Origin of the sequence: Cellulomonas olei, assembly GCF_039548315.1 — a bacterium.
GTDB lineage: Bacteria > Actinomycetota > Actinomycetes > Actinomycetales > Cellulomonadaceae > Cellulomonas.
The window spans coordinates 1-103,624 of the sequence record NZ_JBCLVN010000015.1 but is presented as its reverse complement, the minus strand read 5'-3'; the positions used below and the strand labels follow the sequence as shown (position 1 = coordinate 103,624).

The following is a 103,624-nucleotide window of genomic DNA, read 5'->3' as shown; positions in this document are numbered from 1 at the left end:
CGTTCCGGGTGCCGGTCGCGCGGCTCGAGGCCGGCAGGGCCGCGATCCAGGGTCCCGACACCGACGTCCGCTGAGGGGACGACCGCGCCGCCGCCGCCCCGGTTGGGACACCGGGACGGCGGCCCCGCGGCGTCCGTGCCCCCGCGCCCGCGCCCGCGCGCTGTCCCGCACCTGCGCGCGCTCACCCACACACGCGCGCTCTCACCCGCGCGCTCTCTCCCGCACCCGCGCGCTCTCTCTCCCGCATGCGCTTGCCCAGCCGCCGAGAGTCCAGGACACGCCCGGGTTGCGTTGCGGACCGTGGGCGTGTCCTGGACTCTCGGTAGCGGTGGCCCCGGCGGAGCGGGCGAGTCGGGCCGGGGTCAGTCGGCCGGGCCCTCGACGAGGGTGACCGTGGCGGACTGCGTCGTGCCGGTCGCCGTGGTCCAGGTCAGCGTGACCTGGTCGCCGGGGGCGTGCGCCGCGAGCGCCTCGCTGAGCGCGTCGCCGTCCGCGACCGTCACGCCGTCGACGGCCGTGATGGTGTCCCCGGCGGTCAGCCCAGCGTGCGCGGCGGGGGTCCCGTCGATGACGCCGGCGACCGTCGCACCCGCGACCCCACCGGCGGTCGACCCGGTCGTCGAGCCGGGCAGGCCGTCCAGGGCCGCCGGGTCGCCGCCCGTCGCCGCGATCTGCACCCCGAGGAACGCCGGGTAGCCGAGCGTGATCGTGTCGGTGTCCTGGCCCGCGACGACCTGCGTCACCACGTCGAGCACGTCCTGGATCGGGATGGCGTAGCCGGTGATGTCCGCGGAGCCGGACGACGCGGCGGTCGTGATGCCCACGACCTCGCCCTCGTCGTCCAGCAGCGGGCCGCCGGAGTCGCCCGACACCACGTCGGCGTCGACCTCGATCAGCCCGGTCAGCGACTCCCCCGACGACGCGCCCTCGGCCTGGGTGGTGATGGACTCGTCGAGCCCGGTCACCGTGCCGTCCGCCGCGAGCAGGACGCCGCCGCCCTCGGCGTTGCCGACCGCCGTGACGGCGTCCCCGACGGCGACGCCCGCCTCGTCGTCGTCGAGCGTCGCCGTCGCGAGCCCCGACGCGCCCTGGAGCTGGAGCACCGCGACGTCCGCCGTGGCGTCGGTCCCGACGACCTCGGCCGTGTAGGTGTCCCCCGTCGACGCGACGGTGACCGTGATCTGCGTCGCGCCCTCGACCACGTGGTTGTTCGTGACCACGAGCCCGTCGGACGTCAGCACGACACCCGTGCCGGCGGCCTCCGCCGACTGGTACCCGAGCACCGTCGAGATCAGCACGACGCCGCTCTGCTGCGCGTCCGTGGCGGTCGTGGCGTCGAGCGTGCCGGTCGCGGACCCGGCGCCGGAGGCCGCGCCGCCGGAGCCCCCGCCGGGCAGCGTCGTCGACGGCCCGCCCCAGCCGCCGGCGCCGGCCTGCGGGCGGACGGTGCCGGAGCCGTCCCCGGTCGAGGGCGCCGCGGCCAGGCCCGGCTCCGCCGCCGCGTCCGGCAGGCCGAGCGCGTACGCGGTCCCGCCCAGCACCAGCCCGGCCGCGACCGCCCCGGAGGCGAGCAGCGCGACGGCCGTCCTCCGGCGCCGCGAGCGGCCGGGCACCGGCGGCCGGTCGCCGTCGACGCCCGGGCCGGCTGCGGTCGTCGGGTCGTGGGGCTGATCCGGCGTCGGCCGGGGCGCGGTCTCGTGGTCCACGGGGCACCTCCTGCGGGGCGGGCGCCGGGGCGGCGCCGATACCCCTGAGTGCACCCCGCGGACCAGGACGCGGGCTGGACCTTCCCTGAGCGTCGGCCGTGGATCGCGGGGGTCTGCCTCAGCCGGCGAAGCGCTCCGACCGCTCGACGACCCGTCCCCGCGACGCCTCGGCGTCCCACGTGTAGACCGTCCGGCCCTCGATGAGGACGTGCTCCGCACGCGCGTGCACGTCGAGCGGGTCGCCCGACCACACGACGACGTCGCCGTCGCGCCCCGGCTCCAGCGCCCCGACCCGGCCGTCCAGCCCGAGGAACGCGGCCGGGTTCACCGTCAGCGCCTCGAGCGCGGTCTGCCGCGGCAGCCCCTCCTTCACGGCGAGCGTCGCCTGGTGCACGAGGAAGTTGATCGGCACGACGGGGTGGTCGGTGGTGATCGCGACGCGCACGCCCGCCCGGGCGAGCGCGGCGAGGTTCGCGATGGCGCGGTCCCGCAGCTCGACCTTCGACCGGGACGTGAACATCGGGCCGAAGATCACCGGCACGTCCCGCTCCGCCAGCACGTCCGCGAGCTTGTGCCCCTCCGTGCCGTGGTTGACCACCAGGCGGTAGCCGAACTCGTCGGCCAGCCGGATCGCCGTGGCGATGTCGTCGTGGCGGTGGGTGTGCTGGTCCCAGACCAGCTCGCCGTCGAGCACCCGGGCCAGCGTCTCCAGCCCCAGGTCCGTCTTGAACGGCTCGCCCTTGGCCTCGGCGGCGGCCCGCGCCGCCCGGTAGTGCTGCGCGGCCGTGAACGCCTCGCGGATCACCAGCGCGGTGCCCAGGCGCGTCGACGGGGTCTGGTTCTTGTTGCCGTAGACCCGCTTCGGGTTCTCGCCGAGCGCCGACTTCACGCTCACCGCGGCGGAGATCACCTGCTCGTCGATGGTGCGCCCGCCCCACGACTTCAGCGCCACGCTCTGACCGCCGATCGGGTTGCCCGAGCCGGGCTTCACCACCACGGACGTCACGCCCCCGGCCAGCGCGTCGCGGAAGCCCTCGTCGTCGATGTTCACCGCGTCGATCGCCCGGACCGCGGCCATGTTCGGTCCGGTCATCTCGTTGGTGTCGTCGCCCGCGACGCCCTCGCCCTCCTCGTGGATGCCGACGTGGCCGTGCGCCTCGACGAAGCCCGGCAGCACCCAGCGCCCGGTCGCGTCGACGACGGTCGCGCCCTCGGGGACCGCCACGTCCGCGCCGACGGCCTCGATGCGGCCGTCGCGGATCAGGACGGTGCCGCCCTCGACGGGCTCGGAGCTGACGGGGACGACGTAGCCGCCGGTGACGGCGACGAGAGAGGAGGAGGTCATGACCTCCACCGTATGCCCGGCCCCCACCGACCTGCGCCGACGGGTGTGGCAGGGTGACCGGGTGCGATACGTGATCATCGGCGCCGGCGCGGTCGGCGGGACCATCGGGGGGCTGCTGGCCGAGGCCGGCCGGGACGTCGTGCTCGTCGCGCGGGGTGCGCACCTCGACGCGCTGCGGTCCGGCGGACTGCACCTGACGACTCCCGCGGGCGCCCGGACCGTGCGCACCGCCGTCGCGTCCCGGCCGGAGGACGTCGAGCTGCGGCGCGGTGACGTGCTGGTGCTCGCCGTGAAGTCGCAGGACACCGACGCCACGCTGGCCGGATGGGCCGGTCGGCCCGTCGACGGCGGCGGCACCGCGGGCGAGGACCTGCTGCTGGTGTGTGCCCAGAACGGCGTGGACAACGAGCGCACCGCGCTGCGGCGGTTCGCCCGCGTGGCCGGCATGTGCGTCTGGCTGCCCGCGACGTTCTTGGAGCCGGGCCGGGTGTCGGCCTCCGGCTCCCCTGTCACCGGGGTGCTGACGCTGGGGTCCGTGCCCGCGGGCGTCCCCGACGCCGACCTGGCGGAGGTCTCCCGGGACCTCGAGGCCGCCGGGTTCCGCGCGCCCGTCGTCGAGGACGTCGCGGCCTGGAAGTACGCGAAGCTGCTGAGCAACCTCGGCAACGCCGTCGAGGCGCTCTGCGGCCCGGTGCGGGGGCCGGCGCGCGAGCTCGCCGACGCCGCGGTCGCCGAGGCGCGCGAGGTGCTGGCCGCCGCGGGCCTCGCCCCGGTGGACGCCGCCGAGGAGGCGCGCGCCCGCGAGGGGTTCACGCTGGTCGACCTGCCCGGCGTCGACCGGCGCGGCGGGTCCACGTGGCAGAGCCTCGTGCGCGGCGCGGGCTCGGTGGAGGCGGCGTACCTGAACGGCGAGATCGCGCTGCTCGGACGGCTGCACGGGGTCCCGGTGCCGGTCAACGCCACGCTGCTGCGGCTCGTCGAGGACGCGGCGGCCCGGGGCGAGCAGCCCGGCGGGCACGACGCCGCGGAGGTCCTCGCCTCCGCGCGCGCGGAGGGCTGAGTCCGGTGCCGGCCTCGGGCGCGGGTCCGGTCGGCGGGCACCACCGGCGCGCACCATCGGAGGCTCCCACGGGGGCTGGCTCCGTGCGCGCGGCGCCGTCGGAGGCTCCTACGGGAGCTACGCCGGGTGGGTCCGAGGCCGGCGGGGGCGCCCGGCCCACGCTGCCCGCGGGGCCGCCGTCGACGCGGGTCGACCGCTGGGTGTGGGCCGTCCGGCTGACCAAGACCCGCGCGCTCGCCGCGGCCGCGTGCCGGGCCGGGCACGTCCGCGTCAACGGGGACCGCGCGAAGCCGGCCACGACGGTGCGCGTCGGGGACGAGGTGCGGGTGCGCGGCGACGGCCCCGAGCGGATCGTCGAGGTCGCCCACGTGATCGAGCGCCGCGTCGGGCCCGTCCCGGCCGCCGCGTGCTACGTCGACCGCACCCCGCCGCCTCCCCCTCCGGAGCACGTGGCCGCGGCCGGCGTCCGCGAGCGCGGCGCCGGCCGTCCGACCAAGCGCGAGCGCCGCGAGCTCGACCGCCTGCGCGGCCGCGACCGCTGACCCAGCGGGCCGTCCCGCCCGACAGCACCGCCCGCCGGACCGTCCCGCCCGACAGCACCGCCCGCCGGCCCTTCCCGCCCGACAGCACCGCCCGTCCGCGCCCCGCCCGGCTGCATCCGCGCCTGCCCCCTGCCGCGCGAGCCGCCCCGGCGAGAGGCCAGTCGCCGGGGGTGCCGCGGGCACGCGCACCCCGGGTGGTGGCCTCTCGCGCGGTGGGAGCGCGCACTCGGGGCGCGTCGGGTCGGTCAGGGGCGGTCAGGGCGGGGCGGGGCGGGCCGTCGCGGTGTCAGCTCGGGTCCGGCGGGTCGACGCCGAGGCGGCGGGCCAGCGCCATCGCGTCGACGGGCGCGCGGACCTTCGTGTCGTTGTCGAAGTAGACGAACACGTCGCGGCCGCCGGGCGCCGCGGGGGCCGGTGGCCCGAGCCGGTGGGCGTCCGGCGGCTCTCCCCCGGCGCTCCAGGCACGTACCCGGTCGGCCCACCGGTCGAGCGCCGGGTCGTCGTAGCCGGACACGTACAGCTCGGAGTCGCCGTGGAGCCGGACGTAGACGAGGTCCGCCGTGACGTCCTCCAGGTACGGCCAGCGTCCCGCGGTGTCCGCGACGACCAGGCCGATGCCGTGCTCGCGCAGCAGGGCGGGGAAGGCGGGGTCCTCGAACGACGCGTGCCGCACCTCGAGGACGTGGCGCAGCGGGCGGTCCTCGTCGGTGGTCGTCCAGGCGCGGTCGTCGAGGCGCTCGTCGTGCCGCGCGGCCAGCTCGGCGGCCGCCGTTGTCGTGCGCGGCAGCAGGTCGAAGAACCGCGCGAGCCGGCCGGCGTCGAACCCGAGCGTGGGCGGCAGCTGCCACAGCACCGGTCCGAGCGCCGGACCGAGCGCGAGCACCCCGGAGGCGAAGAAGTTCGCGAGCGGCACCTCGACGTCGGCGAGCTTCTTCATGTGGGTCACGAAGCGGCCGCCCTTGACCGAGAACACGAAGCCCTCGGGCACCTCCGCGCGCCACGCGAGGTACGACTCGGGGCGCTGCAACGCGTAGAACGAGCCGTTGACCTCGATGCTGCGCAGGTGCCGGGAGGCGAACTCCAGCTCACGGCGCTGCGGCAGACCCGGGGGGTAGAACACCCCGCGCCAGGGCGCGTACCGCCAGCCGGAGATGCCGATCCGGGTGTCCGAGGCCATGGCGGACGGTAGGCACCGGCCGCGGGGACGGGCAACCGCGCCACCGCCCCGCACCCGCCGCCCAGCCCCGCAGCCCCCAGCCCCGCCACAGCGTCCCGTCGCGCCGCGTTCAGCCCCTCGACACGCGCCCGACGCCGGACCGCGGTATCCCTGGTGCGTGCACGCCGACGCCGTCCCGCCACCGCCTCCCGTCGCCGCGCCGCCGGACCCGGTGGGCGCGGCGCGACCCGCCCGCCGCCGCACGGTCGCCGCGTGGGCCCTGTGGGACTGGGGGTCGGCCGCGTTCAACGCGGTCATCACGACGTTCGTCTTCACGCGGTGGCTCACGTCGGACGCGTTCGTCGACCCGGAGGTGGCGGCAGCCGGGGGCGCGCCCCTCGACGCCGCGCTGGCGGAGCACTCGACGTGGCTCGGCTGGGGGCTGACCGCGGCCGGTGCGGCGATCGCCCTGCTGGCGCCCGTCGCGGGGACGCGGGCCGACGGCTCGGGCCGGCGGCGGCGCGGGCTGGCCGTGCAGACGTCCGTGACGGTGGTGCTGTGCGCGGCGATGGCGCTCGTCCGCCCGGACCCGGACGCCCTGACGGCGAACCTGGTGCTCGGCATCGCGCTGCTCGCCACGGCGAACCTCACGTTCGAGCTGGCGTCGGTGCACTACAACGCGCTGCTCCCCCGCGTGGCGACTCCCGCGACGCTGGGCCGGGTGAGCGGCATCGGCTGGGGCGCGGGGTACCTCGGCGGGATCGTGCTGCTGCTGGTGCTCTTCGTGGGGTTCATCGACCCGGAGGTCGGCTGGTTCGGCGTGACGCCGGCGGACGGCGCGAACATCCGGGTGGCGGTGCTGCTGTCCGCGGTGTGGTTCGCCGCGTTCGCGGTGCCGGTGCTGGTCGCGGTCCCGGACGACCCCGTGCCCGCGGCCGCGCGGCGGCCGGACGGACCGTCCGGGCCGCGGGGCCGGTGGCGCGCGGTGGCCGGGGCGTACCGGCGGGTGGCCGCGGACGTGCGGGACCTGTGGCGCACGTCGCGCAGCACCGTGCTGTTCCTGCTGGCCAGCGCCGTCTACCGCGACGGCCTCGCGGGCGTCTTCACGTTCGGGGCGGTCATCGCGTCGGGCACGTTCGGGTTCTCGGCGAGCGAGGTCGTCGTGTTCGCGATCGCGGCGAACGTCGTGGCGGGCGTGTCGACCGTGCTCGCGGGCCTGCTGGACGACCGGGTCGGCCCCCGGGCGCTGGTGGTGGCCGCGCTCGCCGGCCTGGTGGTGGCGGGCGTCGCGACGTTCCTGCTGGCCGACGCGGGGCCGGCGGCGTTCTGGGCCTGCGGCCTGCTGCTGTGCGTGTTCGTCGGGCCGGCGCAGTCCGCGAGCCGCTCCCTGCTGACGCGCCTCGCCCCGCCCGGCCGGGAGTCGCAGCTGTTCGGGCTCTACGCGACGACGGGCCGCGCGGCGAGCTTCCTGGCGCCGCTGGCGTTCGCGACCTTCGTCGCGGTCTCGGGGTCGCAGCGCTGGGGCATCCTGGGTCTCGTGCTCGTCCTCGCGCTCGGGCTCGCGGCCCTGCTCCCCCTGCGGCTGCCCGCTGCCCGCGTCGCCGGCACGCGGGCCCCGGCCGTCGCGCCGCCGGCGGGCGGGGGCACGGCGTGACCGCCTGGGAGCCGGACCTGCTCGGTCCGGGCTGGGAGCGGACGACGCTCGCCCTGTCGGCGTCGGACCCGGACCTGGTGGCGACCGTCGTCCGGCGCACCCCCGCGCCGGGCGCCGAGCCCGGCGGCCCGGCCGTCCTGCACGTGCACGGGTTCAACGACTACTTCTTCCAGACGCACCTCGCACAGGAGTGGGAGCGCCGGGGTCACACGTTCTACGCCGTCGACCTGCGCCGGTGCGGCCGGTCGTGGCGACCCGGCCAGGTGCCGCACTACGTGACCGACCTCGCGGAGTACCGCGACGACCTCGGCCTCGCCGCCCGCCTGGTCCGCGAGGTGCTGGGGCACGACCGGCTGACGGTGCACGCGCACTCCACCGGCGGCCTGACGGCGGCGCTGTGGGCGAACGGCCCGGCCGGGCGGGCGGCGGTGGACGCCCTGGTGCTCGACAGCCCGTGGTTCGACCTGCACGCCCGCTGGTTCCACCGCGTGGTCTCGACGTGGGTGCTCGACAGCCTGGGCCCGGTCGACCCGATGCGCGTGCTGGCCGACGGGCCGTCGGCGTACTCCTGGCACCTGCACGTCGACAACGGCGGCCGGTGGGAGTACGACCGCCGGCTGAAGCCCGCGGAGGGCTTCCCCGTGCGGGCGGGCTGGCTGCGGGCCGTGCGCCGGGGGCAGGCGCGGCTGGCGCGGGGCCTGCGGATCGAGGCGCCGGTGCTGGTGTGCACCGCGGCGGAGTCGGGGCCCAACTCGCGCACCAACCCGCTGCTCGACGCGCAGGACACGGTGCTGGACGTCGAGCAGATCTGGGCGCGGGCGCCGCGGCTCGGCGAGGACGTCACGCTGGTGACGGTTCCGGGCGGCGTGCACGACCTGTCCCTGTCCGCACCGGAGCCGTTCGCCGCGTACGTCGCCGCGGTGTTCGACTGGCTGGACGCCGTGAGCGGCAGCCGCGCGGCCTGACCGGTCGCGCCGCACACGGGCCCGACCCTGACGCGGCCCGACCCGACGCAGGCCCGACCCCGGCGCGGGTCCGGCCCTCGCGCGGGCTCAGCCCTCGCGCAGCCCCGCGGCGTCGATGAGCGTCTGCGCCGCCGCCCGCGCCTGCACGGCCGCGTCGGGCGAGCCGGAGATGGCGGCCGTGGTCTGCGCGCCCTCCGCGAGGATCGCGAGCTGCGCGGCGAGCTGCGGCGGACCGCCGGCGACGTCGACCAGCTCGGCCACGTAGGCCTGGAACCCCGCCTTGTGCTCGCGCGCGAGGGCGGCGACCTCTGGGGAGCACCCGCCGAGCTCGCCGAACGAGTTGATGAAGATGCAGCCGTGGAAGTCCCCGTCGGCGAACCAGCCGGCGAGGTAGTCGTAGATCGCGAGCAGGCGGTCGCGGGGCCCGGACGCGGCGAGCACCGCACCGGTCAGCCCCTCCTCCCACATCGCGTGCCGGCGGCGCAGCACCTCCGCCACGATCGCGTCCTTGGAGCCGAACAGGCGGTAGAGCCGCTTGAGCGGCACGCCGGCCTCGGTCCGCAGCTCGTCCATGCCGACGGCCTGGATGCCCCGCCGGTAGTACAGGCGGTCGGCGGCGTCGAGCACCTGCTCGCGCAGGGCGGCCTCGGCGTCGTCGAGGTGCTCGGTGGGCGCCGTCACGAGCTGTCCGGCCATGCGTCATCTCCCGGGGGTTGCGCGGAAAACGTTCGTTCTCTACTGTAGCCCACATCGCGGAGAACGACCGTTCTCCAACGACCGGGAGAGGCGCACACCATGCCGTACATCACCGTCGGAGCCGAGAACACGACGCCGATCGAGCTCTACTACGAGGACCACGGGTCCGGCCGCCCGGTCGTGCTGATCCACGGGTACCCGCTCGACGGCCACTCGTGGGAGAAGCAGTCCGCGGCGCTCCTCGACGCCGGCTACCGCGTCATCACCTACGACCGCCGCGGCTTCGGGCAGTCCAGCCAGCCCACGACCGGCTACGACTACGACACGTTCGCCGCGGACCTCGCGGCCGTGCTGGAGGCGCTGGACCTGCACGACGTCGTCCTCGTCGGCTTCTCGATGGGCACCGGCGAGGTCGGGCGGTACCTCGGCACGTACGGCTCCGAGCGGGTCGCGAAGGTGGCGTTCCTGGCGTCGCTCGAGCCCTTCCTGCTGCAGACGGACGACAACCCGACGGGTGTGCCGCAGGAGGTCTTCGACGGCATCCTCGCCGCCGTCACCGCCGACCGGTACGCCTACTTCACGTCGTTCTACGCCGACTTCTACAACACCGACGAGAACCTCGGGTCGCGGCTGTCGCAGGAGGCGCTGCGGCACTCCTGGGACGTCGCGTCGGGGGCGTCGTGGTTCGCCTCGAGCGCCGCGGTGCCGACCTGGACCACCGACTTCCGCGGCGACCTGGCCGCGGTCGACGTGCCGGCGCTGATCGTGCACGGCACCGCCGACCGCATCCTGCCGATCGACGCGACGGGCCGCCCGTTCCACGCGGCGGTGCCCCAGGCGGAGTACGTCGAGATCGAGGGCGCCCCGCACGGCCTGCTGTGGACGCACGCCGACGAGGTCAACCGGGTCCTGCTGGACTTCCTCGCCCGCTGACCCGGCCGCGCGCCGCCGCCACCCCGCACGCCGGGGTGTCGGCGGCGTCCGTCATGCTGGACGGCATGCACCCGCCCGGCGACGCCCCCGCCCCGGCGTCCGCCGACCCGGCCTCGCCCGACCCGGCGCCCGCCAACGGGCCCGACGCGGGTCCGTCCACCGCCCCGGACGCCACGCTCACGGTCCACCCGGACGGCCCGCTCGACCTGCGGCTCACCCTCATGATGGTGCGCCACGGCCCCGCCGACCCGAGCCTGCGGATCCGGCAGGACGGCACCGTGTGGCACGCGCTGCGCACGCCGGCGGGGCCCGCCACGCTGCTGCTGCGGGCGGGTCCCGGACGCGTCGACGCGTCCGCGTGGGGCCCGGGGGCGCAGCACGCCCTCGCCGGGCTCCCGGACCTGCTGGGCGCCCGCGACGACGTGCGGTCGTTCGACCCCGCCGGCCACGCCGCGATCGCGGCGGCTCACCGCAGGCTGCGGGGGCTGCGCATCCCGCGCACCGGCGACGTGCTGGGCGCCCTCGTGCCCGCCGTGCTGGAGCAGCGGGTCGTCACCGTGGACGCGCACGACGCCTGGCGCCGGCTGCTGCTGCAGCACGGCACGACCCCGCCCGGGCCGGCCCCCGCCGGCATGCGCGTCCCGCCGGACGCCCGGGGGTGGCGGCGGGTGCCCTCGTGGGACTGGCGGCGGGCCGGCGTGGACGACCGGCGCGCGTCGGCGGTGCTGCGGGCGGCGGCGGTGGCGCCGCGGCTGCAGGAGGCGGTCGACCTGGAGCCCGCCGAGCTGCGCCGGAGGCTGCTGACCGTGCCCGGCATCGGCGGGTGGACGGTCGCGGAGACCACCCGGCGGGCGCTCGGCGACGCGGACGCGGTGTCCGTCGGCGACCTCCACCTGCCCCGCCTGGTCGGGGACGCCGTGGCGGGTCGCCGCGTCGAGCAGGACGAGGTGCTGGAGGTGCTCGCGCCGTGGGCACCGCACCGGGCCCGGGTCGTGCGGCTGCTCGAGCTCGTGGAGCGCAGCACGCGCGGCGGGCGCACCCGCCCGCTGCCGCGCCGGGCGGTGCGGCCGGCTTGACCGCGGAATACCGGCCGGCGCCCGTCCGCTGCACAATGGGCCGTGCGGCCCGGGCACGCCCCGGGCCGACCCCCGAGCGAACCCGAGGACCGCCGTGAACCAGCCCCGCATGAACGTCGAGTCGTTCAACCTCGACCACCGGACCGTCGTCGCGCCGTACATCCGGCTCGCCGACACCAAGGCGCTGCCGGCGGGCGACGTCATCAGCAAGTACGACATCCGCTTCGCGCAGCCGAACAAGGCGCACCTGGAGATGCCGGTGGTCCACTCCCTGGAGCACCTGTTCGCGGAGCACTCCCGCAACCACAGCGACCGGGTGATCGACTTCTCGCCGATGGGCTGCCAGACCGGGTTCTACCTGATCCTGCAGGGCGAGTGGGCGGACGAGGACGTGCAGGAGCTGGTCGCCGAGACGCTCGCCGACATCACGACGGCGCAGGAGGTCCCCGCGGCGAACGAGGTGCAGTGCGGCTGGGGCGCCAACCACACGCTCGAGGGTGCCCAGGGGGCCGCCCGCGAGTTCCTCGCGCACCGCGCCGAGTGGAGCACGGTGACCGCGTGACCGCCTCGCTCGCGACCGTCGGGACGGTCGTCGCCGTCGCCATGCCGGACGAGGCCGCCCCGTTCCTCGAGCGGGCGGATGCGGTCGGGGACCCCACCACCGTCGGGGGCGCGGAGCACCACCTGCTGACCGTCGCCGGGCAGGACGTGCTGCTCGTCCGCGGCGGCATCGGCCTGGCGAACGCCGCCTCGGCGGCGTCGGCGGCGCTCGTGCTCGTCGCCGCGGCACGCGGCGGTGCCGGACCCGCGCTCGTCTCGGCCGGGTCGGCCGGCGGCGTGCAGGCGGGCGTGCACGTCGGCGACGTGGTGGTCGGCACCGAGCACGTCTACACCGGCGCCGACGCCCGGGCCTTCGGCTACGCGCTGGGGCAGGTCCCGGGCATGCCGGCGGGCTACCGGGGCGACCCGGCGCTGCGCGGAGCCGCCCTGGGCGCCGACGCGGGCGACCTGACGGTGCGGACCGGGCAGATGCTCTCCGGGGACGCGTTCGTGGACGCGTCCCTGGTCGGCCCGGTGCGCGAGCAGTTCCCCGGCGGGCTGTCGACCGACATGGAGTCGACCGCGCTCGCGCAGGTCGCGCACGTCTACGGCGTGCCGTTCCTCGCGGTGCGCGGGATCTCGGACCTGTGCGGCCCGGCGGGCGCGGACGACTTCCTCACGCACGTGGACGACGCCGCCGAGCGGTCCGCCGCCGTGGTGCTGGGCATGCTGGCCCGGCTCGGCGCCACGGGCTGAGGCGCCCGGGGCTCAGCCGCGCGCCGCCCGGCGGCCGTCGAACCCGGTGTGCCCGTGCCCGTCCGGCCCGTCGCCGGCGAGCTTCGCCTGGTACATCGCCTGGTCCGCGTCGTGCAGGAGCAGCTCGGTGGTGTGCCACCGGTTCGCCACGGCGACGCCGACGCTGGCACCGACCCGCGCGGTCTCCCCCGCGACGTCGACGGTGACGTCCCCGAGGGCGGCGGTCACCCCCGCGGCCGCGGCGCCGGCGTCCGGGACGCCCGCGATCAGCAGCGCGAACTCGTCGCCCCCGAGCCGCGCGACCGTGCTCCCCGCGGGCGCGAGCGCCCGCAGCCGCTCCGCGACGGCCACGAGAACGCGGTCGCCCACCGCGTGGCCGAAGCCGTCGTTCACCGCCTTGAAGTCGTCGAGGTCGACGTACATGACCGCGATCCCGGGGCCGTCCCCGGGGGCCTCCGGCGTCCGGGACCGGCCGTGGGCGAGCGCCTGGTCGACCAGCCGGTGGAAGTGCGCGCGGTTCACCAGGCCGGTCAGCGCGTCGTGGTCGACCATGTGCGCGAGGCGCTCCTCGAGCGTCTTCTCCTGCGTGACGTCCAGCAGCACGCCGTGCAGCACCGGCCGGCCGTCGCGGTCGCGCCGCAGCACGGCGTCGTCGCGCACCCACACGTCGTACCCGTCGCGGTGCCGCAGCCGGTAGGTGCTCGACGGGAACATCTCCCCCTCGCGCACCTGCGGCACCAGGTCCTCGTGGGGGCGGACCGTCTCGCGGTCCTCGGGGTGCATCGCCGCCCACCACAGGCCCGGGTCGGCCAGCCACTCCTGGGGCGAGTAGCCGAGCATCCACTCCAGCCGCGGGCTGACGTACACGAACCGGCCGTGCGGGCCGGGCTCCGCGATGTACACCACGGCGGGCACGTGCTCCACGATCAGCCGGTAGTGCATCTCGGCGGCGCGCAGCTCGTCCGCGAGGCGCTTGCGCTCGGTGATGTCCTGCGTCATGCCGATCGCGTAGTCCGGCCGGCCCTGCGCGTCGCGCACGAGCGAGACCGTGAGCTCGACCCACAGCGTGCTGCCGTCCTTGCGGACGAAGCGCTTCTCCATCGCGAACTGGTCGCCGGCGCCGGCGAGCATCGCCTGGAACAGCCGGTCGTTCTCCTCGACGTCCTCGGGCGCCGTGTACGCCGAGAACGGCGTGCTCGCGAACTCGTCGTCGGAGTACCCGAGCAGCCGCCGGAGCGTCGCGTTGGTCAGCGGCGTGAGCCCGTCGAGCGTGACGAGCCCGACCCCGACGGGGGCCGCCTCGATGAGCGTCTCGAGCAGCGCGACCCGGCCGGCCGGCTGCGTCAGGCGCCAGGCGAGCGGGTCGGGCGGGTCCGGGGCGTCGGCCTGCGCCGGGACGTCGGGGAGCGCCACCACGTCGGCGGGCTCCCTGCCGTCCACTGCGACCCCCCTCGTGCCCGACCCGGCGGGCGGGCCGGGTGCTCGTCCGTGTCATCGGCGGGCGCGGGGCCGTTCTGAGGGGGCGGCCGGGTCGTCCTGGACGTCTCCTGGGTGCTGGCACCTAGGACTCGGTGTGCCCCAGGTCCGGTCCGGCGACGAACGCGACCCGTGCGGCCGCCGCGGCGTGCAGCTCGAGCACCACGACCTCGTTCCGCTCGGCCCGCAGCAGCGGCCCGGGGACGTAGAGCGTGCGGGTCGGCCCGGCGGACCAGTAGCGGCCCAGCAGGTGGCCGTTCACCCACACCAGGCCCTTGGAGCACCCGTCGAGGCGCAGGAAGTGGTCGGCCCCCGCGACGGTGTCGACCGTGCCGGCGAGGAACGCCGGGCCGGCCACCGGCAGCTCCGGGTCCACCTCCGGCGCCGCGGCGAGCAGCTCCGCAAGGCCGGCGTCGACGGCGTCCAGGCGCAGTCCGACGGTCTCCCAGGCGGTGAGCTCCCGGGCGGCCGTGCGCGCGCCCCCGATCAGCCCCTTCGGCTCCCCGATCCGCGGCCCGTAGCCGACGCGCCCCTGGTCCTCGAGCAGCACGGTGAGCTCGCCCGCACGTGCCGGGAGCGGCAGTGCGCGCGCCCCCTCGCTGCGGCTCAGCACGCCCACCGGCTCCCCGTCGAGCGCGACGACGGCCCGGTCCCGCACCTCGCCGACGACGAGAACCCGGTCCTGCGCCGTGACGGACGTGCGGTACAGCGTGAAGCCCGTCCACTGGCCGAGCTCGTCGGTCGTCGGGAGGTGGTCCCACGCCTTCGCCTCGCCGAGCACCGGCACCGCGGCCGCCAGCGGCAGGCGCCGCCGCAGCCCCACCACGGCCTCGGGCGCCGGGGCGCGCTCCGCGGGCACCTCGTCCGGGACGGGTGCGTGCCGCGCGATGACCTCGCGCATCGCGTGGTACTTCGGCGTCGGGCTGCCGTCCTCCGCGAGCGGCGCGTCGTAGTCGTAGGACGTGGTGATCGGCGCGTAGGTCCCCTTGTCGTTGGCGCCGTTCGTGAAGCCGGCGTTCGTGCCGCCGTGGAACATGTACAGGTTCACCGAGGCACCGGCGGCCAGCAGGTCGTCGAGGTCGCCCGCGTTGGTCTCCGCCGGTGCGACGTGGTGGTGGCCGCCCCAGGAGTCGAACCAGCCGTTCCAGAACTCCATGCACATCAGCGGGCCGGTCGGCTGGTGCCGCTGCAGCAGCTCCAGCCGCTCGACGGCGCGGGAGCCGAACGTGACGGTGCGGTGCAGCTCCGGCAGGCCGCCGCGGGCCTGCATCGCGTCGTCGGCCTGGTCGCACGTGAGCAGCGGCACCTCGATGCCGCGGTCCCGCACCATCGCCACGAGGGCCCGCAGGTACTCCGGGTCGTCGCCGTAGGCGCCGTACTCGTTCTCGACCTGCACGGCGAGCACCGGACCGCCGCGCGTGACCTGCCGCTCCGCCACGAGCGGGAGCAGCTGGTCGTAGTACTGCTCGACCGCCGCGAGGTAGTGGGGCTCGTGGCGCCGGACCCGGACCTCGGGATCGGCCAGCAGCCAGCCGGGCAGCCCGCCGCCGTCCCACTCGGCGCAGATGTACGGGCCGGGCCGCACGATCGCGTGCAGGCCCTCCGCGGCCACGAGGTCGAGGAACCGCCCCAGGTCCCGCGGCCCGTCGAGGTCGAAGCGCCCGCGCTGCGGGGCGTGCACGTTCCAGGCGACGTACGTCTCGACGGTGTTGAGCCCCATGAGCCGCGCCTTGCGGATCCGGTCCGCCCACTGCGCGGGGTGCACCCGGAAGTAGTGCAGCGCGCCGGAGATCACCTGGAGCGGCCGGCCGTCGAGGAGGAAGTCGCGGTCACCGATCTCGAACGTCGGCATGGTGGGTCAGGGCTCCTGGGGCGAGGGGGCGGGTCGGGGCGGGTGGCCGGCGGCGGGAGGAGGAGCTCCCGCCGCCGGCCGCGGGCGTCACTGGACGGTGAAGCCCTGGTCGTTGCCGTACGTGGTGGCCTGCTCCTGCCACGCCGCGAGGCCGTCGGCCAGCGTCGTGTCCGAGACGTAGGCCTGGCCGACCGTGTCGTTGAAGATGCTGTTCGCGTAGACCTGGAACGGCAGGTACTGCCAGCCCTCGACGACGTCGGCCGCGGACTGCGAGAGCACCTCGTTGATCTTCTGGCCGCCGAAGTACTCGGACTCCTTGCCGAGGAACGCGTCCGACTCCAGGTCGGCCGTCGTGGCGGGGAAGCCGCCGGCGTCGATGCGGATCTGCGTGCCCGGGCCGTTCGACAGGTAGGTGAGGAAGTCGTACGCCAGGTCCTTGCTCTGGCTGGCCTCCATCACCGACAGGGCGCTGCCGCCGTTCTCCGCGGACGCGCTCGCGCCGGCCTCCCACTGCGGCATCGGCGCCACGCGCCACTGCCCGGAGGCCTGCTCGACGCCCGCCTCGAGGTTGCCCGGCATCCAGGCCCCGATGGTCAGGGACGCGATGGTGCCGTTGCCCAGGCCCTGGTACCACTCGTCGCTCCAGGACGAGATGGGCGCCAGCAGGTCCTCGTCGATGAGCTGCTGCCACAGGTCGGCGAACTTCTGGCTGCCCGCGTCGGCGAGGTCGATCGTGACGTCCGTGCCGTCCACCTGGAACGGGTGTCCGCCGGCCTGCCAGATCATCGAGGTGGTGAAGCCGGCGTCGCCGGTGTCGTTGGCGATGTACACGCTCGGGTCGGCGGCGTGCAGGGCCCGCGCCGCGTCGAGGTACTCGTCCCACGTGGTGGGGACGTCGACGCCGTACTTCTCGAACACCGTCGTGTTGTAGAACAGCGCCATCGGGCCGGAGTCCATCGGCAGGCCGTAGATCGCGTCTCCCTGGTGGACGGCCGACCACGGGCCGGGGCTGTACGTGCCCTCCAGGTCGGAGGCGCCCAGGCCGGAGATGTCGGCGAGCGCCCCGCCGATCGCGAACTGCGGCACGGCGTAGTACTCGACCTGCGCGAGGTCGGGGATGCCGGACCCGGCGGCCACCGCGTTCTGCAGCGCCGTGTACTGGTCGTTGCCGGTGCCGGCGTTGACCACGTCGATCGTCACGTCGGGGTGCTCGTCCATGTAGGACTCGGCGATCGGCTCGACCGTGTTGTCCCAGGCCCACACGAGCAGCGAGCCGCTCTCGGCGGAGCCGGAGGAGTCGTCGGACGAGCCGCCGCCGGAGCCCCCGGAGGAGCAGGCCGTCAGGGCCAGGGTCAGGGCGCCGACGACTGCGGCGCCGCGCCAGAGGGTGCGGGGGGTGGACATAGGGGTCCTCTCACTTCGTTGTCGGAACCGCGGGGGGTGGGGTCGGGTGGATCGGGGGACGCCGGTGGTCACTCCTTGACGGAGCCGGACGCGAGGCCCGACTGCCAGTACCGCTGGAGGAACAGGAAGGCCACGACCAGGGGCAGGATGGTCAGGACGGACCCGGTGATGACGAGGTTGAAGATCGCCTCGCCGCCGGCCGTCGCGGCCTGGGCGTTCCAGGCGTTGAGCCCCACGGTGAGCGGGTACCAGTCGGGGTCCTTGAGCATGATCAGCGGCAGGAAGTAGTTGTTCCAGGTCGCGACCATCGTGAAGAGCAGCACCGTGACGATGCCGGGGGCGAGCAGGGGCAGGCAGATCTGCGCGAACGTCCGCGCCTCCCCCGCGCCGTCCACCCGGGCCGCCTCGAGCAGCTCGGTGGGGATCGCCTCGGCCGCGAACGTCCACATGAGGTAGAGCCCGAACGGGGAGATCAGCGAGGGGATGATGACCGCCCACGGGGTGTTGGTCAGGCCCATCCGGCTGAACATGAGGAACGTCGGGACCGCCAGCGCCGTGCCGGGCACCGCGACCGCGCCGATGACGACCGCGAACACCGCGCGCTTGCCGGGGAACGTGAACTTGGCCAGGCCGTACCCGCCGAGCACCGCGAGCAGCGTCGCGCCGCCGGCACCCGCCACGACGTACAGCAGGGTGTTGCCGAGCCAGCGCACGAAGATGCCGTCGTCGTAGGTCAGCGTGTCGGTGACGTTCTGGACGAGGTGGAGGCTCCCCGAGAACCACAGGCCGAACGACGTGAACAGGTCGCCCTGGGACTTGGTGGCGTTGATGAGCAGCCAGGCGAGCGGGACCAGGCTGTACAGGCACACCAGGGCGGTGAGCACCGTCAGCAGGCCGCTGCGGCGGGGCCGGTCGACGCTGTGCCGCCGCGGGGTGCGCAGGCGGGGGCCGCGGCCGGGCCGGGCGGGCCGGGCGGCGGGCGTGGTGGCCGGTGCGGTCGTGGTCATCGTCGTCACGCCCCCTTCCGCATGCCGCGGAGCTGGACGACGTAGGCGATGACCATCGTGATGACGCCCATGATGATCGCGACGGTCGCCGAGTAGTTGTACTGCTGGCCGGAGAACGACAGCGAGTAGGCGTACAGGTTCGGGGTGAAGTGCGTCGTGATCGCGTTGGGCGCGAGCTTCTGGAGGATGCTCGGCTCGTTGAAGAGCTGGAACGACCCGATGATCGAGAAGATCGTGGCGATGACGAGCGCGCCGCGGATCGCGGGGAGCTTGATCGCGGTGACGACCCGCCACTGGCCGGCGCCGTCGATCTCCGCCGCCTCGTACAGCGACCGCGGCACGACGCGCAGCGCCGAGTAGAAGATCAGCATGTTGTAGCCCACGAACTCCCAGGTCACGATGTTGCCGATCGACGCCAGCACGAGGTCGGGCGACAGGGGGTTCGGTAGCGAGATCCCGAGCGCGTCGTTGAGGTTGCCGACCAGGCCGAAGCGGGTGCCGTACATGAAGCCCCACATCAGCGTCGCGACGACCGCGGGCACGGCGTACGGCAGGAAGATCGAGATCCGGAAGAACGACGTGCCGTACAGCCGCCCGGAGTCGATGGCGAGCGCGACCAGCAGCGCGATGCCGAGCATGATCGGCACCTGCACCGCGAGGAACAGCGACACCCGGCCGAACGCCGACCAGAACTGCGGGTCGGCGAACGCGCGCTGGTAGTTCTCCAGCCCGACGAACGCGTTGCCGCCGACGAGCTGCTGCCGGAACAGGCTGAGGTAGAGCGAGTACGCGATCGGGGCGAGGAACACGAGGGCGAACACGGCCATGAACGGGCCGACGAAGCCCCACCCGGTCCACCGTCCCCGGCGGACGGGGCGGCGCCGGGCGGCGCGGGCGGGCGCCGCGGCGGCGGTCAGGTGGACGGTCTGCGTCACTGCGAGCCACTCCTTCGGGGTCGTCGCCCGGGCCGGTGTCATCGGATGTTGACGTCAACATCGGCGGGCGGACGTCACGTTGCCACGGCAGCGGGGAGGCTGTCAACGCGATGCGGGCACCCGGCGGGTCACAGAATGGTGACGTCACCATCCCGGTGTTCGTGCGGGACCGCTCCCAGGACGCCCGACGGCGCCCCGTGCCGCCGCGCAGCAGCGCGCACGGCACGGGTGGGCGTGGGATCGCCCGATGGTGACGTCATCACGCCTATGATCGGCGCCATGACGTCCGACTCCGCCGGAGCACCGGCCGCCACGCGCGGACGCCCCGGGCCGTCCATCGCCGACGTGGCCCAGCTCGCCGGGGTGTCGTCGCAGACCGTCTCCCGGGTGTCCACCGGTGCCGAGAACGTCCGCCCCGCGACGCGCGACCGGGTGCTCGCCGCGATGGACGAGCTCGGCTACTCCCCCAACCACGCCGCACGCGCCCTGCGCTACGGCTCGTTCGGCACGATCGGCGTGATCGCGCACCGCCTCGCCCGCACCGGCGAGTCCCGCACCGTCGAGGCCGTCGTCGAGGCAGCCCGCGCGGAGGGCTACACCGTGAGCCTGGTGGACGTGCGCACCCCCGGGTCCGACGACGTCACGGACGCCGTGGCGCGCCTGTCGCACCAGTCGATCGACGGGCTCGTCATCATCCGCGCCGAGACCGCCACGCCCGTCGCGCTCGCGCTGCCGCCGCGGCTGCCGGTCGTGGTGTCGGACTCCCGGTTCGTCGGGCACCACCCCGCGGTCGGCGCGGACCAGGTCACCGGCACGCACCTGGCCGTGCAGCACCTGCTGGACCTCGGCCACCGCACCGTGCACCACGTGGCCGGGCCCGACGACTCCGCGCCGGCGGGGGTCCGCGTCGCCGCCTGGCGCCAGCACCTCGTGGGCGCGGGCCGCCCCGTGCCCGACGTGCTGCGCGGCGACTGGTCGGCGCGCTCCGGCTACGAGGCCGGGCGGCGGCTCGCGGCCGACCCGGACGCCACCGCCGTGTTCTGCGCGAACGACGAGATGGCCGCGGGCGTGCTGCGCGCGCTCGCCGAGAGCGGCCGCCGGGTGCCGGACGACGTCTCCGTGGTCGGGTTCGACGACATCCCGCTCGCCGAGTACCTGTGGCCGCCGCTGACCACCGTGCAGCAGGACTTCCACCTCATCGGCGAGCGGCTCATGGAGCTGCTGCTGCGGCAGATCCGCGAGCGCACGCCGCTGGAGGACAGCCGCGTGGTGGTGCCCACCCGCCTCGTCGTGCGCGCGAGCACCGCCCCGCCGCGGGGCTGACGGCGCTCAGCCCCCGGCGCCGCCGCCGACGGCTCCCGCGTGCGCCACGGCCGCCTCCTCCACCGCCCGCACCCCGCGGGTCACGAGCACCGGGCAGTGCGCGCGGTGCACGACCGAGCGGCTCGTCGAGCCGAGCACGAGGCTGGTGAACCCGCCCCGGCCGCGCGTCCCCACGACCACCAGGCCCGCGTGCCGCGACCGGCGTACCAGCACGTCCGCCGCGCGACCCTCCGCCAGGTCGCACGTCACCGTGACGTCGTGCCGGGACGCCGCCCACGACCGCGCCCGGTCGAGCACCCGCTCCGCCTCCGCCAGGGCGACCTCGCCCGGGGACTGCCGCGGGTAGGCCAGCGCCCAGTACGACATCGCGGTGGTCTCCGACGTCGGCGTCCACGCGGTCAGCACCACCACCTCGGCGTCGTGGACGCGCGCCGCGTCGCACGCCGCCTCGAGCGCGCCGAACCCGCCGGGCGACGCGTCGAACCCGACGACCACCGGCTCGCCCCCGATCCCGGCGCGCACCTCGTCCGGCACCACGACCACCGCGCACAGCGCGTGGTGCAGCACGCCGGACGTGACCGAACCGATGAGGGCACCGGCCGACCGGCCCGCGCCGTGCCGGCCGAGCACCACGGCCCGGGCACCGGCCGCCCGCTCCACGAGCACCGCGGCCGGCGGTCCGTGCAGCACCGTCCCCCGCGCGTCCAGCCCCGGCGCGGCCTCCCGCGCGAGAGCCACGCCCTCGTCGGCGACCTCCTGGACCTGCGCCAGCACCTGCCGGCCGAGCCACGAGTCGCCCGCCCCGCCGCCCTCCTGGCCGGCGAAGCCCCACACGTGCACGACCTCGAGCGCCCACCCGCGGCGCGCCGCCTCGGACGCGGCCCACCGGACCGCCGCGGCGGACTCACCGGACGTGTCGTACCCGACGACGATCCTGTCCTCCACCTGGCACCTCCCGCTGCCGATGCGTGCCTCCAGCGTCCCCCCGCGCGGCGCTGCGCACCAGGGGCGAGGGTCCCGGGTGGGACGTCAGCGACCGGTGGTCGAGAAGTGCTGGTAGTCCACCGGCGACGTCCAGTCCCCGCCCCACTCCCAGCCGTGCGCCGCGAACGCCCGCACCACCGCGTCGCCGGCGTGCACGACACCCGGCGCGTCCGGCCGCGACGCGAACGGCTCGCCCTCCGGCGGCAGCACCAGCGCGCCGCGCACGTACGGGTTCTCCACCGGGTTCAGGTCGATCGCCCGGCCGTAGGCGTGCTCGGACCAGCCGGTGCCGCGGCTGATGGGCCGGCAGTTGAACGCCGACGTGTTGTCCGCCGCCATCGACGCGTCGTCGCTGCCTCCGAAGTCGTCCACCAGCCGCATCGTGCGCACCGGGTACCCCAGCGCGAACAGCTCGCCGAACACCGCGACGACGGACTCGGCGACGTCGGCGTGCACCACCAGCTCCCCCGTCGCGGCCCCGCCGTCGAACGTCCGGTGCGTGACCGTGACGTACCGCAGGTCCGCCAGCGGCACCGGGCAGCCGTCGTGCCAGGACGCGGACATCCGCTCGGCGAGGTCCGGGGTGATCGGGGCGACCGTGCCCGCGAAGCCCGCGGCCAGGGCGTCCGGCTCGACGGCGCCGACGTCGGCCCACGGGACGTCGGGGGCGCTCACGGGCGGCGGAGGCGGCGGCGCGTCCGGCGCGCCCGCGGACGCGGCACCCGGCGTGCCCGTCGGGGGCACCGCGGCCCCGGGCGTGGTCGGGTCCGGCGTGGTCGGGTCCGGCGTGGTCGGGTCCGGCGGGGACACCGCCACGGGCGGCCCCGGCGCGGCGGTCACCGCCTCGCGGGCGCCGTCCGCCGGGACGCAGGCCGTCACGGCGAGCACGGTCGCGAGCACGCCCCCGAGCCCGACGGCCGCGGTCCTCGCCCGCCGCCGACCCGGTCCGCCCTGCGCCGCGTCCCCCGACCGCACCCGGTCAGCGTACGCACGGTGCCGGCCGGGAGGGCGGGCGGACCCGCGGGCGGGAGCGGGAGGCGAGGGGGCGGCGGGAGCCGGGCGGCGGGAGCCGGGCGGCGGGCGGCGGGCGGTGGGCGGCCGATGGACCCCGCCGCTGCGCGACGGCGCGGATCCGCCCGGCCGCTGGCGTCAGTGCCCGGGCCGTGCCTACCGTGGCCCCTCCCGAACCCCGACCCGGAGGACGACCGCGTGCGACGTCCCGCCCTGCTGCTCGGCACCGGCGCCGTCGTCCTCGCTCTCGTCCTGGTCCTCGCGATCGTGCTGAACCGTGACGAGCCCGCCTCCGACTCCGCCCCCACTCAGGCGCCGTCCTCCGCCTCCGCCCCGCCGGCCGACGCGCTGACCACCGTCCTGAGCAGCGGGTTCGACGAGGGCGACGACGGCTGGGAGCCGCTCGGCGACGGCGTGCAGGTCTCGACCGCCGACGACCCGACCCGGTCGGGTGCGGGCAGCCTGCTCGTCACCGGCCGCCAGGAGCCGTGGCACGGCGCGGCCGTGGACGTCTCGAGGCTGCTCGCCCGCGGCCAGGTGCACACCGTGTCCGCGTGGGTGCGGCTCGGAGCCGACGGGGGCGGCGAGGGCAGCGCGGCCGGCGACGCCGAGGTGCAGCTCACCCTCGAGCGCGACGGCGCCGAGCCCGTCTACGTGCACGCCGCGCGCGGCGTCGTCGGCCCGGACGCGTGGGTGCACCTCACCGGCGCGGCGCAGGTCCCGGAGGGCGACGGCGACTGGCGCCTCTACGCCGAGACGACCGCGTCCCTGGCGGACCTGCGCCTGGACGACGTCGCCGTGCAGCGGCCCGCTCCCCCGGTCCAGGAGGACGTGCCGGCGCTGCGCGACGTCGCGGACGTGCCGATCGGGATGGCGGTCGGCCCGCAGGACCTCACCGGCCGGCCCGCCGAGCTGCTGCTGCGGCACGCCGACCAGATCACCCCGGAGAACGCCCTGAAGCCCGCGGTGGTGCAGCCGCGGGAGGGCGAGTTCGACTTCGGCCGCGCGGACGCCGTGCTGGACGTGGCCGTCGAGCACGGCCTGACCGTCCACGGGCACACCCTCGTGTGGCACCGCTCGACGCCGGACTGGTTCTTCGAGGACGCCGACGGCCGGCCGCTGACCTCCGCCCCGGAGGACCAGGCCCTGCTGCTCGACCGGCTGCGGACCCACACGCAGGCGATCGCCGCCCACCTGGCCGAGCGCTACGGCGCGGACAACCCGGTGACGTCGTGGGACGTCGTCAACGAGGCGATCGACCCGGAGCAGCCCGACGGCCTGCGCCGCAGCCGGTGGTACGAGGTCCTCGGGCCGGACTACGTCGCCGAGGCGTTCCGCATCGCCCGCGACGCGTTCGGCCCCGACGTCGCGCTGTACCTCAACGACTACGACACCGACGCCCCCGGCCGGCGCCGCGCGCTCGTCCGCCTGGTCGCCGACCTCCAGACGCAGGGCGTCCCCGTCGACGGCGTCGGCCACCAGATGCACGCGAGCCTCACCACCGACGTCGACCAGGTCGCGGCCACGTTCGACGCCGTCGGCGCTCTCGGCGTGCAGCAGGCGGTCACCGAGCTCGACGTCGCGATCTCCGGGCGCGACGAGCACCTCGACAGCACCCCGTCGGACCGCCTGGAGCGCCAGGGCGAGCAGGTCGAGGCCCTGGTCGCGACCGCCCGGTCCCGCGGCGTCGCGTCGATCACCGTGTGGGGCGTGTACGACACGCGGTCGTGGCTGCGCACCTGGCCGGAGGACCGGCCCTTCGAGGCGCCGCTGCTGTTCGACGACGACCTCCAGGCGAAGCCGGCGTTCTGGGGACTCGTCCGGGGGCTCGGCGGGGAGGGCTAGGAGGCACCGCCGTCCGCCGGGCCGGGCGTCGGGTCGTGCAGCCACCAGTCCGCCTCGTACCGGTACGGCATCGCGACCACCTGCACCTCGTCCTCGTACGTGACGTGCCCCGGGTGCGCGGTGCGCAGCTCGACCCAGCCGACGCCGTACCGGTCGAGCACGTCGAGGTACTCCCCGGTGGCGGCGAGCGGCGCGGCGCTCCCGACCTTGAACCACGCGCGCGCCCCGGGGTGGGCCTGCTGGTCGTAGCACCCGGGGACGACGGTCGACGGGTCGGGGTACGCGGCGGTCATCCGCGCGTTGGCGTCCCGCCACCAGGCGGTGTCCTCCGGGGTGAGGAGGCCCTGCCGCCCGAGGGTGTTGACGAGCGCGAACACGCCGGGGTGGCGTCCGCTGCGGCTGGGGACGGCGCTCTGGAACCGGATCAGCTCGGGCACCGACGCATCGTCGCACCCCGGCGCCGTCCCTACGCGGAGACCGCCCGGTAGACGACCAGCGCCACGTCGTCGTCGGAGCCGTGGGGCGCGAAGGACCGCAGCAGGTCGTCCGCGACGTCCTCGGGCGCCGCGTGCCCGGGCTGCGCGGCGACCAAGCCGGCGAGCCGGTCGATGGCGTGCGGCAGCGCCTCGCCCCGCCGCTCGATCAGGCCGTCGGTGTACGCGATCACGAGGTCCCCGGGCGCGAGCGTCTCCGTGGACTGCGTCCGGCGGCGGCCGCTGAGCGCGAGGGCGGCGCCACGGGCCCCGTCGAGCAGGCGCGTCTCGCCGTCGGCGCGGCGCAGCACGGGCGGCAGGTGACCGGCCGCGGAGTACGTGAGCGTCCCGGCCTGCTCGTCGACGACCGCGCAGAACACCGTCGTGCACTCGGCGCCCGGGAGCGTGCGGGCGAAGCGGTCGAGCCCCTCGAGCACCGTCGCCGGGGTCGCGTCCTGCAGCAGCAGCGACCGGGTGGCCGCGCGGAGCTGGCCCATGCGGGCGGCGGCGTCGAGGCCGTGCCCGACGCAGTCGCCGATGACCAGGGCGTGCCGGCCGGGGGTGATCTGCACGACGTCGTACCAGTCGCCGCCGACCGCGAGGTCGCCCGCCGCGGGCCGGTAGCGGGCGACGATGCCGGGCAGCGCGACGCCCTCGGGGACGATCGCCGCCTGGAAGGTGTCGCTGACGGCACGGAGCTGGTCGACCTCGCGGACGTGCCGCAGCGTGCCGGCCACAGCGACACCGACCGCTGACGCGACGAGCCGCAGGAACGACCGGTAGCCGTCGTCCCACGGCCGGCGCTCGGCCGCGGACAGCACGACCGCGCCGGTCGCGGGAGCCGGCAGGGGGACCACGAGCGTGCGGCCGCGCTCCTCCGCGACGCCCGTCTCAGCCACCCGCGCCACGACGTGCTCGGGCAGGGGTCCCGGGGTCCCCGGGGCGGAGCTGCCCAGCAGCGTCAGGTGACCGTCGGGGTCCACGAGGTGCAGCTCGGCGGCCGCGACGTCCTGCGAGTCCGCCAGCAGCGCGGTGGCCGCCCGGCTGATCGCCGGGAGGTCTCCGTGCGCCGCCGCGAGGCGCACCGACAGGTCTCCCAGCAGCCGCATGCGCCGGCCCTCGACCACCTGCGTCGTGGTCTCCGTCGCGATGTCGAGCAGCCCGCCCACCGTGCCCGCGGCGTCGCGGATCGGTGAGTAGGAGTAGGTGAAGTACGCGTCCTCGTCGTACCCGGACCGGTGCATGACGAGGTGCTGGTCGACCACCCAGGTCGGCTCGCCGTGCACCATGACGCGCTCGACGGACTCCTCGAGGTCCTCCCAGATCTCCTTCCACACCTCCGCCACGGGCGAGCCCATGGCGGACGGGTGCTTGTCCGAGCCGAGCATCTCGCGGTAGCCGTCGTTGTAGATCATCGTCAGCTGCGGGCCCCACGCCACCAGCACCGGGAAGCGGGTCGAGAAGCACATCTCCACGGCCACGCGCAGTGCCGTCGGCCAGGTCGCGGGCGACCCGATGGGCGTCGACTCCCAGTCCACGTCGCGCGCCAGCAGGCCGCAGGCGCTGCCTGCGGTGACGCGCCGGAACCAGGGTGACCTCACGCACCGACAGTACGCGTGGCCGCTGCACGCGGCACGGTGTGCGCATCGCCCCCGGCCCCGGCAGGCGGGCCGGCCACCGGGCGCCGCTGCGCGACGAGCACGGACCCCAGCACCAGCGCCGCGCCCGCGACCTGCCAGCCGTTGAGCGCCTGCCCGAGCACCACCCAGCCCAGCACGGCGGCGACGACCGGGCTGAGCAGACCGAGGAACGACACCCGCGCCGCCGGCAGCCGTCCGACACCCCGGAACCAGAGGGCGTACGCGAGCGCCGTCCCCGCGAGCCCGAGGTACACGAACCCGGCGACCGCGCCCGCGTCGACGCGCGGCAGCGGCCCCTCGACGGCCAGCGCGAGCGGCGCGAGCAGCAGGCCGCCGGCCGTGAGCTGCCAACCGGTGAACGCGAGCAGCGGGACGGGCCTGCCCCACCGTGCCGTCAGCACCACGCCGAGCGCCATCACCACCGCGCCGGCGAGCCCCGCGACGACGCCCGTGACGTCGAGCCGGGCGGTCGAGCGCAGCACGAGCAGCGCCACCCCGGCGACGCCCGCGAACCCCGCCACGACCGTCCCCGGCCGGACCCTCTGCCCGAGCAACGCGGCACCGAGACCTGCGACGACCAGCGGCTGCACCGCCCCCAACGTCGCCGCGACCCCGCCGGGCAGCCGGTACGCGGCCACGAACAGCAGCGCGAAGAACACCCCGATGTTCAGCGCGCCGAGCACTGCGGCGCGCCACCACCAGTCACCGGATGGCAGCCGCCGCGTCACCGCGAGCAGCAGCAGGCCCGCGGGCAGGGCGCGCAGCGCGGCCACGAGCAGCGGCCGGCCCTCCGGCAGCAGCTCCGTCGTCACGAGGTACGTGGTGCCCCACAGCACCGGGGCCACGGCCGTCGTCACGGTGAGCAGCACGTCCGACCGCACGCGCTGCTGCGCCCCACCCACCGCTTCGCCTCGGTCGACCACGTCCACGCCGTCCACCAGCCCTCCCCTCGTCGGCGGGCCGGGCGGCGGGTTGGATGCCGGCGCTCGCTCGCCATTGCTTAGACCCTAAGTTACTTGCTTCAAAGTGACTGTCAAGAGAGCAAGTGGCAGACTGCGTCCATGGCGACGACCGACCGACCGGCGGCCCCCACCGACGGCACCGACAGCCCCGCCCCGGACGGCGTGGACCGAATCCTTGAGCAGTGGGCGCGCGAACGCCCCGACCTCGACACCGAGGCCATGGGGATCTTCGGCCGGATCTTCCGCCTCGCCCGCGCCGGCGGGGAGGCGACCGCCGCCGCCTACGCCCGATCGCACCTGACACGCGGCGACTTCGACGTGCTCGCCACGCTGCGGCGCGCCGGGAACGGCGGCGACCTGTCCCCCTCCGCGCTGTCGGCCACCCTCATGCTGACCACCGGCGGGATGACGCAGCGGCTCGACCGCCTAGAACGCGCCGGGCTCGTCCGGCGCAGCCCGGACCCGGCCGATCGTCGCGGCCTGCGGATCAGCCTGACCGACCGCGGCGCCGACGTGGTCGACCAGGCGGTGGCCGACGGGCTCGCCGCCGAGCAGCGGCTGCTGGCTGGCATCCCGGCGCAGCGTCGGAGGGAGATCGACGCCATGCTGCGGGAGCTGCTCGCGGCGGTCGAGCCGTCCTGATGCGCGATCCTGGAACACGCGGCTCCACGCGACGCCGAGCGTCTGGACGCAGGATCGACCGGTGGTGACCGACGACGAGGTGGTCTCCAGGCTGCGAGCGGACGCGCGGGCGGCCGGCCTGGATGTCCCCCTGGACATCGTCACCGTGACGCGCGGCGACCCGGGAGGCGAGTGGGACGCGTGGGTCCCGCCCGGAGCCACCGAGCCGACCCTGGTGCTGGTGCTCGACGCGAACCGCACGGCGCTCGACGCCCGCGACCGGCGCGAGGTGCTGGCCGAGGCCGCCGGCGAGCTCCAGCAGCTCGTGGTGGATCTGAGCGGATCACCGTGGCCGGTGGACCCGGGCAGCGGCGTGGTCCTCGAGCCGGGCACGACCCCGGACGGCGACGCGGTGTGGACGGCCCCGGGCGTTCGCCCCGTCCCGATCGGGTCGCTGCCGGGCTGATCCACACCGCGCCCCGCGTCAGAGCTCCGCGACCCGCGGCACCGCCGGCGCGACGTGGTCCCGCACCCACGTCGCGAGGCTCAGGTCCGCCGGCGGCCGCAGGATGACGGTCTCGACGCCGAGGTCCGCGTACGGCCGGGCCGCCGCGACGAAGCCGTCGACGTCGCCGGTCAGCAGCTCGTCCCCGCCCATGAGCATGGTCACGCGGATGTCGGCGAAGTCCCGGCCGACGGCGTCGCAGTGGCCCCGCAGCACGTCGAGCTTGTGCGCGACCTCCTCCGGCGTGGACGAGAACAGGTTGCACGCGTCGCCGTACTGCGCGACGAGGCGCAGCGTCTTGCGCTCCCCCGACCCGCCGACCATGATCTCCGGCCCGGTGCCCGGCCGGCTCAGCGGCAGCGGCGAGCACAGCGTCTCGGCGAGCTGGTAGTGCTCGCCCTCGAACGGGCCGTCCGCGCCGGGCGTCCACATCTGGCGGCAGATGCGCAGCGCCTCCTCCAGGCGCTCGAACCGTTCGGCCAGCGGCGGGTACGGCACGCCGAGCGCGAGGTGCTCCCGCTCGTACCAGGCCGCGCCGATGCCGAGCGTGGCGCGGCCGCCCGCGAGCACGTCGAGCGTCGCGACGATCTTCGCCAGCAGCCCCGGGTGCCGGTACGTGACGCCGGTGACGAGCGCCCCGAGCTGCACCGTCTCGGTCCGCCCGGCGAGGAACCCGAGCGTCGTGTACGCCTCGAGCATCGGGTCGGACGCCGGGAACCCGGCCGGCTCCATCTGGAAGAAGTGGTCCATCACGGACAGCCAGGACAGGCCCGCGTCCTCCGCCGCCTCGCCGGTGTCGGCGAGCTCCTGGCGCAGGCGGGCCGGCTCGACCGCGTCGAACCGCATGAGGTGGGCACCGAGGCGCATGGTGGCTCCCTGGGAGTGAAGTGGGTGACACCGGGGACGATGCCCCTTGGAGTGCGCTCGAAGTCAACCCGGGAGGCGGCCCCGGACGGCGTCTGCTGAGGGCAGAACGACGCGCCCGCGCCGCAGCCGGTGCGCGGGCTACGGTGGCCGGGACCCGCAGGAGGTGCCCCGTGCCCCAGCTCCCCGCCGCCCCTCGCACGACCCGGCCGCGACCCGAGCCGCCACTGCGCGTCCTCGTGGGCGCGATCCTGCGACGGCACCGCGAGCGCCAGGGCCGGACGCTGCGCGACGTCGCCGACGCCGCCCGCGTGTCGGTGCCGTACCTGTCGGAGGTCGAACGCGGCCGCAAGGAGGCGTCGTCCGAAGTGATCGCCGCCGTGTGCCGGGCACTGGGCCTGCGCATCGTCGACCTCGTCGGCGAGGCGTACGCGCAGCTCGCGCGCGCCGAGGGGCACGCGGTGCTCGACCTGACGTCGTCGCCGGCCCGGCCGCTCGGACCGGTCGCTCCCGGGACGTCGGCGCCCGTGGTGCCGCTGCGCACCCCGGCCCGGACGCCCGTGCTGCTGGCCGCCTGAGACCGGCCCGCGGGCAGCCGCGCGGGCCGCCCACGGACCGGTCGTCGTCAGGCCGCCGTCGCCTGCGGTCGCTTGACGGTCGTCACCACCGCGTCCGCGATCCCGTACTCGACCGCCTGCGCGGCGGTCAGCACCAGGTCCCGGTCGGTGTCGACGCGGAGCTGCTCGACGGTGCGGCCGGTGTGCCGGGCGAGGATCTCGTCCACCTGCCCGCGCAGCCGCAGGATCTCCGCGGCCTGCAGCTCCAGGTCCGCAGCCGTGCCCTGCCCGCCGCCCGACGGCTGGTGCAGCAGCACCCGCGCGTGCTCCAGGACGTGCCGCTGCCCCGGCGTCCCCGCCGCGAGCAGCACCGCCGCCGCGGACGCCGCCTGCCCCAGGCAGAACGTCGCGACGTCGGGCCGCACGTACTGCAGCGTGTCGTAGATCGCGAGCAGCGCCGTCACGGACCCGCCCGGCGAGTTCAGGTACAGGTGGATCGGCCGGTCCGGGTCCTCCGACTGCAGGTGCAGCAGCTGCGCGATGACGACGTTCGCGACCCCGTCGTCGATCTCCGTGCCCAGGAAGATGATCCGGTCGGACAGCAGCCGCGAGAACACGTCGGCGTGCCGCTCCCCCGTCGGCCGCTGCTCGACGACCACCGGCACCGTGTACTGGCCGGCCATCACAGACCCGCCCGGTGCAGCGTCGCGTCCGGCCGCACGTCGTCCAGCCGGGTGACCACCCGGTCGACGAACCCGTAGGCCAGCGCCTCCTCGGCGGTGAACCAGCGGTCCCGGTCGGAGTCGCGCTCGACCGTCTCGACGCTCTGGCCGGTGTGCTCGGCGATGAGGGCCTGCATGGTCCGCTTGGTGTGCGCCATGTTCTGCGCCTGGATCGCGATGTCGACCGCGGTGCCGCCGATGCCGCCCGACGGCTGGTGCATGAGCACGCGGGCGTGCGCCATGACGTTCCGCTTGCCGGGCGTGCCGGCGCTCAGCAGGAACTGCCCGGCGCTGGCCGCGAGTCCCATCGCGAGCGTCGCGACGTCGTTCGGGATCAGCCGCATCGTGTCGTACATGGCGAGCGCCGCGCTGATCGACCCGCCCGGCGAGTTGATGTACAGCGCGATGTCACGCCGCGGGTCCTCCGCGGACAGCAGCAGAAGCTGCGCGCAGACGCGGTTCGCGACGGCGTCGTCGACCTCCTGCCCCAGCACGACGATGCGCTGGTGCAGCAGCCGCGCGGCGAGGTCGTCGTCGAACGCTCGGGCGGGTGGGGTGGTGGCGGTGCTGGGCACGGGGACCTCCTGGGGTGTCGGGTCCCGCCACGCTCGCACCGCCCGGCCGTCCCGGGCCCGCGGGTCTGCCCGCAGCAGATCCGCCCCGAGCAGATCCCTCGCCCACCCGCGACCCGCAGGGCCGTCGAGAGTGCAGCAGATGCGGGGTTCCGCGCGTCGAACCCCGCATCTGCTGCAACCTCGACGTGGGTCGCGCGGGGCGGGCGGCGAGGGCGGGTCAGCGGGTCAGGTCGAGCACTGCGCCCAGCGCCTCGTCCGCCGCCGAGCCCGCGACGTGCGCAGCAGCCCCGGGCTCCGGCGCGTCGCCGACGACCACGTCCGCCACGGCCACGCTGACGTTGTCCCACGCGTCCGCCTCCAGCGCCGCCGCGACCAGGGCCTCGGCGGCGGCCTCGGGGGACGCCGCGTCGCGGAGCAGCGCGAGCACCCGGTCCTCCGGGACGTAGTCGGTGAGGCCGTCGGTGGCCATGAGCCACCGGTCGCCCGGTTCGGCGTCGACCTCGAGCAGCGTCGTGTGGGTGGCGTCGGCGACGTCGCCGGCCAGGCAGTGCAGGATCACGTTGCGCCGGGGGTCCTGGGCGGCGTCGGCCGCGGAGAGGATCCCGCTGTCGACGAGCAGCTGCACGAGGGAGTCGTCGCGGGTGACGCGGCGGCCGACCCCGTCGCGCACGAGGTACGCGCGGGAGTCGCCGATGTGCAGCACCCGCATCGTGTCCTCGCCGCAGAAGATGCCGGTGAACGTCGTCGCCATGCCCGCGAGGCCGGGCTCGCGCCGGACCCGCACCGCGAGGTCGGCGTTCGCGACGGCGAGCGCCTCCCGCAGGTCCTCGTCGCTCCAGCGGCCGGTGTCCGCGGCGCGGAGCGCGGCCATGAGCCGGTGCGTCACCGTCCAGGACGCGACGTCGCCGCCCGCGTGGCCGCCGACGCCGTCGGCGACGAAGGCGTAGCCCGTCGCGGAGCCCGCGGCGTCCTGGTTCTGGGCGCGGTGCGCGCCCGTGACGGATCGCAGGGCCGTGACGAGCGACAGCGGCATGCGGCACCTCCGGGAGGGACGGAGTTGTCTCGTGGTCCCACGATGCCACGTCCGGCGGCCCCCGACCGACCGGGCTGGGTGCCAGGACCCGGGCCGGACCAGCCCGGACCCGGCCGGGCGGTCAGCCGATCAGCCCCCGCAGCGCCTCCGGCCGCACGTCCGTCTGGTGCGCGATGACCTCGCGCGCCCGGTCGGTCGCGTCCCACACGTTCCACAGCAGCACCCCGGCCACCCGCCCGCCGTCCAGGTAGTAGACGACGCCGGTGTCGTACGGCTCGACGTGCCAGTCCTCGACGGTCTCGAGCGAGGAGTCCAGCCGGCCGACGGCCTCGTAGCCCGCGTCGAACAGGTCGGAGTAGAAGAACGGCGTGTGGTCGTAGGGCTCGTCCGCGCCGGCGAGGTTCCGCCCGGCCTGCCGGCCCATCGTCGTGGCGTTGTCGACGTGCTCGACGCGCCGGCGCCCGAGGATGCGGTCCGGATACTGCGCGACGTCGCCCGCGGCGTACACCGACGGGTCGGACGTCCGCAGCCGGTCGTCGACGACGATGCCGTCGTCCACGTCGAGCCCGGCGGACCGCGCGAGGTCCGTCTCGATCTCCAGCCCGGCCCCGACGACGACCGCATCGGCGGCGAGCTCCCGGCCGTCCTCCAGCACGACGGTCACGCCGTCCGGCCCCGACGTCCCCGACGCGACCCGCGCGCCGCCGAGCACCTCGACGCCGCGCTCGACGTACATCCGCTCCAGGTGCGCGGCGAGCCCCGCGGGGAACGTCGCGCCGGTCAGGGTGGCGGCAGGGTGCACGAGCGTGACGCGGGTGTCGTTCTGCACCAGCGCGGCCGCGAGCTCAGTCCCGATGTAGCCGCCGCCGACCACGACGACGTGCCGGCCGCCGCCCGCGAGGTCGCGCAGCCGCTCGTAGTCCCGGACGGTGCGGAAGGAGATGACCCGGCCCGAGTCCTCCAGGCCGCCGATGCGACGCGGGTGCCCGCTGGTGGCGAGCAGCAGCCGGCCGTACCCGAGCGTGATGCCTGCGTCGGTGGTGACCGTGCGGCCGGCGCGGTCGACCGCGACGACCGACTCCCCCAGCAGCAGCTCGGCCCCGGTGTCCTCCGCGGTGTGCAGCCACACCTGGTCGAACGTGAACTCCGGGTCCGTCCAGAGCTTCTTGGTCAGGGCCGGCCGCGTCACGGGGGCGGTCGGCTCCCGGCCGACCACCGCGATCGTCCCGTCCGGGTCGACCTCGCGGATGCCGCGCGCGGCGGCGTCCCCCGCCATGCCCGCGCCGACGATGACGTAGTCGTAGCTGTCCCGCACCGTGCTCACCCCTGTCCTCGTGGTGTCCCGCCTGCTCAGCGTCGCGCGCCGAGGGGCGGTCCGCCACCCCGGGGAGGTCAGCCCGGCAGGGACCCCGCCACGACGCGCCCGCGGGACACGACCGCCACGATGTTCTCGACGCGCAGCGCCGACACGTCCTCCCACGGCCGCCCGCGCAGCACCACGAAGTCGGTCCCGAGCCCGGCCCGCAGCCGCCCCGTCGTCGACCCCAGGCGGATCGCGTCCGCGGCGTCGGACGTGGCCGAGCGGAGGGTGCGCTCCGCGGACCAGCCGAACATGCCCGCCATCTGGCGGACCTCCTCCATCTGGTCCCCGAACTGCACGAACTGCCCGGACGCGTCGGTGCCGAGCACGAACCGCACGCCGGCCTCGGCGGCGCGGGCGAACCCGGCGTCCCGCAGCGCGACGACGTCGCGGGCCTTGGCCTGCGCCTCGGCGGAGACCGGCCGGCGCGCCTCGGCGATGATGTCGTTGATGAGCAGCGTCGGGGCGACGGGCAGGTCCCGCTCGAGCAGCGCGGCGAGGTGGTGCTCGGCGATCGCGGTGCCGTGCTCGATGGAGTCCACGCCCTCCGCGAGCGCGATGTCGAGCCCCTCCACCGAGTGCGTGTGCGCGGCCACCAGCATGCCGAGCGCGTGCGCCTCGTCGACGGTGGTGCGGATCTCGTCGCGGGTCTGGTTGCGCCAGCCGACCTTGTCGCCCATGGAGAGCACGCCGCCGGAGGTGTAGATCTTCACGCCGGCCGCCCCGGACCGCGCCCACACCCGCACGAGCTTGCGGCACTCGTCCGGGCTGTCCGCGGTCGGCGGGCGGTGCGGGTAGTGCGGCGGGACGAACAGGTCCCCGTGGCCGGCGGTCATGCCGACCTGGCCGTGCGACAGCAGCCGCGGGCCGGCGAGCACGCCGGCGTCGAACGCCCGCCCGACCGCGAGCTGCACGGAGTCCGCCGCGAGGTCGCGCAGCGTCGTCACACCCGCCCGGGCGCAGCGCAGCGCGTTGGCGGCGACGTGCAGCGACCGCTCCTCCGGCGGGGTGAGGATCGGCCACGCCGACGGGTCGGACGCGGGCGCCCCGGCCGCGTACCCGAGGTGCACGTGCGTGTCGACGAGCCCGGGGATCACGCTGAGGTCGGTGTGCCGGGCGGGCGCCTCCTCGACGGCCAGGATGCGGTCGCCCGCCCAGGTCAGCCGGGCCGGGCCGACCTCGCGGTCGCCGTCCCACAGCGGGAGGCCGTCGAGGACGTGCTCGGGGGCGGCGTGGTGCGACATGCAGGGGCCTTTCGCAGGGAGCGGTCAGAGGGCGGGCGTGATCTCGCCGACCACGCGGCCGTCGAGGTCGACCAGCGGCAGGTGGCGCCAGCGGTCGAACGCGCCGCAGGGGTGGCTGATGCCGAGGCGCAGCACCGTGCCGGGCGCCAGGTCGGTGCCGGGCGGGACGCGCAGGAACGCGTGGTGGTCGTTGACGCCGGTGACCTCCCAGCCGGTCACGTCGCGGTCCTCGTCGCCGGGCACGCCGAGCACGCGCGGCAGCCGGTCGTCCGTCGGGGCCTCGCGGCGGCCGAAGCCGACGACCGCCAGGCCGGGCTCCGGCTGGGACAGCACGGAGGCGCGCAGCTCGAACGCCGGGACCAGCGTGCCGTCCCCGCGCCCGGAGCCGAGCGGGGACGTCCGCTCGTACACCCCGTGGTCGTGGGTCACGTAGCAGCCGGACCGCAGCACGGTCGTCACGGGGCTGTCCCAGCGGGCGGGGGCGAGCTCGCGCAGCACCAGGTCCGGGTACGACGACCCGCCGGCGGTGACGACCGGCACGCCCGCGACCAGGCCCTCCGCGGTGATCGCGCCGACCAGGGCCCGCACCCGGCCGAGCAGCTCGACCGCGCCGCGCGGGGCGCCCGGGTCGTCGCCCGCGGGCATGAGCCCCTCGAACGCGGACACCCCGGCGAGCCGGACGTGCGGGCTCGCCGCGACCCGCCGGGCCAGCGCGAGCGCGGCCGCGTCGTCCCGCATGCCCGTCCGGCCGCCGGGGAACCCGAGCTCCACGAGCAGCGGCAGCGCGCGGGCGGGCCGCAGCGACGCGAGCTCGGCGAGCAGCAGGTCCAGCCCCGCCTCGCTGTCGACGTAGCAGAGGTACTCCGTCGCGGCGTCGGCGGTCAGCAGCTCGGAGGCGACCCACCGGATCGCACCGGCGTCGACCAGCACGTTGGCGTGCAGCACGCGCCGCACGCCCCAGGCCGTCAGCGTCCGGACCTGCGCGGGGGTCGCCGCGGTGAACCCCCACGCACCCGCCTCGGTCTGGCGCCGCACGAGGTCGCGCGACATGTGCGTCTTGGCGTGCGGGGCCAGCGCGACGCCGGCGGCCCGGCACCAGTCGGCCATGACGCGGATGTTCCGGTCGATGGCCGCGTCGTGCAGCACCATCGCGGGCAGCTCGAGGTCCGCGACGGTGAGGTCCCCGCGGCCCCCGGGCCCGACCTCCACGCGGCGCCCCGTCACGCCGCCACGCCCTGGCGCGCCGGCCGCTCGGGCCGCCCCGCGCGCAGCACGCGCCCCGCGCGCACGCCGGTGAACTCCCCGTCCTCGACGACGACGCGGCCCGCGAGCACGGTGTACCGCACCCCCGTCGGCCGCTCCCACGGCCGCTGCGGGGTCCCGGCGTGCCCGACGGTGGCCGGGTCGACCACCGCGACGTCCGCGACGAACCCCGGCAGCAGGCGCCCCCGCCCGGGCAGCCCGAGCGCGTCGACGGCGAGCGAGGTCATGGAGCGGATCGCCTCCGGGAGGTCGAGGACGCCGAGGTCGCGGACGTACCGCCCGAGCACCGTCGGGAAGCACCCCCACCCGCGCTGGTGCGCGTTGCCCACCGGCACGGAGTTGTCCGAGCCGATCGCCACCAGCGGGTCCGCGAGGATCTCCCGGACGTCCGCCTCGGCCATCAGCTCGTAGACCATCATGGCCCCCGGGTCCGCCAGCACCAGGTCGCACAGGGCGTCCCACGGGTCGAGCCCGCGCCCGGCGGCGACGTCGGCGACGCTGCGGCCGAGCAGGGCGGTCTCCGCGTGCATGCTCAGCAGCACGCCGCCCGGCGTCGTCTGGGTCCACGACCCCGCGCCCGGTCCACCCGCGAGCGCCCGGTCCCGGAGCGCCGCACGGGTCGCCGGGTCGGACAGCCGGGCCACGAGCGCCCCGCGCCCGCCGACCTGCGCCTCGGCGGGCAGCAGGGCGGTGAGGAAGCTCTCCCCCGTCGTGTACGGGTAGGCGTCGCCGTGCACGTCGACGCCCTCGGCGCGCGCGGCCCGCAGGGCGGCCAGCAGCTCGCCCGCGCGCCCGTGGTTGCGGCGCCCGGCGGCCTTGCAGTGCGACACCTGCACCCGCACGCCGGTGCGCCGGGCCACGTCGAACGTCTCGGCCAGGGAGTCCGCGAGGCCGTCGCCCTCGTCCCGCATGTGGGTGGCGTACGGGCGGCCCCAGCGGGCGGCGACGGCGGCGAGCGCGGCGACCTCGTCGGTGTCGGCGTACACGCCGGGCGCGTAGATGAGACCGCTCGACAGCCCGAACGCCCCGTCCACGAACGCGTCCTCGGCGAGCGCGACCATCCGGTCCAGCGCGCCCGGTGCCAGCCGCTCGGCCATGCCGTTCGCGCTGATCCGCAGCGTGCTGTGCCCGACCAGCGACGCGACGTGGTTGGTGGGGCCGTACCGCTCCACGGCGTCCAGGTACTCCGCGAACGTGCGGGGCTGGTTCCAGTGCCCGTCGACGCCGGCGGCCACGGTGCTGGAGATCGGCCGGTGCAGCTCGACCGCCCGCTCGTCCACCAGCGGGGCGGCGGAGTTGCCGCAGTTGCCGACCACCTCGGTGGTGACGCCCTGCAGCACCTTGAACGGCTGCGGCTCGGCCATGAACGGCACGACGTCGGAGTGCGTGTGCGCGTCCACGAACCCCGGCGCGACCACGAGCCCGCGCACGTCGAGCACCCGCGCGCCGGCCGGTGCGCCCAGACCCGGCCCGACGGCCGCGACCCGGTCCCCGGCCAGCGCCACGTCCGCGACGACCGGCTCCGCGCCGGTGCCGTCCACGACGGTCCCCCCGCGCAGCACCAGCGTCACGTCGGTCACGTGAGCTGCCCCATCCGCTCGGTGACCACGGCGTCCACGACGCTCAGCACCGCGTACGCGAGCATCGTCACCGCGGCCACCGTGATCGCCGACGCCCACATCGCGTCGTACCCGAACGAGCCGGCCGCCTTCGAGATCGCGCCGCCGAGGCCCTCGCCGGTGGACAGCCACTCGGCGATCATCGCGCCGGTCACGGCCGACGGCACCGCGATCCGGGCGGAGGCCAGCGTCGACGGCACGGCCGCGGGCAGGGCGACCTTGCGCAGCACCGTCCAGGACGAGCCGCCGTACGCGAGCACCAGGTCCCGGTGCTCGCCGGAGACGCTGCGCAGGCCGTACAGGATGTTCGCGAGCGCCGGCAGGAACACCACGAGGATGACGATGGCCGTCACGCCCGCCTGCCCGATGCCGAAGATCAGCGTGATGAGCGGCGTCAGCACCACCAGCGGGATCGAGCGCAGCACCATGGCGGTCGGCATGACGATCCGCTCGAGCACCGGCGACACGCAGAACACGACGGCCAGCAGGAACGCCGCGGCGAGGCCGACCACGTAGCCGATGCCGGCGTCCCGCACCGTGACGGCGAGGTCCGCGGCGATGGTCGCGCGGTGGTCCGCGGCGCCCTCGGCCGTGACGACGTAGGCGAACACGTCCCACGGCCGCTTGCCGATGAGCGGGCTCACGTCGAACGCCGCGAGCACGGCCACCCACACGCCGAGCGCGACGACGACGGCCGCCGCGAGCGTGGCGGCCCGGCGGGCGACGAACCGCCCCGTGCCGCCGGTCACGACCGACGCTCCGACGCCCACGGGGTCAGGACCCGCCCGACCAGCCCGACCAGCGCGTACCCGCCGAGCGCGATCAGCCCGGCCAGGATGCTCAGCGCCCACACGCGGTCCGGCTGGATCTGGCGCTGCGCCGCGTTGAGCGCCACGCCGATGCCGGAGTCGATGCCGCCGAGGTACTCCCCGACGACGGCGCCGAGCAGCGCTGCCGGGACCGCCACCTGCAGGGCGGTGACGATCGCCGGCAGCGCCGACATGAGCTGGACCGTGCGGATCTGCGTCCACCGGCCGCCGCCGTACGCGGCGACGAGGTCCAGCGAGCTGCGGCTCGCCGAGCGCATCCCGAGGATCGCGCCGACGAGGGTCGTGAAGAACACCAGCAGCGCGCCCAGGAAGATCGCGGAGGCGCGGCCGCCGAAGATCACCATGACGATCGGACCGATCGCCGTCACGGGCAGGCACGCCGAGATGACGCCGAGCTGGGTGATGACGTCCTCCAGGCGCGGCACCACCAGCACGACGGCGGCCAGCGCCAGGCCCGCGAGGTTGCCCCACAGGTAGCCCTGCGCGGCGCGGGTCAGCGTCGGGACCACGTTCGCCTCGTAGAACGGCCAGCCGTCCGCGACCGCCGAGCGGGCCACGTCCACCGGCGACGGGAACGAGGTGCTGTTCTCCAGGTTCGCGGTCATCGCCCACCACAGGGCCAGCAGCAGGACGATGCCCACGGTGCCGCCGACCCACGGGCGGGCCAGCGCGCCGCGGAACCGCGCGGCGACGTCGCTCACTCCTCGCCCTTCGCGCCGGCGCCGCCGGGCGCGAACAGCAGGCCGGACAGGTGGTCGACCACCTCGTGGAACTCGGGCGTGCGCATCATCTCCGGCGTGCGGGGGCGCTCGAACGGGATCTCGACGACCTCGACGATGCGGCCCGGGCGGGCGGACATGACGGCCACGACGTCGGACAGCAGCGCCGCCTCCGCGATACCGTGCGTGACCATCAGCGTCGTCGCGGAGCGCTCGGTCCAGATGCGCTGCAGCTCGAAGTTCAGGCGCTGCCGGGTCATGTCGTCCAGCGCGCCGAACGGCTCGTCCAGCAGCAGGAAGTCCGGGCGGACCGCGAGCGCCCGGGCGATGGACGCGCGCTGCCGCATGCCGCCGGACAGGTGCGCGGGCCGGGCCTTCTCGAAGCCCCGCAGGCCCACCAGGTCGATCAGCTCGTCGACGATGCCGTCGTCGCGGCGCTTCTGGATCTCCAGCGGCAGCCGGATGTTCTTCTGCACCGACCGCCACGGCAGCAGCGCCGGGTCCTGGAACGCGATGCCCATGCCGTCCGCCCGCCTGCCGGGCGCGACGGGGGTGCCGTTGACCGCGACGGTGCCGGCGGTCGGCGTCTCCAGGCCCGCGAGGATCCGCAGGATCGTCGACTTGCCGCAGCCGGACGGGCCGAGCAGCGACAGGAACGACCCACGGGGCGTCGACAGGCTCACGTCCTCCAGGGCCGTCACCGTGCGCCGGCCGGAGCGGAACTCCTTGCCCAGACCGGTGATCTCGATGCCGGGCGCGGACGTGGGCGCACCCGCCCCCGGGGCCGAGGGGGCTGCGGGGACGGGTGCGGACAGGGGGGAGGACGTCACGAGAGCAGGTCCGGGTTCTCGGCGTACACCTCGTCGAGCAGCGACAGGTCGAACAGCTCGTCGGCGGCGATGTCGATGCCCGCGTAGGCGAGCGACGCGATGGTGCCCTCCTGCAGCTCGTCGGTGATCGTCAGCAGGCCGTTCGCCGCGGTGTCGTCCGACTCGATGAGGGTCGCCTGCCGCTCGAACGACAGGGTGATCGCGTCGGCGTCGTACTGCTGGTCCTTGCCGTACTCGTTGACCGTGAGGTCGACGGCGCGCTCCGGGTCGTCCAGCGCCGCGCGCCAGCCCTCGGCGGTGGCGAGCAGGAACGCCTTGACCTGCTCCGGCTGCTCGTCGATCGCCTGCTGCGAGGTCACCAGCACCTCGCCGACCATCGGCAGCCCCTCGTCGGCGAGCAGGAACTCGGTGGCCGGGAAGCCGGCGGCCTCCAGGGCGGCGGCACCGGTCGTGGTGTAGCCGATGAACCCGTCGACCTGGCCGGTGGTGAGCATCGAGGTGTCCGACAGCGGCACCGTCGTCACGTCGGCCGGGTCGATGTCGTTCGCCGCGAGGAACGCGTTCCACACCAGGGTGTTGGAGTCGGAGACGGCGACGGTCTTGCCCGCGAGGTCGTCCGGCCCGGCGATCGGCGCGTCCGCGCCCGAGACGAGCGCGAACGGGTTGCGCTGGTAGGTCGCGCCGACGATCTTGAGCTCCGCACCGCCCTGGATCGCGGGGGCGGTGATGAGCGGGGAGGACAGGCCGACGAACGCCTGGCCGGTCGCGACCGCGGCCTCCGCGCTGGTGGCCGACGAGCCGCCCGCCGTCAGGGTGACCTCCGGGAAGCCGGCGTCGGTGTACAGGCCGTCCTCGACCGCGAGGTACTCGCCCGCGAACTGCTGGTTCTTCAGCCACGAGAGCTGCACGCTGACCGCGTCGAACGACTCGCCCGCGTCGTCGCCGGAGCCGGCCGCGGCGTCGTCGCCGCCACCCGAGCAGGCGGACAGCAGCAGGCCGGCGACGGCCACGGCAGCGGCGAGGCCGGCGGTGCGGCGCCGGGGGCGCGGGGTCGTGATGGTGCGGGTCACGTCAACCTCGATCACGTCGTGCGGCCACCCGGACACATCGGGTGGCCGCGGTGCCAGGGGGAGGGGTGTCGCGGGGCGGACCCGGCGACGTCCTCCATCAGACAGGCCGGGCCCGCCCGGTCGCCATGTGGGATCCTCCGAACCTGGCGCCCCCGGACGGTGCGGTCCGTTGTGCGACACACCGAGCGCGTCACACGCGCGTCACACGGGAGGACCCGCGCGGGGTCGGTCCGGCGGATCGCCCAGCGCGCGCCCCGGCCGCCCCGCCGCGTCGTTGGTGGATCGCACGAAGCAGCAGCCCACGGCCCTGTGGTTGGCTTCCGGACGAGCGTGGGGCGGACCGCGCGCACCACGACCAGGAGCGGGAGGCGAACGTGTGGCCGACGGCTGAGCTCCACGTGCACATCGAGGGCACGCTCGACGCCAACCTCATCCGGGTGCTCGCCGCGCGTCACGGCCTGCCCGTCCCCGCCGGCGCCGGCCGGGGCGCCCCGTTCCACGACCTCCAGGAGTTCCTGGACGTCTACTACGCCAACCTCGACGTGCTCCGCACCCGCGAGGACTTCCGCGACCTCGGCGCGCGCTACCTGGACCGCGCCGCCGCCGCGGGGGTGCGGCACGCGGAGGTGTTCGTCGACCCGCAGTCCCACACCGAGCGCGGCGTGCCGGTCGCCGACGTGCTGCTCGGCCTCGCGGACGCCCTGGCCGGCGCGCGGGAGCGGCACGGCATGTCCGGCGGGCTGATCGTCTGCTTCCTGCGGCACCTCGGGCCGGACGCCGCGATGGCGACGCTCGAGGCCGTGCTCCCCCACCGGTCGCTGCTGCTCGGGGTCGGGCTGGACTCCAGCGAGGTCGGGTTCCCGCCGTCGCTGTTCCGTGACGTCTACGAGCGCGCCGCCGCCGAGGGCCTGCACCGCGTCGCGCACGCCGGCGAGGAGGGCGGGCCGGACTACGTCTGGGAGGCCCTGGACGTGCTGGGCGCCGAGCGGATCGACCACGGCAACCGCGCGCTGGAGGACGTCGAGCTGGTCGCGCACCTGCGCGAGACCCGCACCCCCCTGACCGTGTGCCCGCTGTCCAACGTCGCGCTGCGCACCGCCGGCCCGGACCTCGCCGACCACCCGATCGCCGTGATGCTCGACGAGGGCCTGCGCGCGTCGGTGCACTCGGACGACCCGGCGTACTTCGGCGGCTACCTGGACGACAACGTCCGGGCGCTGGTCGCGGCCGGCGCGGTCACCGAGGACCAGGTCGGCGTGCTCGCCGCGAACGCCGTGGTGTCGTCGTTCCTGCCCGAGGCCGGCAAGGCGGCGCTGCTCGCGGAGATCCGCGCCCACGCGCTCGCCGTGGGCGCCGCCGTGCCCGCGCTCGCCGCCGGCACCGACGACGCGGCCGGCTCCGACGACGCCGCGGCCTCCGACGACGCCGCGGCCGGCTGAGGCGGGCGCGTGCAGAGCAGCGAGGTCACCACCGGGCGCCGGGTCGCGGTCGTGCTGGAGCCGGGCGACGAGGTGCTGTCGTCCCTGGCCGAGGCGTGCCGCGCGCACGGCATCCGGCAGGGGTTCGTGCCCGTGTTCTCCGGGGCCTTCCGGTCGGTGCGGTTCATCGCCGCGGACACCCCCGTCGCCGACCAGGAGCCGCCGCTGCCCCAGGAGGTCACCGTGACCTACTCCGAGGGCATCGGCAGCGGGACGATCCTGTGGGACGCCGAGGCGCAGGCCGCCACGCCGCACGTGCACCTGGCGGTGGGCGTGAAGAACGCCGCCGCCGCGGGGTTCGCCGGGCACCTGCTCGGGGCCGAGGCGCACTACACGGTCGAGGTGCTGGTGGAGGAGGTCGTCTCCCCCGCGCTGCTGCGCGTCCCGGACCCGCGCGCCTGGGGCATCCCGACGATGCGGTTCGGCGCGGCCTGATCGTGGGCCGACGCCGGGCGGCCGGGACGATGCGGCACTCCGATCCCGTTCCGTGCGGGCCGGGCAACCGGTAGCGTCCTTCCATGGGGGACATCACGCTGCCCGTGATCTCGGGGCTCGTCGGCATCCTGCTCGGTGTGGCGACCTTCGTCGCCGCGCAGTCCCGGACCCGGCGCGAGACGTTGGACAAGCGGGTCCAGCGCGAGGTCGAGGCACAGCTCGGCCGGAAGTACCTCGACTTCCTCACCGCAGGTCAGGACGTGAACGCCGCACTCCGCGAGGCAAGTGAGGGCGTGCAGGCCGAGGCCGCGCGCATCATGACAGAGGCACGAGCCCACCTCGACCAGCTGCAGTCGGCCAACGAGATCCGTGACGCACTTGAGTCGAGCCTGGAACGTGCGCAGTCGATCCTGCCGAGCCTCGGCGCCATCAACTCCGCCACGCCATCCTCGCTCGTTGCGATGCTGCGGCACAACAGCTCCCCCGTGGAGGTCGTCGCCCTCGTCGAGAAGATCCGGGACATGAACGGCGCTCGATCCTCCCATCTCGAGCTGGCAGGGGATGCCGCTCGCACGGTCCTCGGGGACTACGCCCTCGCGCGGGACCTCTACACACTGGCCGTCCAACGCGACCCGCAGAACCACAGCGCGTCGTCGGAGCTGCACGGCCTCGACCTCGAGTCCAGCGACCCCGACGTGCGCGAGGCGGCGCAGTCGCGGCTGCTCGAGGTCGGCCGACACGCCCGCGCAGGGGCTAACGCCTTGAAGGTCCTCTTCAACTACTACATCGCCTCGGGGCAGTTCGAGCGCATGGCGCGTGACTGCGAGTCGCTAATCGCCACCGACCCGCGGCGCGCCACGCTGTACAGGAACCTCGCCATCGCCCGGTCCGAGTCCGGCGAGCCGGAGGAGGTCGTCATCGAGTCGTTCGAGAAGGCCCTTGAGCTGGCCGACGCGACCGACAACATCACCGACTACATCAACACGGCGAAGACGTACGCTCCCTGGCTGTGCCGCAAGGGCCGGTTCGACAGGGCCGGGCAGGTGCTCGAGCGGGCGGTGCTGCTCGCCCCCGACACCGCCGAGGTCTACTCCGCCCTGACGACGTTCGGGATCTTCTCAGAGAACCTCGACCTCGCCGCCCGCGCCGCCACCCTCGCGCGGGCCAACGCCGAGCCGTCCGCCCAGGAGCTGATGGACTCTCGGGCCCTCGCCGTCCGCAGCCTCACGTTCCTGAAGGGCCAGGGCGCCGACGAGCCTGAGCCACTGAACCGCTGAACGTCCCCGGACCCGCTACTCCGTCTCGTCCAGGCAGGCCATCGCGAGGAACAGGTCCACGCGGTCGGCCATCGTGCCCATGTCGCGGTTGGTCAGCTCCTCGATGCGGGCGATCCGGTAGCGCAGCGTGTTGGTGTGCAGGTGCAGCTGGCGCGCGGTCTCCTGCCAGGCCCCGCCGCCGTCGAGGAACGCCCGCAGCGTGCCGACGAGGTCCGCGTTGTGCCGCTCGTCGTACGACACCAGCGGTGCCAGCACCTCCCGGGCGTACCCGGCGCGCGTGCTCTCCCCGAGCATCCGCAGCAGGGCGCGGTGCGACTGGACGTGCAGCGAGGTCGACACGACGACGGGGCCGGTGCCGGACGCGTTCTGCACCCGCTCGACCGCCGTGGCGATGGCCGAGTTCAGGCGGCTCACGCCGCTGACCGGGTCGCTCAGCCCCACGCGGAGCTGCCGCCCGGCGAGCAGCAGGTGGTACTCCTCGGTCAGGTGCTCCGCGAGCGGCCGCTCGTCGTCGCCCGCGCCGTTCACCAGCAGGATCGCGAGGTCGTCCGTGCGGCAGCCCATGACGCGGTGCCCGCGGGCGGACAGGGTGCGCTGGAGCATCTCCAGCGTCGCCGCGCGCGGGAAGCGCGGGTCGTCCACCCGGGCGGCGACGATCGTCGTCTCGTCCTGCGGGGCCATGCCCTCCAGGCGCATCCGCGCGGAGATGGCGCCCGGGGACGCCTCCTGGTCGCGGATGGACGTGATGAGCGCGGCGACCTGCGCGTCGCGGGTCTCCCGCCAGCGGGCGGCGAGCTCCATCTCGACCCGCAGCGCGCCCACCAGGGCGTCGACGGCCAGCGTGACCTCGTCGGAGAACGCGCGGTGGTCCCCCCAGACGCCCAGGAACCCCGACCGGTCGCGCGCGCCGGTGCGCACCACCGTCGCCGGGCCGCCGGGACCCGGGACGATCACCCGCCGCTCGTGCTCCCGGGCGATCACCGCGTTCCACTGCTCCGCCACCTGCGCGCGGTCCGGCGCCGCCCCCGCCGAGGCGAGCAGCGCCCCGGTCTCGTCGATGACCCAGCACCCCACGGAGAACTCGGCGGTGAGCTGACCGAGCAGCTCCGCGACGCCGCCGCCGCGCGCCACGGCGTCGGCGATCCGCCGGCTGAACCGCATCGTCCGGCTCGCCAGCCCCGCCGGGGAGCCCGGCTGCTGCGCGGCGACGGCGTCGGCGATCCGCCGGAACGACACCCCGGGCGACACGGTGAGCAGCGTCAGGCCCCGCTCCCGGCACGTCGCGATCACCTCGTCCGGGATCACGCCGATCTCGATCAGCCCCAGCACCACCGCCGCCACGCCCTGCTGCGCGAGCGCACCGAGGAACGTCGCCGCGCCACCCGGCCGGTCCAGCCACAGGCCGGAGGTGAGCACGACATCACCGGTCGACAGGAACCGCGACGGGTCCGGCAGGTCCGTGATGTACGCGGACTGCACGGGCCGGTCGAGCGCGTCGGGCTCGGCGGCGACGACGCTCAGCCCCAGCTCCGGGTCGGCCAGGAGGTCACGGACGTCCACTGCTCACCACCCGGTCCCCGCTCGGCACCGGGACAGTCTACGGAGGCCCCCGTGCGCGGGACCGGCACCGTCCACGGCAGGATGGTCCCGTGACCACCCACGCCCCGCTCGACCGCCCGGACCTGCCGCGCCGCCTGCGCACCGCCATGTTCGTCGACTTCGACAACGTGTACATCGGCCTGCGCCGGCTCGACCCCGACGCCGCCGAGGCGTTCGCGACCGACCCGGGCCACTGGCTGGCCGAGCTGGAGCACGGGTCCGACGCGGACGGCGACTTCACCCGGCGGTTCCTCGTGCGCGCCTGCTACCTGAACCCGTCGGTGTTCTCCCGGTTCCGGCCGAACTTCACGCGGGCCGGGTTCCAGGTGGTCGACTGCCCGTCGCTCACCCAGCAGGGCAAGAGCAGCGCCGACATCAACCTGGTGCTCGACGCCGTCGACGCGCTCGACGGGGCGACCCGGTACGACGAGTTCGTCATCGTGTCCGCCGACGCCGACTTCACGCCGCTCGTGCAGCGCTGCCGGGCGGCCGACCGCCGGGTCACGATCATCACCGCGAGCCCCGCGGCCAGCGCCTACCGCGCCGTGGCGGACACCGTCATCACCGCGGACGACCTCGCGGAGCTCGTGACGGGCGGGGACGCCGTCGAGGCGGTCGAGCCGGAGCCCGTGCCGGTGCCCGAGGTGGTGGCCGGGACCGCTCCGGCCGCCGCGTCCGGTGCCCGCGACGGGGCCGCTCCCGCCACCCCCGTGGCGGCCGGCACCGGCTCGCTCGCCGCGCGCCGCGCGGTCCTGCAGCGCGTGCGCTCGGCCGACCGCCCGGTCCCCACGGGCGCCGTCGCGCAGGCCGCCCAGCAGGCGGACCCGACGCTGCCCGCGACGCGCTGGGCGGGCGCGGGCGGGTTCCTGCCGTGGCTCGCGCAGGTCGTGCCCGAGCTCGGCGTCGCCGCGCGGCCGTCCCCCGGCTACGTGTGGGACCCCAAGCGGTTCGGCGAGGCCGACCTGCCCGGCGCCGCCTCCACCGCCCCGGGCACCGACCCGACCGCCCTGCAGCGGCAGGTCATCGCCGTCACCGACACCCCCGGCCTCAGCAAGGAGAACTACCGCGTCCTGCTGACGACGCTCGCCGACGACGTCCGCGCGCACCCGTTCGAGCGTGCCACGACGGCCCGCCGGGTGCGCGACGCGTGCCAGGAGGCCGGCGCGGCGGTCGGCCGGTCGACCGTGAACTTCGTCATCTCGGGCGTCCTGTACGCCGGGCTCGAGCTGACCTCCGACGTCACCGCCGAGGACATCGCGGAGGCGTGGGCGGACAACGTCATCGGGCTGTGCCGCGGGGCGCGGATGGAGCTGACGGAGGCCGACGAGCAGGCCATCGACGACTGGGTCGGCGGCGGCCTCCTGGACGACCCGGAGGACTGACCCGCCGCCAGGCGCACGGCTCGGGGCCCCGCGCGCCCGTCCTCGTCGTCGAGAGGCCACGAACCGGGGGTCCGGGTCACCGAGGGTCCCCGGTTCGTGGCCTCTCGACGCGCGCGCGGGCCGGCGCGCGGGTGGCGCGGAGGGCGGCGTCGGTCGGCGTCAGGCGGCGTCGCCCGAGATGTTGACCAGCCACGTGACGCCGTACCGGTCGGTCGCCATGCCGAACGCGTCGCCCCAGGGCGCCACCGTCAGCGGCTCGATCACCCGTCCGCCCTCGGACAGCTTCTCCCAGTAGCCGCGCAGCTCCGCGTCGGCGTCCGCCCCGCCGCTGAGCGACACCGAGAAGTTGTCGCCCGGCGTGTACGCCATGGCGTTCGGGGTGTCCGACGCCATGAGCACGAGGCCGCCGGGGGTCTCCAGCTGGCTGTGCATGACCTTGTCCTGCTCGGCGGGGTCCTCGCTCGCGTGGAAGTCTGCGAACGTGCTGATGGTGAGCTCGCCGCCGAACACGGACCGGTAGAACTCCATCGCCTCGCGGGCGGTGTCGCGGAAGCCGAGATAGGGGTTGAGGCGGACGGGCATGGGGCTCTCCTCGGCGTCGACGACCGCTCGGATGTGACGGCGATCACACTGCCGCCGGTCGTCCCGTCCGTCAAGGACCGCCCGCCCCACACGGGCCGCACAGCCGGCGCACCGAGCGGGCACGGAGCGGCTCCGTAGACCTGGCGCATGACCGCAGACCTCGATCCCCGGACCCGCCCCCGCCGTCGTCCCCGCCGCCGGCTGCGCCGCGCCCTGGTCGCCGCCGCGCTGACGCTCGCGCTCACCCTCGGCGGCACGACCGCCTGGGCGCTGAACCGGTACGTGATCGCGCACGTCGAGATCGCCGACGTCGACGCGTACGAGGCGGCGCAGGCCGGCACGGCGGCCGGCGCCTCCGACGACGCCGACGACGCCACGCAGGACGCCGCCGACGACGCGACCGTCACCGCGACGACCTACGAGTCCGACGACGCGAGCATCAGCATCTCCACGGTGGTCACCGGCAGCGGCGACGACCAGGTCACGTCCTACGTCGCCGACGTCACGCTCTCCGACGCCACCGTGCTGCGCTCGGCGTTCGCCGACAACCAGTTCGGCACCAACATCACCGAGACCACCTCGGAGATCGCCGAGGACAACGACGCGGTGTTCGCCGTCAACGGCGACTACTACGGCTTCCGCGACACGGGCATCGTCATCCGCAACGGCGTCGTGTACCGCGACGAGGGCGCCCGCGAGGGACTCGCGTTCTACGCGGACGGCCACGTGGAGGTGTACGACGAGACGGCGACGACGGCGGACGAGCTGCTCGCGGCGGGCGTGTGGAACACCCTGTCCTTCGGCCCGGCGCTCGTCGAGGACGGCGAGGTCGTCGACGGCATCGAGGACGTCGAGGTCGACACCAACCTCGGCAACCACTCCATCCAGGGCGACCAGCCCCGCACGGCCGTCGGGGTGGTCGACGACAACCACCTCGTCTTCGTCGTCGTGGACGGCCGTTCCCCCGGGTACTCCGCGGGTGTCGACATGACCGAGCTCGCCGGGATCATGCAGTCCCTCGGCGCCGAGACCGCCTACAACCTGGACGGCGGCGGCTCGTCGACCATGTACTTCGACGGGTCCCTGGTGAACGACCCCCTCGGCCGCGGGACCGAGCGCGGCACCTCCGACATCCTGTACGTCGAGGGCTGAGCCGTGCTGGTGCTCATCCCGTCCTACCAGCCCGACGAGCGCCTGGTCCGGCTGGTCGCCGACCTGCGGGGCGCCGCCCCCGACGTGCACGTGCTGGTCGTCGACGACGGCAGCGGCCCCGCGGACCGGGCCCTGTTCGACGCCGTGGACGCCCTCGGTGCCACGGTGCTGACGCACCCGGAGAACCGCGGCAAGGGGTGCGCGCTGAAGACCGGCTTCGCCCACGCCGAGCGCCACCACCCCGGGCAGGACGTCGTGTGCGCCGACAGCGACGGTCAGCACTCGGTGGCCGACGTGCTCCGGGTAGCGGCAGCGCTCGCCGCGCAGCCTGCCGGGCGACGCGCCTGCGTGCTCGGCGCCCGGGCGTTCAGCGGTCCGGTCCCCGCGCGGTCGGCGCTCGGCAACCGCGTGACCGCGTGGCTGTTCCTCCTGACGACGGGTGTGCGGCTCCGCGACACGCAGACCGGGCTGCGCGGCTACCCCTCGGACCTGCTGCCGTGGCTGCGCACCGTGCGCGGCGAGCGGTTCGAGTACGAGCTGAACGTGCTGCTGCGGACCGCGGCGGACGGGCTGCCGGTCGAGGAGGTCGAGATCGCGACCATCTACCTCGAGCGGAACGCGTCGTCGCACTTCCGCCCGCTGGCCGACTCCGTGCGGGTGCTGGCGCCGCTGCTGCTGTTCTCGGCGTCGTCGCTCGCGGCGTTCGCGGTCGACACGCTCGCCCTGCTGGCGCTGCACGCGGCCACCGGCTCGCTCGCGGTGTCCGTGCTCGGTGCGCGGGTGCTCAGCGCGTGGACGAACTTCGAGGTGAACCGCAGGCTCGTCTTCCGGCGCGGGGGGCACCTCCCGCCCCGACGCGCCGCGGTGCGGTACGCGGTGCTCGCCGGGGCGCTGCTCGGGGCCGGCTACCTGATGCTGGCGCTGCTCACCGCGCTCGGCCTCGGGCTGCTCCCGGCGAAGGTGCTGACCGACGCCCTGCTGTACCTGCTGAGCTTCCAGCTCCAGCGCCGGGTGGTCTTCACCCCGACGCCGGGACGGGCCACGAGGCGCGAGCCCGCGCGGCGCGCCGGTGCCCGGTCGGGCTGAGCCGCCGCGGGTGCGCGCTCACGCCCCGAGCAGCCTCCGGGCGACCGCCCGCGCGGCCCGGCGGCCCGAGACCAGCGCGCCCTGCTGCGACGGGGTGTCCCGGTGGTCGCCGCACACGTACCGCCCGTCCCCCAGGTCGACGGGCCGGCGCACCCGCAGCGGCGGCGGCACCGCCGGGAGCGCCGCGGCGACCTCGTGCGTCGCGAGCTCGCGCCAGCCCCGCGGGTCGGCCCCGAGCATCTCGCCGGCCTGCCGGCGCACCGCGGCGGGGTCGGGCCGGGCGGCGGGGTCCCGGGGACCGGGCGCCAGCACGCACGTCGCCTGCACGAGCTGCGCGCCCGCCGGCGCGGAGCCCGGCGCGACGGCCGACACCAGCGCGGCGTTCACCACGGGCCCGCGCCGACGCCCGTCGACGACCACCGCGTCGACGCGCGGGACCCCCTCGGCCTCCCACCACGTGGTGACCAACCCCCGCACGGGTGGCGCCTCGACCCCGGTGAGGGCCGCGGCGCCGGCCGCGTCGGTGGCGACGACCACGGCGCGCGCCGCGATGCCGCCGCCGTCCGCCCGCACGGCGTGACCGCCGGGCACGGGCTCGACCGCGTCGACGCGCACCCCGGTCGTCACGTGCGGCAGCGGCGCCGCGAGCAGGGCGGGCAGGGCGCCGGCCCCGCCCGTGGGGATGCCGGGCGTGCCGCGGAGCATCGAGCGCACGACCAGCCGCACGAAGGCTGCGGACGTCGAGCCGGACTCGTCGGCCAGCACGCCCGCGAGGAACGGCTCGAGCACCTCGTGGCGCAGCCGCCCGTCGACGCCGGCCGCGCGGAACGACTCCGCCAGCGTGGCGTCCGGCCCCTGCTCGAGCGCGCGCACCGGACCGAGCGCGGGGGCGGCCCAGCGCGCGAGCGCCGCCAGCTCGCCGACGCGCAGGTACCCGCTGCCCAGCGTCGCCGGCAGCGCGCCGGGCGCCCGCCGGGGGTCGGCGAGCAGCGCCAGGCCGTCCGCGCGGCGGACCGCGACGCCCGCGAGGAACGGCTGCACCCGCAGCGCGGCGACGTCGACCTCCCGGCGCAGGGCCGGGTAGGCGGGGTTGACCACCTGGAACCCGCGGTCGAGCGTGAACCCGTCGACCCGGTCGCTGCGCATCCGGCCGCCGACCACCGGCGCCGCCTCCAGCACCCGGACGTCGAGCCCGCGGGCGTGCAGCACCCGCGCGCAGGTCAGGCCCGCCAGGCCGGCTCCCACCACCACGACGTCGCAGTCCATGCGGGGAGCCTAGGGGCGCGTCCACCGGCCCGCCCGGGGGCGCGGCGCCTCACACCAGGTCGAGCCCCGAGGCCACCGCGAGCAGCTCCTCGATGACCGCGACGACGGCCGGACCGGGCTCGCGGCGGGTGGCCCGGTGGCGGGCGACGAGCCGCCGCGAGCCGAGCCCGGGCACCGTCGCGACCGTCACCCCGTCCGGGAGCTCGCCCTGCAGCGCCAGCGCCGGCAGCAGCCCGACCCCCTGCCCGGCCGCGACGAGCGCGAGCGCGACGTCGAAGTCGTAGTACACGTGCCGGACCGTGGGCGCCCCCAGGGCGGACGTCACGCGCCCCATCGCCCGCGCGGCGGCGGTGTTCCGCTCGGCCGCGAGCCACGTCACGCCGGCGAGGTCGGAGAGCTGCGTGGGTGTCGCGACGGAGCCCGGGAGCACCAGGCGCCACGGCTCCTCGAGCAGCACCACGTCCCGCTGCCCACGCGGGACGTGGGTGTCGGCGTCCTCGTCGCGCTCCAGCAGCACCACGTCGGCGTCGCCCTCGCGCAGGCGCCGCATGGACTCGGCGGGGTCGCGCTCCTCGACGACGAGCTCGATGCCCGGGTGGCGCTCGGCCACGACCGCGAACGTCGGGGCGACCACCGCCCGGATCGCGGTCTGGAACCCGGCGACCGTGACCCGCCCGGACAGCTCGCCGCCGAGCGCCGCCAGCGACTTGCGGGCCTCGACCAGCTCCGACTCGATGCGCTCGGCGGCCTCCGCGAGGATGCGCCCGGCGGCCGTGAGCGTCGCCCCGCGCGGCCCGCGGTCCAGCACCGGCACGCCCTCCTCCGCCTCCAGGCGGGCGATCTGCTGGGACACCGCGGACGGCGTGACGTGCAGCAGGTCCGCGGCCGCGAGCACGCCGCCGGCGCGGTGCACGGCGAGCAGGACGGCGAGGCGGCGCGGGTCGGTCGGCACGCCACCAGACTAGTTCAGTTCCACTACATCCCGGTCGCATCATCGTTCGATTGTGCTGAACCCGATCCGGACGCACACTGGTGCCGTCGGGAGGCCGCGGGACGGCACGCCCGGCACCCCCACACCCACCCCTGGACCTTCCTGGAGCACGCCCGTGTCCGCTCTCGTCACCGCGCTCGGCTGGGTCGGCGCGGTCACGTGCCTCGTCGCCTACGTCCTCGTCACCCGCGGCACCTGGGCCCCCACCTCCGGGCGGTACCAGCTCGCGAACGTCGTCTCCGGGCTGTTCATGGGGCTGGTCGCGGCGAGCAGCGGCGTGTGGCCATCGGTCGTCACCAACGCGGTGTGGGCCGTCGTCGGCGTGCACGCCGTCGCCGTGGTGCTGCGCGCGCGACGGCAGCGGGCGCGCGAGGCGAGGCGGGCCGCGGGCGACACCCCGCCGGCGACCGTCGCCCCCGACCCGGCGCCCGCGGGCGGGCCGCTGGGCGCCGTCGACCTCGCCGCCTGAGCCCGGGGGCGACCCCGCCTCTCGGCGACTGCTAGCATTGCTAGCAATCATCGAGGGAGGCGCCGTGGCGACCGTGACCGTGCGGAACCTGGACGACGAGGTGCAGCGACGCCTCAAGGAGCGCGCAGCCCGCCACCACCGGTCCATGGAGGCCGAGGCGCGCGCGATCCTCAGCGCGGCGGTCCTCGACACCGGCCTGACCCGGTCCTGGCTCGACGCCGCGCGCGACCTGCGCGGAGACGACCTGACGCTCCCGACGCGGTCGGCCCCGCGCGAGGTCGATCTGGGGTGATCGTCCTCGACACGAACGTGCTGTCCGAGCCGCTGCGCGCGGAGCCCGACCCTGGTGTGCTCGGGTGGCTCGACGACGTGGACGGGTCCGCCGCGGTGACCGCGGTCAGCGTCGCCGAGCTCCTCACCGGGGCTCAGCACCTGCCCGCCGGGCGCCGGCGCGACGGCCTCGTCCGGGCGATCGAGGCCATGGCGGAGTCGTTCCGGGACTCCGTGCTGCCGTTCGACGTCGACGCCGCCCGCCGGTACGCCGGCTTCCAGGCGGCCAGGCGCGCCGCCGGCCGCCCCCTGAGCGTCGAGGACGGCATGATCGCCGCCATCTGCGCGAGCCGGGGCGCGACGCTCGCGACGCGGAACACCCGTGACTTCGCCGGGCTCGGCCTCCCGCTGGTGGACCCGTGGGAGGCCGGCCGCCCCTGAGCCACGCCGTCGGTTGCGGCGCGGGCGACGCGGCGACGACGATCGCGGCATGTGGACCGACCGCGCCGCCGTGCTGGACGACGTCTCCGCCGGCGACTGGGTCCGCCCGCGGCTCGGCCGCTGGACCACGGTCACCGGGCTGCTCCCGGGCGGGTTCGAGGCGTACGCGCGGGTGCTGCACCCGGTCGTCGGGGCGCTCCCCGACGCGCCGGACGACGCGCCGTGGGCGCCGCTGCGGTGGGCCGACGTCGCCGCGGTCACCGGGCGCACCCTGCACCCGCTGGTCCAGTGGCACCGCCTCGTGGGGGGCGACGACGCGGATCCGTCGGACCCCGACACCGCGCTCTGGCCGCACGGCCGACCGGCGGAGGGTCACCTCGCCCTCCCCCAGCTCACCGCGCTCTGCCGCGCGCTGGCCCCGCACACCGCGACCGCCGACCGGTGCCTGATGGCGGTGTGGGAGGGCTGGGGCGTCCTCAACGGCGGCTCCGTGCGGATGACCGTCGTCGACGGGCGCGTGGCCCGCACCGAGCCCGTGCCGCGCGCGTTCACCGACGCCGAGTGGGACGCGCCGCGGTTCCGCCTGCCCGGCCGCGACTACCTGCTGGTCGCCGGGCCGCTCGACGCCGTGGTGGACGTGGCCCGCGGGCCCGGCGACGGCGACGGCCAGTCGCCCGCGCTGACCTGGCCGCAGGACCGCGCCTGGTGCGTCGGGACGGAGGTCGACCACGACTCGACCCTCGTCGGCGGCACCCGGGAGGCGGTCGCGGCCGTGCTGGCCGAGCCGGCGCTGGAGGCGTTCCCCGTCGGGCCGGACGACCCGCTCGGGTTCGACGGGGACACCGTGAACGCGCCGTCCGACGCGCCGGGCGCCGGTCGGTCCTGACGCCGGGCGGGCACGGTCAGACGTCGAGCACCCGGAGCCGCACCCGCACCGGCCCGCCGGTGGTCAGGCCCTCCGCGTCGCGCACGGCCCGCTTCACCGGCAGCGAGTACGCCCGGTGCTTCCCGTCCGGGAAGATCGACGTCCGCCACGTGGTGCCGCCCACCGTCACCTCGACCCGCAGCGACCCGAACCCGCGCGCGAACGCGCCGGCCCGCTCGAGGATCTCGTCGGAGGCGTCCTCGGGCACGCTGACGAACGTCCACCGCTCGGTGCGGCGGGCGTCCCACTCCCACAGCGGCGCCTCGAAGTCGAAGGTCATGCCCCGATGGTGCCCGACGGCGCCGACACGCACCCTCAGCGGCGCCGCAGCGCCAGCCAGCCCGCCCCGGCCAGCACGAGCACGCCCACCACGACGCACGCGATCCCCGCGGCCGACGACCCCGCGCCCGGCCGGTAGACCTGCTCGCTGAGCTGCGCGTACGCGAACCAGCCGCTCGGCCGGCGGGTCAGCAGCCAGGCACCGACCCCCGCGAGGACGGCACCGACGACCGCGACGACGAGGGCGGATGCGCGGCGGCGGGGAGCGGGCACGGGACCGAGCATGCCGTGCCGCGGCCCGTCAGGTGGCGACGACGAGCCGGAGCGTCACCGTGTCGCCGACCTCGACGTCCTCGGCCCGGCGCACGGCGGCCTTGATCGGGACCAGGTAGCCGCCGTCGCGCGGGAACAGCGACGTCGTCCACTGCGTCCGCCCGAGCGTCACCGCGACCGGGATCACGCCCCAGCCGTAGGACACGAGCGCCGACGCGGCGTGCAGCGCGGCGGCCTCCTGCTCGCCCACGGGCACGAAGTGGAACGGCGCCGGCCCGCGCCAGTACACGACCTCACCGGTGAACCGCAGGTCCATCCGGCGAGCGTACCCAGGCGGCGGGGAGCCGGCCCGCCCGGGCCCTTGCCCCCGCCGCTCCCCCGGCGCGACCCTGGTTCCGCCGACGTCGCCCAGGAGCCCCCCATGTCCGTCAGCACCGCGCTCGCCGACCTCCGCGCCCGCCTCCGCGGCCGGGTGGTCACGCCCGAGGACCCCGACTACGACGCCCTGCGCGCCGTCGTGCCGGGCGGCGTGGACCCGCGCCCGGCGGTCGTCGTGCGACCGCTGGACGACGCCGACGTCGCCGCCGCCGTGACCGTGGCCCGGGAGTCCGGGCTGCCGCTCGCCGTGCGCAGCGGCGGCCACAGCAACGCCGCGCACGGGTCGGTGGACGGCGGGATCGTCGTCGACGTGCGCGACCTCACGGAGCTCGCCGTCGACGTCGAGCGGCGGACCGCCTGGGTCGGGGCGGGCCTGACCGCGGGTGCCGTGACGGCGGCCACGGCGGCGCACGGGCTCGCGGTCGGGTTCGGGGACACCGGGTCGGTCGGCGTCTCCGGCATCACGCTGGGCGGCGGCGTCGGCTACCTCTCGCGGGCGCACGGGCTGACGGTCGACAACCTGCTGGCCGCGGACGTCGTGCTCGCCGACGGGCGGGTGGTGCGCGCGGACGCCGAGCAGCACCCGGACCTGTTCTGGGCGCTGCGGGGCGGCGGCGGGAACGTCGGCGTCGTGACGCGGCTGCAGCTGCGGCTGCACCCGCTGGACGGCGTGGTCGGCGGGATGCTCGTGCTGCCGGCCACGCCCGCCGCGGTCGCCGGGTTCGTCACCGCGACCCAGGCCGCCCCGGACGAGCTGTCCGCGATCGTCAACGTCATGCCCTGCCCGCCGCTGCCGTTCGTGCCCGCCGAGCACCACGGGTCGCTCGTCCTCATGGCGCTGGTCTGCTGGTCGGGTCCGGCCGAGGCGGCCGACGCGGCGCTGGCGCCGCTGCGCGCGTTCGGCGAGCCGCTGGCGGACCTGGTGCGCCCGGTCCCCTACCCCGAGCTGTTCCCGCCCGCCGACCCGGAGTACCACCCGCGGGCCGTCGCCCTGACGCTGCTGACCGACCACGTCGACCTGCCGCTGGCCGAGCGCCTGGTGGAGCGGCTGTCCGCGGTCGACGGGATGCGGGTGGTGCAGCTCCGCGCGCTCGGCGGGGCGATCGCGCGGGTGGACCCGCAGGCCACGGCGTACGCGCACCGGTCGGCCCGGCTCATGGGCAACGTCGCCGCGTTCGTGGACGGACCGGACGACCGCGAGCGCCGCGCGGCGTGGGTCGCGCAGACCGCCGCCCTGCTGGACCAGGGGAACCCGGGCGCCTACGTGAACTTCCTCGCGGACGAGGGGCCGGAGCGGGTCCGCGCGGCCTACCCGGGTGCCACCTGGGACCGGCTGGCCGCGGTGAAGGCGGTGTACGACCCGGGCAACCTGTTCCGCCGGAACCAGAACGTCCCGCCCGCCGGGTGACGGCGGGCGGGACGTCCCGGTGGGTCAGGCTGCGGCGAGGACGCGCTGCTCCTGCCGCTCGACGGCGGCCTGCTCCTCGGCGACGACCTTCCGGTACGCGGGCAGCTCCGGGTAGAGCTCGGTGCCGGTCAGCGGGTTGCGGCGCGTGGTCACGATCCGGTGCAGCTGGTAGACGGCGAGCGCCACGTTCGACGCGAGCGAGATCGCGCTGACGGTGAACAGCGCGGCCGGGTCGTGCGAGGACTCCACCGCGAACACCGACGACGACACGAACGTCGGGAACGCCATCGTGAACATCATCCACAGCGCCAGGGTGTGCGCCCGGTGCTGCAGCCACGCCCCGCGCTTGAACACGAACGCCGGGATGGTGCAGGAGATCAGCAGGGCCGCACCCGCGTAGAACGCGTGGTCGCCGACGCAGTTGTAGACGTAGGCGAAGTTCCACAGGTCGTAGGGGATGATCCAGAACCACAGCATGTCCGGCCAGATCATGTCGCGGCTCGGCGAGCGGCTGATCATGATCCCGGCCCAGCCGCAGATCGTCACGAGGTTGAGGATGCCGGCGACGCCGTTCATGACGTTCCACGGGCCGGGGACCATGTAGACGCCGTCGACGACGCCCTCGGACATCCCGGCGACCTGGAAGTCGCGCAGCACGGCCTCGGCGATGTTGATGGCGAGGATCGCCGCCGGGAACGCGAGCGCCCAGCGCTTCGCGGCCAGCCTCGGGTGGTACCGCAGGGCCATGAATCCGAGGCACCCGGCGAGCGCCGAGTACACCTTGACCCAGTGGAACCACGTGCCGGTGGAGGAGCCCGCCCCGGCGGTGTGGGGCCAGACGAAGATCGTCAGCACCACCGGCAGCGCCACGAAGAACGCCAGGCCGGCGGCGCGCCAGCGGCGGGTGACCTCGTTGAGCCCGATGAGCGCGGCGAGCACGACGCACCACATCAGGGCCGAGTACCAGGGGATCTGGTCGAACAGGAACACGGTGCCTCCTTGCGAGCGGTGCCGTCGCGTCCAGCGGCGGCGCGGGGTGTGCGCCCGGTCAGGGCGCCGGTCGTCGTCCGACCAGGTCGAGCCGCAGGGTCTGCCGGACGAGCGAGGCCAGGACGGCGTCGGGGATGTCCGGCTCGGTGCGGACCAGGCCGACGAGCCCGTGCACCAGCACGACGAACGTCGCGCGGACGTGCTCGATGGCCAGCCCGTGCCGGGCGGAGTACGCCTCGACGGTGGTGACCTGGAGCGTGTCGACGACCGCCGCGACGGCCCGGTCGACGAAGCGCTGGTACAGCGCCGCGTTCTCCGGGCGGTGCAGGTCGGCCCGCACCGGGTCGTCCGAGGCGGTCTGGGCGCGGAACAGCGCCACGACGTCGCGCAGCGCGCCCTCGACGTCCCCGACGGTGCGGTGCGCGTCCCAGGCCCGCACGGACTCCGCGAACGCCTCGACCCGGCGCTCGAGGACGGCGTCCAGCAGGTCCTCGGTGGTCGGGAAGTAGTGGTACACGAGCCCGCGCGTCACGCCGGCGGCCCGGGCGACGTCGCTGACGGTGGTGCGGCTGAGCCCGCGCTCGGCGTACGCACGCTCCGCGGCGTCGAGCAGCGCGGCCCGCCGCTCCTCGGGGTCGAGGACGGTGCGCCGGGTGCTCTCGCCGCTGGTCATGGCACCACGGTAGGACTCATTGACACATCGTCAATGGGACGATCGTCCCGTCGTGCGCACCCCTCCCCTTCCCCGTTCCGGAGGGCGGTGCCACGATGCTGCGATGCGCGTGCAGCGGCTCATCCACGTGTTCGACGCCCCCGACCTCGCCGCCGAGAGCGGCTTCTGGGCGGCCCTGCTCGACGGCACCGTCGAGGCCGAGGACGACTGGCACAGCGTCGTCGTCGACGGCGAGTGGCGCATGGGCTTCCAGCTCGCCCCGGACCACGTGCCGCCGGTCTGGCCCGGCGGGCCGCAGCAGCAGCAGATCCACCTCGACGTCTGGGTCGACGACCTCGCCGAGGCGCACGAGCGCGCCATGGGGCTCGGGGCGCGGCTGCTCCAGGCGGCGCCCGACCCCACCACGACCGGCGAGGTGTTCCAGGTCTACGCCGACCCCGCCGGACACCCGTTCTGCCTGTGCCGGGGGCCGCTGCCCGCGTCGGAGGCGGCCGGCTCCTGACCGCGCGCGGCCCGCCTCAGGGCAGCGTCGCCGCCGGTGTCGCCGGCGGCACCAACCGGCCCCGCGCCAGCAGCGCCACGGTCCCCGCCGCGAGCGCCAGCAGCAGCGCCGTCCCGACGGCCGCCACCACCACGGCCACGACCCGCACGGCGGTGTCCACCTCGGCGTGCGCGATACGCAGGCCGGTGTTCGCCATCGCCGCGAGCCCGAACGAGAACGCCCACAGCCCCGCCGTGAACCCGCCCGCGAGCAGCCATCGCCACAGCCGCAGCAGGAGCAGGAGCTGCAGCACCCCGTACCCGAACAGCACCAGCGCCACCGGGTCGACGTCGCCGCCGTCCACCACCAGGTACGCGTAGCAGGCGACGAAGGCCGGGGCGAGCTGCACCCCGATCACGCCGCGCGCCCGCGGCGCCACCTCGGGCCCGGTCCGCAGCCGGTGCGTGATCAGCGGCTCCAGCGTCAGCCACGACACCACCCCCGCGCCCAGGAACAGGTACCCGAGCTGCGCCTGGCCGACGGTCGCGACGCCGATCGCGCTGATGAAGTTCGCCGCCACGAGCGGCAGGTAGAACCCCGGCGTCGTCGCCTCGAGCGGCTGCGTGCCGGACCACAGCGGCGCGCACCGCACCGCCGCGAACACCAGCTGCCCCGCCACGCCCAGCCACAGCAGCACCGCCGCGACCACCGGCACGTACGGGTGCAGCCCGACGGACACGAGGATCCCGCCCGCCGGCACCAGGCTCAGGAACGAGAACAGCCCCGGGTCGCGCCACTCCCGCACGACGCCGTCCCACGCCGTCACGCACCGGTACACCAGCACCGCCGCGAGCACGCACCACACCGCGCACCCGATCAGCACGACCGACTCCCCCACCCAGCGCGGCACCAGCCCGATCGTCGCGCCGTACCGCCACGCGCTGCCGAGGCCCACCAGGCCGAGGACCATGCCGAAGAAGCTCGCGGGGACGCGCTGGAGCGTGCGCACGGGCAGGACCCTCCGAGGTGCCGGGGACGGGACACCGCTGACGGTAGACCCGCCGCGACCCCGGACGTCCACTGCGCGGCGGACGTCCGGTCGATGAGGGACCGCATCGTGAGCGCGCCGCCCCGGCACGCACGCAGACCGCACTCAGCGGGCCGCGAAGCGCTCCCACCGCCACGCCAGCAGGTCGCGCGACGGCGCGTCCACCGGCCGTCGCGGCAGGGTGAGGCGCTGGCCATGCATCGCCTGGAGACCGTGCCGGAGCATCGGTCCGTCGACCTCGTCCAGCAGCTCGCGGTCGAGCTGGACGACGTAGTCGGGCGTGATCCCGAGCAGGTCCTGGTCGTACGCAGCGTGGTGGATCTTGCACAGCGCGAGCCCGTTCGGCGTCGTCGGGAGCCCGTTCTCCTCCCCGTCCGGCACGATGTGCGCGGCGTCCAGCAGCGATCCGTGCGCGAGCCTGCACATCGCGCACCGCGTCTCGTAGGCCAGGAGCACCCGGGTCCGGAACGCCGGCTGGTGCAGGCGCTGCCTCGCGAGCCGCACGGCGTACGCCCGCTGGGCGACAGTGAGCTCCCGCAGGTCGCCCATGAACCGGAACGCCTCGTCGAGCGCGACGAGGAACGTCCGCTCCTCGGGATAGTCGTCGACGACGTACACCGGGGCGATCGGCGTGTAGTAGTTCGCGACCTCCTTGCGGAACAGGATGAGCGGCATACCCGTGACCAGCGCGTTGCGCAGCTTGGCGTTGTCCCCGCCGAATGGGTCGCCCTTCCGGTACGCGTAGTGCAGCAGCCCGTCGCTGCTCTCGACGTCGTCGTACGGCCCGTTCGCCGTCGAGACGATCGACAGCGTCGAGCCGAAGTCCGCGGGGTTCCGGATACCGCGCGAGTAGTCGATGATCGGCAGCCGGCGTCCGCCCGTGCGGTAGCCGAGCAGCTGCTCGCGGTGGAGGAACCCGCCGTTCGCCTCGGCCCGCTCGCGCACCCAGGTGATGATCTGCTCGCGCAGGGCGCTCTCGGCGGCGGTGTCCACGCCCGCAGCTGACCAGATCGTCCGTGACCAGCGCAAGCACCGCGGTCCGTACGCGGCAGGGTCGCGTCAGCGCCCGGCCCGGCACGGCGACCGCGCCCGGCTCCCGACAGCCCTGGCACACTCCGTGCCGTGATCGACTCCGTCGTCCCCGACGCCTTCCGCGACGTCCTCGCCGACCGCCCGTGGCTGCTCGTCCTCGCGGCCGGCGGGGTCGTCCTGCTGCTCCGCCTGATCGGCCGGGCCGGCGCCCCGGTCGCCCGCCCGGGCGAGGTGTGGTTCGCGATGGTTCCCTACCGGGACGGCACGGGCGCGAAGGACCGGCCGGTCGTCGTCCTGGCGCGGCGCGGACGGTGGGTGACGGTCGCGCGGCTGACCTCCCAGGACCAGTCCGCGCGGCCCACGGACTACGCGCGCGTGCCGCACCCCCTGCCGGGGCTGACCCGGGGCAGCTGGGTGGACCTGCGGCCGATGCGCATCCGGCGCTCGGCGCTGCGTCGGCGCACGGGCGACGCAGGAGCGGCGTGGCTGGCGTGGTACGAGCGGGCGGGGCGGCGCTGAGCCCTGCTCGTCGAGGGGCACGGACTTCACCCGGAAGTCGGCCGCGACGCGCTCTCCGGGGTGGGACCGTGGATGCGGCCCCGCGACGGTGCGGCGGCCTCGCTCGGACACGCACCAGGGGGCACGTCATGGCTTCACGCTTCAACCCGCCGCCGAACTGGCCTCCCGCTCCTGCGGGATGGGCTCCCGGCCCCGGCTGGCGGCCTGACCCCGCATGGGGGCCGGCACCGGCGGGATGGCCGCTGTGGGTCGACGACAGCGACGCCGGCGCGGCAGAGCAGGCGCCCCGCGACGCGACGGCCCCGGAGCCGGCGGACCCGACGGTCGTCTTCCCTCGCCCCGACTCGTCGGGTCTCGCGCAGCCACCTGGTTCAGCCTCGGGCGACGAGCCCCGCAGGCCCTGGATCGCGCGCCACAAGGTGCTCGTCGGCGTCGGCGGCGTCGTCGTCCTCCTCATCGCCGTGGCGGGCATCGCCGGGGGCAGCGAACGCGAACCCACGGCTGCCGACGACACCACCTCGGGGCAGACCGTCGACGAGGCGGTGACCACCGAGGAGGTGGCCGACGAGGAGGAGTCCGAGGCCGACCGCCAGGCCGCCGAGGAGGCGGAGGCGGAGCAGAAGGCCCAGGAGGAGGCCGACGCCGCCGCGCAGGCGGAAGCGGACCGCGTCGCCGAGGAGAAGCGCGTGGCGGAGGAGGCGGCCGCGGCTGAGGCAGCCGCCGCGGAGGCCGCCCGCATCGGCAGCGTCGCGCAGCAGAACGCCTACCGCACCGCGACGGACTACCTGGACTACATGTCGTTCTCCCGCAGCGGCCTGATCGGGCAGCTGGAGTTCGAGGGGTACGTGACCGCCGACGCCGAGTTCGCCATCGCGCGACTGGAGGCGGAGGGCGGCGTCGACTGGAATGCGCAGGCAGCCGCCAAGGCTGCGGACTACCTCTCGTACACCGCGTTCTCGCGGCAGGGGCTCGTCGACCAGCTGCTCTTCGAGGGCTTCACCGCCGAACAGGCGGAGTACGGGGTGAGCACGACGGGGTTGTAGCCGGTCGCGTCGGGGCGCGAGGTCGTCAGACGGGCGCGAAGGGGCTCTCTCGCGCGGGCCGCAGGTCCGGGGCCCCCTCGACGAACGCCACGACCTCCGTACCGGCCGCGGAGACCCAGAGCTCGGCGAGCACCACGGTGGGCACCCTCCGCTTCCTCACCGCCTTCGCACGGAGGCGCCGCTGCTCGTCGGGCCCGATCAGGTGCCGGTACGCGCGCACCGACGCGAGGTGCTGCGCCGCTTCGGCGTCCGTCGAGCTCACGGACGGCCCGCAGCACCAGTGCACGACCCAGCGGCTGCCCTGGGAGATCCGACGGAGAGCCTCCGCGGGCTCGAGCACCTCGTGCTCACGGGTCCACGGAGCCTCATCGGCGGGCACGGTGTGGTCGGTCGCGGCCGAGTGCCTCTGCGTCACGCGGCCATCTTCTCGTGAGGCCGGCACCGCGCGAACCGCTCGGCGCAGGAACTGCGGCCCGGCGACGAGGCGCGACGAGGGCGCCGTCGAGACCTTCACCCCGGATCACCCGCCCGACGCCCCTGCGCCGCACCTAGCATGCGCGTCGTCGCCGCGCGGACGAGGTCCCGCAGCTCCTCCGGGCTCTCGATCCGCACCTCGCAGCCGAGCGAGGCGATCACCGCGGCGATCCAGTCGAGGCGTTCGGCGTGGATCTCCGCCCGACGGGAACCTGGTCAACGCCGTCGCTCCCGTCGAGGCCGCGGGCGGCACCCGTCCGCCGACCGGCCCGCGGGCGAAGCAGCCCCGCGCACGCCGGTCCGGTCCTCGCGCGCGACACCGCGCCGCGGTGGTGCGGTGCGGTGTCGCGCGCGGGGGCGCCCGTCTCCGTGGCTGCCGACCCGGGCGCCGGCTACGGCACGGGGACGGCCGCGGGGATCGGCGCGGTGTCCGTGCTGGCCCGCTCGAGCTGGGCGCCCTCGACGTCGACGTCCGGGAGGAGGCGGTCCAGCCAGCGCGGCAGCCACCACGCGTGCCTCCCCAGCACGTGCATCACCGCGGGGACGAGCAGCAGTCGCACGACGAAGGCGTCGACCAGCACCCCGAACGCGAGACCGAACCCGATGGTCTGGATCATCACCGAGTGGGAGAACACGAACCCGCCGAACACCGAAATCATGATGATCGCGGCGGCGGTGACCACGACCCGGCCGTGGTGCACGCCGTGCTGGACGGCGAGCCGGGCGGGCACACCGTGGGCGTGGGCCTCGCGCATCCCGGACACCAGGAACAGCTGGTAGTCCATGGCCAGCCCGAACAGGACGCCGACGAGCAGGATCGGCATGAAGCTCAGGACGGGTCCCGGGTTGTGGATGCCCAGCACGTCGCCGAACCACCCCCACTGGAAGATCGCCGTCACGCCGCCGAACGTCGCCAGGACCGACAGCAGGAACCCGATGGTCGCGGTGACCGGGACGAGGACCGAGCGGAACACGAGCACGAGGATCACCAGGGACAGACCGATCACGACCGCCAGGTAGAGCGGGAGGACGTCGGCCAGCTTCTGGCTGATGTCGATGTTGGCGCTGGCCGTGCCCGCGACACCGAAGGTCACGTCGGGCAGGGCGGGCGAGCCGTCCCGCAGGTCGTTCACGAGGGTCTCGGTCTCGACGGTGTTGGCACCGGACGCGGGGACGACCTGGAACGCCAGCATCTGCGAGTCCGTCGAGACCCCGGCCGGGGCGACGCCGCTGACGTCGTCGAAGCCGGCGATCGCCTCACCCACGCGGACCTGCGTGCCGACGAGGTCCTCGTCCGCCACCGGCGCGCCGAGGTCGGTCACCACCAGGAGCGGGCCGGCCGCCCCCGCACCGAACTCGTCCTGCACCAGCGTGTACGCCCGGTAGGCGGCCGAGTCGACCGGCTCCGAGCCGCCGTCCGGGAGCCCGAGGCGCATGTCCAGCGCCGGGACCGCCAGGAGCAGCATCGCGCCGAGCCCTGCGGCCAGGGTGGTGACGGCGCGGCGGGTGCTCATCGGCGCCGAGGGCAGCGACTTCCGCTTCGCCGCCCGCACGCCGCGTCGCTCCTTCGCGGGCGTGATCCTGCTGCCGAGCAGGCCGAGCAGGGCCGGCGTGAGGGTCACGGCGACGGCGATCGCGATGAGGACGCAGACCGCGGCGACGGTGCCCATGAGGCCGAGGAACGACACCCCGGTGACGTTGAGGGCGAGCAGGGCGATGACGACCGTGATGCCGGCGAACACCACGGCGTTCCCGGAGGTCCCGTTCGCCCGCCCGATCGACTCGTGCAGGTCGAGCCCGTCGCGCAGCTGGTTGCGGTGCCGGTTCAGGATGAACAGGGAGTAGTCGATGCCCACGGCGAGACCGAGCATCAGGCCCAGCACGGGGATGACCGTGTTCATCTCGATGGCGTCCGACAGCGCGAGCGACCCCGCGAGGCCGGTGCCGATGCCGACGAGGGCGTTGACGAGCGGCAGCCCGGCGCCGACGAACGTGCCGAGCATGATGAAGAGCGTCACCGCGGCGACCAGCAGGCCGATGGCCTCGCCCGGGCCGAACAGCGACATCTGCGGGGGCTCGGCGGCGCTGCCGGCGCGCTCGACCAGCAGCCCGTCGGTCTCGTGGTCCTCGATCACGGCGGCGAGCGCGTCGAGCGTCCCGGCGTCGACGGGGTCGTCGTCGAACTGGACCGCCGCGATCGCGGCCACACCGCTGTCCGACACCGGGGTGATGTCGTCCGCCAGCGCGAGCAGGGCGGTCCCCTGCGCGAGGGCGGTCGCCTGCGCGTCGAGCTCGGCGCGGCCCTCGTCGAGCGCGGCCTGCTGCGCGTCGAGCTCGGCCGCGACGGCCGCCACCTGGCCCGCCGCCTCGGCCTGCGCACGCGCGGCGTCGAGCTGCGCCTGGCCGGCGTCCAGCTGCTCGCGCGCGTCCGCCAGCTCGACCTCGCCGTCGGAGAGCCGTCGGCTCTGCTGCTCGGCGGTCGCGGCGGACTCGAACGGGTCGACGACGCCCGCGACGCCGTCGACCGCCTCGACGTCGTCCAGGAGGTCGGCGACCGCGGCCTCGTCCCGCTCGTCGAGGGCGGAGCCGTCGGTCGAGGCGAACACGAGCTGGCCCGAGGCGCCGCCGGCACCGGGGAACCGCTCCTGGAGCTCGGCGGTCACCTGGGTGGTCGGGGTGTCGGAGATCTCGAAGGACGACACCAGCGAGCCGCCGAAGGCCAGGTAGGCGCCGACGGCGAGCAGCAGCGCGGTGAGCCAGGCGCCGACGACGAGGCGGGCGCGTCTGGCCGCCGTCAGCCCGAGTCGGTACAGGAACGTTGCCATGCGAAGCACCTCTTGGGGTCGGGGGCGGGTCGGACGGCCCGGCGTCGGGCGCACGGGGCTGGGCGCTCGGGTGAGCGCGGCCCGGGCAGGTGGTCGGGCGGCGCGGCCCTCCACCGCGCCACCCGCAGGACGAGTCTGCGAGGGCACCGGGCCGGGCGCGTCGTCCCCTGGCACTCACCTGCTACCGCACCCGCAGTAGACCCGTCGCGGCACGCGACGGATCGCCCGCCGCGTACTGCGCCCGCGGTAGCGCGGTACCGCAGCGGGCGGACGACGCGGGCCGCCGACGCAGCGCACGCTGGGCCGGCCCCGCCCCCGCCCGGAAGGTCCCCGCGTGCCCGCTCCCCCTCGGCCTCGTCGACGGGTGGAGCTCGTCGGGTTCCTGATCGCCTGCGCGCTGTCGGCGGTGTGGACCCGGTCCGTCCTCTCCGGGACCGGACGCAACCCGGTGGACTCCTGGTCGAGCCCGCCGGCGATGACACCGCGGTCCGCGGCGGGTCAGGTGGCGGAGGCGTTCGCCCTGCTCACGCACCCGTACGTGGTCCTCGCGATCACGCTCGCGCTCGCCGTCCGCTCCGCGCAGCACCGTCAGCGTCGGCTGGCGCTGGCGCTCGGGACCGCGGCGCTGAGCATCCCGGCGTGGGACATCCAGCGCGCCCTCGTCGACCGTCCCCGTCCGGACTCGCTGTTCGCCGACTCCCTGTCCGCGACCGGTGCGGCCTACCCCTCCGGCCACGTGCTCGCCGCGACCGTCCTGACCTGGGTGGTCGTCACGCTCGCCAACGCCCACCGTCGCTCCCGCGCGTCACGGTGGCGGCGCAGCGTCCTCGGCGGCCTGCTCGTCGCGCTCGTCGCCGCGGACCAGTGGGCCATGGGGACGCAGCGGTGGTCGGACATCGTCGCGGGCCTGCTCCTCGGCGCCACCGTCGCAACCGCCGCGCTGTGGATCAGCGGCGTCGACGCGATCACGCGCTCCTGGCGGCTGCGCACCCTGCCCCCGGCGGTCGGCCGGCGCGCCGCGGTGATCTGCAACCCGACCAAGGTCCCCGACCTCGACGGGTTCCGGCGCCGCGTGGCGTACGCCATGGCCCGGGACGGCTGGCAGCCGCCCCTGTGGCTGGAGACCCGCCTCGACGACCCGGGGCTCGAGACGGCACGGGACGCCCTGACCACGGGCGTCGACTGCGTCCTGGCCGTCGGCGGGGACGGCACGGTCCGGGCGGTCTGCGCGCACCTGGCCGGCAGCGGCGTCCCGGTGGCGCTGGTCCCCGCCGGCACGGGCAACCTGCTGGCGCGGAACCTGCGGATCCCCCTGGACGAGGACGACGCCCTCGACGTCGCCCTGCGAGGCGAGGTGCGCGCGGTCGACGTGGTCCGGTGGACCGTCGACGGCGCCACCACCCCGTTCGTCGTCATGGCGGGCGTCGGCCTCGACGCCCGGATCATGCGCAGCGCGAACCCCGTCCTGAAGCGGGTCGCCAAGGCGGGCGCGTACGTCGTCGCGGGCGTCCAGCAGGTGCGGATGCCGTCCTTCCACGCCCGGGTGACCGTGGACGGGCGCCCCGTCCACGACGGTGACGCGGTGCTGACCCTGGTGGGGAACGTGGGCCGGCTCCAGGGCGGCGTGCCGCTGCTGCCCGCCGCCGACCCGGGCGACGGGCAGCTGCACGTGCTGATCGCCTCGGGAGGCGGCGTCCGCGGCCTCGCCCGCTTGCTCGCCGGCCTCACCCGGCGCGGCACCACCGCCCCGCTCCGGCGGCTGCAGGGCCGGCGCGTGGAGATCGTCACCGACCGGCCTGTCGCCTACCAGCTCGACGGCGACACCGCGGGCGAGGCCTCGGCGTTCACCGCCGAGGTCGAGGCCGGGGCGCTGCTCGTCGTCGTGCCGCGGTGACGGGTCGCTGGCTCATCACCACGCACAGGACGCTCGGGGGTCGTCCACCCCGGCCTGCCCGTTGCCCGCCTGCGCAACAGCAGCTCAACCGCTCGACTCCGGCGCAGCCGCGGGCGGCAACCCCGCGAACCAGCCCGGACTGACAGCCACGCTGTCCCCGGCCGCGCGGCCGCGCGACGCGATCCGCAGTGGCCACGAGGCAAGATGATCGACGTCAATCAGGTGGAGGGCCATCACGCACAGCGTGATCGACGTGACTCTGTGTCAGAACCCGACCGCCCAAAGAAGATGACGACCGCGGCCGCCCCCCACGTAGCCCGAATGCCACTCCAGCCGAGTTCAGCTGACACGATCGAGCGCTCACGAAGCGAGCCCGACGGACAACGCGCCAGTACGATGCGCAAGTGAGTGACGTCGAATCTGGCATCGCGTGGCTCTTGCTCATGGTCGGCGCTCTCGCACTCCTTCGCGAGATCATCGCCAAGGCGGTGGGTGCGGCGGCGGTGCGCCTGAGATTGAAGGGAAGCAGAGCACCAGATGCTCTACGAGCCAATTCAGGGCGGTTCATCAGCCTCCCGGCCCTGGCCCTTACGGTTCTCATTTCGGAGCACCCCGACTGGAAGGCGTGGGCGTATGTCGTCGCCGAGCCGGCGGGCCCCACGACACTACTGGCTGCATCTACAGCCCTGCTAGCCCTTCTTCTCTTCGCAGCAAATCAACTCAACTCGCTACACAGAGACGCCGACCGGACCGACGCATATCTAGGGGAGAACAGGCGCACATTTCAGGCAAGCAATTCGTGGGCAATAAGCCTCTTCGGCGGAACTGAGTTCTACCTTGCGGTCATTGCACTATTCTTCATCCCAGTACTCCTCCCGACGCTCCCTGTCGAGGTCGCCCTGCCACGACTCGGCGCCCTCTCGGACGTCTCACTAGCGCCGCAGACGCTGGCGCTCGGGCTCTGGTGCGCCTGCTTCTTGTCCGTCGGAACGGCCCTGATATTCAACGCACTCGAGACCCTTCGCGCCGCCGCATGGGGCATTCGAGCACCACATATGGTGGACACACAGATCGAGAGGGGTATCGAACGAGAGAGCCGCAGCTCATACGCGATCTTGCACGCTCCTTCGTCGCGTCGCCTTCACCTGGAAACGGAGTCATGGGTGGACCGGCACGTCCGCACCGCAGGCTCTCTTCCAGCCCAGGAGCAACCCCTCTACCTTCAGCTGACCGTTGGGGCGCGGGCGATCGTCTCACGACGATCAGAGCTCGACAGACTTTTTCGAGTGGCCGACCGAACGATGCCGAAACTCGACGCAGATGCCGTGGGGTTCATCGGTCACGTCCGCAGACTGACAAACCATGTCAGACACACAATGGCACTTGCCGCAGTCGAACGGTGCCGCGATGTCATCGAGGGAAGATCGCGCAGCCTTCTCCGACACCTCGATTCTCCTGAACTCGTGAACGAAGCGAAGATCTGGATCGTCGGCAAGTGTCTACGCGACGCGACCGCGGTGGACGGACTCGTCGGACATCGCGCCAACACCCTGGAGCCTGAGTTCGGTGCGTACGACGGGTCCAGCGGCACTCGCACTTCCGAATCGATCTTCCTGCTGCGCGCCGACCGCGTGCACTCACTGCGCGGAAGATCCAGGTTCCACCTTGCCCGCGCCGAGAGAGAGATCCAGCTGGAGGGCGTCCCGTCTCTGGTATTCGAGACCATAGCTGAACTGCTAGCCACATCAGATTCGGACAGACGCGTTCACCTCCCAGAGTCGGTCATGAATGACATTTTCCGCGCCGCGGAGGGCATCGTTCATCACGCAACGCGTGATCGCGCGATGCGTCAGATCGCTGATGCGGCAATTAAGTCGCTTGTCGTCGACAGGCACCCCGGAAATCTCGCGAGCGACACGCTACTGAGGAGAGTCTCAGACCTGGGGCGCGACGAGCTCAAAGCAGCAGGTCTCCTCGCGGAGGCACGACCCTCTTTCGCTCGGACTCTGGAGCAGAGCGCGTATTCCGCTCTTCTGGCTTGCGATGTACAGGACTCAGAAGTAGTCGATCGCCTTCTCTCACTTACGCAAGGCTGGCATCACCACGCTGCCGCCCTCTACCACCTGCACTACGCTTGCCGTTACCACCGATCAATCCCGGCAGGAAGACTTGCTCCTTTTTACCGAGCGATCGTTCGCCAGTCACCCAGGGCCACGATCAGTCAACCCCCGACGGTCGACCGATGCGTCGACTCCCTTCGATCCTCAAGCATCAGTCACTTTGTCACGAGGGATGGCCTCTCTTGGCTTCTCACGTCGCTTCAAGAGCCTTTCACACTGGATCTCTGCGCGAAGTTCGTCGAGCGGACACAGAGCAACCAGATACGCGACTTCGGCGTTCGCGAGTTCCTTCTATGGCGATTGGTCACCGACAGGACCAGCGGGCTCCGCGACGAGAGACATGTCGCGTCATTCTCGGGCGCCGGCATCGCGTATATCCGGCGCTCACTGCCGGAGCTCCTGCAAGTGGTTTCCGACTGGCGTGCACTCGACAACACTGCGTCTTGGAATGCTCGCCACATCCTTAGCTCTCTAGGCGAGGCGAATTAGCAAAGTGGGGACAACGTCCGTCGTCTGCCATATGCTAGACGGCACGAGACTTTGCCCGCATCCGCGCGACAGCAATGCCGGCGGCCAGCTCACGGGGAGTTCGCGCCCGCATCCTGGCCGGGCGTCACGACGGCCCCGTCACCGGGAGACGCGTCGTGTTTGACACTGTGACGAACGTCGTTCTCGGCACGTCGGTTGCACGCGCTCCCGCAGTCGGACCAGTGACGACAAGTCGAGCGAGCCACTCGACGAGCTCGTGGTTAAGCCCCGCCGAGTGTTCGGGGCCCCTCACGGAACATCGAGCATCTGTCAACCGATGTAGGACGACGAGCGACCTGATGCGCTCAGGAGCGTCTCGTTCGCGTAAGCGCGCACCAGACTCCGCGCACAGGCACTGTCGATGGCACGCAGCGCGACGCCCGCGCCGAAGCCGACCCCTCGCGCCAACCACTCGTCCGAGACATCGCCATCCCGAGCACACGAAGAGCCCGCCATTGCCGGCGGGCTCTTCGTGCGCTTGCTCTCCGACACGCCGCTTGCTCGTGTGTCGGGTTCGAGCAAGAGCGTCGTGGTGGAGGTGGCGGGAATCGAACCCGCGTCCGATGACGTGGAACCAGGGCTTCTCCGGGCGCAGTCTGCAGCTGCTTTTCTCGGCCCCCGCGCTCACGCAGACAAGACGCGGACGGGCCCAGTCGCCTGAAAGTCCCCGCAGCCCCGACGACGAGGACTGCGAGCAGTGGCTCCCTAGATGACGCCAGGAACTGAGTCGGAAGCTAGCTCAGGCTGACGGACTTCGAGGCTCGCTCAGGCGGCGAGGGCGAAGTCGGTGCGCTTGGAATCGGCACCTATGGGTTTACACGGAGCGTTAGCGAGATAACCGTGTGTCCTCGGCCCGCTTCTCCTGGCTCGACGATCACCGTCGAAACCGATCACCCCCAAGTGGGTGCTGCTGTGGAGTTGTCAACCGCCCCGCCCGTTCGCCGGGTGACCCCGGGGACCGTGCGCGACGCGTCCAGCATACGTGTCCAACACCGCCCCCCGCACGGTCATTCCCGCCGGTCGGCGCCCCGGGAGCGGGCGCCTCGACCTCGACCTGCGCGCGCGGTCCGGAGGCGGGACGATACGCGGTGCGTGGCGCCGGTCCCCTGCCGGCGCCGCCCAGGGAGGACACCGTGACCGAGCAGACGCACGGGCGGCCGGGCTCGCACCGCCGCCCCGACGACGCGGACGCGCGCGACGAGGCACCCCGCCGGGACGACCACGCGCACGACCACGCGGAGCACGACCGCGCAGCGCACGACCACGCAGGGCCGGACGGCCGGGACGAGACCCCGGACGAGCGCATGGACCGGAACTGGAACGAGCTGCTGCAGGAGCTGCGCGTGGCCCAGACGGGCGTGCAGATCCTCACGGGGTTCCTGCTGACGGTTCCGTTCCAGCAGCGGTTCGCCGACCTGGACGCCTACCAGAAGGGCGTGTACCTGGTGCTGGTGGTGCTGGCGGTGGCGGCGACGGGCTTCATCGTGGCACCCGTGTCGCTGCACCGGGTGCTGTTCCGCCGGCACCTGAAGCGGGAGCTGGTCGAGTCGGCGGACCGGCTGGCGCAGGCCGGGCTGGCGCTGCTGGCCCTGGTGCTGGCGGGCTCGGCGCTGCTGCTGTTCGACGTGGTGGTGGACCGGGCGGCGGGCGCGTGGGCGGGCGGTGCCGTGCTGGTGGGCCTGGCGGTCGTGTGGCTGCTGGTCCCGGTCCACCTGGCCCGGGGGACGCCGCGCGAGTAGCGGCCGCGGGGGTCAGCCGTCGGCGACCAGCCGGGCGATGATGCGCGCGCCGGCCTCCGGGGACATGTGCGGCGAGCCGGTGAGCTTGCCCTCCAGGGTGACGACGTTGAGCACGCTGATGATGGCGAGCGTGAGGTCGCGGTCCTGCTGGGTGGGCTCGTCGGGGCCGGGGTCCTCGCCGGCGGCGCGGCGGCGTGCCTGCCGGATGCGGACGGCCTGGGCGGTGGCGGTCTCGAACGACCGCACGTGGAGCTCGACGAGCTCGCCGGCCTCCCCGGGGTTGCGCAGGCCGTAGCTGAGGAACTCCAGGGACAGCAGCAGGTTCGGGTCGTCCTGGGTGGCGCGGATCCAGCCGGCGAGCGCCTCGGTGTCGACGCGGTCGTCGGTGAGCCCGGGCATGTCGAGCGCCGGGTCGTCCATGGCGATGCCGAGCCGCTCGCGGGCCAGGGCGAGGAACAGCCCGCTCTTGGACCCGAAGTGCGCGTAGAGGGCGCCCTTGGTGTAGCCGGCCTCGGCGGCGATGTCCCCGACGGAGGCACCCTCGTAGCCCTGGGCGGCGATGACGCGGGAGGCGGCGTCCAGCAGGTCGGCGCGCGTGCGGTCGACCTTCTCGCGGCGGTTCTCGCGGGCGCGGTGGTCCCCGCCGCGGCGGGCGACGTTCTCGGACGCGTCGGCGAGCCCGCGGGACGCCTCGCGCAGGCCCGCCGCGAGCGCCTCGCTGACCTCGGGCACGACCGACTGCGCCTGCTTGCCGAGCAGCCGGGTGAGGGTCGCGGTCGCGTCGGCGAGGGCGCGCGTGGCGGCGCTGATCGAGTCGTCGACGCCCGGCGTGCGGTGGCCGGTCTCGTCGTACGGGTCCTGTCGTGCCATGCCGCCCATCGTACGCCTTCACGTACCGATCGGTATGTGTGACGCGTCATCGCAGATCAGAGAGACATACCGTCTGGTATCTGCCGACAGGTATCTGCTACCGTCCGGGATGTACCGATCGGTTTCCGAATGAGGAGGACGGGGATGGCGACGCAGGAGGTGCTGCGCGTCCGCGGGCTGCGCAAGCGCTACCGGGGACGCAACGGGGTGCAGGCGAACGACGGGATCGACCTCGACGTCGACGCCGGGCAGGTCGTCGGGCTCCTCGGGCACAACGGGGCCGGCAAGACGACGCTCGTCAACCAGGTCGTCGGGCTGGTCCGGCCCGACGCGGGGACGATCCTGCTCGACGGCGTCGACGCGGTGGCCCAGCCCGACGAGGCCCGCCGGCGCACGAGCATCCAGGCGCAGGCGAACGTGCCGATCACCGGCCTGACCCCGCGACGCGCGATCGAGCTGGTCGGGCGGATCCGCGGCGGTGAGCGCGCGGCCGTGCGGGACCGCGTCGCCGGGCTGCTCGACGCCCTCGACCTCGGGCCCTGGGCGGACACCCCCGCCGAGAAGGTGTCGGGCGGCATCGCGCGCCTGACGGCCTTCGCCATGACCGTCGTGACGCCGGGGCGCCTGGTGGTGCTCGACGAGCCGACCAACGACGTCGACCCCGTGCGCCGCCGGCTGCTCTGGCGGCAGATCCGCGCGCTCGCCGACGAGGGCCGCGGCGTGCTGCTGGTGACCCACAACGTCCGCGAGGCGGAGCGCGTCGTCGACCGGCTCGCCGTGCTGGACCGCGGCGTCGTGCTCGCGGACGACACCCCGGCCGGGCTGACCGCCCACCTGCAGGGCACGCTGACCGTCGAGGCGGACGTCTCCCCCGGCGCCGGCCTGACCTGGCACCCCGCGGTCCGGGCGGTGTCGAGCACCCGCGGCCGGGAGACCGGCACGGTGCGCGCCGACGACGCGGCGGAGGTCGTGCGCTGGGCGCAGGCCGAGGTCGCCGCGGGCCGGCTCGAGCGGTACGCGCTCACGCCCGCCTCGCTCGAGGACGTCTACGTCGACCTCGTGGGCCACGAGCGCTCCGAGGCGCTGGCGACGGCGGGTGAGGCCGCGTGACCGCCATCGGCCAGACCCTCATGCTCGCGCAGTGGCAGTTCCGGCGTCAGTCCGCGTACCTGCCGCTGATGGTCGTCGTCCAGGTGTTCATGGCCGTCGCGACCGTGATCGGCTACGGCCTGCTCGTGGGCGACCCCGACCCGGTCACCGCGCTCTACCTGGCGACCGGCGCGCCGACCGTCACCCTCATCACGATCGGCCTGGTCATCACCCCGCAGATGCTGAGCCAGTCCCGCACCGAGGGCAGCCTCGACTGGATGCGGACGCTGCCCGTCCCGCGGTCGGCGTTCCTGCTGAGCGACCTGCTGGTGTGGACGCTGCTCGCGCTGCCCGGCATGGTGCTCGGCGTCGTGGCGGGCGTGCTGCGGTTCGACGTCGACCTGAGCCTCGCGCCGTGGCTGGTGCCCGGCTCGCTGCTGGTGTCGCTGACCGCCGCCGCCGTCGGGTACGCGATGGCGTCGCTGCTGCCGCCCGCCGTCGCGGCGCTCGTGACGCAGGCGCTGGTGTTCATCGTGCTGCTGTTCTCCCCCGTGTCGTACCCGGCGGAGCGGATGCCCGGCTGGCTGCAGGGCGTGCACGAGTGGCTGCCGATCCAGCCGATGGCCGAGCTGGTGCGGGCCGGGCTGGTGAGCGACACGTTCCAGCTGCCGGGGCGGTCGCTCGTGGTGCTGGTCGTGTGGTGCGTGGCGTCCCTCGCGGGGGCGGTCGTCGCGCTGCGCCGGCGCGCCTGACCAGGTGCGACGTCTCGGGGCGCCGGTCGGGATCCCACCCGGCCGGCGCCCCGCCGGTCACGCCGTCGGCAGCGTGACGAACGCGGTGGTGGGCTCGTCACGCCGCGCGGGCTCGCGCTGCTGCGGCAGTGCGGGCGTCGCAGCGCCCGACCCGGCCGGCATCCGGTACCGGAACTGCCCCACGACGCCGCGCAGCCGCCCGGACAGCGCCGCGAGCTCGCCCGCCGCGCGCTCGGACTCCGCCGACCCGTCGCGCGTGACGGCCGCGGCCTGCGCGACGCCGGCGATGTTCTCCGCGATCTGCCCCGAGCCGCCCGCGGCCTCGGTGACGTTGCGCCCGATCTCCGCCGTCGTGGCGGTCTGCTCCTCGACGGCCGCGGCCACCGTGGTCTGCAGCTCGTGCACGGCGCCGACGACCCGGGAGATCTCCGCGACGGCCTCCACGGCCCGGGCCGCGTCGGCCTGGATGGCCTCGACGCGGCGCGCGATGTCCTCCGTCGCGCTGCCCGTCTCCTGCGCGAGGTCCTTGACCTCGCCGGCGACCACGGCGAAGCCCTTGCCCTCGTGCCCGGCCCGCGCGGCCTCGATGGTCGCGTTGAGCGCGAGCAGGTTCGTCTGCCCGGCGATCGCCGCGATCGACTTCACCACGTCGCCGATCTGCCGGCTCGACTCCCCGAGCCGCTCGATGACGTCCGTCGTCTCCGCGGCCGACCGCGCCGCCTGGTCGCTGATGCGGGCGGCCTCGCTCGTGGACCGGCTGATCTCCTGGATCGACGCGTCCATCTGCTGGGTGCCGGCGGCGACGGTCTGCGTGGTGCGGGACACCTGCTCGGCGGCCGCGGACACCACACCGGCCTGCGCCTCGGTCTGCTCGGCCTGCGCGGCGATCTGCTGGGCGGACCCGGACAGCTGCTCGGCGGCGGCCGCGAGCGTGACCGACGTGGTGTCAATGTCCCCCACGACCTCGCGCAGCGTGCCGATCGCGCGGTCGAGCGACCGCGCGGCGCGCCCCGGCTCGTCCCGCGTGTCCAACCCGGCCTCCACGGTCAGGTCACCCTCGGCGAGGGCGTCGCACGCGACCCGGACGCGCTCGACGGCCCGCAGGATGCCGCGCGCGGTGAGGAGGCCGAGGGTGAGCGCCAGCGCCAGGCCTGCGGCGAGCAGCACCACCACCAGGGTGCGGTTCGAGGAGTAGGCGGCGTGCGCCTCGGCCACGGACCGCTGGGCGGAGGCCTTCTGGTCGTCGACCATCGCGGCGAGCGCGTCCATCATCGTGGAGATCAACGGGGCCGCCTGCATGTCGCGCGCCTGCTGCCAGGCCGCCAGGTCGCCCCGCTCGGCGGCGGGCAGCAGCGTCCGGTCGCGGAGCTGCTGGTAGGACGCCAGGGCGTCGGCGAACGTCGCCGCGCCCTCCGCGAGGGACTCGTGCCCCGCCGCGGAGGCGTCCGCCACGACGGCGTCCAGGTCCTCGGCGATCGTCGCGTCCAGCGCCGCGATGTCGCGCACGAACGTCTGCCGGGAGGCGTCGTCGGCCGCGAGCGCGTGGCTCGTGACGTCCAGGCGCATCTCGAGCGTCGAGCGGCGCATCGCGACGACCCGCTCGAACCCGAGCAGGTCGTCGTCGTACACGGAGGCGGTGGCGGCGTCCGTGCGCGCGAGGGCCGCGAGCGCGGAGCCCCCGACGGCCCCGGCGACGACGACACCGACGAGCACGGACGCGACGACGCGGGTGCGGACGCCGAGGTCCCCGAACCGGCGGCGGCGCGGCCGCGGGCTCGGGGTGGTGCGGTCCGGTCGTGGACGGCGTGCGGGCACGGACATGGGTCCCCCTGGCTGGTCGGCGCGCCCCCCTGCGGCGCGCGGTGCCGCCCCGATCGGCCCGCGCGGGGCCCCCGCCATGGGACCTCGGTCCCCCCGACCTGCACGTTCGTGCAGCGGGACGCGCCGACGCCACCGCTCGTCCACCGCTCGACGGTGGCCCGGCGCCGCGACGACCAGCACCTCCCGACCCCGACCTCTGGCCGGTCCCGCCGACGCCGAGCAGGATGGGCGCCATGGACCTGCCCGTCATGCCCCCGGTCGCGCCGATGCTGGCCAAGGCGGTGCCCGAGATCCCCGATCTCGGGCACACCGAGCCCAAGTGGGACGGGTTCCGCACCATCGTGTTCCGGGACGGCGACGAGGTGGTGCTCGGCAGCCGCAACGAGAAGCCGATGACGCGCTACTTCCCCGAGCTGGTCGAGCAGCTCCGGGCGCACACCCCGGAGCGGTGCGTCCTGGACGGGGAGATCGTCGTGGTCGCGGGCGACCGGCTCGACTTCGACGCGCTGCAGCAGCGCATCCACCCCGCCGAGAGCCGGGTGCGGCTGCTGTCGACGCAGACGCCGGCGTCGTTCGTGGCGTTCGACGTGCTGGCGCTCGGCGACGACGACCTCATGCGCACGCCGCTGCGCGACCGCCGCGCGCGGCTGGTCGACACCCTCGCCGGCGCGTCGGCGCCCGTGCACGTCACGCCCGCGACCGCCGACCTCGCCGAGGCGCAGGACTGGTTCCGGCGGTTCGAGGGCGCCGGCCTCGACGGGGTGGTCGCCAAGCCGCTCGACGGGACCTACCAGCCGGACAGGCGCGCGATGTTCAAGGTGAAGCACGCCCGGACGGCCGACTGCGTGGTCGCGGGTTTCCGGTGGCACAAGTCCGGGCCGGTGCTCGGCTCGCTGCTGCTGGGGCTGTGGACCGACGACGGCCGGCTGCAGCACGTCGGGGTCGCCGCCTCGTTCCCGATGGCACGCCGCAAGGCCCTCGTCGAGGAGCTCGCCCCGCTGCGCGCCGACGACCTGTCAGGGCACCCGTGGGGCGACTGGGCGGACCAGTCCGCGCACGAGGGCAAGCGGATGCCGGGGGCCGTCAGCCGGTGGAGCGCCGGCAAGGACCTGTCGTTCGTCCCCCTGCGCCCGGAGCTCGTCGTCGAGGTCGCCTACGACCACATGGAGGGCGACCGGTTCCGGCACACTGCCCAGTTCCGGCGCTGGCGCCCCGACCGTGACCCGGCGACCTGCACCTACGCCCAGCTCGAGGAGCCTGTCGGGTTCCGGCTGTCGGAGATCCTCGCGCCGCCGTCCTGAGCCCCGCGGGCCCCGCCGCGCGCGGCGCCGACCGCGCTCGTAGGGTCGACCGGGTCCCGCCTCCTCCCGCGGAAGGACCCCCCGATGAGCCACACCGCACCGGCCCCGGACCGGGCACCCACCCCCGCCCGGCCCCACCACGTGGTCGTGATCGGCTCCGGGTTCGGCGGGCTGTTCGCGACCAAGGCCCTGGCCGACGCCCCCGTGCGCGTCACCGTCATCGACGGCACCGCGACCCACCTGTTCCAGCCGCTGCTCTACCAGGTGGCCACGGGCGTGCTGTCCGTCGGCGAGATCGCGCCGGCCGTGCGGGACGTGCTGCGCCGGCAGCGCAACGCCCGCGTGCTGCTGGGCGTGGTGACCGACATCGACGTGGAGCAGCGCGTCGTGGTGTCGTCCTCGCCGCTCGGGGAGACGCGCACCTCGTACGACAGCCTGGTCGTCGCGGCCGGCGCCGGGCAGTCGTACTTCGGCAACGACCGGTTCGCGGACCACGCGCCGGGCCTCAAGAGCATCGACGACGCCCTCGAGCTGCGCGGGCGCATCTTCGGGGCGTTCGAGCTGGCGGAGCTCGCCACCGACCCGGCGGACCGCGCCCGCCTGACGACCTTCGTGGTGGTCGGCGCCGGCCCGACCGGCGTGGAGATGGCCGGCCAGCTCGCCGAGCTCGCCCACCGCTCGCTGCGCGGCAACTTCCGGCACCTCGACCCCGCGCAGGCGCGCATCCTGCTGGTCGACCCGGTGCCGAAGGTGCTGCCCGGCTACCCGGAGAAGCTGCAGGACGCCGCCGCCCGCACGCTCGAGGGCCTGGGCGTCGAGCTGCTCATGAACCACAAGGTGGTCGACGTCGACGCGGACGCGGTCGAGGTGGAGGACCCCGACGGCCGGCGCACCCGCATCGCCGCCCAGACGAAGGTCTGGGCGGCGGGCGTCGCGGCGTCCCCGCTCGGCCGGCTGCTCGGCGAGCGGACGGGTGCCGAGGTCGACCGGGCCGGCCGCGTCGTCGTGGAGCCGAACGGCTCGCTGCCCGGGCACCCCGAGGTGTTCGTGGTCGGCGACATGGCGGCGCGCACGTCCGTGCCCGGGGTCGCCCCCGCGGCGATGCAGACCGGCCGGTACGCCGCGCAGGAGATCGTGCGCCGGCTGCGGGGCGAGCCCTCGGGCGGCCCCTTCGTGTACCGGGACAAGGGCAGCCTGGCGACGGTCTCGCGGTTCGAGGCGGTCGCGAGCATCGGCGCCGTGAAGGTGTCGGGGTTCCTCGCCTGGCTGCTGTGGCTCGGGGTGCACCTCGTGTACCTCGTGGGGTTCAAGAACCGCGTGACGACGCTGCTGCACTGGGCCGTGTCGTTCGTCGGGCGGGGCCGCTCGGAGCGCACCGCCACCTGGCAGCAGGTGGTCGGCCGCACGGTGCTGCGCTCGCGCGGCGCGCAGCACCCCACCCGGCGCGCGGACGACGTCGCGGGGAGCTGACCCCGGCGCGCTCGCGGCGCGGCGCCGCCCGGGTGACAGTGGAGGGCATGGCCGACCGCCTCGCCCGCAGCACCAGCCCGTACCTGCGCCAGCACGCCGGCAACCCCGTCGACTGGTGGGAGTGGGGCCCGGACGCCCTGGCCGAGGCCCGCCGCCGGGACGTCCCGCTGCTGGTGTCGATCGGCTACGCCTCCTGCCACTGGTGCCACGTCATGGCCCACGAGTCCTTCGAGGACCCGGAGGTCGCCGCCGTGATGAACCGCGGGTTCGTCAACGTCAAGGTGGACCGCGAGGAGCGTCCCGACCTCGACGCGGCGTACATGGCCGCCACCCAGGCGATGACCGGGCAGGGCGGCTGGCCGATGACGGTGTTCGCCACGCCGGACGGCGACCCGTTCTTCTGCGGCACGTACTTCCCGCCGGTGCCGGTCGCGGGGCGGCCGTCGTTCCGGCAGGTGCTCGACGCCCTGTCCCGGACCTGGCGGGAGCGGCGCGACGAGGTCCGGGCGGGGGCCGCGGAGCTGCTCGCGGCGGTGGGCGGCGCCGCGGGGCCGGCCGACGGCTCCCCGCCCCGCGACCCGGGCGACGCGGGCCGCCCCGGCGACCCCGCCGCCGACGCCGGCTCCCCCGCGCTCGACCTGACCGCCGTCGCCCGGGTCGGCGACCTGGCCCTGACGGCGCTCGCCGACGCGTACGACGCGGAGCACGGCGGGTTCGGCGGCGCCCCGAAGTTCCCGCCGTCGCCGCTGCTGGAGTGGCTGCTGCGCCGCGCGGCCCGGACGGGCGACGAGCGCGCCCTGACGATGGCCGGGGCCACCCTGACCGCGATGGCCCGCGGCGGCATGGCGGACCAGGTGGGCGGGGGCTTCGCGCGCTACTCCGTGGACGCCACGTGGACGGTGCCGCACTTCGAGAAGATGCTCGAGGACAACGCGATGCTGCTGCGGGTGTACGCGCACTGGTGGCGGCTGACGGGGTCGGACCTGGCGCGGCGCGTCGTCGAGGGCACCGCGGAGCACCTGCTGCGGGACCTGCGCACCCCGGAGGGCGGCTTCGCGTCGTCGCTCGACGCGGACACGGCCGGCGTCGAGGGCGCCACCTACGTGTGGACCCCGGCGGAGCTGACCGCGGTGCTCGGGCCGGAGGACGGGGCGTGGGCGGCGGACGTGCTCGGGGTGACGCCCGAGGGCACCTTCGAGGCCGGGGCGTCGGTGCTGACGCTGCGCGCCGGGCCGGACCCGCGCGAGGAGGTCCGGTTCGAGCGCGTGCGCCGGGCCCTGCTGCGGGCGCGTGCGGCCCGCCCGCAGCCGCACCGGGACGACAAGGTGGTGGCGGCGTGGAACGGCCTGGCGGTCGCGGCGCTCGCCGAGGCCGGCGCGGTGCTGGGGCGCCGGGAGTGGGTGGCCGCCGCGCAGGACGCCGCCGAGCTGCTCCACCGCGTGCACACCCTCCGGGGCGGCGACGGGCTGACCCGGCTGGCCCGCACGTCGCGCGACGGCGCGGTGGGGACGGCGCCGGGCGTCCTGGCGGACTACGCGGCGGTCGCCGAGGGCTGGCTCGTGCTGGGCGGTGTCACCGGTGACGGCCGCTGGACCATCCGCGGGTCGGCGCTGCTCGACACGGTGCTCGCCCGGTTCCGGGCACCCGGGCACGGGTTCCGGGCGACCGCCGACGACCAGACCGACCCGGTGGTCGGCCGCCTCACCGGGGGCCCCGACGTCGCGGACGGCCCGAGCCCGAACGCCGGCGCGGCCGCGGCGGGCGCGCTGCTGACCCGGGCCGCGCTGACCGGCTCGGCCACGGACCGTCAGGTGGCCGAGCTCGCGCTCGCCGACCCGCTGTCGATCGCGCACCGCCACCCGCGGGCCGTCGGGTGGGCGCTCGCCGTCGCGGAAGCCGTCCTGGACGGCCCCCGCGAGGTGGCGGTGGTGGGCCGGGCCGACGACCCGGGGCGGGTCGCGCTCGTCCGCACCGCCGTGCGGGCGACCGCACCGGGGCTGGTGCTCGCGCAGGGCGACCCGGACGAGGTCGCCGGCTCGGCGGACGCGGTGGGGCTGCTGCGGGACCGGCCGCTGGTCGGCGGACGCGCCGCGGCGTACGTGTGCCGCGGCTTCGTGTGCGACCGCCCGACCACCGACCCCGCGGAGCTGCGGGGGTCGCTGGGCTGACCCGCCTCAGCCGACCTCGACCCGCCGCACCCGGGTGCCGCCGGGCCCCCCGACGACGTGCAGGACCGCGCCTCCCGCCGGCAGGTGCACGGTCCAGATCCACGCGTCGTCGCCGTCCGCGACCGCCGGACCGGGCGCCGTGGCCGGGGCGGCTGCGGACGCCTCCCCCGGACCGGGCTCCGCGTCGAGCCGCAGGTCCGGCGTCGCCCCATGCCCGCGCACCCGCACGGTCACGGTGACCGGCTCGGGCACCCGGACGCGGTAGGCGACCCGGTCCCCGTCGGCGAGGCGCAGCGACAGCCGCCGCTCGACGTCCCCGGGTCGCCCGCCGACGAGGTCGAAGTCGGGCTCCCCACCGCCGTCGAGCTCGATCGGCGCGCCCTCGTCCCGGCGCAGCACGGGCTCGGCGGCAGGCGTCGCGAACGCGTGGTCCCCGGGGCGGAAGCCGTACGCGACGGCCGGCAGCGACAGCGGCGGCCGGCGCTGCAGGGCACGGACGACCTCCGGCCGCGGCGTGCACCGGGAGGGCGCCAGCGCCTCGAGCAGCGCCTGGAGGGTGGCCCAGGCGTCGTCGGCGCCCGGCCGCGGCGCCCGCCCCGAGGCGTACGCGAGCACCTCGTCCCAGCCGGCGGGCGGGTCGACGGACAGCGGCGACGTCAGCGTCCCGACCTTCTTCCACGTCCAGAAGCACCACGACACACCCAGGTCGTCGTACATGCCGAACGCGGTCGCCAGCCAGTCGGGGTTGTTCTCACCCCCCTCGCCCATGTACACGGGCAGCCCGAGCCCGGCCCCGGTCCGCAGGTACCCCTCGATGCCGGGGCGGTCGGGCGGCGACCAGTACTTGTGGAACTGCAGCATCGACTGCGGGTCCCACACCTGCGTGAAGATGTCCCAGTTGGTCGCCCAGTGGGTGCCCTCGTAGATGAGCACGTGCCGGGTGTCGACCTCGCGGATCGCCGTCGTGAGCTCCCGGTACAGCGCGACGAGCCGGTCGGGGTACCGGTGCTGCCACTCGTGCGGCAGCGGCTCGTTCAGCAGGTCGTACCCGGCGACCACGGGCTCGTCCGCGTAGTGCCGGGCGATCGCGGTCCACAGGGCGACGGTCCGCCGCCGGTGCTCGTCGTCCTCGAACAGGGCGGGGCGGCCGTGCTCGGAGTCGTCGATGTTGGTGCCGGTCTGGCCGCCCGGTGCACCGTGCAGGTCGAGGACGACCCACAGGCCGGCCTCCCGGCACCAGTCGACCAGCCGGTCCGGCAGCGCGAACGCGTCGGGGCGCACCGCGCCGTCGTCGTCCAGCAGGTAGCGGGCGTTCAGCGGGAGCCGCACGTGGTCGAACCCCGCAGCGGCGATCCACCGCACGTCCTCCTGCGTGACGAACTCGTCCCGGAACCGCTCCCAGAACCGGGCGGCCCGCCCGGGTCCGACGAGGTCGACGACGAGCGCCTCGATCTCGCGCGGCGACGCCGGCCCGCCGTCGGAGAACAGCCACATGTAGCCCTCGGGCAGGTGCCAGTTGCCGAGCCCGACGCCGCGGAGCAGCAGCCGTCGGCCGTCGCCGTCGACGAGGTGCCCGGCGTCGACGCGGACCACGTCCGTGAAGGTCGCCTGGCCGCGCGCGGCGGCCGGGTCCGCGGGCGGCCACGCACCGGGCAGGGGCGGGACGGGCGGGAGGGGCGGCGCGGGCGTGGCTCCGCCCGGGAGGGTGCGGGTCATGGGTGCTCCGGGGGTCGGGGTGGGCGCGCCGGCGGTCACTTGAGACCGGACATCGTGAAGCCCTGGACGATGTGCCGCTGGAAGATCGCGAAGACCACGAGGATCGGCACGACCATCACGGCAGCACCCGCCATCTGCAGCGAGGGGTTGGTGGCGACCTGCTGGTTGAGCAGCGCCAGGCCGACGGACAGCGTGTAGTTCGACTGCTCGCCGGCGACGACGAGCGGCCACAGGAAGCTGTTCCAGCCGGCGATGAACGTCAGCACGGCCTGCACGGCGAGGATCGGCCGCGACATGGGCAGCACCACGGACCGGAAGACCCGCAGCTCGCTCGCGCCGTCCAGCCGCGCCGCCTCGAGCACCTCGTCGGGGAGCGTCGACATGAACTGCCGGAACAGGAAGATGCCGAAGGCGGAGACCAGCGTGGGCAGCGCGATGCCGACGAGGGTGTTCGTCAGCCCGATGCGCGCCAGGATCAGGTACGTCGGGATCATGGTGACCTGGACCGGGATCATCATCGTGCTCAGCACGAGCGCGAACATCGCACCCCGGCCGCGGAACCGGAACTTGGCGAACGCGTACCCGGCCATCGCCATGAGCACGAGCCCGCCGAACCCGATCGCGACGACCACGAGCGTGTTCACCAGGTACCGCCCGAAGTCCAGCGTCTCGAACAGGTACCGCACGAACTCGAGCGTCGGCGCCCGCGGCAGCAGCCGGGGCGGGGTCGCGGTCGCCTCGCTGCGCGGCTTGAGCGCGCTGAGCAGCATCCACACGAACGGCAGGGACGTCGCGACCGCGCCGACGACCAGCAGGGCGTCGCCGAGCACGTGCCGTCGCCGCGGGCGGCGCGGGTGCGCAACGGCGCGCGGGTCAGTGCTCGTCATCGCCCCTCCTCAGTCGGAGCTGGAACCAGGTCACGGCCCCGATGACCGCGAACAGCACGAGCGACCCCGCCGACGCGAAGCCGAACTGGTTGTGCCGGAACCCCTGCTCGTACAGGTACAGCGAGATGGAGCGGGTGGCGCCGTTGGGTCCGCCCTGCGTGAGCACGTACGGCTCGTCGAAGAACTGCAGCCACGCGATGACGGTCGTGATGGTGACGAAGAAGATCGCGAACCGCAGGAGCGGGACCGTGATGCTCCAGGTGCGGCGGGCCTCGCCGGCGCCGTCGAGCTGGGCGGCCTCGTCGTACTCCGCCGGGATGGCCTGGAGGGCCGCGAGGAAGATGATGATGTTGAGCCCGCTGGCCCGCCAGACCGCGACGAGCCCGACGGAGAACCGCGCCCACGCCGGGTCGGAGAGCCAGGGCACCGGGCCGAGCCCGACGAGGCCCAGCAGGTGGTTGAACAGGCCGAACTGGCTGTTGAACAGGTATCCCCACACGAGCGCGACCGCGACGATCGCGGTGATGGCGGGCAGGAAGTAGAACGACCGCAGCACCCGGGCGAGCCGCCCGCCGCTGCGGTGCAGCAGCAGCGCGACGCCGAGCGACAGCACGACGATGACCGGCACGCCGACCACCGTGAGCAGGCCCGTCGTGGACATGGCCCGCCAGAAGTCGGGGTCGCCGAGCAGGCGCGTGTAGTTCTCGAGCCCGACGAACCGGACGGCGCCGGGGTCGGCGAGCCCCGCGATGTCCATGTCGGTGGCGCTGACCACGGCGGCGACGCCGATCGGCAGCACCGCGAACGTGAGCAGGACGAGCATCGCCGGGGCGACGAAGGTGTAGGGGACCCACCGGCCGTGGCGGCTCAGGGGCCGCGGGCGGGTGGCGCGCCCGGGGTCCGCCGCAGCGGCGGCCCGGGTGGGCAGCGTGGTGCTGGACATGGTGCTCCGCATCGAGGAGGGGGCGGGGCCGGCGCCGAGGGGGACGGCGCCGGCCCCGCCGGTCAGGACCGGGACTGGATGTCGGCGGCCTTCGCGCGGAAGGCCTCCAGGGTGGACTCCCGGTCGGCGCCGGTGGCGATCGCGGTGAGCGAGGTCATGAGCTCGTTCGCGACCAGGTCCCACGACGGCACCATGGGGACCGTCCGGGCGTCGTCGAGCTGCGCGACGTAGGTGGCGACCTCCGCGTCGCCCTCCCCGGCGAGCTGCTCGAGCGCCGCCGTCGCGGTCGGGAGCTCGTTCATCGCCTCGTACCAGGCGAGCTGCGTGTCGGGCTGCGCGAGGTAGTCGAGCAGCTCCACCGCCTCCTCCTGGTGCTCGCTCGTGCGCCAGACGCCGAGGTTCGACCCGGCGAACAGCGACGTCCCGGCCTCGTCGGCGGGCAGCGTCGTGACGGTCCACGAGCCGTCGAGCTCGGGCGCGGCGTCCCGGATCGCCTTCTCGAGGTAGGGGCCCGACACGACCATCGGCGTGGCGCCCGAGACGAAACCCTGCGTCTGGTCCCAGTCGGAGGCCGTGGGCGCCGAGCCGTCCGCGAAGAACGACAGCCAGTGGTCGACCGCGCGGTCGAACTCCGGCGAGTCGAAGTCCAGCGTGCCGTCGGCGGCGAGGATCTCCCCGCCGGCCTGCCAGGTGTACTGCGCGGGCATGGTGTTGTCCCACAGCGGCAGGTAGTAGCCGTACTGCCCGTCGCCGCGCGCGGCCAGGGTCGCGGCGACCTCCGCCATCTCCTCCCAGGTGGTGGGCGGCGCGTCGACGCCGGCCTCAGCGAGCACGTCGGTGCGCGTGAACAGCACGCGGGTGTCGGACACCCACGGCACGGACAGGCGGCGCCCCTCGGGGTCGAGGTTCGCGGGCGCCACCGCGTCGGGGAAGCCCGCCGGGTCGAGCGCCGGGTGGTCGGCCGCGAGGTCCGTGAGGTCGGCGAGCGCGCCAGCCGCCGCGAACGTCGGCAGCAGGGACAGGCCGACCTGGACGACGTCGGGGCCGCCGCCGGAGGCCACCGCGGTGGTCAGCTTGTCGTTGACGTTCTCCCAGGGGATCGCGTCCACCTGCAGCGCGATGCCGGTGTCGGCCGTGAAGTCCTCGGTCAGCTCGGTGAACGCCGGCCCGGCGTCCCCCATCACCCAGACCTTGAGCGTGGTGCTGCCCTCGGCGGCGTCCCCGCCGCCGGACGAGCAGGCGCCCGCGGTCAGGACGATCGCCGTGGCGGCGACGCCGGCCGTGATCGTCGTGGGTAGTCTCCTCATCGAGTCATCTCCTCCGTGCTGGTGGTGGTGCTCATTCCGGGCCCCGGGGGCTGGTCCTGGCCGACCTCCCCCGGGTCCCGGGCCTCAGGCGGCGCCCGAGACCGTCATGGGTCGCTCGATGAACGCCTGGAGCGGCAGCAGCGCTGCCCCCAGGGCCACCGAGTCGCCCTCGAACCGGCAGAGGTCGAGGGTGAACTGCCCGCCGGGGCGCGCGAGGCTGCTCGCGCCGATGCGGGCGACGAGGTCGGCCCGCCGCGTGGCCATGAGCCGCAGGCCGACCCAGCCGCCGACGACCACCCGCTCGGGGTTCGTCAGGTCGACGAGGTTGCCCAGGGCGATGCCGAGCACGTCGAGCGTCTCGTCCAGCACCCGGGAGGCGACGGGGTCGCCGGCGTCGGCGGCGTCCACGAGCGCGGACACGGCCCGCCAGCCCTCGCCGGTCTCGGTCGCCCCCGCCGCGCGCCAGCGCTCGAGCACCGCGTGCGCCCCGACGTACGCCTCGAGGCACCCGCGCGCGCCGCACCGGCACAGCGGCCCGTCCCCGACGGACATCCGGGTGTGGCCCCACTCCCACGCCGATCCGCGGGCGCCGCGCAGCAGGCGGCCGTCGCTGACGACGCCGAGGCCGACCCCGCGTCCGAGGAGGACGACGAGCGCGTGCCGGGCGCCCCGGGCGGCGCCGAACCAGAGCTCGGCCTCCGCGAGCGTCTTCGCGCCGTTGTCGGCGAGGACGGGGACTCCGGGGTCGCCGACCAGCTCCCGGACGGCCACCGGCGGCCAGCCGAGGCTCTGGGCGTGCAGCACCTGCCCGCCGCGGGCGTCGTCGTGCTCGACGATGCCGGGCAGCCCCAGGCCGATGCCGATGAGGGTGGCGTCCGGGCCGGGGTTGCGGTCGCGGAGCGCGGCGGTGCCCTCGCGCAGCATCGCGGCGATCTCGGCGGGGCCGGCCTCGCGGGTCGGTCCCTCGCGGAACTCCCGGTCGACGCGCGTCATGGTGAGGTCGAACAGCTCGATCGCGACGCCGCGCTCACCCACGTCGACGCCCACGAGGTGCCCGCCGGAGGCGCGCATCGCGATGCGGGCGATGGGCCGCCCGCCGTCGGACGGGACGGAGCCGACCTCCTCCACGACGCCCTCCGCGATGAGGTCGCCGACCACGTTGGTGACGGTGGCGGTGGAGAGCTCGCAGTCGGCGGCGAGGGCGGCGCGGGTGGTCTCGCGCGCCAGCACGATGCTTCGCAGCACGCGCGCGCGGTTGCGGCGCCGCAGGCTCCTCGACGTCGAGTCGGCCATGAACCCTCCTTAGTTCACGACTTAGCCTAAGTCGTGAACCCAGGAGGCGGTCAAGGGCGGGGAGGTCACGGATCGGTCACGGTCCGGCGGGGACGCGGCGGGCAGGGACCGTCCGGTCAGCGGTCGCGCTTCTCCCGCATCGCCCGCTGCGCCTCGAGGTTGTCCTGCCGCTCGCGCAGGGCCTGCCGCTTGTCCCACTCCTTCTTGCCGCGGGCCAGCGCGATCTCGACCTTCGCGCGCCCGTCCAGGAAGTACAGGGACAGCGGCACGATCGTCTGCCCCTTCTCGCGGGTCTTCGCCTCGAGCCGGTCGATCTCGTCGCGGTGCAGCAGCAGCTTCCGCTTGCGCCGCGGCGCGTGGTTGGTCCACGTGCCCTGGGAGTACTCGGGGATGTGGACGCCCTCGAGCCACGCCTCGCCGCCGTCGATCGAGCACCAGCCGTCCACCAGCGACGCCCGCCCGGCGCGCAGCGCCTTGACCTCGGTCCCGGTCAGCACGACGCCGGCCTCGAACACGTCCTCGATGAGGTAGTCGTGGCGGGCCTTGCGGTTGGACGCGACGAGCGACCGGCCGGTCTGCTTGGCCATGGGGGCGTCCTCCTTCGTGCGGGTGCGGGCGTGCGGCGGGGTGCCGCGGCGACGCAGCAGCCTATCGGCCGGCGCGCCGCACCCCCAGCGGATTCCGCTACAGGCCGAGCAGCGGCCGCGGGTTCACGGTGGCGCCGTTGACGTACACCTCGAAGTGCAGGTGGCACGCCGCCGACGTCCCCGTGTTGCCGGAGTACCCGAGCAGCTGCCCGCGGGACACCGCCTGGCCGGCCCCGACCACGAAGCTCGTCATGTGGTTGTACGAGGTCATGAGCGAGTTCCCGTCGACCAGCCCGTGGTCGACCATCACCTGGTTGCCGAACCCGTTGCGCCACTGGGCCCACTGCACGGTGCCCTCCTTGGCGGCGTAGATCGGCGTGCCGCACCAGGTGCGCAGGTCGATGCCGGCGTGCAGGCGGTAGTACCCGAGGATCGGGTGCAGCCGCATCCCGTACTCGCTGGTGACGTAGATCGGGCTGATCGAGGTGGGGTTGCCGAACAGCGCGCCGCTCACCGTGCCGCTGGGTGCCGGCGGCGGGGCGGCCCCCGCGGCGGCGGCCGCGGCGGCGGCGCGCTCGCGCTGCTGCGCGGCGACCTGCTCCAGCTTCTTGCGGATGGCCGCGGCCTCGGCGTCGATCTGGTCGACCTCGGCCTGCGCGTCCGCCTTCTGCCGCTCGACCTGGCGCTTCTTGGCGGTCTGCTCGGCGACCAGGCGCTCGACGTCGGCCTTGCGGTCGGCGGCCTCCTGCCGCGCCTCCTCGGCCTGGGCGACCTTCGCGTCCGCCTCGTCCTTGAGCTCCGCGATCCGGTCCCCCACCGCGGTGAGGCGGGCCTGGCTGTTCCGGTTGTCGGCGCTGATCGCGGCGAGCTCGTCGAGCACCTCGGACTGCGCGCGCTGCGCGGCGGTCGCCAGGCTGTACTGCTCGGTGAACTCCTCGACGGACTGCGCCTCCATCACGACGCTGAGGCCGGACAGCTCCGGGCCGCCCTGGTAGGCCTGCCGCGCGAGCTGCCCGATCTGGGACCGGATCTCGTCGGCCCGCGCCGAGTCCTGCTCGATGGTGGCCGAGATCGACGCCTGCTGGTCCTGCGCGTCCTGGAGCCGCGCGGCGATCAGCGCCGCCTCGCGCTCGTAGCCCGCGAGGGCCTCCTCGGCGGCGGACAGCGCCGCGCGCGCCGGGCCGAGCTGCTGCTGGACGGCGAGCAGCTCCTGGGCCGTCTTCGCCAGCTCCTCGCTCAGCCCCTCGAGCGCGGCCTCCGCGTCGGCGCGCTGCTGGTCGTTGGCCTGCTGCCGCTGCTCGAGCTGCGACTGCTGGTCGTCCAGGTCGTCGCCCGCGGCCGACCCCGCGGCGGTGACGCCGACGAGGACGGCGAGGACCGCGGCGAGCAGCCCCGCGAGGGGGCGCAGGCCCCGGGGGCGGTGCGGGCGGCTGCGGCGCATGTCAGACCTTCGTGTAGCGGCTGAGGGTGACGAGGGACGAGATGGCGGCGAGCACGACGGCGGCGACGACGAGGAACGGGGCGATCTGCCACACCTCGTTCGTCGTGACGTACGGGATCCAGGCCACCTGCCCGCCCAGCCAGTCGCTCACCAGGTAGCGCACGCCGGCCCACAGCCCGGCGACGGACAGCGCCGCGCCGATGGTCGCCGCGATCGCGCCCTCGAGCATGAACGGGAGCTGGATGAACAGGTTCGAGGCGCCGACCATGCGCATGATCCCGGTCTCCCGCCGGCGGCTCATGGCCGACAGGCGGATGGTCGTCGTGATGAGCAGCACCGCGGCGAGCAGCATCACGCCGGCCAGGCCGAGGGACAGCAGCGTGGCGCTGTTGAGCACCCGGAACAGCGAGTTGTAGAGCTCGCGCTGGTCCTGGACGTTCTCGACGCCCTGGCGTCCCTGGAGCACGTCGGCGACGACCTCGAACTTCTCCGGGTCGGTGAGCTTGATGCGCAGCGACTCGTTCATGTCGTCGACCGTCGTGATCTGGGCCCAGAACTGCCCGTCGAACTGGCGCTCGAACGTCTCGTACGCCTGCTCCTTGGACTCCTCGGAGATCTTCTCGATGTACGGCGCGACGTCGGGGGCCGCCAGGGCGTCGAGGATCGCCTGCTTCTGGTCGTCGGTGACCTCGCCGCCCGCGCACGTCGGCTCCGGGGACTCGCCCGCGGGGCACAGGTACACCGCGACCTCGACCTTGCCGTACCAGTCGTCCTTCATCTTGGTGATCTGCATCTGCAGCAGCGCCGCGGCACCCACGAACGACAGCGACACGAACGTCACGAGGACGACCGACACCGCCATCGACAGGTTGCGGCGCAGGCCGATGCCGATCTCGGAGAGGATGAACTGCAGTCGCACGTCTCCCCCTCCCTCAGCGGTCCGAGCCGTAGACGCCGCGCGACTGGTCGCGCACCATCTCGCCGCCGGACAGCTCGATGACGCGCTTGCGCATCTGGTCGACGATCTCGTCGTCGTGGGTGGCCATGACGACCGTGGTGCCCGTGCGGTTGATCCGGTCGAGCAGGCGCATGATCCCCAGGGAGGTCGTCGGGTCGAGGTTGCCGGTCGGCTCGTCCGCCAGCAGGATCGACGGCCGGTTGACGAACGCCCGCGCGATCGCCACGCGCTGCTGCTCGCCGCCGGACAGCTCGTGCGGGCGGCGCTTCTCCTTGCCGGCCAGCCCGACCATCTCCAGCACGTCCGGCACGGTGGTGAGGATGTGGTGGCGCGGCTTGCCGATGACCTGGAGCGCGAACGCGACGTTCTCGAAGACCGTCTTGTTGTGCAGCAGGCGGAAGTCCTGGAACACCGCGCCGATCTGGCGCCGCAGCTGCGGGACCTTCCACGACGACAGCGTGGTGAGGTCCTTGCCCGCGACGAACACGCGCCCGGCGGACGGCCGCTCCTCGCGCAGCACGAGGCGCAGGAAGGTGGACTTCCCGGAGCCGGACGCCCCGACGAGGAACACGAACTCGCCGCGCTCGACGTCCAGGCTGACCTGGTCCAGCGCGGGGCGTGCGCCGCGCGCGTAGACCTTGGTGACGTTCTCGAATCTGATCACAGCGGTGCGGCCAGTGCTGGGGGACGGGAGGGTGGTGCGGTCCTGGCCGCGACGAGCGTAGGCAGCGCCTCGTCGTGACCGGACCGTGACACGCCGTCGGCTCCCTGTGAGAACGCGCGGCCGCCGCCGTCAGCCGGCGCGACCGCCCGAATCGCCCGGAACGTCCCGGTTGTCAGTCCTGCGCCGACCGCCGCCAGCGGATGCCCGCCTCGATGAACCCGTCGATGTCCCCGTCGAACACCGCGGAGGTGTTGCCGACCTCGTGCTCGGTGCGCAGGTCCTTGACCATCTGGTACGGGTGCAGCACGTAGGACCGCATCTGGTCGCCCCAGGACGCCTTGATGTCGCCCGCGAGCTCCTTCTTCTTCGCGTCCTCCTCGGCCCTGCGGACCAGGAGCAGGCGCGACTGCAGGACGCGCAGCGCGGCGGCACGGTTCTGGATCTGCGACTTCTCGTTCTGCATCGACACGACGATGCCGGTCGGGAGGTGCGTCATGCGGACCGCGGAGTCGGTGGTGTTGACCGACTGGCCGCCGGGGCCGGAGGACCGGAAGACGTCGACCTTGATCTCCGACTCGGGGATCTCGATGTTGTCGTCGCTCTGCTCGATCAGCGGGATGACCTCGACGGCCGCGAAGGACGTCTGCCGGCGGCCCTGGTTGTCGAACGGCGAGATGCGCACCAGGCGGTGCGTGCCGGCCTCGACCGAGAGGTGCCCGAACGCGTACGGCGCCTTCACCTCGAACGTCGCGGACTTCAGGCCCGCCTCCTCCGCGTACGAGGTGTCGAGCACGGTGGTCGGGTAGCCGTGCCGCTCCGCCCAGCGCAGGTACATCCGCATGAGCATCTCGGCGAAGTCCGCCGCGTCGACGCCGCCCGCGCCGGCGCGGATCGTCACCACGGCCTCGCGCTGGTCGTACTCGCCGTTCAGCAGGGTGCGGACCTCGAGCTCGCCCAGGTCCTTGCGGATGGTCACCAGCTCGGCCTCGGCCTCCGCGAGGGTCTCGGCGTCGCCGCCGTCCTCCGTCGCCATCTCGACCAGGGTCTCCAGGTCGTCGATGCGGCCCCCGAGCCTGTCGACGCGGTCCAGCTCGGACTGCGTCGCGCTCAGCGCGCTCGTGACCTTCTGCGCGGACTCGGGGTCGTCCCACAGGTCCGGCGCCGAGGCCTTCTCGGAGAGCTCGGCGATCTTCGCGCGCAGGGCCGTGGGGTCGGACACCGCCTGGATCGACTGGAGCGTGCTGCGCAGGTCGCGGATCTCGGCGGGGAAGTCGGTGGCTGCCACGACGGTCCAGGCTACCGGCTGCCGGCAGGCCCCACGAGCAGGGCCGCCGCGCCCGGCGCCGGTCCCGTCCCGGGCGCGCGGCGAGCCACTACGGTGTGAGCGTGAACAGCCCAGCCCCGTCCGGACGCCAGCACACCCTCGCGCACGGCGCGCACCGCGCCACGATCGCCGAGGTCGGCGCGAGCGTCCGCACCTACGCCGTCGGGGGGCGCGACGTCGTGCTCCCGTTCGCCGAGGACGCCCTCGCCCCCGCCTACTCCGGGGCGGTGCTCGCCCCGTGGCCGAACCGCCTGCGCGACGGGCAGTACACGTGGGAGGGCACGGAGCACCAGGTCCCGGTCACCGAGCCCGACCGCGGCACCGCGCTGCACGGCCTCGTCGCGCACGTCCGGTTCGAGCGGGTCGCGGGCGACGACGCCTCGGTCACCCTGCGCCACGACCTGGTCCCCACGCCCGGCTACCCGTGGTCGCTGCGCCTCGACGTCACGTACACGCTGTCCGACGCGGGGCTGCGCGTGCACGTCGTGACGACGAACCTGTCCGGCACCGCGGCGCCGTACGGCATCGGGTTCCACCCGTGGCTCTCCCCCGGCGACGCCGCCGTCGACGACTGCACGCTGCGCGTCGACGCCACGTCCCAGGTCACGAACGACGAGCGGCTGCTGCCCACGGGCACCCGGCCGCTCGCGGGCGCCGAGGACCGCCGCACGCCGCAGCCCCTCGCCGGCGTCGCGCTGGACGACGCGTTCGTCGACGTCACGCGGGACGCGGACGGCCTGTCGTGGATCGTGCTCGGCGCGCCCGACGGCCACGCCGCCGCGATGTGGATGGACGGGACGATGGACACCTGGCAGGTGTGCACCGGCGACGGCATCCCGCTGATCGACCGCCGCGGGGTCGCCGCCGAGCCGATGAGCTGCATCGCCGACGCGTTCCGGACCGGCGAGCGCCTCGTGCGCCTCGAGCCCGGCGCGAGCCACGAGGTGACCTGGGGCATGACGCTGGTCTGAGCCGCCGTCCCGCACGGACGACGAAGGCCCCGCCGGTCACCGGCGGGGCCTTCGTGCGTCCAGGGGGTCCGGCGTCAGCCGTAGTACTCGCCGTCGGCCATGACGCCCTTCGTGTACTCCCAGTGCCAGCGCTCGTAGGGCCCGCTGCCGCCAGGGCGAGCCCACGAGGGGTTCTCCCAGCCGAACACCGGGGCGTTGTCGTTCATCCACTCCCACTGGGCGCCCGTCGTCTGCGAGCTGCACAGGTCGACCGCGAGCCCCCAGCCGTGGTTGCTGCGGCCGGCGGGCGCGGCCAGGCCGCCCTTCGCCGCCTTCACCGCGCGCTGCTCGGCGAGGGTGCGGTAGCCGCTCGACAGGCACAGGTCCGTGCCGAACCGCGTGACCCACATCGCGTTGAGCTCGGCGAGCGCCTCGGCGGCGTCCGCACGGAGCTGGGTCGTGCCGTCCCAGAGGTAGCAGAGGTCGGACTGCGGCAGCTGGCCGTTCGCGCTGTCCGTGCCGGCCTCGCCGCTGCACCCCGGCAGGATCTCGCGCTCCTCCGAGCGGCTCACGTCGACCTGCGCCCGCACGGCGGTCGCGTCGGCGGACACGAGGGACGCGGGCGGCAGCACGGCCGACGGGGACGACGTCAGCGCCTCCACCGTGCTCGGCAGCGTCGCGTCGGCCTGCGCGTCGGTGTACCCGTCGTCGCTGCGCGCGGCCTGCTGCGAGAGCGGGACGGCGACGGTGACGGCCGCGAGGGTCACGAGGACGCCGGCGCGGGTGCCCCACCGGGCGAGCGGTCCCGTGCGGTGGTCGCGGGCTGCCGGCGCGGCGGTGACGGCCACCGCGGCGGCCGTCACGGCGCGGGGCGCGCCCGCGTGCCGGGAGGCCTCACGGAGCTGGCGACGGGTCGGGGAGCCGGTGGCGGCAGGCTGCACGCTGTGCGACGCCACGGGGCCTCCGATGCTCGCGGGTGGACGAGGGATCCCGTCCGGGAGGCGGGCACGGACGCACCGCGGTCACGGCTCCCGGGGGGACGATCACGAAACCATAACGGGCGCGCGGGCCCGCTCCAACCCCCTCGGGGCGAGATCGTTGACGGATCATCGGCGTGTCGCGCCGGATCACCCACCGGGACCACCCGGACGTGTGACGAAGGTCCCACGAACGGGTGCACGGGGACCCCGTCAGTGCCGCACGGCCCCGCGCTGCATCGCGTCCCGCACCTCGCCGACGAGCTCCTCGAGGATGTCCTCCAGGAACACGACACCGACCGCCCGGCCGTCCTCCTCCACCCGCGCCAGGTGGACGCCGGAGCGCTGCATCGCGGCGAGCGCCTCCTCCACCTCGTCGTCGGGCGAGACGACCGCGAGCGCCCGGACCCGCCACGCCGGCACCGGCAGGCGGCGGGACTCGTCGTCCGCGTACAGGACGTCCTTCACGTGCAGGTACCCGACCGGGCTGCCGTCGCGGCCCAGCACCGGGAACCGGCTGTAGCCCGTGCGGGCGACGAGTCGCTCCACCTCCTCGGGGGTCACGTCGGCGGGCACCGGCACGAGGTCCGCCACCGGCACCATGACCTCGGCCGCGGTGCGGTCGGAGAACTCCAGCGCACCCGACAGCAGGCCCTGCTCGTCGGCCAGCAGGCCCTCGGCCTGCGACTGCTCGACGATCGACTGCACCTCCTGGGCGGTGAACGCCGACGCCACCTCGTCCCGGGGGTCGACGCCGAACAGCCGCAGCACGTGGTTCGCCACCCAGTTCAGCCCCCCGATGACCGGCCGCACCACGCGCGCCAGCCACACCAGCGGCGGGCCGAACACCAGCACGGCGCGGTCCGGGCCGGACACGGCGAGGTTCTTGGGCACCATCTCGCCGAGCACGACGTGCAGGTACACCACGACGAGCAGGGCGACGACGAACGCGATCGGGTGCGCCAGGCTCGTGCTCACCCCGAGGGCGTGCAACGGGTCCTCGATGAGGTGCGCGATCGCCGGCTCGGCCACCAGGCCCAGGCTGGTGGAGCACACGGTCACGCCGAGCTGCGCGCACGCGAGCATCAGCGAGACGTGCTCCATCGCCCACAGCACGGTCACGGCGCGGCGGTCGCCCGCCTCGGCCTTCGGCTCGATGGCCGAGCGGCGGGCGGAGATGATCGCGAACTCGGCCGCGACGAAGAACGCGTTGCCGGCCAGCAGCGCGACGGCGAGGGCGAGGGCGAGGCCGTTGCTCATCGACCGGCCTCCTCGTCCGCGACCGGCGCCTCGGCGGGGCGCACGACGACGCGCTCGACCCGGCGGCGGCTCATCGACTCCACGCGCAGCACGACGGAGCCGGCCCGGACCTCGTCGCCCACCTCGGGGACGCGCCCGAGCGCGGCCATCACCAGGCCGCCGAGCGTCTCGTACCGGCCGTCCTCCGGGACCACCAGGCCGGTGGTCTCGGTGAGCTCGTCCGGCCGCAGCAGGCCCGAGACCTCCCACGCGCCGTCGGCGCGCCGCGACGCCGTCGTGCGGCGCCGGTCGTGCTCGTCGGCGACGTCACCCACCAGCTCCTCGACGACGTCCTCCAGGGTCACCACGCCGGACGTGCCGCCGTACTCGTCCACGACCACCGCCATCTGCAGGCCGTGCTCGCGCAGCTCCACCAGCAGCGGGCCGAGGTGCACGGTCTCCGGCACGCGCGGGGCGTCGACCATCAGCGCCGCCGCCGGCACCTCGCCGCGGCGCTCGTACGGCACCGCGATCGCGCGGCGCAGGTGCACCATCCCCACCACGTCGTCCGAGTCGTCACCGATCACCGGGAACCGGGAGTGCCCGGTCTCGCGGGCCAGGCGCACGACGTCCGCCGCGGTGTCCTCGCGGCGCAGCACGACGACGCGCTGCCGGTCGGTCATGACGTCGACCGCAGTGAGACCGGAGAAGTCGATGGAGTTGGTGATGAGCACCGCCGTCGACGCGTCGAGCGTCCCGACCTGGGCGGACCGGCGGACGAGCGCGGCGAGCTCCTGCGGCGACCGCCCGCCGGACAGCTCCTCGCGGGGCTCCACGCCGACGCGCCGCAGCAGCGCGTTCGCGCTCGAGTTGAACAGGGTGATGAGCGGTCGCAGCGCCGTGGTGAACCCGCGCTGCAGCGGGGCCACCCACCGGGCGGTGCCGAGCGGCCTGCTGATCGCGAAGTTCTTGGGCACGAGCTCGCCGAACAGCATCGAGAACCCGTTGACGAGCACGAGGGTCAGCACCACCGCGACCACGCCGCCGGCCGCCGCGCCGAGGGCGGACTCCCGCAGCGGGCCGCCCAGCAGCCGGCTCACGGCGGGCTGCGTGGTGTAGCCGAGCAGCACGGTGGTGACCGTGATGCCGACCTGGGCACCGGACAGCTCCGTGGACAGCCGGCGCAGCGCCTTCAGGACGCTCTGGCCGCGGCGGTCGTCCGGGCGGGTCTGGCGGTCGACCACGCCGGGGTCGAGCGTGACCAGGGAGAACTCGCTGGCCACGAACACGGCGGTCCCCGCGGTCAGCACGACGCCGAGCAGCACGAGCAGCCACTCGGTCAGCACGGGTCACCCCGGCGGGCGCGGGTCCCGGCGCGGGCACGGGGCCCCGCGAGGAGGTTCAGGAGGCAGGGAGGGCCGGCATGGTCGCCCCCGGGCTCGTCGGCCCGGGAAGGACGCCGGCAGCGACTTGAGCTGCTCATGGTGGGGTCGATCATACGAAACCTCCACACCCGCGCTCTACGCTGGGTCGATGACGTTCGCTTCCCGTCCCGGCGGTGCCGCCGGCAGCCCCGCGGGCACCCCGGGCTCCGCGTCCACGTCGGTGCTCGTCGTCGAGGACGAGCCCGCCATCGCCACCGCGGTCGCGCGGCGGCTCTCCGCCGAGGGCTGGCAGGTCGAGACTGTCGGCGACGGGCTCCAGGCCGTCGACGCCGCCGCCCGGCTGAACCCCGACGTCGTCGTGCTCGACGTGATGCTGCCGGGGATCGACGGCCTCGAGGTGTGCCGCCGCATCCAGGCCGACCGGCCCGTCCCCGTCCTCATGCTGACCGCGCGCGACGACGAGACGGACATGCTCATCGGGCTCGGGGTCGGCGCCGACGACTACATGACCAAGCCGTTCTCGATGCGCGAGCTCGTCGCGCGGGTCAAGGCCCTCCTGCGGCGCCAGCAGCGGGCCGCGCTCGCCGCGGAGCTCGCGGCGGTGTCGCCCGAGGCCGAGCCGCCCGTCGCGGTCGGCGACGTCGTCATCGACCGCGCGCAGCGCCGCGTGCACCGCGCCGGCGAGGAGGTGCACCTCACCCCGACCGAGTTCGACCTGCTGCTCGCGCTCGCCGCCAGCCCCCGCACCGTGCTCACCCGCGAGCGCCTGCTGGCCGAGGTGTGGGACTGGGTGGACGCCTCGGGGACGCGCACCGTCGACTCGCACGTGAAGGCCCTGCGCAGGAAGCTCGGCGCGGACCTCATCCGCACGGTGCACGGCGTGGGCTACGCGCTGGAGCCGGCCGGCACGGGCACCGGCGGCGCGTGACGGTCCCCCGGCACCAGCGGCCGCGCGTCGGGCGGCTGCCGGACGTGCGGCCGCTCGACCGGCTGCGCTCCATCAAGATCAAGCTGGGCGTGCTCGTCGCGGCGGCGGTGTTCGTCGCCGCCCTGCTGACGTGGATCGGCCTGAACAACGCGCTGGGCCCGACGCGGACGTTCCCGATCGTCATCGTCATCGCCCTCGTCATGACGCAGGTGCTCGCCCGCGGCATGACGTCGCCGCTGCGGGAGATGACCGCGGCCGCGCGGGCCATGGCGGCGGGCGACTACAGCCGCCGCGTGCGCGCGACGAGCCGCGACGAGGTGGGCGAGCTCGCGGCGGCGTTCAACCGCATGGCGGACGACCTCGAGCAGGCCGACTCCCTGCGCCGCGAGATGGTCGCGAACGTGTCGCACGAGCTGCGCACCCCGGTCACCGCCCTGCAGGCCCAGCTCGAGAACATCGTCGACGGGGTGAGCGACCCCGACCCGGAGTCCATGCGCGCCGCCCTGGCCCAGACGCAGCGCCTCAGCCGGCTCGTCGCCACCCTGCTCGACCTGTCGCGCCTCGAGGCGGGGGCCGTCGACCTGCAGGTCACCGAGGTGCCGCTGCAGCAGTTCCTCGAGGAGGCCGCGCAGGAGGGGCGCCTGGTCGGTGCCTCCAAGGACCTCACGTTCCCGGTGCAGGTGGAGCCGCCGGACCTCACCGTGCCCGCCGACCGCGAGCGCCTGCACCAGGTGGTCGCCAACCTCGTGCAGAACGCGGTGCGGCACTCCCCGCGCGGCGCCCCCGTCCGGCTCGAGGCGCACCGCGCCGGCGGCTGGGTGCGGATCGACGTCGTCGACCAGGGCCCCGGCATCGCGGCCGACCAGCGGCAGCGCGTCTTCGAGCGGTTCGCGCGCGGCAACACCCCGGCGATCACCGGGCAGATCTCCACGGGCGGCACCGGGCTCGGGCTGTCGATCGTGCGCTGGGCGGTCACGCTCCACGGCGGCACGGTCGAGGTCGCCGACACGGACACCGGCTGCACCATGCGCGTGATGCTCCCCTCGCGGCGCACGTCCCGGCCCGCGACCGCCGCGTTCTAGCGGCTCCGTCCGGCGGCGGAGGCCCGCCGGTCGCGGCGGCGCGCGGTCTCCGCCTCGCGACGGATCCGCCGGGCCACCGCCGGCTCCTAGGGTCGAGGCATGCCACCCGACGCCACGCACGCCATCGAGGTCAGTCACCTCACGAAGACGTTCGGCCAGGTCCGGGCCGTCGACGACCTGAGCTTCACCGTCCGGCCCGGCCGGGTGACCGGGTTCCTCGGCCCGAACGGCGCCGGCAAGACGACGACGCTGCGGATGCTGCTGGGGCTGGTGACGCCGACCAGCGGCACCGCGACCATCGGGGGCCGCCGCTACACCGAGCTCGACCGCCCCATGCGGACCGTCGGCGCCGCGCTCGAGGCCGCGGACTTCCACCCCGGCCGCACGGCGCTGGACCACCTGCGCGTGTTCGCGCCGCAGGCCGGGGTCCCGGACTCCCGGGCGCCCGAGGTGCTCGACCTCGTGGGGCTGGGGTTCGCCGCGAAGCGCCGCGTCGGCGGCTTCTCCCTCGGCATGCGGCAGCGGCTCGCGCTGGCGACCACGCTGCTGGGCGACCCGCCCGTGCTGCTGCTGGACGAGCCCGCGAACGGCCTGGACCCCGAGGGCATCCGCTGGCTGCGCGACCTGCTGCGGGCGCTCGCCGCCCAGGGCCGGACCGTCCTGGTGTCCTCGCACGTGCTCTCCGAGGTGCAGCAGACGGTCGACGACGTCGTCATCATCGCCGGCGGCCGCCTGGTGCACGCCTCCACGCTCGAGGAGCTGGGGCGCATGACGGAGCCGCGCGTCCGCATCTCCTCGCCGGACGCGCAGCGGCTGGACGCGCTCGTGGCCGCCCACGGCTGGACGGCCGGCCCCGTCGCCCCCGGCGTCGTCGAGGTCACCGGCACCGACGCCGCCGCCGTCGGGCACGCCGCGTTCGCGGCCGGTCTCGAGCTGCACGAGCTCGCCACGCACGCCGCCGGCCTGGAGGAGCTGTTCCTCAGCCTGACGTCGTCGACCGCCGAGCACGCCGCCCCGCCCGGGGCACCGCCGACCGCCACCGGGCCGACCGCCGCCGACGCGTCCACCGGAGGTGCGCGATGAAGGACACCCTGGTCTCCGAGTACCGGAAGATCGTCACGACCCGCACCTGGTGGGTGCTGCTGGTCGTCATGGTCGGCTACATGGCGTTCCTCGGGACGATGATGGCGTTCGCCTTCACGTTCGACGACGGCTCGCAGGTCTCCACGGGCGGCGGCGCCACGCCGGTCGTCGACGCGCGGGACATCGCCGTGGCGGTGTACTCCCTTCCCGCCTCGCTGGGGTACGCCCTGCCGCTGCTGGTCGGGGTCCTGGCCGTGACCGCGGAGTTCCGGCACCGCACGCTCACGCCGACGCTCCTGGCCCAGCCCGACCGCAACCGGTTCGTGGCCGGCAAGCTGATCGCGTCGATCCCGATGGGCCTGCTGTACGGCGTGCTCGGGACGCTCGCGACCGTCGCCGCGGGCGCCACCGTGTTCGCCTTCACCGACGCGGACGCGTTCCTCGGGGACGCGCAGATGTGGGGCGTCATCGCCCGGACGGTCCTCTCGCTCACCATCTGGTGCGTGCTCGGCGTCGGGCTCGGGTTCGCGCTGCCGAACCAGGTCGTGGCGATCATCGTCGTGCTGGCCTTCACGCAGTTCGTGGAGCCGATCGCCCGCCTGGTGCTCAACCTCAACGACGCGACGGCGGGCATCGCGCGGTTCATGCCCGGTGCGGCGGGCGAGGCGATCAGCGGCGGGTCGTTCTACTCCGCGAGCGGCCTGGGGGACCTCCTGTCACCCGCGGCGGGCGCCCTGGTCCTGGTCGGCTACGCGCTGGTGCTCGCCCTGGTCGGACGCCTCACGACGCTGCGGCGCGACATCACCTGACGGCACCGGGTCACCTGACGGCACCGGCCAGGCGCGCGAGCGGCCCGGCGGCGTCGCGGACCGCCGCGGCGTCGGCCGGGTCCAGGCGGGAGAGCGCGGTCTCCAGCGTCCGCGCCCATGCCTGCTCGACCGTCTCGCGGCGCCGCCGGGCGAGGGGCGTCGGGTGCAGCCGGGCGACCCGCCGGTCGGCGGCGTCCGCGACGCGCTCGACGAGCCCGCGCCCGGCGAGCCCGCGGACGGCGGCGCTCACGTTGCTCTGCCGCAGGCCGAGTGCCTCGGCGGCGCCGCCGACGCTCGTGCCGGGGTGCCGGTCGACGTACCGCATGACCTCGAACTCCGTCGGGGGCAGCCCGGGCAGCCCGCCGGCCTCGGAGTCCTGCTCCCGGCGCACCGCGCGCGAGAGGTCGTGCAGCGCGGAGGCGAGCTGCCGCAGGGCGTGCGTGGCGTCGGTGTCGGCGTCGGTCACCGCTCGAGGCTACCGCGGCTCATATGACTCGACATATATGACCTCATAGATAGAATGCTCCCCGGCAGCGGCACCGAGCCGCCCTCCGTCCGCGCTGGAGCACCCCCCATGATCACGCCCCCGGGCCCCGCCGTGCCCTCGACCACGACCGCACCCGCCCGCAGCACCCCGCAGCTCGGCGGGGACCGGCCGCTCACGCCCGCGGTGACCGTCGCCCTCGCCCTCCTCACCGCGATCGCACCGCTGGCCACCGACATGTACCTGCCGGCGTTCCCGCAGCTCGCGCGGGACCTCGGCACCAGCGCCTCGGTCGTGCAGCTGTCCTTGACGACGTTCCTCGTGGGCCTCGCGCTGGGGCAGCTCGTGATCGGGCCGCTCTCCGACCAGCGCGGCCGCCGGGGGCTGCTCGTCGCCGGCAGCGCGGTGTGCGCCGCGGCGGGGCTGGCCTGCGCGCTCGCGCCGTCCGCCGGCTTCCTCGTGGCCGCCAGGTTCGTCCAGGGGTTCAGCGGCGCGGCGGGGGTGGTGCTCAGCCGCGCGGTCGTCAGCGACCGGGCGCGCGGGGACGCCGCCGCGCGCGTGTTCGGCGTCATGATGCTCATCCAGGGCGTCGCGCCGGTCGCGGCCCCGCTGGTCGGCGGCACGCTCGTGACCGCGGTGGGCTGGCGGGGCGTGTTCGCCATCCTCGCCGGGGCGAGCGCGCTCATGCTCGTCGCCGTGCTCGCGCTCGTCCCCGAGACGCTCCCCCGCGAGCACCGCACCGGCGGCGGCGTGGCGAGCACCCTCCGGGACGCCCGCGCCGTGCTCAGCAACCGGCGCTTCGTCGGCTGGACCGGGTCGCTCGTGCTCGGCTTCGCCGCGATGTTCGCGTACATCTCGGCCTCGCCGTTCGTGCTGCAGAACGTGCTCGGCCTCTCGGTCGGGGCGTACTCCCTGGCCTTCGCGGCCAACGCCCTGGGCCTCGGGCTCGTGGCCGGGCTGGGCACGGCCCTGGTCGGCCGGTTCGGCGCCCGGCGCCTGCTGACCGCGGGCGTGACCGCGGTGGCGGTGCTCAGCGTGCTGCTGCTGGTGGACGTCGTGCTGCTCGACCTGCCGCGCCTGCCCACCCTCGTGCTGCTCTTCCTCACCGTGAGCGCGCTCGGCCTGGTGTTCGGCAACGCCACCACGCTCGCCACCGACGAGGCGGCGGGGGCGGCGGGCACCGGGTCGGCCCTGCTCGGGGCGCTCCAGTTCGGCCTCGGCGCGCTCGTCTCGCCGCTCGTCGGCCTGCGCGGGGAGCACGACGCGCTCCCGATGGCCGTGACGATGGTCGTCCTCGCGCTCGGTTCCGCGGTCGCGGCACGGGTCGCGGCGACCGCCCCGCACGACGCGCCCATGACCGAGTTGGCACGCGGCTGACCCGGGGCAGACCCGCGGATGGGACCCCCGACACCCCTCGCGGACCCGGCGTGTGACGAGCACGTGAACCACCCGCGCGTCACCCTCCCCGACGGGAGACGACACGCAGTCAGGACGTAGGGTTGGCCACGAACCGATCCGGCGAAGACGCGGTCAGTGACCGCGGAGGAAGTGGGCGATCCTCGCGTGTCCCAGCATGCCGAGCCAGACGTGAACCGGGCCGACTTCGGCGCGAACGCGTGGCTGGTGGACGAGCTGTACGAGCAGTACCTCCAGGACAAGACCGCGGTCGACCCGGCGTGGTGGGACTTCTTCGAGGGCTACCGCCCCTCGTCCCCCCAGCCGACGACCTCGGGGGCACCGGACGGCGCGTCGGGGGACGCCGCCACCGCCGACGGCCGTGCCGCGTCCGGCTCCGGGGGCGACGGGGCGACCGCGACGCCGGCCCCGGCCGCGTCGCCCGCGCCCGCCGCGGACGGCGCACCCGGCGGCGAGCGCGACGGCACCGT

The 103,624-nt window shown here is 75.0% G+C and carries 97 protein-coding genes, 1 other RNA gene and 1 pseudogene; 42 read left to right on the top strand and 57 right to left on the bottom strand.

Annotated elements, in window-relative coordinates; translation table 11 throughout:
* Nucleotides 1–362 precede the first annotated feature (362 nt).
* On the bottom strand, nt 363–1,706 hold the full coding sequence (locus AAHH18_RS07315; protein WP_343301150.1) for a S1C family serine protease: 1,344 nt from the start codon (nt 1,704–1,706) through the stop codon (nt 363–365).
* A gap of 118 nt (nt 1,707–1,824) precedes the next feature.
* Entirely contained in the window at nt 1,825–3,051 is a 1,227-nt protein-coding gene (locus tag AAHH18_RS07310; protein ID WP_343301149.1) for an amidohydrolase, read from the bottom strand.
* On the opposite strand from AAHH18_RS07310, the gene AAHH18_RS07305 reads away from it, so the two are divergent.
* Nucleotides 3,050–4,111: a ketopantoate reductase family protein gene (locus tag AAHH18_RS07305; RefSeq protein ID WP_343301148.1), complete on the top strand. Its 1,062-nt coding sequence runs from the start codon at nt 3,050–3,052 to the stop codon at nt 4,109–4,111. The two genes, AAHH18_RS07310 and AAHH18_RS07305, sit on opposite strands and share 2 nt — an antisense overlap.
* Nucleotides 4,112–4,272: 161 nt before the next feature.
* Entirely contained in the window at nt 4,273–4,653 is a 381-nt protein-coding gene (locus AAHH18_RS07300; RefSeq protein ID WP_343301153.1) for an RNA-binding S4 domain-containing protein, read from the top strand.
* 286 nt (nt 4,654–4,939) lie between these two features.
* Here AAHH18_RS07300 and AAHH18_RS07295 read toward each other — a convergent pair whose 3' ends face one another.
* Complete coding sequence (locus tag AAHH18_RS07295) at nt 4,940–5,830, bottom strand: DUF72 domain-containing protein (RefSeq protein WP_343301147.1); 891 nt, start codon at nt 5,828–5,830, stop codon at nt 4,940–4,942.
* A gap of 157 nt (nt 5,831–5,987) precedes the next feature.
* Here AAHH18_RS07295 and AAHH18_RS07290 point away from each other — a divergent pair, with 157 nt between their 5' ends.
* Together AAHH18_RS07290 and AAHH18_RS07285 are read left to right on the top strand one after the other, a co-directional pair.
* Complete coding sequence (locus tag AAHH18_RS07290) at nt 5,988–7,463, top strand: MFS transporter (RefSeq protein ID WP_343301146.1); 1,476 nt, start codon at nt 5,988–5,990, stop codon at nt 7,461–7,463.
* A complete protein-coding gene (locus tag AAHH18_RS07285; protein ID WP_343301145.1) occupies nt 7,460–8,428 on the top strand; it encodes an alpha/beta hydrolase in 969 nt (322 codons plus the stop codon). The genes AAHH18_RS07290 and AAHH18_RS07285 overlap by 4 nt, the downstream gene beginning before the upstream one ends.
* An 87-nt stretch (nt 8,429–8,515) precedes the next feature.
* On the opposite strand, the gene AAHH18_RS07280 is transcribed toward AAHH18_RS07285, so the two are convergent.
* Nucleotides 8,516–9,124, bottom strand: coding sequence for a TetR/AcrR family transcriptional regulator (locus AAHH18_RS07280; protein ID WP_283319891.1), 609 nt, complete (start codon nt 9,122–9,124; stop codon nt 8,516–8,518).
* A gap of 99 nt (nt 9,125–9,223) precedes the next feature.
* Here AAHH18_RS07280 and AAHH18_RS07275 point away from each other — a divergent pair, with 99 nt between their 5' ends.
* The 4 genes from AAHH18_RS07275 (at nt 9,224) to mtnN (ending at nt 12,429) form a co-directional block, all read left to right on the top strand.
* Nucleotides 9,224–10,057, top strand: a complete 834-nt coding sequence (locus tag AAHH18_RS07275) for an alpha/beta fold hydrolase (protein WP_343301144.1) — start codon at nt 9,224–9,226, stop codon at nt 10,055–10,057.
* A 65-nt stretch (nt 10,058–10,122) separates the two neighbouring features.
* The gene (locus tag AAHH18_RS07270; RefSeq protein WP_343301143.1) at nt 10,123–11,133 is read left to right on the top strand and encodes a DNA-3-methyladenine glycosylase family protein; all 1,011 of its coding nucleotides are present in this window, start codon (nt 10,123–10,125) and stop codon (nt 11,131–11,133) included.
* 109 nt (nt 11,134–11,242) lie between these two features.
* Nucleotides 11,243–11,695, top strand: coding sequence for an S-ribosylhomocysteine lyase (locus AAHH18_RS07265; RefSeq protein ID WP_283322001.1), 453 nt, complete (start codon nt 11,243–11,245; stop codon nt 11,693–11,695).
* The gene (gene mtnN, locus AAHH18_RS07260) at nt 11,692–12,429 is read left to right on the top strand and encodes a 5'-methylthioadenosine/S-adenosylhomocysteine nucleosidase (RefSeq protein WP_343301142.1); all 738 of its coding nucleotides are present in this window, start codon (nt 11,692–11,694) and stop codon (nt 12,427–12,429) included. The genes AAHH18_RS07265 and mtnN overlap by 4 nt, the downstream gene beginning before the upstream one ends.
* A gap of 12 nt (nt 12,430–12,441) precedes the next feature.
* Here mtnN and AAHH18_RS07255 read toward each other — a convergent pair whose 3' ends face one another.
* From AAHH18_RS07255 to AAHH18_RS07235, 5 genes are all read right to left on the bottom strand, one after another.
* Nucleotides 12,442–13,869, bottom strand: coding sequence for a PAS domain S-box protein (locus AAHH18_RS07255; RefSeq protein ID WP_343301141.1), 1,428 nt, complete (start codon nt 13,867–13,869; stop codon nt 12,442–12,444).
* Nucleotides 13,870–13,990: 121 nt separating this feature from the next.
* Complete coding sequence (locus AAHH18_RS07250) at nt 13,991–15,757, bottom strand: glycoside hydrolase family 35 protein (protein ID WP_343301140.1); 1,767 nt, start codon at nt 15,755–15,757, stop codon at nt 13,991–13,993.
* Nucleotides 15,758–15,844: 87 nt separating this feature from the next.
* The gene (locus tag AAHH18_RS07245) at nt 15,845–17,161 is read right to left on the bottom strand and encodes an ABC transporter substrate-binding protein (RefSeq protein WP_343301139.1); all 1,317 of its coding nucleotides are present in this window, start codon (nt 17,159–17,161) and stop codon (nt 15,845–15,847) included.
* A 68-nt stretch (nt 17,162–17,229) separates the two neighbouring features.
* On the bottom strand, nt 17,230–18,168 hold the full coding sequence (locus AAHH18_RS07240) for a carbohydrate ABC transporter permease (RefSeq protein WP_343301152.1): 939 nt from the start codon (nt 18,166–18,168) through the stop codon (nt 17,230–17,232).
* 5 nt (nt 18,169–18,173) lie between these two features.
* The gene (locus tag AAHH18_RS07235) at nt 18,174–19,103 is read right to left on the bottom strand and encodes a carbohydrate ABC transporter permease (RefSeq protein ID WP_459349095.1); all 930 of its coding nucleotides are present in this window, start codon (nt 19,101–19,103) and stop codon (nt 18,174–18,176) included.
* A 279-nt stretch (nt 19,104–19,382) separates the two neighbouring features.
* Here AAHH18_RS07235 and AAHH18_RS07230 point away from each other — a divergent pair, with 279 nt between their 5' ends.
* Nucleotides 19,383–20,426, top strand: coding sequence for a LacI family DNA-binding transcriptional regulator (locus tag AAHH18_RS07230; RefSeq protein WP_343301138.1), 1,044 nt, complete (start codon nt 19,383–19,385; stop codon nt 20,424–20,426).
* A 6-nt stretch (nt 20,427–20,432) separates the two neighbouring features.
* Here the strand turns inward: AAHH18_RS07230 and AAHH18_RS07225 are convergent, their stop codons facing one another.
* Entirely contained in the window at nt 20,433–21,371 is a 939-nt protein-coding gene (locus AAHH18_RS07225) for a universal stress protein (RefSeq protein WP_343301137.1), read from the bottom strand.
* Between the two features lie 84 nt (nt 21,372–21,455).
* Nucleotides 21,456–22,385: a M15 family metallopeptidase gene (locus tag AAHH18_RS07220; RefSeq protein WP_343301136.1), complete on the bottom strand. Its 930-nt coding sequence runs from the start codon at nt 22,383–22,385 to the stop codon at nt 21,456–21,458.
* Nucleotides 22,386–22,619: 234 nt separating this feature from the next.
* Here AAHH18_RS07220 and AAHH18_RS07215 point away from each other — a divergent pair, with 234 nt between their 5' ends.
* A complete protein-coding gene (locus AAHH18_RS07215) occupies nt 22,620–24,266 on the top strand; it encodes an endo-1,4-beta-xylanase (RefSeq protein WP_343301135.1) in 1,647 nt (548 codons plus the stop codon).
* Here AAHH18_RS07215 and AAHH18_RS07210 read toward each other — a convergent pair.
* The 3 genes from AAHH18_RS07210 to AAHH18_RS07200 are packed head-to-tail and all read right to left on the bottom strand — an operon-like array spanning nt 24,263 to nt 27,317.
* Entirely contained in the window at nt 24,263–24,703 is a 441-nt protein-coding gene (locus AAHH18_RS07210) for a hypothetical protein (RefSeq protein WP_343301134.1), read from the bottom strand. The two genes, AAHH18_RS07215 and AAHH18_RS07210, sit on opposite strands and share 4 nt — an antisense overlap.
* A 29-nt stretch (nt 24,704–24,732) precedes the next feature.
* The gene (locus AAHH18_RS07205) at nt 24,733–26,340 is read right to left on the bottom strand and encodes a SpoIIE family protein phosphatase (protein ID WP_343301133.1); all 1,608 of its coding nucleotides are present in this window, start codon (nt 26,338–26,340) and stop codon (nt 24,733–24,735) included.
* Nucleotides 26,337–27,317 carry an EamA family transporter gene (locus AAHH18_RS07200; protein WP_459349094.1) on the bottom strand — a complete coding sequence of 327 codons (981 nt, stop codon included), beginning with the start codon at nt 27,315–27,317 and terminating at the stop codon, nt 26,337–26,339. Before AAHH18_RS07200 ends, AAHH18_RS07205 begins: the two co-directional genes overlap by 4 nt.
* Before the next feature lie 123 nt (nt 27,318–27,440).
* Between AAHH18_RS07200 and AAHH18_RS07195 the strand changes: the two genes are divergently transcribed.
* Nucleotides 27,441–27,983 (top strand): MarR family winged helix-turn-helix transcriptional regulator, encoded by a 543-nt coding sequence (locus tag AAHH18_RS07195; RefSeq protein WP_283319878.1) that lies wholly within the window; start codon nt 27,441–27,443, stop codon nt 27,981–27,983.
* A 61-nt stretch (nt 27,984–28,044) separates the two neighbouring features.
* On the top strand, nt 28,045–28,428 hold the full coding sequence (locus AAHH18_RS07190) for a hypothetical protein (protein ID WP_343301132.1): 384 nt from the start codon (nt 28,045–28,047) through the stop codon (nt 28,426–28,428).
* A gap of 18 nt (nt 28,429–28,446) precedes the next feature.
* Here the strand turns inward: AAHH18_RS07190 and AAHH18_RS07185 are convergent, their stop codons facing one another.
* On the bottom strand, nt 28,447–29,334 hold the full coding sequence (locus tag AAHH18_RS07185; protein ID WP_283319877.1) for an LLM class F420-dependent oxidoreductase: 888 nt from the start codon (nt 29,332–29,334) through the stop codon (nt 28,447–28,449).
* 170 nt (nt 29,335–29,504) lie between these two features.
* On the opposite strand from AAHH18_RS07185, the gene AAHH18_RS07180 reads away from it, so the two are divergent.
* On the top strand, nt 29,505–29,909 hold the full coding sequence (locus tag AAHH18_RS07180; RefSeq protein WP_283319876.1) for a helix-turn-helix domain-containing protein: 405 nt from the start codon (nt 29,505–29,507) through the stop codon (nt 29,907–29,909).
* A gap of 47 nt (nt 29,910–29,956) precedes the next feature.
* On the opposite strand, the gene AAHH18_RS07175 is transcribed toward AAHH18_RS07180, so the two are convergent.
* The 11 genes from AAHH18_RS07175 to AAHH18_RS07125 all read right to left on the bottom strand — a co-directional run bounded on the left by AAHH18_RS07175 (nt 29,957) and on the right by AAHH18_RS07125 (nt 41,153).
* Nucleotides 29,957–30,571, bottom strand: coding sequence for a ClpP family protease (locus tag AAHH18_RS07175; RefSeq protein WP_283319875.1), 615 nt, complete (start codon nt 30,569–30,571; stop codon nt 29,957–29,959).
* Nucleotides 30,571–31,185: a ClpP family protease gene (locus AAHH18_RS07170; RefSeq protein ID WP_343301131.1), complete on the bottom strand. Its 615-nt coding sequence runs from the start codon at nt 31,183–31,185 to the stop codon at nt 30,571–30,573. The genes AAHH18_RS07175 and AAHH18_RS07170 overlap by 1 nt, the downstream gene beginning before the upstream one ends.
* A gap of 217 nt (nt 31,186–31,402) precedes the next feature.
* Nucleotides 31,403–32,218, bottom strand: a complete 816-nt coding sequence (locus AAHH18_RS07165; protein ID WP_343301130.1) for a PP2C family protein-serine/threonine phosphatase — start codon at nt 32,216–32,218, stop codon at nt 31,403–31,405.
* Between the two features lie 121 nt (nt 32,219–32,339).
* Nucleotides 32,340–33,542, bottom strand: coding sequence for an NAD(P)/FAD-dependent oxidoreductase (locus AAHH18_RS07160; protein ID WP_343301129.1), 1,203 nt, complete (start codon nt 33,540–33,542; stop codon nt 32,340–32,342).
* A 68-nt stretch (nt 33,543–33,610) separates the two neighbouring features.
* Nucleotides 33,611–34,822: an amidohydrolase family protein gene (locus AAHH18_RS07155; RefSeq protein WP_343301128.1), complete on the bottom strand. Its 1,212-nt coding sequence runs from the start codon at nt 34,820–34,822 to the stop codon at nt 33,611–33,613.
* Nucleotides 34,823–34,846: 24 nt separating this feature from the next.
* Complete coding sequence (locus tag AAHH18_RS07150; RefSeq protein ID WP_343301127.1) at nt 34,847–36,046, bottom strand: type III PLP-dependent enzyme domain-containing protein; 1,200 nt, start codon at nt 36,044–36,046, stop codon at nt 34,847–34,849.
* The gene (locus AAHH18_RS07145) at nt 36,043–37,665 is read right to left on the bottom strand and encodes an N-acyl-D-amino-acid deacylase family protein (protein WP_343301126.1); all 1,623 of its coding nucleotides are present in this window, start codon (nt 37,663–37,665) and stop codon (nt 36,043–36,045) included. The genes AAHH18_RS07150 and AAHH18_RS07145 overlap by 4 nt, the downstream gene beginning before the upstream one ends.
* On the bottom strand, nt 37,662–38,453 hold the full coding sequence (locus tag AAHH18_RS07140) for an ABC transporter permease (protein ID WP_283319868.1): 792 nt from the start codon (nt 38,451–38,453) through the stop codon (nt 37,662–37,664). Before AAHH18_RS07140 ends, AAHH18_RS07145 begins: the two co-directional genes overlap by 4 nt.
* The gene (locus AAHH18_RS07135) at nt 38,450–39,235 is read right to left on the bottom strand and encodes an ABC transporter permease (RefSeq protein ID WP_283319867.1); all 786 of its coding nucleotides are present in this window, start codon (nt 39,233–39,235) and stop codon (nt 38,450–38,452) included. Before AAHH18_RS07135 ends, AAHH18_RS07140 begins: the two co-directional genes overlap by 4 nt.
* Nucleotides 39,232–40,083, bottom strand: a complete 852-nt coding sequence (locus AAHH18_RS07130) for an ABC transporter ATP-binding protein (protein ID WP_343301125.1) — start codon at nt 40,081–40,083, stop codon at nt 39,232–39,234. The genes AAHH18_RS07135 and AAHH18_RS07130 overlap by 4 nt, the downstream gene beginning before the upstream one ends.
* Entirely contained in the window at nt 40,080–41,153 is a 1,074-nt protein-coding gene (locus AAHH18_RS07125) for an ABC transporter substrate-binding protein (protein WP_283319865.1), read from the bottom strand. The genes AAHH18_RS07130 and AAHH18_RS07125 overlap by 4 nt, the downstream gene beginning before the upstream one ends.
* Before the next feature lie 374 nt (nt 41,154–41,527).
* Here AAHH18_RS07125 and add point away from each other — a divergent pair, with 374 nt between their 5' ends.
* The 3 genes from add to AAHH18_RS07110 all read left to right on the top strand — a co-directional run bounded on the left by add (nt 41,528) and on the right by AAHH18_RS07110 (nt 44,343).
* Nucleotides 41,528–42,592: an adenosine deaminase gene (add, locus tag AAHH18_RS07120; protein ID WP_343301124.1), complete on the top strand. Its 1,065-nt coding sequence runs from the start codon at nt 41,528–41,530 to the stop codon at nt 42,590–42,592.
* A 9-nt stretch (nt 42,593–42,601) separates the two neighbouring features.
* Nucleotides 42,602–43,066 (top strand): PPC domain-containing DNA-binding protein, encoded by a 465-nt coding sequence (locus AAHH18_RS07115; RefSeq protein ID WP_343301123.1) that lies wholly within the window; start codon nt 42,602–42,604, stop codon nt 43,064–43,066.
* An 83-nt stretch (nt 43,067–43,149) separates the two neighbouring features.
* Nucleotides 43,150–44,343: a tetratricopeptide repeat protein gene (locus AAHH18_RS07110; RefSeq protein WP_343301122.1), complete on the top strand. Its 1,194-nt coding sequence runs from the start codon at nt 43,150–43,152 to the stop codon at nt 44,341–44,343.
* 15 nt (nt 44,344–44,358) lie between these two features.
* Here AAHH18_RS07110 and AAHH18_RS07105 read toward each other — a convergent pair whose 3' ends face one another.
* Nucleotides 44,359–45,903 carry a PucR family transcriptional regulator gene (locus AAHH18_RS07105; protein ID WP_343301121.1) on the bottom strand — a complete coding sequence of 515 codons (1,545 nt, stop codon included), beginning with the start codon at nt 45,901–45,903 and terminating at the stop codon, nt 44,359–44,361.
* Nucleotides 45,904–45,992: 89 nt separating this feature from the next.
* On the opposite strand from AAHH18_RS07105, the gene AAHH18_RS07100 reads away from it, so the two are divergent.
* Complete coding sequence (locus AAHH18_RS07100) at nt 45,993–47,324, top strand: NYN domain-containing protein (protein WP_343301120.1); 1,332 nt, start codon at nt 45,993–45,995, stop codon at nt 47,322–47,324.
* 159 nt (nt 47,325–47,483) lie between these two features.
* Here AAHH18_RS07100 and AAHH18_RS07095 read toward each other — a convergent pair whose 3' ends face one another.
* Nucleotides 47,484–47,906 carry a VOC family protein gene (locus tag AAHH18_RS07095; protein ID WP_283319860.1) on the bottom strand — a complete coding sequence of 141 codons (423 nt, stop codon included), beginning with the start codon at nt 47,904–47,906 and terminating at the stop codon, nt 47,484–47,486.
* A 147-nt stretch (nt 47,907–48,053) separates the two neighbouring features.
* Between AAHH18_RS07095 and AAHH18_RS07090 the strand changes: the two genes are divergently transcribed.
* Together AAHH18_RS07090 and AAHH18_RS07085 are read left to right on the top strand one after the other, a co-directional pair.
* Nucleotides 48,054–49,058, top strand: a complete 1,005-nt coding sequence (locus AAHH18_RS07090; RefSeq protein WP_343301119.1) for a phosphodiester glycosidase family protein — start codon at nt 48,054–48,056, stop codon at nt 49,056–49,058.
* A 3-nt stretch (nt 49,059–49,061) separates the two neighbouring features.
* Nucleotides 49,062–50,144, top strand: coding sequence for a glycosyltransferase family 2 protein (locus AAHH18_RS07085; RefSeq protein WP_343301118.1), 1,083 nt, complete (start codon nt 49,062–49,064; stop codon nt 50,142–50,144).
* 18 nt (nt 50,145–50,162) lie between these two features.
* Here the strand turns inward: AAHH18_RS07085 and AAHH18_RS07080 are convergent, their stop codons facing one another.
* Both AAHH18_RS07080 and AAHH18_RS07075 read right to left on the bottom strand, forming a co-directional pair.
* Nucleotides 50,163–51,410: an FAD-dependent oxidoreductase gene (locus AAHH18_RS07080; RefSeq protein WP_343301117.1), complete on the bottom strand. Its 1,248-nt coding sequence runs from the start codon at nt 51,408–51,410 to the stop codon at nt 50,163–50,165.
* 49 nt (nt 51,411–51,459) lie between these two features.
* Nucleotides 51,460–52,362 carry a LysR family transcriptional regulator gene (locus AAHH18_RS07075; protein ID WP_343301116.1) on the bottom strand — a complete coding sequence of 301 codons (903 nt, stop codon included), beginning with the start codon at nt 52,360–52,362 and terminating at the stop codon, nt 51,460–51,462.
* Between the two features lie 154 nt (nt 52,363–52,516).
* Here AAHH18_RS07075 and AAHH18_RS07070 point away from each other — a divergent pair, with 154 nt between their 5' ends.
* The 4 genes from AAHH18_RS07070 (at nt 52,517) to AAHH18_RS07055 (ending at nt 54,467) form a co-directional block, all read left to right on the top strand.
* Nucleotides 52,517–52,870, top strand: a complete 354-nt coding sequence (locus AAHH18_RS07070; RefSeq protein ID WP_343301115.1) for a CBU_0592 family membrane protein — start codon at nt 52,517–52,519, stop codon at nt 52,868–52,870.
* Between the two features lie 64 nt (nt 52,871–52,934).
* On the top strand, nt 52,935–53,162 hold the full coding sequence (locus AAHH18_RS07065; RefSeq protein ID WP_343301114.1) for a FitA-like ribbon-helix-helix domain-containing protein: 228 nt from the start codon (nt 52,935–52,937) through the stop codon (nt 53,160–53,162).
* Nucleotides 53,159–53,581: a type II toxin-antitoxin system VapC family toxin gene (locus AAHH18_RS07060; RefSeq protein WP_283319853.1), complete on the top strand. Its 423-nt coding sequence runs from the start codon at nt 53,159–53,161 to the stop codon at nt 53,579–53,581. Before AAHH18_RS07065 ends, AAHH18_RS07060 begins: the two co-directional genes overlap by 4 nt.
* Before the next feature lie 49 nt (nt 53,582–53,630).
* On the top strand, nt 53,631–54,467 hold the full coding sequence (locus AAHH18_RS07055; RefSeq protein ID WP_343301113.1) for a hypothetical protein: 837 nt from the start codon (nt 53,631–53,633) through the stop codon (nt 54,465–54,467).
* 16 nt (nt 54,468–54,483) lie between these two features.
* On the opposite strand, the gene AAHH18_RS07050 is transcribed toward AAHH18_RS07055, so the two are convergent.
* Genes AAHH18_RS07050 through AAHH18_RS07040 form a run of 3 tightly spaced genes read right to left on the bottom strand, consistent with a single transcriptional unit; the run spans nt 54,484 to nt 55,374 of the window.
* Nucleotides 54,484–54,786, bottom strand: coding sequence for a DUF1905 domain-containing protein (locus tag AAHH18_RS07050; RefSeq protein ID WP_283319851.1), 303 nt, complete (start codon nt 54,784–54,786; stop codon nt 54,484–54,486).
* 35 nt (nt 54,787–54,821) lie between these two features.
* A complete protein-coding gene (locus AAHH18_RS07045) occupies nt 54,822–55,058 on the bottom strand; it encodes a hypothetical protein (protein ID WP_343301112.1) in 237 nt (78 codons plus the stop codon).
* A gap of 28 nt (nt 55,059–55,086) precedes the next feature.
* Entirely contained in the window at nt 55,087–55,374 is a 288-nt protein-coding gene (locus AAHH18_RS07040; protein WP_283319849.1) for a DUF1905 domain-containing protein, read from the bottom strand.
* 105 nt (nt 55,375–55,479) lie between these two features.
* Here AAHH18_RS07040 and AAHH18_RS07035 point away from each other — a divergent pair, with 105 nt between their 5' ends.
* Nucleotides 55,480–56,844 carry an FAD-binding oxidoreductase gene (locus AAHH18_RS07035; protein ID WP_343301111.1) on the top strand — a complete coding sequence of 455 codons (1,365 nt, stop codon included), beginning with the start codon at nt 55,480–55,482 and terminating at the stop codon, nt 56,842–56,844.
* A gap of 24 nt (nt 56,845–56,868) precedes the next feature.
* On the opposite strand, the gene AAHH18_RS07030 is transcribed toward AAHH18_RS07035, so the two are convergent.
* Nucleotides 56,869–57,834, bottom strand: coding sequence for a DUF5692 family protein (locus tag AAHH18_RS07030; RefSeq protein ID WP_343301110.1), 966 nt, complete (start codon nt 57,832–57,834; stop codon nt 56,869–56,871).
* A gap of 58 nt (nt 57,835–57,892) precedes the next feature.
* Entirely contained in the window at nt 57,893–58,507 is a 615-nt protein-coding gene (locus AAHH18_RS07025) for a TetR/AcrR family transcriptional regulator (protein WP_343301109.1), read from the bottom strand.
* Nucleotides 58,508–58,610: 103 nt separating this feature from the next.
* Here AAHH18_RS07025 and AAHH18_RS07020 point away from each other — a divergent pair, with 103 nt between their 5' ends.
* Nucleotides 58,611–59,009 carry a VOC family protein gene (locus AAHH18_RS07020; protein WP_343301108.1) on the top strand — a complete coding sequence of 133 codons (399 nt, stop codon included), beginning with the start codon at nt 58,611–58,613 and terminating at the stop codon, nt 59,007–59,009.
* A gap of 16 nt (nt 59,010–59,025) precedes the next feature.
* On the opposite strand, the gene tehA is transcribed toward AAHH18_RS07020, so the two are convergent.
* Both tehA and AAHH18_RS07010 read right to left on the bottom strand, forming a co-directional pair.
* Nucleotides 59,026–59,997, bottom strand: a complete 972-nt coding sequence (gene tehA / locus AAHH18_RS07015) for a dicarboxylate transporter/tellurite-resistance protein TehA (protein WP_343301107.1) — start codon at nt 59,995–59,997, stop codon at nt 59,026–59,028.
* 144 nt (nt 59,998–60,141) lie between these two features.
* Nucleotides 60,142–61,029: an HNH endonuclease gene (locus AAHH18_RS07010; RefSeq protein ID WP_343301106.1), complete on the bottom strand. Its 888-nt coding sequence runs from the start codon at nt 61,027–61,029 to the stop codon at nt 60,142–60,144.
* A 129-nt stretch (nt 61,030–61,158) separates the two neighbouring features.
* On the opposite strand from AAHH18_RS07010, the gene AAHH18_RS07005 reads away from it, so the two are divergent.
* Nucleotides 61,159–61,587 (top strand): type II toxin-antitoxin system PemK/MazF family toxin, encoded by a 429-nt coding sequence (locus AAHH18_RS07005; protein ID WP_343301105.1) that lies wholly within the window; start codon nt 61,159–61,161, stop codon nt 61,585–61,587.
* Between the two features lie 419 nt (nt 61,588–62,006).
* Complete coding sequence (locus AAHH18_RS07000) at nt 62,007–62,630, top strand: Ltp family lipoprotein (protein WP_343301104.1); 624 nt, start codon at nt 62,007–62,009, stop codon at nt 62,628–62,630.
* A 25-nt stretch (nt 62,631–62,655) separates the two neighbouring features.
* Here the strand turns inward: AAHH18_RS07000 and AAHH18_RS06995 are convergent, their stop codons facing one another.
* The 3 genes and pseudogenes from AAHH18_RS06995 to AAHH18_RS06985 form a co-directional block, all read right to left on the bottom strand.
* The gene (locus AAHH18_RS06995) at nt 62,656–63,045 is read right to left on the bottom strand and encodes a hypothetical protein (RefSeq protein ID WP_343301103.1); all 390 of its coding nucleotides are present in this window, start codon (nt 63,043–63,045) and stop codon (nt 62,656–62,658) included.
* A gap of 95 nt (nt 63,046–63,140) precedes the next feature.
* Nucleotides 63,141–63,305: pseudogene (locus tag AAHH18_RS06990) on the bottom strand (WCX domain-containing protein); the annotation flags it as partial.
* A gap of 191 nt (nt 63,306–63,496) precedes the next feature.
* Nucleotides 63,497–65,929 carry an MMPL family transporter gene (locus AAHH18_RS06985; protein WP_343301102.1) on the bottom strand — a complete coding sequence of 811 codons (2,433 nt, stop codon included), beginning with the start codon at nt 65,927–65,929 and terminating at the stop codon, nt 63,497–63,499.
* A 334-nt stretch (nt 65,930–66,263) separates the two neighbouring features.
* Between AAHH18_RS06985 and AAHH18_RS06980 the strand changes: the two genes are divergently transcribed.
* The gene (locus AAHH18_RS06980) at nt 66,264–67,823 is read left to right on the top strand and encodes a bifunctional phosphatase PAP2/diacylglycerol kinase family protein (RefSeq protein ID WP_343301101.1); all 1,560 of its coding nucleotides are present in this window, start codon (nt 66,264–66,266) and stop codon (nt 67,821–67,823) included.
* Nucleotides 67,824–68,227: 404 nt separating this feature from the next.
* Nucleotides 68,228–70,432, top strand: coding sequence for a hypothetical protein (locus AAHH18_RS06975; RefSeq protein WP_343301100.1), 2,205 nt, complete (start codon nt 68,228–68,230; stop codon nt 70,430–70,432).
* Nucleotides 70,433–71,001: 569 nt separating this feature from the next.
* Here AAHH18_RS06975 and ssrA read toward each other — a convergent pair.
* Nucleotides 71,002–71,369, bottom strand: a transfer-messenger RNA (tmRNA) gene (gene ssrA / locus AAHH18_RS06970).
* A gap of 235 nt (nt 71,370–71,604) precedes the next feature.
* Here ssrA and AAHH18_RS06965 point away from each other — a divergent pair.
* Nucleotides 71,605–72,210 (top strand): DUF6328 family protein, encoded by a 606-nt coding sequence (locus tag AAHH18_RS06965; protein ID WP_343301099.1) that lies wholly within the window; start codon nt 71,605–71,607, stop codon nt 72,208–72,210.
* A gap of 12 nt (nt 72,211–72,222) precedes the next feature.
* On the opposite strand, the gene AAHH18_RS06960 is transcribed toward AAHH18_RS06965, so the two are convergent.
* The gene (locus AAHH18_RS06960; RefSeq protein ID WP_343301098.1) at nt 72,223–73,080 is read right to left on the bottom strand and encodes a TetR/AcrR family transcriptional regulator; all 858 of its coding nucleotides are present in this window, start codon (nt 73,078–73,080) and stop codon (nt 72,223–72,225) included.
* Between the two features lie 144 nt (nt 73,081–73,224).
* Here AAHH18_RS06960 and AAHH18_RS06955 point away from each other — a divergent pair, with 144 nt between their 5' ends.
* Both AAHH18_RS06955 and AAHH18_RS06950 read left to right on the top strand, forming a co-directional pair.
* The gene (locus AAHH18_RS06955; RefSeq protein WP_283319833.1) at nt 73,225–74,190 is read left to right on the top strand and encodes an ABC transporter ATP-binding protein; all 966 of its coding nucleotides are present in this window, start codon (nt 73,225–73,227) and stop codon (nt 74,188–74,190) included.
* The gene (locus AAHH18_RS06950) at nt 74,187–74,921 is read left to right on the top strand and encodes an ABC transporter permease (RefSeq protein WP_343301097.1); all 735 of its coding nucleotides are present in this window, start codon (nt 74,187–74,189) and stop codon (nt 74,919–74,921) included. Before AAHH18_RS06955 ends, AAHH18_RS06950 begins: the two co-directional genes overlap by 4 nt.
* A gap of 57 nt (nt 74,922–74,978) precedes the next feature.
* Here the strand turns inward: AAHH18_RS06950 and AAHH18_RS06945 are convergent, their stop codons facing one another.
* Nucleotides 74,979–76,742, bottom strand: a complete 1,764-nt coding sequence (locus AAHH18_RS06945) for a methyl-accepting chemotaxis protein (protein ID WP_343301096.1) — start codon at nt 76,740–76,742, stop codon at nt 74,979–74,981.
* A 233-nt stretch (nt 76,743–76,975) separates the two neighbouring features.
* Here AAHH18_RS06945 and AAHH18_RS06940 point away from each other — a divergent pair, with 233 nt between their 5' ends.
* The 3 genes from AAHH18_RS06940 to AAHH18_RS06930 all read left to right on the top strand — a co-directional run bounded on the left by AAHH18_RS06940 (nt 76,976) and on the right by AAHH18_RS06930 (nt 81,681).
* Entirely contained in the window at nt 76,976–78,043 is a 1,068-nt protein-coding gene (locus AAHH18_RS06940) for an ATP-dependent DNA ligase (RefSeq protein ID WP_343301095.1), read from the top strand.
* An 84-nt stretch (nt 78,044–78,127) separates the two neighbouring features.
* Nucleotides 78,128–79,513 (top strand): NAD(P)/FAD-dependent oxidoreductase, encoded by a 1,386-nt coding sequence (locus AAHH18_RS06935; RefSeq protein ID WP_343301094.1) that lies wholly within the window; start codon nt 78,128–78,130, stop codon nt 79,511–79,513.
* Between the two features lie 47 nt (nt 79,514–79,560).
* Nucleotides 79,561–81,681 (top strand): thioredoxin domain-containing protein, encoded by a 2,121-nt coding sequence (locus AAHH18_RS06930; RefSeq protein WP_343301093.1) that lies wholly within the window; start codon nt 79,561–79,563, stop codon nt 81,679–81,681.
* Nucleotides 81,682–81,687: 6 nt separating this feature from the next.
* On the opposite strand, the gene AAHH18_RS06925 is transcribed toward AAHH18_RS06930, so the two are convergent.
* From AAHH18_RS06925 to prfB, 10 genes are all read right to left on the bottom strand, one after another.
* Entirely contained in the window at nt 81,688–83,397 is a 1,710-nt protein-coding gene (locus AAHH18_RS06925; RefSeq protein WP_343301092.1) for a glycoside hydrolase family 5 protein, read from the bottom strand.
* Nucleotides 83,398–83,432: 35 nt separating this feature from the next.
* Complete coding sequence (locus AAHH18_RS06920) at nt 83,433–84,284, bottom strand: carbohydrate ABC transporter permease (RefSeq protein ID WP_343301091.1); 852 nt, start codon at nt 84,282–84,284, stop codon at nt 83,433–83,435.
* Nucleotides 84,271–85,227, bottom strand: a complete 957-nt coding sequence (locus AAHH18_RS06915) for a carbohydrate ABC transporter permease (RefSeq protein ID WP_343301090.1) — start codon at nt 85,225–85,227, stop codon at nt 84,271–84,273. Before AAHH18_RS06915 ends, AAHH18_RS06920 begins: the two co-directional genes overlap by 14 nt.
* 62 nt (nt 85,228–85,289) lie before the next feature.
* Complete coding sequence (locus tag AAHH18_RS06910; RefSeq protein ID WP_343301089.1) at nt 85,290–86,534, bottom strand: extracellular solute-binding protein; 1,245 nt, start codon at nt 86,532–86,534, stop codon at nt 85,290–85,292.
* An 84-nt stretch (nt 86,535–86,618) separates the two neighbouring features.
* Complete coding sequence (locus tag AAHH18_RS06905) at nt 86,619–87,827, bottom strand: ROK family protein (protein ID WP_343301088.1); 1,209 nt, start codon at nt 87,825–87,827, stop codon at nt 86,619–86,621.
* Nucleotides 87,828–87,943: 116 nt separating this feature from the next.
* Nucleotides 87,944–88,414, bottom strand: a complete 471-nt coding sequence (gene smpB / locus AAHH18_RS06900) for an SsrA-binding protein SmpB (protein ID WP_283319827.1) — start codon at nt 88,412–88,414, stop codon at nt 87,944–87,946.
* Between the two features lie 97 nt (nt 88,415–88,511).
* On the bottom strand, nt 88,512–89,855 hold the full coding sequence (locus AAHH18_RS06895) for a peptidoglycan DD-metalloendopeptidase family protein (protein WP_343301087.1): 1,344 nt from the start codon (nt 89,853–89,855) through the stop codon (nt 88,512–88,514).
* 1 nt (nt 89,856) lies between these two features.
* The gene (gene ftsX, locus AAHH18_RS06890) at nt 89,857–90,774 is read right to left on the bottom strand and encodes a permease-like cell division protein FtsX (protein ID WP_283319825.1); all 918 of its coding nucleotides are present in this window, start codon (nt 90,772–90,774) and stop codon (nt 89,857–89,859) included.
* Between the two features lie 13 nt (nt 90,775–90,787).
* A complete protein-coding gene (gene ftsE / locus AAHH18_RS06885) occupies nt 90,788–91,477 on the bottom strand; it encodes a cell division ATP-binding protein FtsE (protein ID WP_283319824.1) in 690 nt (229 codons plus the stop codon).
* A gap of 172 nt (nt 91,478–91,649) precedes the next feature.
* Nucleotides 91,650–92,762 carry a peptide chain release factor 2 gene (prfB, locus tag AAHH18_RS06880; RefSeq protein ID WP_343301086.1) on the bottom strand — a complete coding sequence of 371 codons (1,113 nt, stop codon included), beginning with the start codon at nt 92,760–92,762 and terminating at the stop codon, nt 91,650–91,652.
* A 101-nt stretch (nt 92,763–92,863) separates the two neighbouring features.
* On the opposite strand from prfB, the gene AAHH18_RS06875 reads away from it, so the two are divergent.
* On the top strand, nt 92,864–93,772 hold the full coding sequence (locus tag AAHH18_RS06875) for an aldose 1-epimerase family protein (protein WP_343301085.1): 909 nt from the start codon (nt 92,864–92,866) through the stop codon (nt 93,770–93,772).
* Between the two features lie 74 nt (nt 93,773–93,846).
* On the opposite strand, the gene AAHH18_RS06870 is transcribed toward AAHH18_RS06875, so the two are convergent.
* From AAHH18_RS06870 to AAHH18_RS06860, 3 genes are all read right to left on the bottom strand, one after another.
* Nucleotides 93,847–94,707, bottom strand: a complete 861-nt coding sequence (locus tag AAHH18_RS06870; RefSeq protein WP_343301084.1) for a M15 family metallopeptidase — start codon at nt 94,705–94,707, stop codon at nt 93,847–93,849.
* A 234-nt stretch (nt 94,708–94,941) separates the two neighbouring features.
* On the bottom strand, nt 94,942–95,988 hold the full coding sequence (locus AAHH18_RS06865; RefSeq protein WP_343301083.1) for a hemolysin family protein: 1,047 nt from the start codon (nt 95,986–95,988) through the stop codon (nt 94,942–94,944).
* Entirely contained in the window at nt 95,985–97,313 is a 1,329-nt protein-coding gene (locus AAHH18_RS06860) for a hemolysin family protein (RefSeq protein ID WP_283319819.1), read from the bottom strand. Before AAHH18_RS06860 ends, AAHH18_RS06865 begins: the two co-directional genes overlap by 4 nt.
* A 187-nt stretch (nt 97,314–97,500) precedes the next feature.
* Between AAHH18_RS06860 and AAHH18_RS06855 the strand changes: the two genes are divergently transcribed.
* The 4 genes from AAHH18_RS06855 to AAHH18_RS06840 all read left to right on the top strand — a co-directional run bounded on the left by AAHH18_RS06855 (nt 97,501) and on the right by AAHH18_RS06840 (nt 101,254).
* Nucleotides 97,501–98,280, top strand: a complete 780-nt coding sequence (locus AAHH18_RS06855; RefSeq protein ID WP_283319818.1) for a response regulator transcription factor — start codon at nt 97,501–97,503, stop codon at nt 98,278–98,280.
* Complete coding sequence (locus AAHH18_RS06850; RefSeq protein ID WP_283319817.1) at nt 98,277–99,362, top strand: HAMP domain-containing sensor histidine kinase; 1,086 nt, start codon at nt 98,277–98,279, stop codon at nt 99,360–99,362. The genes AAHH18_RS06855 and AAHH18_RS06850 overlap by 4 nt, the downstream gene beginning before the upstream one ends.
* A 99-nt stretch (nt 99,363–99,461) precedes the next feature.
* Nucleotides 99,462–100,445 (top strand): ABC transporter ATP-binding protein, encoded by a 984-nt coding sequence (locus tag AAHH18_RS06845; RefSeq protein ID WP_283319816.1) that lies wholly within the window; start codon nt 99,462–99,464, stop codon nt 100,443–100,445.
* Nucleotides 100,442–101,254, top strand: a complete 813-nt coding sequence (locus AAHH18_RS06840; RefSeq protein ID WP_343301082.1) for an ABC transporter permease — start codon at nt 100,442–100,444, stop codon at nt 101,252–101,254. Before AAHH18_RS06845 ends, AAHH18_RS06840 begins: the two co-directional genes overlap by 4 nt.
* Nucleotides 101,255–101,264: 10 nt before the next feature.
* Here AAHH18_RS06840 and AAHH18_RS06835 read toward each other — a convergent pair whose 3' ends face one another.
* Entirely contained in the window at nt 101,265–101,720 is a 456-nt protein-coding gene (locus tag AAHH18_RS06835) for a MarR family winged helix-turn-helix transcriptional regulator (RefSeq protein WP_343301081.1), read from the bottom strand.
* 108 nt (nt 101,721–101,828) lie between these two features.
* Here AAHH18_RS06835 and AAHH18_RS06830 point away from each other — a divergent pair, with 108 nt between their 5' ends.
* Complete coding sequence (locus AAHH18_RS06830; RefSeq protein WP_343301080.1) at nt 101,829–103,115, top strand: multidrug effflux MFS transporter; 1,287 nt, start codon at nt 101,829–101,831, stop codon at nt 103,113–103,115.
* A gap of 186 nt (nt 103,116–103,301) precedes the next feature.
* A partial coding sequence (locus AAHH18_RS06825) for a 2-oxoglutarate dehydrogenase E1 subunit family protein (protein ID WP_343301079.1) occupies nt 103,302–103,624 on the top strand: 323 nt, incomplete at its 3' end.

Excerpts from the sequence above, each read along its gene's own strand:
- AAHH18_RS07305 (WP_343301148.1), top strand. The coding sequence starts at position 3,050 with ATGACCTCCACCGTATGCCCGGCCCCCACCGACCTGCGCCGACGGGTG.
- AAHH18_RS07310 (WP_343301149.1), bottom strand. The coding sequence starts at position 3,051 with ATGACCTCCTCCTCTCTCGTCGCCGTCACCGGCGGCTACGTCGTCCCC.
- AAHH18_RS07295 (WP_343301147.1), bottom strand. The coding sequence starts at position 5,830 with ATGGCCTCGGACACCCGGATCGGCATCTCCGGCTGGCGGTACGCGCCC.
- AAHH18_RS07280 (WP_283319891.1), bottom strand. The coding sequence starts at position 9,124 with ATGGCCGGACAGCTCGTGACGGCGCCCACCGAGCACCTCGACGACGCC.
- AAHH18_RS07275 (WP_343301144.1), top strand. The coding sequence starts at position 9,224 with ATGCCGTACATCACCGTCGGAGCCGAGAACACGACGCCGATCGAGCTC.
- AAHH18_RS07270 (WP_343301143.1), top strand. The coding sequence starts at position 10,123 with ATGCACCCGCCCGGCGACGCCCCCGCCCCGGCGTCCGCCGACCCGGCC.
- AAHH18_RS07265 (WP_283322001.1), top strand. The coding sequence starts at position 11,243 with ATGAACGTCGAGTCGTTCAACCTCGACCACCGGACCGTCGTCGCGCCG.
- AAHH18_RS07250 (WP_343301140.1), bottom strand. The coding sequence starts at position 15,757 with ATGCCGACGTTCGAGATCGGTGACCGCGACTTCCTCCTCGACGGCCGG.
- AAHH18_RS07245 (WP_343301139.1), bottom strand. The coding sequence starts at position 17,161 with ATGTCCACCCCCCGCACCCTCTGGCGCGGCGCCGCAGTCGTCGGCGCC.
- AAHH18_RS07240 (WP_343301152.1), bottom strand. The coding sequence starts at position 18,168 with ATGACCACGACCGCACCGGCCACCACGCCCGCCGCCCGGCCCGCCCGG.
- AAHH18_RS07230 (WP_343301138.1), top strand. The coding sequence starts at position 19,383 with ATGACGTCCGACTCCGCCGGAGCACCGGCCGCCACGCGCGGACGCCCC.
- AAHH18_RS07195 (WP_283319878.1), top strand. The coding sequence starts at position 27,441 with ATGGCGACGACCGACCGACCGGCGGCCCCCACCGACGGCACCGACAGC.
- AAHH18_RS07185 (WP_283319877.1), bottom strand. The coding sequence starts at position 29,334 with ATGCGCCTCGGTGCCCACCTCATGCGGTTCGACGCGGTCGAGCCGGCC.
- AAHH18_RS07175 (WP_283319875.1), bottom strand. The coding sequence starts at position 30,571 with ATGGCCGGCCAGTACACGGTGCCGGTGGTCGTCGAGCAGCGGCCGACG.
- AAHH18_RS07165 (WP_343301130.1), bottom strand. The coding sequence starts at position 32,218 with ATGCCGCTGTCGCTCGTCACGGCCCTGCGATCCGTCACGGGCGCGCAC.
- AAHH18_RS07155 (WP_343301128.1), bottom strand. The coding sequence starts at position 34,822 with ATGTCGCACCACGCCGCCCCCGAGCACGTCCTCGACGGCCTCCCGCTG.
- AAHH18_RS07110 (WP_343301122.1), top strand. The coding sequence starts at position 43,150 with ATGGGGGACATCACGCTGCCCGTGATCTCGGGGCTCGTCGGCATCCTG.
- AAHH18_RS07095 (WP_283319860.1), bottom strand. The coding sequence starts at position 47,906 with ATGCCCGTCCGCCTCAACCCCTATCTCGGCTTCCGCGACACCGCCCGC.
- AAHH18_RS07090 (WP_343301119.1), top strand. The coding sequence starts at position 48,054 with ATGACCGCAGACCTCGATCCCCGGACCCGCCCCCGCCGTCGTCCCCGC.
- AAHH18_RS07080 (WP_343301117.1), bottom strand. The coding sequence starts at position 51,410 with ATGGACTGCGACGTCGTGGTGGTGGGAGCCGGCCTGGCGGGCCTGACC.
- AAHH18_RS07055 (WP_343301113.1), top strand. The coding sequence starts at position 53,631 with ATGTGGACCGACCGCGCCGCCGTGCTGGACGACGTCTCCGCCGGCGAC.
- AAHH18_RS07050 (WP_283319851.1), bottom strand. The coding sequence starts at position 54,786 with ATGACCTTCGACTTCGAGGCGCCGCTGTGGGAGTGGGACGCCCGCCGC.
- AAHH18_RS07040 (WP_283319849.1), bottom strand. The coding sequence starts at position 55,374 with ATGGACCTGCGGTTCACCGGTGAGGTCGTGTACTGGCGCGGGCCGGCG.
- AAHH18_RS07035 (WP_343301111.1), top strand. The coding sequence starts at position 55,480 with ATGTCCGTCAGCACCGCGCTCGCCGACCTCCGCGCCCGCCTCCGCGGC.
- AAHH18_RS07025 (WP_343301109.1), bottom strand. The coding sequence starts at position 58,507 with ATGACCAGCGGCGAGAGCACCCGGCGCACCGTCCTCGACCCCGAGGAG.
- AAHH18_RS07020 (WP_343301108.1), top strand. The coding sequence starts at position 58,611 with ATGCGCGTGCAGCGGCTCATCCACGTGTTCGACGCCCCCGACCTCGCC.
- AAHH18_RS06985 (WP_343301102.1), bottom strand. The coding sequence starts at position 65,929 with ATGGCAACGTTCCTGTACCGACTCGGGCTGACGGCGGCCAGACGCGCC.
- AAHH18_RS06960 (WP_343301098.1), bottom strand. The coding sequence starts at position 73,080 with ATGGCACGACAGGACCCGTACGACGAGACCGGCCACCGCACGCCGGGC.
- AAHH18_RS06955 (WP_283319833.1), top strand. The coding sequence starts at position 73,225 with ATGGCGACGCAGGAGGTGCTGCGCGTCCGCGGGCTGCGCAAGCGCTAC.
- AAHH18_RS06945 (WP_343301096.1), bottom strand. The coding sequence starts at position 76,742 with ATGTCCGTGCCCGCACGCCGTCCACGACCGGACCGCACCACCCCGAGC.
- AAHH18_RS06940 (WP_343301095.1), top strand. The coding sequence starts at position 76,976 with ATGGACCTGCCCGTCATGCCCCCGGTCGCGCCGATGCTGGCCAAGGCG.
- AAHH18_RS06935 (WP_343301094.1), top strand. The coding sequence starts at position 78,128 with ATGAGCCACACCGCACCGGCCCCGGACCGGGCACCCACCCCCGCCCGG.
- AAHH18_RS06930 (WP_343301093.1), top strand. The coding sequence starts at position 79,561 with ATGGCCGACCGCCTCGCCCGCAGCACCAGCCCGTACCTGCGCCAGCAC.
- AAHH18_RS06925 (WP_343301092.1), bottom strand. The coding sequence starts at position 83,397 with ATGACCCGCACCCTCCCGGGCGGAGCCACGCCCGCGCCGCCCCTCCCG.
- AAHH18_RS06920 (WP_343301091.1), bottom strand. The coding sequence starts at position 84,284 with ATGACGAGCACTGACCCGCGCGCCGTTGCGCACCCGCGCCGCCCGCGG.
- AAHH18_RS06915 (WP_343301090.1), bottom strand. The coding sequence starts at position 85,227 with ATGTCCAGCACCACGCTGCCCACCCGGGCCGCCGCTGCGGCGGACCCC.
- AAHH18_RS06910 (WP_343301089.1), bottom strand. The coding sequence starts at position 86,534 with ATGAGGAGACTACCCACGACGATCACGGCCGGCGTCGCCGCCACGGCG.
- AAHH18_RS06905 (WP_343301088.1), bottom strand. The coding sequence starts at position 87,827 with ATGGCCGACTCGACGTCGAGGAGCCTGCGGCGCCGCAACCGCGCGCGC.
- smpB (WP_283319827.1), bottom strand. The coding sequence starts at position 88,414 with ATGGCCAAGCAGACCGGCCGGTCGCTCGTCGCGTCCAACCGCAAGGCC.
- AAHH18_RS06895 (WP_343301087.1), bottom strand. The coding sequence starts at position 89,855 with ATGCGCCGCAGCCGCCCGCACCGCCCCCGGGGCCTGCGCCCCCTCGCG.
- AAHH18_RS06865 (WP_343301083.1), bottom strand. The coding sequence starts at position 95,988 with ATGAGCAACGGCCTCGCCCTCGCCCTCGCCGTCGCGCTGCTGGCCGGC.
- AAHH18_RS06855 (WP_283319818.1), top strand. The coding sequence starts at position 97,501 with ATGACGTTCGCTTCCCGTCCCGGCGGTGCCGCCGGCAGCCCCGCGGGC.
- AAHH18_RS06845 (WP_283319816.1), top strand. The coding sequence starts at position 99,462 with ATGCCACCCGACGCCACGCACGCCATCGAGGTCAGTCACCTCACGAAG.
- AAHH18_RS06840 (WP_343301082.1), top strand. The coding sequence starts at position 100,442 with ATGAAGGACACCCTGGTCTCCGAGTACCGGAAGATCGTCACGACCCGC.
- AAHH18_RS06830 (WP_343301080.1), top strand. The coding sequence starts at position 101,829 with ATGATCACGCCCCCGGGCCCCGCCGTGCCCTCGACCACGACCGCACCC.